This window comes from Paenibacillus aurantiacus, from assembly GCF_042431225.1.
Lineage (GTDB): Bacteria > Bacillota > Bacilli > Paenibacillales > Paenibacillaceae > Paenibacillus_Z > Paenibacillus_Z aurantiacus.
In genome coordinates this window covers 1-115,343 of record NZ_JBHMDO010000029.1, presented here as the reverse complement: position 1 = coordinate 115,343, position 115,343 = coordinate 1, and the positions used below count along the sequence as shown (strand labels likewise).

Below are 115,343 nucleotides of genomic sequence, written 5' to 3'. Positions count from 1 at the left end.
CTGCTCATCGGTGATTTTATTGTTCAAGTTTTTATTTGCATCTTTATGGGCGACATAGGCTCCGTCCGAGGCAACCATCATGGCATAACCCTTTTCCCCTACAGTCAGGTCTGCTATTTTCTTCTGCAGTTCTTTCAAATTCAAGTCGACTGTCGTGACGCCGACGGTCTCACCGTTCTTCAAGATGGCGCTTGTCATGGTAAGCATTGAAGATCCGGAAACTGGATCTAGATAAGGCAGGGACCAAACATCCTGCAGTCCCTTAAAGCCGTTAACATACCAGGTATCTTTCAGATAATCGTATTCGCCTGTGCTATATGTCTCATCCAACCGGATGCCGTCTTCATATTTATAAGCATATCGGGAAAAGATTCTTTTTTGGGGATCAAATTGGTTGGGTTGAAACCAGAATCCAGATCCACTGATCAGCGGATCCGCCGCAGCGTAGGATAAAGCCGATGCTTCCAGCAGACTTAAATCTTTCAGCTCAGCACGGCTTGCGGTAAGCGATAGTGCTTCCGATAACGTCCGTGATTTTTCCAGTGCGTTGTTGATCTCACTGGCGGTTGCATCCGCTTGATAAATCAGCTTTTTCTCGGCGTCCTTGAAAACCTGATTCTGAAATTGATAAAAACTGAAGATGGATTGTGAAATGAATATGATGACTGCCATCAGCGTCATGATGAGGATAAAGATGAATTTAATGCTTCTCATTGTGCAGGCTCCTTGGTGTAAAAGACATGGTTCAATTGAAAAAGTATATTAAGTGTAATACGACGAAAGTCCTAGGTCAACAATCCCGTTTGATTCCCATGACGGTAACTGTTAGCAAATAAGTGAAAGGCTGAACGTGTTTCTCAAACCTCGTATTTCTTCATAATAAAAGTGCCGCCCGATCGCTCAACGACAGAAGGAACAGCTAGCCATTAAAAAGCGTCAAGAACATCGAATTGTTCTTGACGCCTCTATACGGTTACTATACTTGATACGCCATTGTCACTGCACTAAATCTGCACCTCGATGCCCGGTTCGGATGCGTTGATCGGCTTGACGAGCGCTTTCTTCTCCCATGCCCGGCTTCTCCAGCGAAGCAGCATCATGAACCCGCGCAGCCATTCATCCACCGCAAACGCGATCCAGATTCCAAGCAACCCGAATCCGAAATGGATGCCCAGCGCATAAGCGAGCGGCACCGAAACGCCCCACATGGATAGCACGCCTATAAAGACAGGGAATCGCGCATCTCCGGCTGCGCGAAGCGAATTGATGATGACCATATTAAACGTCCGGCCAGGCTCGAGCACGATAGACAGCAAGAATATCGTCGCGCCGGCGGCGATGATATTCGGATCTTCCGTGAACATCCCCATCAGCTCATGGCGGAATATCGAGGCTGCGCCTACGATAACGAACGTGAGAACAAAGCTAATTTTCACGCTCTTCATCAGTCTTTGGTAAGCCGCATTCATATCCCCTGCGCCTACCATTTGGCCGACTATGATCTCCGTACCCGCACCGATCGCAAGCGCAAGCGCCATGTAATAATTCGAGACGTTCATGACATAGACGTGCGTATTCAGCGCCGTGACGCCAATGAGGTTAACAAATGAGATGACCATCAGGTATTGCGACTGATAGGACAGATGCTCGCCAGCGGCAGGCAGACCGACGCTCAAGATTTTCTTCACGTACGAACCGTTCCAGGTAATGTAATCCTTGAACTGAATCGGCGATGGAATGGATCGGTATAGAATCACGAAGAGGACGATGATCCCGACCAAGCGGCTGGCAACCGTCGAAATCGCCGCTCCCGTAACACCCCATTCCGGAAAGCCGAAACTGCCGAATATAAGCAAATAATTGCCGGCCAGGTGGATCGCATTGACGCCTAAAGTGACATACATGACGCTCTTGGTCTTCCCATGTGACCGTATAACCGACGAAATGGCGTAAGAGAGTGCCTCGATCCAAATAAAACCGCCGATGATTTTTAAATAGCCTCCCGCTATTTCGATCTGCTCGGTGCTCAGATGCATGAGCCGCATCAGTGGTTCACCGAACCAGAACATAACGATGCTGACGAGAATGCCGAATACCAGATTAATCGTGATGGCGAGCGCCGAGATGCGGCTTGCTTCCTGCTCGCGCCCCGCCCCAATATATTGGGCGACCACTACGCTGGTACCGATGCCGACAAAGCCGAACATCAGAATACAGAAAAAAATGAGTTCGTTGGCCAGTCCCACCGCCCCGGTCGCCGTGTCCGAAATGCGGCTGATCATAAAGACGTCCACCGTCCCGAGCAGCATCCGAAGAACGGAATCAATAAAAATAGGCCAGGTGACGGCAAAGAGACTGAGCTTTTTCCAGGATGGAATGTGATTTGTTGTTGTCACGGTTTGATGGCTCCCTATATTCCCTATTCGCTGTGCTTACCTTAGTTTAGTGGGTATAGGCGCATACGTCTATGGTATTCATCATCCGATAAGCAGATGAGTAATCTCCATCCTGAGCCGTTCGCTGCTAAGCTTGAATTCGTATGCTCAATCGGCAAGCCGGGTAAAATAAGTATAACGTATAAGCACAAACAGCCGATCACATTGTGACCGGCTGCCGTTATCCTGCTGTATATTCAACCTTGAACTGGCCTAAACGGTTTATTGATATTTAAATTTATCAATGCTTTTCTGCATGTTTTCAGACAGGTTCGCAAGCTGCTTGCTCGCCTGCAAGACTTCTTGCATGGAAGCCGATTGTTCTTCCATTGATGCAGAGACCTCTTCCGTTCCTGCCGCATTTTCTTCAGAGCTTGCGGCCAGGTTCTCGATTACGCCGATAATTTCGTTCTTCTTGATTTCCATGTTCTTCGCAGAGCTATTAATATGAGCGACCACTTGCTTCATATTATCAATTGCGGAGGCGATTCCTACAACCTGTTCATTCGTCTGATGGACACTGTCTGTCTGTGACTGAACGGTTTGTTCGACCTCACGAATTTTCGTTACCGCGTATTCTGTTTTCTCGGTTAATTCACTGATAATGACGGAGATTTCCTCGGTAAAGGTGTTTGACTGCTCCGCGAGCTTTCTGATTTCCTGCGCAACCACCGCAAATCCCCGGCCGTACTCCCCGGCTCTTGCAGACTCGATGGAAGCATTCAATGCAAGCAGATTGGTCTGTTCGGCAATGCTCTTGATCATTTTCGTTGCATTTTCGATCTTCACTGCACTTTCGTTCGTATTCACAATGACATCCGCAATATCTGTCGCAGCATCATAGCTTGTTTTCGTCTTCACGACCAGCTCGTTCAAGATGCTCATGACGGTGTTCTTCAAGTGATCTACTTCGTGAGCGGATGTATTGAGTGCTTGAATATTCGCATGATCCTGGCTCATCAAAGCACCCAGTTCATTGATGTGCACGGCGCCCCGCTCCGTGTCTTGAGCTTGAGCTCCAGTGCTGTTGGCAATCTCCTCGATTGTCCTTGCAACTTCATTCGCGGTCGTTACGGTTTGTTCACTTGAATCCATCAATTCTTTCGAGGATGCAGAGACATGGTTAGAAGCACTGGATATCTCTTGGATCAGATGCAGAAGGTTCTGTTGCATCGTATTCGCATCTCTCATAATATCGCCGACTTCATCGCCGGCACGCAAATACTTCTCCGGAATCTCCTTCGTAAAATCCCCATCCCCCAATTGTTTCAGATGGGAAGAAGCAAACTTAATCGGTCTGGAAATCCGATTCGAAACGAAATAGGCAACAGCGATTGCAACAACAACGACAAGAAGCGTTACCATGTAAATCATGGTTCTGATTTCTTTGGCGCTTTCGGAGAACTCATCCTTCTTGACGAAGACGACATAATTCAGTTTAATGTTCGCATTCGTAGCCGGAATGACACTCACAACGTATTGCTGGCCATCCTGCAGCTCCGTTTCGAAGGGTTCCTTCGGAAGCGCGGCCACATCGGACAATTCTTTAATCCCCAGATCGACAATATTGGTCGAAATTAATTTTTCTTCTTTGGGATGGGCGATAATGTTTCCTAATTGGTCGACAAGAACGATATAACTGGTGCTTCCAATCGGGCTGTTCTTCATCATTTGAGTCAAGCTGGCCAGATCGACGTCTACGCTAAGCACGCCACGAAGGGAGTTCTGATCATCCTTGATCGCTTTCGCGGCATAAATGACTAGTTTGCCGCTTGATGTTGTATACGCATCCGAAAAATTAACCTGCTCAGGATTCGAAACGGCCAATTTGTACCATGACCTCTTCCTGGCATCATAGCCTTCATCCCGATCATTCTCCGGATATTGTACAAATCCGCCATTAGCCTCAGCGCCTAAGCTCGATGCTACCACCGTAGGATGCGCACTAACGAAGGATTTGAACGTTCTATACACTTCTGCTTCTAGCGGATCACCTTCGAGGGGCTTCATCGGCACCTTGCCGTTAACGCCTTTTTTATCGACATAGCTGGTGATTCTTTGATCGGTTTCCTTAAGAAGCGTAAGACTGGTGAGCATATTAACATTAGCCTGTACATCCGAAAAATAGGCAGCAATACTGGCATCCACACTGTTTATTTGCGTGTCCATGGCCTGTTTGAAATCTTGCTCCGTTTGCTGGTTCACTTTGTTCTGTACGACCACGCCCACAGTAAGGAGCGATAGTAAGGTTACACCTACGATGGATATGACCACTTTGTTATTAATACTGTTCCACTTGAATGCGATCCTTCTACGTGGTTTCCCCTGCTGCCTCATGTTGATTCCCCCGATGTGCTTGTAGAATACGACCGACCATATGCGGCATAGCAGTTCCTTTTGGAAAAGCTGGCCGTTAATGTGGACGAATACTATTTTATCGGTTATATGCTACTAAAAGTTTAGCAAGGTATGTAAGGTAACCCATTGAAAATAAAAAAGGATTCGTGTTCCAGTGTAGCCACTGGTCACGAATCCTTGCCAAATGCCCTTCGGGGCCTGCGCTTATTCGTTCTTCATTGCGATGACGTCGCTGTTGTCATCATTCATTTCCACAATCGTCGTTTGATTTCCGCCCTTACGTTTCGATGTATACATCGCGTTATCCGCCGAGCGTACCCATTCAGCAGCCGTCACTTCTTTGCGCTGATCGAGGATGGCAACGCCTATGCTGGTTGTGACGCGAATTTCCTTAGCCTCCAGCTCAAAGGGCGCCGCCAGTTCTTCGCATAGGAAATCCGCGACTTCGCGGATATGCTGCTTAGAGGCCGCCGGATATAGGATAAGACCGAATTCGTCGCCACCTAACCGTGCGCATATCCCTTCCGCCTCGATGAGAGGCGAGAGCCGTGCAGCAATGTGACTTAGGAGAAGATCACCGATCTGATGACCGTAACGGTCATTAACCGGCTTGAATCCATCGAGGTCAAAGTAATACAATGCAGTCATTTGATTCTGCTCTTGGGCACGGCGTATCGTTCCGTGAAGCTCTTCCGAGAAAGCCCATCGGTTCAGCAGTTGGGTCAATCCGTCATGACGGGCCATATATTCCGTCTGCTCGAGTGTGTCATTCACTTGCATGAGCAGCTTCTCCCGCTCCGCTATGAGCATGATTTGACGAATCACGAGCGCTCCGACAACCAGCACCAACCCAAGCTTGTAGACCAGATCGCTGGGATGTAGGAATGGATTGATGGTCAGAATCATTAATCCGATATACGGCAGCACATGTCTGATCCGTTTGTCAGGATCAATATCGACAGGCTTATCCTCACGTGGGGTTACTGAGGTGGAACGTCCGGCGAGCAGCAAGAAGAAAGCGGCCATGCTCCAGAGTGGTCCGATTAACGGCGTAACCGCGCAATCGTTAATTACGCTATTAACTAGAAAATACGTATCGCCTGCGATACAGCTCAAGATACCCAAGATGAGCCAAAACTGAGCCGCTCGGCTTACTTGGATGTCCCCTTGATATTTCCACATTATCATGGCGAATAACATGAGTATGTCCATCAGCGGATACATCAAGTTAATGATCCATATAAGCGCGCCGCTCATCTCGGCTTGCGCGTACATTGGCTTAATCACATACGTCCAACTGAGCAGAAACAGCGTCGTCATGATGGTGATCGCGTCCGCTAGATAGCGGATCCTTTTGCCTAGACGAAACCCCACCGAGAACAACGAAATGACAAGAAAAAGATAGCCCACCAAATAGAATAGATCCGCCGCGCGAATATCGAACACTTTCGGCCCTACCGTCCAATTATCGAACGCCTTTATGTAATGCGCGATGACATTAAAGAGAAGTCCACATACGATGTAAACCCAGAATCTTCGCTGCTTTCCCGTATGTCGGCGAATAACAGGCACGAGCATCGCGGCCACAATCAAGGGTGCGCCTATCACCATGAGATTAGGCAGCATGCTGCTGCGAGGCAGAAGAATAGCCGCACAACATTGGATAAGTAAGTAACATCCTGATAATAGAAAGAGATAAGAGGGTATGCTATGTCGCTGCTGCACGGAACGTGTTCCCCCTTCTGGAATAAGCCAACGCTGAAGAAGCTCATTCGTTCACTATTATAGAGATTTTCCCAAGCATGTCCATAACTAATGCTAGGAAAATGCTCCTAATAGGGAGCTAAATCAAACTGCCATTCCGTCAGGATGAACGAAAGAAAAGTCTATAAACCAGCACGGGGAGGAGTTCTTAACAAAGAAGAGCCTGTCATTCCTCTCGAGCGGATTGATAGGCTCTTATTTGTTACTGCGCGAACTTCTCGGCGAAAGCTTTGATTTTATCGACGAAAATCCCCTGCAGCTGATCCGCGCCTTCCTTGGGCGCTTTGTAGGCTTTATATCCGCCGAACGATTCAATACAGCGCGCTGCTTCTCTTAGGTCGGCTGGAATATTCTTCTCGATAATTTCAACCGTCTCCTTAGGCTTCTCGTTGCAAATAAAATATCCCATATCCCTCTTTAAGAGCTCGTTATGGTTTTTTTTTATGAAATCCCGAATCGGCTTGTAAATTCTCCCGTCTCTGACTCCCGCCCCTAGGATGATGCGGTCAAACTTCCCGATATCGGGCTTGTCTTCCTCCAAGTTGCATGTCGTACAATCCGATAGTTGCTCCGACAAGACGTTTACGCATTGCGTCGTTGCTCCGGTTTTGGTTGCGAATAGAACGAGTACCGCCATTTTTAACCCACCCTGATCTCTTTATGATTTGTTGCGCGCATTCGAATGAAGATGATGGATCTGATCCTCCAAGACCGCGCTCGCTCGGCCAAGAAATTGCGTAATGAGCTCGAGTTCTTCCTCCGTGTAGGATGAAGCTAGTTTCACCATCTCCGCATGAAGTTGGAGGTACGTTCGGCTGACGTCTTCCTTTTCCTCATACAGAGGAACAATAATCACCTTGCGGCGATCATTAGGGTCAGGCTGTCTTTGAACAAAGCCGTTCTTCTCCAGCCGATCGATTAATGCGGTAACGCTGCCTGTCGTCAGCCCGGTTAGTTTCGAGAGCTCGCCTGCCGTAATCGGGCCTTTCTCGTGCAGGATATCGATAGATAAGAAATCATTATTGTATAACCCGAGCGCGGTCGCGACACTCTGTTGATATAACACCGTTCGAGTTCCTAAGCCTCGCATGCGTAATGTGAAAGTTTCCTGCTGCTCCGTGGTTTGTATGTGCCGTTCACTTGACAAATGGCTGTCACCTCTTAGGATTATATTATCTCGATGATCAAGATACTTTATAAACAAGATACTTGATTATGGGAAATAAATCAACTTACCGATCGAAGAATATGCAGCTTTTCATTAACCATCACCGCTTCTGACATGTATCCAAAAAAAAGATCCGCCTTATTAGCGGATCTCTACTTGCGTATGTTTTTGTCATCCGACAATAATTCGAACTTTTCTCCGCTTGATCCGCCCTTGCATCCGTTGTTAGCGCAACGCCTGCTTAGAAGCGCAGCGTAAGCACCGTGATCGACATCGGCGGCAATGTCGCGGACAGCCCTTCCGGAGTAATGTCCGACACCCCGTCGAACGGCTGCGGCGCCACCGTCTCCGGCCGCTCGAACGTATTGTGCGCGTTCATGTCCGCATGCGTCAGCACTCGCCCGCTCACCGCCGGGGTGCCCGTCAAACCACGCAGCCGCAGCCCGACAGGCGCTTCGCCGATCGGGTCGACGTTGCACAGGCTGATATCGATCGTGCCGTCGGCACGCTTGGACGCGGATACGCTGACTTGAGGAATCGCTTCGCTTCCCGAGCGGTACTCGCCGGTGTCGAGATGAAGCGCAAGCGCCTCCGCGTCCTGATGCACCTTGAACATCTCGAAGACGTGATACGTCGGGGTCACCAGCATGTCGGCGCCCTCGGTGAAGATCATCGCCTGCAGCACATTGACCGTCTGGGCGATGTTCGCCATGTGAACGCGGTCGCAATGCCGCTGGAATACGTGAAAATGAAGCCCTGCCACGAGCGCGTCCCGCAAGGAGTTCTGCTGGTAGAGGAAGCCGGGGTTCGTGCCCGGCTCTACCCGGAACCAGGTGCCCCATTCGTCCACGATCAAGCCGATTCGCTTGTTCGGATCATAGCGGTCCATGATCGCGGAATGGCGGGTAATTAACTCGTCCATGCGAAGCGCTTGCTGCATCGTCTCGAACCATTCGGCTTCGTCGAAGCCGATAGCCGGCCGCTTCAGTTCGAAGCCTCCGGGCACGGTGTAATAATGCAGGCTCAGGCCATCCATGAGCGGGCCCGCCTCCCGCATCATCGTCTCGGTCCAGCCGTAATCGTCGGTATTCGCGCCGCCCGCGATTTTATAGATCCGGTTGTCGCCGTAATTCCGCACGTAAGTCTGGTAGCGACGGTACTCGTCGGCGTAATACTCGGACCGCATGTTGCCGCCGCACCCCCAATTCTCATTGCCGACGCCGAAATACTTCAGCTTCCACGCCTTTTCGCGGCCATTCGCCTTCCGCCAGTTCGCCATCGGCGATTCGCCGTCGAAAGTCATGTACTCGATCCATTCTTGCATTTCCTGAATCGATCCGCTGCCCACGTTGCCGCATATGTAAGGCTCTGTCTCGAGCAGCTCGCACAGATCGAAGAACTCGTGCGTGCCGAAATGGTTATTCTCGACGACGCCGCCCCAATTCGTGTTCACCATGCGCTTGCGCCCGTCCCTCGGGCCGACGCCATCCTTCCAGTGATACTCGTCGGCGAAGCAGCCGCCCGGCCAACGGAGCACCGGAATGGAGAGGTTGCGCAGCGCCTCCAAGACATCGTTGCGGATACCCCGCGTATTCGGAATCGGCGAATCCTCTCCGACCCACATGCCTTCGTAAATGCAGCGGCCAAGGTGTTCGGCGAACTGCCCGTATAGATGCCGGCTGATCGTGCCGGCCGTTAGATCGGTATTGACGGTGATCGTTGTACGCATGCCATGTCTCCCCTTCTTGACTTGCTCATCCTTTAATGGCGCCGGCAATCATGCTGTTCTGGACTTGTTTGCTAAGCAGCAAATAAATGACGATCGTCGGTATTGTCGTAATCATCAGACCCGCGCCGATAATGCCCCATTGCGTGATATAAGTGCCGACCATGGACATCATCCCGACCGTCAGCGTCTGCATGGACGCGTCGTTAATGAACGTCACCGCGAACATTAATTCGTTCCAAGAGGACAGGAAGGTAAAGATCGATACCGTCGCCACCGCAGGACGAACGAGCGGGAATACGATGAACAGGAAAGTCCGGTAGATGCCGCATCCATCGATGACCGCGGATTCTTCCATCTCGCGGGGAATGCCTTTGAAAAAGCTGGCAAGGATGAACACCGCCATCGGAATCGCGAAAGCGACATAAGGGATAATCAAGGCCCAATACGTATTCAACATCTTCAAGTTTTTCAGCACCATGAATAGCGGCAGCAAAGCCGCGTGAATCGGCACCATCATCCCGAGAAGAATGAGCATCATCGTCAAATTGTTCCATTTCCAGTTCATCCGCGTGATGGCATAACCGGTCATCGAGGCCAGCACCACGACTAGCAGAATGGTAACCGCGGTGACCAACACGCTATTGAAGAAGTAGGTGAGCACTTGGCCTTCCGTGAATGCCTTGACATAATTGCTCCAGAGGAACTTCTTGGGGAGTCCCAGCACATCGCCGCTAAAAATCTCGCCGTTATCTTTCAAAGAGAAAAAAGCCAGCCAAACGAGAGGATAAATCTGCGTGATCGCCACTACGATCAAAAACGCTTGCATGATGATTTTACCTGCGAGCCTTGGCTTTCTTTGCATAGCAGCTTCTGCTGCGCCCACTTTGCTCACCTCCTATTCGGTTTTGAAGAATGTGTTGATTAGAACCGTAAACACGAGGCATTCCGCGATAATAAAGACGGATAACGCGCTTCCGTAACCGTATCTGTACGTATCGAAAATCGTGGTGTACATGAGCGTGCTCGGCACTTCGGTGGAGAAGAACGGCCCTCCGCCGGTCAACACGTAGACCAGATCGAACACCTTGAATGCCCCGATAATCGAGAAGACCAGACAGACTTTGAGAATCGGCCTCATCAAAGGAATCGTGATGGATAACGCCGTACGCACGCGGGAAGCCCCGTCAATCTTGGCCGCTTCGAATATATCCTGCGAGATCGACTTCGCTCCGGCGTACATGAGCAGCATATGATAACCGATATATTGCCACAGGGTCGGAATAAAGGAGAAGATAAGCGCTGTCTTCTTCTGCCCCAGCCAGTCTTGCGCCCAACCGGATAGTCCTACTTCCTTAAGCAGCGTGTTCAGAAGACCATAGTCCGCGTTGTAGATTTTCGACCATAGCTGCGCAATCACAACGGTAGAGATCAGAACCGGGATGAAATAGACCGTACGGTAAACCCCTTCTCCCTTCACGGCCGATGCAAGAATAAGGGCCAGCAGAAGAGAAATCGGCAATTGAATGAACACCGAGGCAGCCGCAAACAATAGCGAATTTTTCATCGCGTGCAAGGCCCGCGTATCAGAGAACATTTCAACATAATTTCGCAGACCGATGAATGTGCCTTTGCCTACGCCATTCCAATCGAGCAGGCTATAATAGCTGGAGACGAAAATCGGAACCAGAACGATGCCGCAAAAAATGAGGAGCGTCGGTAGAACGAATATGCAAATCGCCGTTTTATTCGAAAATACAGTATTCATCATGGTTCTCCTATCAAAGATGTGGTTAGGATTTCCCTAACCACATCGGATTTCGGATAAGGTCCGGATCAAAGATCCAGCTCCGTCGCTTTCAGCTGCGCCATCTGCTCGGAGAATTGTTCCGGGGTGATCTCCCCTGACAATAGCTGCGCGATCAAGTTTTTGTGCGTATCCGCCGATTCAGCCGGGAGAATATTGTCCCACCACGTAATGAACGAGTTCCCCGTCTTCATGATTTCCGCGGCGGCTTGGTCGAGTTCGGATAGACTGGACGTGTCGAGTCTGTCCGTATTCCAACACGGTAGTCCAGCGCCAGCCTGGAATCCTTTCGTGCCAAGCTCCATGCTCAGATACGTGAGGAATTCAACGGCTTCCTTCTGGTATTTGGAGGAATTGCTGACATAGAAGCCGTCCTGGCCTCCGCCGAAAATCTCGGTGTTCTTCCCCTTGCCGTCTTCAAAGATCGGGAAAGGAACGACTTGAACCTTGCCCTTGACGGCGGACGAAGCGTCCTCGATGCCGCCATTCACCCAGTTCGCCTGGACCATCATGGCCCCGTTGCCCGCATTGAAGGCGCCGAGCATCTCGTCGTAGCTCATGCTGAACATGCTGCCGTTGAAGGCGCCGGCTTTCGCGAGCTCCTGCATTTTGGCGGCTGCGGCGACGAAGTCCGGCGAATTCCACTTGGAAGGATCCTTGAATGCCGCCAGAACCGCGTCATTGCCTGCCTGGCGCATCGCGATGAGGTCGTACCAATACATGCCCGGCCAGCGATCCTTCTCGCCGATGAGCGCCGGCGTAATGCCCGCGTCCTTCAATTTCGAGACCGCGTCGAGCAGCTCCGCATAGGTGGTCGGGATTTTGGCGCCGGCTTTCTCGAATAGCTCGGTATTGACGTAAAGGCTCGCGATATGCGTATAGACCGGCAGCGTGTAGATTTTCCCGTTAGTCGTAATGCCCTCCAGCATCCCCGGCGCCATCTTCGCCTTGATGTCGTCCGTGACATAGCTCGTAATGTCGAGCACGTTGCCGGACTTGATGTAAGGCTGCATAAAGCTGCCGCCGCCCATGCCGTAGAATACGTCGGGCGCCTCGTTCGCCGCGAGCGCGGTCTTGATTTTGGTCTTATACTGCTCGCCGGTCGTACCGGTCCGTTCGACTTGAATGTCGGGATGATCGTTGTTCCATTTCTCGATAATTTCAGGCAATAATTTGGCCGTCGGGTCCGTATTGCCTACAGATTGATCCCAGAGGGTCAGTTTCACCGTGCCGTTCCCGCCCGATTCCTTCTCCCCCGAAGACTGAGACGAGCATGCGGCTAAGCTGCCTGCGACGCCCACAGCCAGTACAACCCCCATCGACCTTTTTAGTAACGCTTTCATCTTTTGATAACCTCCCCGGCAGAATCGTTGTTACTTCTCACATTTTAAGAGTCTCGGCAGGATTACTCCATTCACAATACCTGCATCCGCTTTCAAAATTCGAACATCTAGCCGCACAATCGGCGGTATCCTTCGGTCTCTCTAAGAACGTATAAAAATAGCCTAGCCCCTGCGGGAGGCTAGGCTTCACTAGGCTGACCTATTGGAATAGATCCGGCAGAATGTCATAAATATACTGGTTCACCCAATTCCAAGCATGCGTGCCGCCATCGCCGACGATGAAATAGAAATTCCCTTTTGTCGTATCCGAAGAATAGACGAAGGTATCCGTCAATTGCTTCATGGCATCGATCTGCGGCTTCAAGTTCGGATAGGCGATATCCAGATTGCCCGTGGCCGCGAACACGTAATAATCCCGCGGCGTATAGCCGGCGTCTTTGGCAACCTTGGCAAGGTATTCCGCCGTTTCTTTGGCCTTGCTGCCGCCTGCCGCCTGACCTAATACCCAACTGTCGCCGCTGAGCGGCATATAATACTTGAAATAGTCAAGGCAATGGATAAAGGTATACCACGTCGTGACGGAACCCATGGAGAAGCCGCCGAATGCCCGATGCGCCCTGGATGCTTTCAAGTCGTCCAAACTCGCGGATTTCGCATAGGTATGGTACTTGGTCTCCACCAAAGGAACAATGGTCGAAATCAATTCCTCATGGAACAGGGCGGTATCGTTCTTGCCGCCATAGAACGTAGGCGTCACCACGATCATCGGTTCCATATCGCCGTTTGCGATCATATTGTCCAAGATTCGCTTCAACTCTTTGCTCTGACCAGGTCCGCCGAAGAGAAGGTCCTCGTTCTCCCCTCCGCCATGCATGAGATAGAGGACGTTATATTTCTTATTCGTATCGGAAGGATCGTAACCGTGCGGAAGATACACATTCAGCTTCTTATCGTCCGTACCGTTCGTTAAATTTGGCGCTTTGTACGCCACGCGTTCAATCGCACCCGGCTTATTGCTCTCCAGCCGATATTCGTCCGGAACCGCCTTGAAATATTTCTCGTTCGCCGCTTCTTCCGTCATCTCCAACTTGCTTATTGCCTCCTTGATCGCCGCATAGTGTTCGTCCAATCGCGCTTGGGTGGTTTTATCGTCATAGATCACGCTTTCGGCCATGACGTCCATAATGGCATCCTGTACGCTGGCAGAATTTTTATAAAGCGAGAAATCAAGCTTCAGCGCCTGTTGAATGAGATTTAAGAGATCGTATGGATTGGGTCCGCTTACCGCTCCCTTCGTCTTGCCGGCAAGAAGGACCGCGCCGAATTTCCGCGTATCATTCCAAGCGCTGCCCGTCGAATCGAAGACATTGATCGTGCCGACTCGTTCCGCTTCTTTCGCGTCATTCAACTGAAGCTCGATGCCTAGCGCCTTTCCGTTGTCCGGCTTCGTCTTGAGCGCGATTCTGGCTTCGATTACATAGCCGCTCTCCGACTTTCTCGCCGATGTATAGACCCGTTCGGCATTGCCGTTATCCACGGACAGCTTATTTTCGTAATTCACGCGAATATGCATGTCATCGACGCCATATTCTTGCGTCTTGTCGTTGTTCTCGTCCACGAAGATCTCCACGGAATCTTGCATGTAGGGAGTACCGGATTTGACGGATAAATGCGGGTCCTTGACTTCTGCTAGAATATACAGCGCATGTTCATCCCACAACGTTTTAAATACAACGGAAGCCTCCGCTTTGCTTGAAGCATATTTGGGGGTGACCGTCTGCGCGCTGCTCCATGCTTTATCTATGCTTCCGTCAATCACGGGCGATCCGAAATAAGCCACCATCCTTCCCTGGGCATCCAATCCATTCTTATCTACGGGTACTTTCGCCGGGCCGGGCGCCGGTTTCTTGGCGATCTCGTTGGCGGCGCCCGTCTCCTTGGCTACAGGCATCCCTTGAGCTGGGGCTGCAGAAACATCAGACCCCGAACCTATAGCGCTCGTCAACACCATAGCTGCGACGGCCGCCATCATGACCGGCTTCATCATCAGCTTTGTTCGCTTCTTCAAAAACATCTCCTCCTCTGCTTTTTTGTAGCGCTTTCAATTTCATCCTCCTCAGGTGAATCGTTGCTGTTCCTCTTATTTTAGGGAGGAAGCCATCCGCACTCCATTCAAAATACGAGCATCCGCTTTCATTATTCGAGCATCTACCGTTAGGATTTCAGGCTTCGGTATTCGTTGACCGATCTGCCGATATTTTTTTTGAATACGATGCTGAAATAATGGGGATCCGCAATCCCCACCTGCTCCCCTACCTCATAACCTCTTAGATCCGTCCTCTTGAGCAGCGTCTCCGCCCTTTTCATGCGAATATTCGTAAGATACTCCACGAAGGTTTGGCCCGTTTCCTTCTTCATCAGCCTCCCCAAATGCCCCGGACTGATGAAAAATGCCGCTGCGGTGCTCGTAAGTCCCAAATCCGGATCGCTCATGTTCTGCTCGAGATACGATTTCACGCGACTAACGAGGCTGCCTTCATGGGCTTCTTTTTTGGAAAGGATGGTCGTTGCAAGTTGAACGACGTAATGGGTTAATGCGGTTTTCAACTCGGGCAAATGATCCGCGTTAAGCATGGACATCAGCGTAGCCTGATGAAACACGCGCTCATGCTCGATCTGCTGTTCGATCGCCGCATGCTGACATTCCGCGATGACATCCATCGCTGCCAAGCGAAATTGCGATACGCTGGAGAACGACGCGCCGAAAATAGCATGAAGAATCTCAACCGCTCGTTCGGACGATCCGATGCTGACATGGAACTGCAGCTGCTTGAGCAGGTCCGGGTCGGAACGATAAGGCAGTCCACTATGATCGACGACGTCTTCGTAGCAGACAACCTGGTTTTTGCCGACGAAGTGTTTATATTGGAGCGCGCGGGAAGCTTCCTGATAACTAAGGCTCAACTCCTGCAGCTCCGAATGTTTCCGTCCGATCCCGATATTGGCGACGCATGGATAAGCCGTGATGAGGTCGGATTGAAGCTTGTGGCACTTGCTTACGAACGCGGCGTCCCGATCGATGGCGATGGCGACGATGTGGTTGCGGGCATCCAGTAAGATGATTACGTCCGATTCGTACCGGAAGAAGGCCTCCGTCTTTTTCTTGCCTTCCATCCGCATCAGTAGCAGCTGCTCTTCGGATAGATGCTCGGATACCGGGATCATCTCGATCACCGCAACCTGGAGCGAGACGGCCGGATGGAGAGGAATACGGAAGTAATCCGCCTTTTGCCGAATATCTTCCGAGGACAGCATGCCGGTTAACCATTGATTCAGGAACTTCTCCTTCAAATACGGCCAATTCCGCTCCAAGTCTTCCTTCAGCCTTTCCAGCTCTCTAACGCGCGCACGCTCTTCTTCAATTTTGAGTTTTAGCTTGTCCGTCACATGGAGCAGTTCCGCAGCGCGGATCGGCTTTAGAATGAAGTCCGATATCCCGAGCTGGATGCTTTTGCGCGCGTATTCAAACTCGTCATGTCCGGTCACGATCACGATTTTGGTCGTCGGATATTTCTCCAAGACCATGCCGCTGAGCTCGATCCCGTTCATGACCGGCATGTAAATATCGGTAAGGATCATATCCGGTCTCCATACATCCACCAATTCGAGCGCTTCGTGCCCGTTGGAAGCTTCGCCTATAATCGTCATCCCTTGCTGCTCCCAGTCGATGCGCATCCGGATCAAATTCCGAATGAGATATTCGTCGTCCACGATCAGAACCTTTAGCTTGTCCATCATGCCTCTTCTCCTACGGGTATGAATAACGTGATCGCCGTTCCCTTGCCCGGCTCGCTGTCAATTTTGAAATGGCTGCGATCATCGTAAAAAATGCGCAATCGTTCCAGGGTGCCCCACAACCCAAAACTCTGGACTTGCCCGTTTCTCTCCGAGGCGATAATGCGCGCGATTTCTTCTTCCGCCATGCCAAGACCATCATCGGCGACGGATATCGTCAACATCCCGCCCGAGCGGTGCGCGCGGATGCGAATCGTCCCCTTCGTTCCTTTGGACCGAATGCCGTGATAAAGCGAATTCTCGACGAGCGGCTGCAAGACCAGCTTCGGAATGCTATAGGGGCAGCAGCTTTCGTCCACGTCGTATTCCACCTCGAAAATATCCCGATATCGCGCTTTTTGGATTTTTAAATAGTTGCGCACCATCTCGACTTCTTCGCCGACCGTGATGATATCCCGTCCTTTGCTGACGCTCGCGCGATAGTAGCCGCCCAGCGCCTCCAGCAAGTCGCATACCTGATCGTTCAATCCGGACAACGCAAGCGACGTAATCGAGTCGAGCGTGTTATATAGAAAATGCGGCTTGATTTGGGCTTGCAGCGTATTCAACTCCGCTTTGCGAATCGTGTTCTGTTCTTCGATAATCCGCTTCAGCAGCTGATCGATTTGTTCGATCATGTTATTGTAGCCGATGAAAAGCTGCTGAAATTCGTAGCTGTTGCGCGTTGCGGGAACTTTCTGGAAACTGCCGCTTTTGGCTTTGGTCATCGATCGCAGCAGCCGGTGGATCGGTTGAATAATACTGCGCGAAATCATGAAGGAAGTCACGAAGAAGACGGCTCCGTTGATAATGAGCAGCGCAAGCGCCAGCAGTACAAGCGATTTATTGACCGTACGGATGGCATTATGCGGCGTGATGCTCACGAATTTCCACGAATAACTCCCGCCCGACAGAACGGATGCCGTATAGGACTGGGACCCGGATTTCAGAGGAAAGAAGCCCGCGGTTGTCTGCAGCAAAGTTGGCTTCCTATTCTGATCCTCCGACGCAAGCGCTTGCTCGAACAGCGCGAAAGGAACCTCCTCCGTCGCATTGGCGGCGATCATCTGATTATGCTCGTCCATAATCGCGAATGCCAAGGCGTTCTGATTCGGTAGTTCGGAATACGCCTTTACGAAAGCCTCGCCCTTGATATTGATGACCAGCACGCCGAGAGGCGAAGTGTCGTCAAGATCTCGAATCAGCCGGATGAAGGATACGAAATTTTGATCGGCGTGTTCCGAGAATGCCCCGCTTCCATTTAACTTCAAGATATATTTCCCTTGCTCGGCTACCGCTTCCGAGTACCACTGCGCATCCTGAACGTTCGCCCTCGTGAAAGTCGGAGATTGCTCGGTACCGACGGAGAACAGATTGCCCGAATTGTCGAATATATAGACGGAATCGATAATCGGAACCGCTTGCATAAGATTGTACAAATACAGGCTGACTTTGGACTGCGTTTGCAGATTGGCGTATACATTCCCCTGTCGTAACAAGTTTTGCAAATTTTCATCCGAAAAGATCATCTTGGAGTAGTTATTCACGTTACCCACCATGAATTCGACGTTGGTTTGGATGGAGGTAAGCGTTTGCAAGGAGGCTTCGTTTATTTTGTTCTGCGCCGAATTAGTCGAGATTTGATTGAAGACGACATAGCTGAAAGCGACCGAAAGCAAGATCACGAGAAAATAGTAAAATGGGATTTTGAGCGCCAACTTGATTGGCTTCCCGCGAATGGAAGCGTTCATGATTCTAACCGTTCGTAGCAACGCCGCACCTCCGTTCTTGCCTGTTCTCATTTTGTTGTAACTTCCGATTCGAGTACAAGGTTCATCTCTTTACCTAACCCCGCCAATCTTTACCTCTTCATGCAAGCATCATGGCGCGCTTCGACTTCTTTCAAGCCCAAAGAAGCCGCCGCGAATGTGAATTCGGGCAGCTTCTTGGTCTAGCTACTTATCGCGATTGTCTCATCGGCATCATTGCAGAATCAGACTCGCGATTGCGGAGAGGTCTACGATATCGATCATGCCGTCACGGTTGAGATCCATCATGCTGTATTGGCTCCAGTTCGGATCGGCGGAAGTCTTGCCGTATGCGGAAGCAGCCATGGCCAGGTCGCCGATGGAGTATCTTCCATCGTTGTTCAGATCGCCGGAAGGCTGATCCACGATTCGGAGCGTATGCCCAGCCGCGGCCAGCCTTACTTCTTTGCCTTCTCCGTTAGCCAGCTCGACTTGCGTAAGCTGAATGCCGGTGCTCGCGGTTGTATGGAGCGGTTTCCATTCCAGCTTCAAGATCGCGCCGTCGGCCGTTATGGCATTGTCGGATCCTTTGCCGGCGAGCAGGATACGGAGCTTGCCGGCGGTATCCGTATTCACCCCAATAACGTCTACCGCATCATCGAGCGAAGCCGCGTCTACGAATTGCAGTTTCTCCGGATCGTAGGTAAAGGTTAAGTCTTGCGCAAGAATACCGTTGTCAGCTTTCACATTCGTTAAACCGTATGTCAACTCGAATGGATGTCCGGTATATACTTGAGCGGGACCAGTCAAAGCAGCGGCCGGAGCGTTGGAATTGTTCGTTTTGCCCGTCAAAGTCAATACGCCGAACACGGACGGATCCATATAACCGGTTCCGGTCGCGTCGTTCCATGCCGCGATGCTTTGGCGGATGCCGTCTTTGGCGTCATTGATTTGCACGTCGAAGCCAAGCTTCTTGCCATCGGCGGGCGATACGGAATTGAGCGGGATTCGGACCTCGACCGTGTAATTCGTTCCCGATTTCTGAACTGCCGAGACGAAGCCCTCCGCAATGCTCGCCGGATTGAACGAAGTCTCGTTGTCGAAATTGACCCGGTACTGCCCGTCATCGTCCTGATAAGACGAAGTCTTGGCATTGTTCTGATCCACGAAAATCTCCACGGAGTCTTGTTCCCACGTATTGACGTTCGTCTTGTCCAACTGCGCGTCTTTCACTTGCACGAGTACATACAGGTTATGATCGTCCCATAGGGCTTTAGCCGTCCCGGATGCGCCTTGCCATGCCGTCTGATACCGGTTAACCGGCATCGCCTGCGCTTGACTCCAAGCCTCGTCGACGGCACCGTCCACCACGGGCGTGGCGTAGACCGCCGACCCTTGATTGGCGCTTCCCGATGCAGGCGGATGCTCCTCGATGAATTTGGCCGGATCGATCACGCCGTAATACGCCGGTTTGGCTTGCAGATTCTTATCGAACAGCAGCGGATTGTTCGCCGACCGCCAGCTTGTCGCATCCGTCAATCCCCAGAAGGTCACGCGTGCGATATGATCCGCATGCTCGTGGTAGAGCTGGAACAGCTGCGCATACAAGTAAGCCTGATCGATCGCCTGCTCTTCTGTCAGAACCCCGTCGCTGCCAGCCTGAATATCCAGCTCGGTGATGCTCACCTCCACGCCCAAGGAAATGAATTTCTCCAGCGACAGCTTCACGTTGTTCGGATTCGTATTCACGCTATAGTGCGCCTGCATGCCGATCCCATCGACCAGCCGCTTGCCTGGATGCGTCTGCGCATACTTCTCGTTGAGCTCTTTCACCATGCTGTAGATCGCTTGCGCCTTGTTCTGGTTATCATCGTTGTAATCGTTGTAATACAGCTTGATGTCCCATTCCGGATGCGCATCCAACACTTCTCTCGCGGCCAGGAATGCCTGCTCGACGTAGTCCTCGCCGATCGCGTTATACCAGTCGGATTTGCGCAGCGCCGCTTTCCAATCGCTCGGATTCGACGGATTATCGTTCATCGCTTCGTTCACGACATCCCATGAGATGAGTCTGTCGCCATAATGCTCCATGACGGTCTTGATATGCGTCCGCATGTTCGCAAGCGCTTCTTCGCGGCCGAGCGGAGAACCGCTGGCCGTATTCATCCATGCCGGCGTCTGCTGATGCCACACCAGCACATGTCCGTGTACGCTCAACCCTTGCGCCAGCGCGGAATCGACGAGTTGATCCGACCACGTGAAGTTGCCCTTCGTCGGTTGGGTCGCATCGGGTTTCATCGCATTCTCCGCCGTGATAACATTGTGGTGGTGCTTGAGCAGGTCGAGCTTCACGCCGCTTAGGTCTTCCGCGGATGCGATATTTCCGATCAGGAAATCATTTTGATAAGCCTCTTTGATCGGTTTCAAGTCCTTCTGAATGGCGATGGGAGCAGAGCCGCGTTCCAATCGAATATCGTCGATATAGAAGGAAGCCGTGGCGTTATTCGAGCTCTCCACGTAGATCGTCACGAACCCGTCGCCAAGACTGGTATAGCGATAGGTCCCTTCGAGCAAGACCCATCCGTCGCCTTGGCTGATCGTTTTGCCCTGCACGCTATTGTAACTAGCGCTGTTGCCTTGCCCGATCTGCGTCGAGAGCTGGAGCTGCGCGCTCGCAGGGGAGATCAGTTTCACCCAGGCCGAGATTTTGTATTCATAACCTTGATCCACGAATTGCTCCACGCGCAGCGCTGGACCGTTCCACGTCTGCGTCCGGCCCTCTACCTTCAGCGCATATGAACCGCCATTCGTGTGGTTGGCTTCATTCGTTACCGTCAACGTCTCCGTTCCCGCCCGACCGGCAAAGCCGCCTGACGTTTGATTCTCGAAGGTGATCGCGTCGAAAGATACGGCTGAAGCCTCGGCAATAGCTACATCATGCGTAACCGAAGCATTCTTGGCGATGATCGTGTTGGCGGCAGCCGATGCCGTTGAATCCGCGGTTGGCGCAATCCAGACAGCCGGGATGAGCAAGGCTGCGGCGAGCAATCGAGAGATCGTTTGTTTGACTCTTCTTCTCATTTCGTTCTCCTCCTTTTACCTATTCAAGAATTTTGGCTGCTACATAGGACAGATCGACAATATCGATTTTGCCGTCATTGTTCATATCGACCAGCTTCGCCGTCGCCCAATCCGCGCTGCCGGCATCCTTGCCATAATGGTTCGCGACGATCGCAAGATCGCCTATGGAATAACGCCCGTCTTGGTTCGCGTCCGGCGACGCTTCCACGCTGCCTACCGCAATGCGCTGACTGCTGAGAGCGGCCTCGATCTCCGTTCCCGCAGCCGTTACGCCCAGCTCGGCCCGGGTAGCCGCGATCGTTCCCGTCTTGTCATGAACCCCGGCCTTCACCTTGAAGGTAACCTGCAGCACCGGCGTGCTTGCCCCGGATAAGCCGCCGATATTCGCGGCGATGAGTCTGACTTGACCGGCCGTGTCCGTGTCCTCGCCCGCGATCTGAATGTTGTCGTTCGCGCCTGCCGCGCTAACATATTCGAATACTTCGGGGTCATAAGTCAGGGTGATGTCTTCGGCATATACAGTTTGTATCATCGCATCCAGACGGATAGAAACCGCAAAGCTTGCGCCGGGTTTCACCGTGCTCGGTGCCGATAGCGAAGCGGCAGGCTCCCGCGGTTGAACAGGCGGCCAGATCGGTTCGGCGGTCGAATTGCCGGTCGTCAGGAAGATCCGATCGATCGATAACCCGTCCTCCCTGCCCCAAAAGTTCAGCTCATGCTCGCCGGCGGAGAGCGTCAGCGCAGCACCTCCGAGCAGTCCTCCGTCGGCTCCGCTAATATTAGCCCATTTGAATTGACCGCCGCTCACGCCATGAATGCCATTGGAGGTGAACCGATAGGCGTTATCCACGCCGACATGGACGGAATCTCCTGAATAATTCGCGCTCTTCGCCAGCAGCCAGACATTGTAGGTTCCTGCCGCCGGCACATTGACCTTGTAGCTTAGCTTGGAGCCCGAAGCGAGCGTGGCAGCATCCGTTCCGGTCATCGCGAAGCCCGTATCCGGTCCGAACTGCATCGCTTTCGTCGACTGTCCGTCCGCGAGCGACCAGGCGTGGCCTTCGATGGTTCCCTCGACCGCTGCCGTCTCGGCCTCGATCGCCACGACGGAATTAGTGTCGAGGTTCGATCCTTTCAGCTTGTCATCGATGTTGAAATAATCAAAATCAACATAACCGCCCGTCGTCTTGGTCGCGTAATTGAATAAGGCGAAACGGTAGCCCATAAAATGAGGAAGCGTATACGACATTTGAAGCGTGCTCCCAATGGAGGCCCATCGCTCGCCGTCGAGACTGTAATAGAAATTGGCTTTATCCGTCCGATTCTTAAAATCATTCTCGACCCTTAAATACACGACGTTCTGCGAGAGCGGGATATTCGACGCTTCGGATGAGGAGCTCGAATTGCCTTTGACCATGACGACGGACTTTGACGTACCGGTCATCTTGACGCCGACAAAACCGTAATTCTGCTGGAGAGCCGCAATCCCCGCATAATCTCCGTCCTTCATATGGCTCACATCGATGGCGATCGTCCCTGAACTTTCGGGTCCGAATGTTCGTTGCGTAAGCGTATTTCGTGCCTGAAGCAGACTAGCGCTCGTTCTTCCCGTCGTCAGTCTCAGATATCCCGGACGATCGTTCAGCGACCAGAACCGATTGTCGGGATTATGGTTCCATTGCCATACGCCCGCAAGATTGGAGCCATTGTCCTCATTCTCGCCGCTAGCGGTCACCGTGTGATAGGGATGTATCGTCTTCTCGCGCTGATCGAAGCTATCGGATGAAACCCATGCTTTGGACAACTCGGCAGGTATGCCGGTATCATTGACATCTCCGAACACCGGCCAACCATCCCCGCTCCATGTCAGCGGCACAAGGTAAGGGATCCGACCGACGGATCCATAGTCCTGGAATAACATGCCGTACCATTTGCCTTCCGGCGTCTGAACGATTCCCCCTTGCGCTACGCCGGCGCCGTTCGATTGACTGCCCGATTTTAAGGCGATTTTCCCTTCATAACTGCCGTCGATTCGATCCGCCCGATGGACAAGCTCCGTGCGGATTCCCCCTGCTGGCCATGAAATATTAAAGATGTAGTACTTCCCGTTGATCTTGTGGATGTGCGAGCCTTCCGCCCCAAGACCGCCAGTTCCTCCGGGAGCGCTCGCATTTTGAATAATCGTTTTATTCATCCCGCCTGGTTTGATCGCGGTAGCATCTGCGGTCAGTTCGATGACCTTGATCGTTCCGCCGCCATAAACCATATAGACCCGTCCGTCGTCGTCAAACAGCAGCGACATGTCATGATAAACCCCGCCGGCAAGTTCGTGCTTCTCCCAGGCTCCATGTTCGATATCGGTCGTCTGGAAGATAAATGTTTTTCCGATATCGTTGGAAGCGAACGCGATATAAAACTTGCCATTATGATACCGAAGGCTGCTTGCCCATGAGCCTTGACCGTATATGTTTTGGCCATTGGAAAGCGTCTGTTTGTCGCTATCCGCGAGAATATCGTAGACATAATTGACGATTTCCCAGTTCACGAGATCCTTGGATTTCATAATCGGGACGCCGGGATTCATGTGCATCGTCGTGCTGCTCATGTAATACGCGTCATTGACCCGGATAACGGAAACATCCGGTACATCCGCCCATATAAACGGATTCTTGGCGGTGGCTCCGTCCGCATGGGTTGTTCCGACCGGCAGTAAACCTAGCGTGCAGACCATGACTACTAGGAACGCAACCCATTTTCTTATCCGCATATTGTTGCTTTCCTCCCCGATTAGGCAATGCGTGATGGGGGACAGACCGTCCCCCATCTTTGAAGACAGTGCCGCAGGCTGTTATCCTAATGAGCTGTATCTTGGATCAGTCAACAACCAGCCGAACGATTTACCTATTGGAGAATCTTCGTTGCCACGAACGCCAGATCGACAATATCGACCTTGCCGTCGTTGTTCAAATCCGCCTTCTTGGCCGTCGCCCAATCCGCGCTGCCGGCATTCTTGCCGTAATGGTTCGCCACCATCGCAAGGTCGCCTACGGAATAGCGTCCGTCTTGGTTCAAGTCCGCGGATGCTTCCTTCACAACCGCTCCCTTGAAGGTGCTTACCGCGCTGCTGAGGGCAGTTACGGCGTTATCGACTTCAGCCTGCGTTGCGTTTCCGTTCTCTTTGATTGTCTTCGCCGCGTTAATCGCCGCGCCCAGCGCATCTTTGGCCGCTTGCGGGTATTGACCCGGCTGCGTGCCGACGACTGCCGCGTCATAGAGACTTTGCGCGTTCGCGATCGCTGTCGTCAATGCCGTCTTATCGACGCCCACGTCCACGCTGCCTACCGCGATGCGCTTACTGCTAAGCGCAGCCTCGATCTCCGTTCCAGCTGCCGTTACGCCCAGCTCGGCCCGGGTAGCCGCGATCGTTCCCGTCTTGTCATGGACCCCGGCCTTCACCTTAAAGGTCACATTCAGCACCGGTGTACTTGCGCCAGATGCGCCGCCGATATTCGCGGCGATGAGACTGACTTGACCGGCTGTGTCCGTATCCTCGCCCGCGATCTGAATGTTGTTATTCGCGCCTGCCGCGCTAACATATTCGAATACTTCTGGGTCATAAGTCAGGGTGATGTCTTCGGCGTATACAGTTTGTATCATTGCATCCAGACTGATAGAAACCGCAAAGCTTGCGCCGGGTTTCACCGTGCTCGGTGCCGACAGCGAAGCGGTAGGCTCTTGCGGTTGAACGGGCAGCCAGATCGGATCCGCGGTTGAACCGCTCGTCGTGAGATAAATTCGGTCAATCGATAGTCCGTCTTCCCTGCCCCAGAAGTTCAGCTCATGCTCGCCGGCCGTTAGCGTTAGGGAGGCGCCTCCGAATATGCCACCGCTGGCTCCGCTGATATTGGCCCATTTGAATTGACCGCCGCTTACGCCATGGATGCCGTTGGCGGTGAACCGATAAGCGTTATCTATGCCGACATGGACGGAGTCGCCGGAAAAATCGGCGCTCTTCGTCAGCAGCCAGACATTGTACGTTCCTGCCGCAGGCACGTTGATTTTATAGCTAAGCTTGGCGCCGGAAGCGAGCGTGGCAGCATCCGTTCCGGTCATCGCGAAGCCCGTATCCGGCCCGAATAGCATCGCTTTCGTCGATTGTCCATCCACCTGCGACCAGGTATGGCTTTCGATCGTGCCCGCCACAGCTCCGGTCTCGGCCTCGATCGCCACAAATGAAGGCGCGTTAACCGTAACCGTTATAGGAACCGATGCCGGCTCGCCTAACTCGCCCTTGAAGCTCGCGGTGATTTGCGCCGTACCGCTAGATTTTGCCGTGATGGTCCCGTTCGACACGTCGGCAACATCCGGATTCGAGCTGCTGTAGACGGCCTTCGTCGTGACGTCCGCCGTATGTCCATCCACGTATTCCGCGGTGACTTTGAAAGACGCCGTTCGGCCCGCTTCCAACGCGAATGACGCGTTATCGACGGTTAACCGTTTCACAGTTAGTTCGCTGTTCAGATCCTTGACGAGCATATGAACGGTATCGCTCTTCCCGCCATAACTGACGTTGATGCTGGTTGCACCATAGCCGACGCCGGTTACAGTCCCCCCATTGACGCTTACGATTCCGCCTTGCGCCGGCGTTGCGACCGCCTTAGCCGTCACGTCCTCGCTTGTTCCGTCCGCATATACGGCAGTCACCTTCAAGGTCGCTTGGTTGGCGCCGGGAGCAACATCGATTTTCGGCTTATCGATCGTGGCGTTAATCGCCGCAAGCTCGTGTGCCGTACGCTTCTGCCCGAACTGCCAGTAATCGACCTTGAAAAGATTGTCCGCCGCCGTTCCCCTGTAGACCATATACAGATCGTGAACGCCGGTCGCGCCGGATACGCTGGTTGTTTTCGTCTGCCAGCTATCGCCGCCGCCCGTGCTGGCAATCGGCAGCGTCCCGATCAAGGTGCCGTCGGGGCGATCCAGACGCAGCTCGATCTTGCCGCCGTTGGAACCGCTTGCAACATGAGCCGTGAAGGTTCCCGCGCCCGTCGCGCCAAAGTCTACGTTGGATGCCGCCGTCCAATCGCCATCGTCAATGCCGGTCACGGCGAGGTTCAGGCTCTCGACCATTGCGCCTGGCTCCGTATTGCTTGCCGTGGAGATGCCGCCGTTCCAGCCGATCGTTTCGGCCTCGACTCTCGCGTACGGGTCCAGATTGCTCACCTGCGGAACGCCAGCGTAATCACCGGTAATGTTCTGAATGACGCCATTCGCATCGAAGCTTACTTTATTGACGTGCGCGTTGCGATAGCCATGCGGCTGACCGCCCATTTGCGGGTATGTTCCGCTCTCGGCCATCGCCTTGGCCAAGGTTTGCGCGTGGTAGGTGATATACCATTGGTCTTTGAATTCAAACAGGGCATGATGGTTGTTGCCTCCGACGCCGAAGAATACGCCAGGGTTGGGCAGAATGGTTTTAACATACTTGAACGGCCCCATCGGATTATCGCTTACCATATAAGCAATCGTTCCTCCGGGAATATCCGCCGGATGCGCGCCCGAGAAATTCGTGCAATAGGAATAATAGTATTTGCCGTTATACTTGTTGATGCCCGAGTCCTCGAACAGCCATGGCGGGTTGATCGGTTTGGCGGATCCACCGCTTGCAGCCAGATCGAGGCTCGTCATATCCGCCCCAAGTTTGGCAACTCGCGCGGTTCCCGGATCGGCCTCCTTCCCGTTTGGCACGCCGCCGCCAAAGTAAAGATATCCGCTCCCATCGTCGTCCACCAGCACCGCCGGGTCGAATAACCAGGTCACGTCGCTAGCTCCCGGCGTGCTTCTGCTCACCAGCGGCTTGCCGATCGGATCGGTGAAAGGCCCGATCGGGCTGTCCGCCGTAAGTACGCCGATGCCGTTGGCGCTGTCGGCGAAATAGAGAAAGAACTTCTCCTTGCCGTTAATCGTCTTGTGCGCAGCTGCCGGCGCCCAGGAGTTGTTCGCCCATCGGGCCGCGCCTTGCGGGCCGGCGACGGGAATCTCGCCATGATCCGTCCAGTTCACCATGTCGGCCGACGAGATGACGGTGATCTTGTTGATTCTGCCGTATGTATTGTCCTTCACGGTCCCATCGGCATTGTATTCGAAGATGTCGTTGGTCATATAGAGGTATACTCTTCCGTCGTACACCATCGCGGATGGATCGGCGCCGAACTTATGCGACAGCAGCGGATTGCCTCTTTCGGGCGTTTTGGCTATCGCCGCCGTAATTTTTGCATCCGCAGCCTGCACGTTCGCCGCGACAGGGCCCCATAAGGTTGTCAGCGTCAGCGCCACGGCCGCCCCCAATACCATGTTCCATTTTTTCATCGTACACCCTCCGCTTTTTACGAATTAATCAGGTGTTGCATGCATTCACGCTTGCTAGGAACTATCCTTATTACCTCTCGAAAAGTTGATCACCTCCTTCATGACCGATGCACGCCAAACGGACTGTAAGCGCTAACAATATTTGCCGCCCTCTGCTTCAACCATTTGTCTCATGCTGGTGCTGGAGATATCCGCAAGTCAGCGCAGAAGCAGCTGAAAGATCGTCTTTGATGTAACCCTTAACATTCGGTTGACTGGCTTGCAGAGATGATCTTAATGGAATCCTCTCGCGTTTTCGATGCAATTTCTTATGGGAAAGGTTAAAGTTTTTGCGAGTTTATAAGGCTCGAAAATCGCTTGTAACCCGCTATTTCACTGGGTTCCCTCTGCCAGCTGCACACATTGCGCTTGCCCTTTCATTTTGTTGTAAACGCGGGTCGCGATACAACGTTCATGTTTTTACATAAGCCAACCAACCTTTACCTCTTCCTGATTTCAGCGATGATCCGCCCCGAAAAAAGGCGCGATCCGGCCGTGTTTTGGCGCTCTGGAAGCTCATTCGTCGCCGTCACTTGCCGAATAAAAAAGTACACCTTTTCACCCAAAAAACACACTTTTTGCAAAGCGGTATTGAGGCTGTTTATTCTATTGGCAAAATAGGAAAGCCGCCCTGAATAATTGATTTCAGGGCGGCTTTCCGCAGCACGGATTTTGAAAGTTTCTGCCGACAACGGTTACTCCTTCACGCTGCCCAGCTGCATGCCATGCACGAAATACTTTTGCAGGAACGGATAGACAAGCAGAATTGGCAACGAAGCGACGATCGTAATCGCGGCCCGGATCGACATCGGCGTAACCATGTTTCTGGCGACTCCGGGGTCCGCGCCGTTAGAGACGGCAGCGCTGCTGTTAGAGAGCATCGACGAGGACAGCAATTTCATGAGCTCATACTGCAAGGTGCTCAGATCTTGCTTGGAGGATGCATACAGGAACGTATCGAACCAGGAGTTCCATTGGCCGACCGCGACGAACAAGGCGACCGTGGCGAGCACCGGTTGGCAGAGCGGCAGAATAATGGAGATGAACGTTCGGAAATCGCCGGCGCCGTCGATTTTGGCCGACTCGATCAGTCCCTCCGGAAGCGTCTGGATATAAGTCCGAATGACGATCATGTTGAATGCGCTGATCAGCCCTGGGATGATGTACACCAGGAAGTTGTTCAGAAGATGCAGATCCCGGATCAGAAAATAAGACGGAATCAATCCCGCATTAAAGTACATGGTCATGACGACCACGATCGTGATCGGCTTGCGGAAGACATATTCCTTGCGGCTGATCGCATAGGCCAGCATCGACGTGAGGAACAGACTGAGCACCGTCGCGAGGACGGTCCGCGCAACCGAAATCCAGAACGCATGATAGATCGTGCCGCCCGCGAAGACGGCTTTGTAATTCTGATCCGTCCATACGCGAGGCAGCAGGTAAATCCCGCCTCGTATCGTGTCATTCCCCGCATTCAAGGAAATCGCGAGCGTATTTAAGAACGGATATAACGTTACGATCGCAATGCCGATCATGAATATCGCATTAAGCGTGTGGAAGACAACCGGCTCCAGCTTGAGCGTTCTCGTTCTCATGGATTTGCCCTCCTCATATCAGTCTGTCCTCGCCGAAGCGCTTGGCGATCGTGTTGGCCGCGAAGATGAGCGTGATGCTGACGACGGTCTTGAAGATGCCGGCAGCGGTAGCCAGCGAGTAGTTGCCGATCTGCAGCCCGTATTTCAACACGAAAATATCGATCGTCTGCGACCAGTCCACCACGACGCCGTTGCCGAGCAGATACTGCACTTCGAATCCCGCGTCCAAAATCCAGCCCAAGTTCATGATCAGCAGGATGATGACGATGGACTTGATACCCGGCAGCGTCACGTAGAGCATCTTCTGATAGCGGTTCGCGCCGTCGATCTCGGCCGCCTCATAGAGCGACGGATCGATCGACGTGATGGCGGCGAGATAAATGATCGCGTTCCAGCCGACTTCCTTCCATACATGGGAGGCGCCGACGATTCCCCAGAAGTATTTGGGCTCGCTCAGCCACATAATCGGCTCGTTGATGAAACCAAGCTTCATCAAGAGCACGTTCACGATGCCGCTATCAACCGACAGCGAATTCGCGACAATGCCGGTGACGATGATCCACGACAAGAAGTGAGGCAAGTAGGAGATCGTCTGAATGCTCCGCTTGAACAACTTTTGCTTGATCTCGTTCAGCAGAATCGCGAAGACGATCGCCGTCACGAAGCCAAGCACCATATTGATTACGCTCATGCCGATCGTATTGCGCAGCACCATCAAGAACGTATCGTCGCTGAACAGAAATTTAAAGTGCTTGAGCCCCACCCATTCCTGCTGGCCGAACGATCTGGCCGGCTTGTAGTTCTGGAAGGCCATCGTCCAGCCCCAGATCGGATAATACGAGAATACGAATACATATAACAGTATGGGCAGCGACATCAGCATGAGCTGCTTTTGGCCGCTCATCCGCTTCAACAAGGACGATTTCGGCACGACCTGCGGCGCTGCTTGCTTCGATGGAATCAATTCCGGGGAACCCGCCATCGCACTCTCCTCCTATCTTACATCTATCTCTTTCGCGCTGGCCGAAACCGCGCAAAGCACGCGGCGTCATCGCCGGTGCCTTGCGCGCGTTCTATCGGGCCGCGCTCGTTATTCGCCGCTCGTCCAGTTCTTGATCCGCCATTGAATCTGCTCATTGATGCGATCTTCATAGGCTTTCACGTTGATTTTCTTGTAAGCCTCGACGTATTCGTTCCAAGCCGCATCGAACTCTCCCGCCTTGGACGTAATCGCTTTCGGCAAGTATTTTAGCGAAGCGTCCGACATTTGCTTATTGGCAATCGAAGCATCCGACCCTTCGATGAGGTCGATCTGCCATGCCGGGTAGAACACGTTGTTCTCCGGCGGCGTCGAGAAGAAGTCGGTCCATGTTTTATGTCCGTAGGCATCGAGCAGTTCCTTGTCCTCCGGTTTGAGCGATTCGTAGAATTCCTCCGGCTGAAGCCCCGCGCTGGTCGCGTTGCCATCCGAGAACGTGCCTTCCATCTTCGGCAGCGCGCCCAAGAGCGCATCGGCCCGATTAGCCAATTTCCAGGTCGGGTCTTCCTGCTGCTTGCGCTGCTCCGGCGTACGGTAGAATTTGCCTCCGTCGCCGACCATGTAGTCGACGCCTTCCTCGCCCCAGTTCAGGAGCTTCTGGTACTTCTCGTCCATGAGGGCGTCGAGGAATTTGATGATCCGAACCGGATCTTTGGCATCCACGCTGATCCCGAATCCGTTGTTCAAGTTCGGAACGGGCTGTTCGAGATACCAGTCTTTAATGCTGGTGTCGTAGACTAATGGGAAGCCGACATAGGTTTTGCCGATCTTGCCTTGGCTCACGAGCGTATCTTCCGCCGGTTGGAAGTTCCAGTGCTGATCGAACATGCCGAGCACGCGGCCGGAGGACAGCTTCGCGAGATACTGGTCGTAGTTCTGGATGAACGCTTCTTTATCCATGAGCCCTTCGTTATAGAGGGCATTCAGTTCTTTGTAGTAGCGCTTCGCGATATCCTTGTCGGCGAAAACGGAGGCCACTCCGTTATCTACGACGACGCCGCCATCGTTCGGATGGCCGGTCAGATGCTCGGGCGCGTTCAGCAGCGGGAAGGTCCGCCAGTCGAACGCCAGCGTCGTATAGCCGATAGTTGGCTGGCCGTCGATCTGAGGGTGCTTAGCCGCATACTCGCGGATGAGCTTCATGTAATCATCCAACGTTTTCGGCGTCGGATAACCCGCTTCTTTCAGAATATCTTTTTGGATCCAGAAGGCGGGACCCGAGTAGCTGTTGAACTTCGGCTCCCCGGTCACGACGCCGTAATTCGGCAGCCAGTAAATATGGCCGTCGCTGGAATCCTTCATTTTGTTCCACGCTTTGGCATAATGCTTCTTCAGGTTCGGCGCATGCTTCTCGATCAGGTCCTCCAGCGGAATGACGGCGCCGGCCGCAACCAGCTTCGTATCCGCCGTGATGAGATCCGGATAGTCGCCGCCCGCAATCATGACGCCCAGCTTCTGCTGCAGATCACCGACGAGGAATTCCATATTAAGCGTTACGCCGAGCTCATCCTTGATCTTCTTGTAAATCCGGTTGTCCGGCGTCGGCGCCTGGTTCGGCGTACTAATGAATGCCGAGAGCGTGACCGGTTTCGTCTCCTCGGTTGCCTCGCCGCTGCCGTTGTTGCTCGGCGTAGTCGAAGGTGCGTTACTGCCGCCATTATTGCCGCCATTATTGTCGCTGCAGCCGACAAGCGCGATGCTCAGCGCTAGCGCGAGCGACATGGAACCCCACAATTTCTTGTTTCTCTGCATAACCATCCCCTGCTCCTCCTTTAGCCATCCAACCCTATCTTCGGCTTGCATCCACCGAGGATATCGTCTTCTTGTAAAAAGTGTAGCGCTTACAATAAACGACAACAACCGGACGGACTCAAGGTGTATCACCTGTTAAACTATAGGTTTGAGTTATTCCCTCCCCCTTCCCCCTCCGCTGAGGGGAACCAAAGGACTTCGCCCTCTGGACTCCCTTCTTCGTGCTGGCACGTTGTTCGCGGTTGGCGGGTTGGCTTGAGCTGGCACGCTTTTGTCCTGTCGGACAAGGCTTACGTAGTTTTGAAGGCATTCCTAAGATATACGCTTGTTAACTATGGGCCACAGGTGGCGTTGGCTCCCGGTCAAGGTCTGAATGCTTCGCCTCTCGGGAGTGCCATTATTTTCGGGTTGAGTAAGACAAAACTTAACAATTTAGCTTTCATTTACATACTCAGACTTCGAAAATGAATTCTTATCAGAGTATTAATGTTTTACTATTATTTTTGATTTTGAGTACGAGAAGGAGTAAAATCGATAGGGAACATATGTTCCATATCAAATAGAGAGGAGGTCAGTGTTATTAGTTCTGGTGGCGATGTCAGTAAATCTCCGATGGGAAAAATAAAAGGTAAGAACACTAAGCTAGAACAATCGGTTTCTAAAGCGGTTTGGAGAAATGGATTTCGTTACCGAAAAAATGTCCTTTCTTTATTCGGGAAACCTGATATTGCGATTAAAAAATATAGAATCGCGATATTCATTGACTCATGTTTTTGGCATGGTTGCAGCAAACACTTCAAGTTACCTGCCAAAAACCATGATTACTGGGCTAAGAAGATTAATCGCAATATTGATAGAGACATAGAAGTATCAAGACACTATCAGGCCAAAAACTGGTTTTTAATTCGTATATGGGAACACGATTTGAAATTTGATTTCGATTCGAAGATCGAACAGATTTGCGAAACGATCGTCAAGGCGCAACTACAAAAAGACGGGGTTACCCCGAACGAAGAGGACGTATGATTCTGGAGAAGCTAAAAGCTTTCCATAAGGAAAGCTGCTTCGGAAGCATAAACTAGCGTTCGCCTTTGGATGAATGCTGCGCTCCATAACGGAGCGCAAACCAATCATCCTTTGTGAGTGGATTCCTACCTTCGCCGATTACATTCAGGGAATCCGGGAACAACAGCGTGTCGGTGAATGCTGCATTCCCTGTCTTGCGACAGTGAACGCAAACCAATCACCTTATATCGGAAGAACATGCGACCGCGCAGTGGATGCGGTAACCAAAAGATTTCATTTGAGAACGGGGGTATCCTAACGTCATCTTTTCGATGACTGTTGGGACCCCCCCTTCGCATTATCGCTTCTAAGCATAGATGCCTCGATTACGTTCATCCGGAATGCCCGATTTGCGGTAGAAGTACGTGTTGATCTGATCGCGCCATTCCCGCGCATGTTTCACTTGTTCCCGCAATCGAAGGCGGACCTGTTCGAACCGGTCCGCATCCAGTTTGCTCTCGAGCGAACTCCACGCATTCAACAGCTCAACCGCCTGAAGCACGCCTTCGAAGCGGGTGTCGTAGATGTGCTGGATGACCGTCTCTCCCGACTTCAGTCTGTACGTATACGGCACATGGTGGAAGAACAAGAGGAGTTCGTCCGGACAGCTCTCCAAATTCTCGTACAGCTCGGCATTCGGCGCGAAATATTGCGCCGTGTAGCGCGTTCCGGTACGAACCGTCCGGTCTACCCCGATGCCATGACGATCCGCGAAGTGATAGGTCCCCCAGCGCGAATACTCATAGCCGTCTACATTCGGGCCGTAATGATGGTCCGGGTTGACCATCCAGCCCACGCCGAGAGGCGCCGTATACTTCTCGTAGATGCCCCATGAATCCAGCAGCATCTTGCACACGGCTCGCGTCACCTCGGGGTCTACCCCGAACGTCTGGCCAATCCACTCCTTCGCGATCTCCTCGGACGTTAACCGCGGGTTCCAGGCCAGCCTGCCGAACCCATACAGATTCGCTTGCGCAAGTACGTGTCCCGTCCAATAAGGTGCATCGCCAATGTTCGATACCGCCGCGATACCGCCTCGACGGCTGCCGAACAATCGGCCGCCGACCACATCGGCGACGGTGCTGCCGGCTCCGCGCGCGTGCGTGTCGAAGTCCAGCACTTCTTTCCACTGCGGGACCAAGTAGCACAGATGGCGCTGCTGACCCGTATATTCTTGGGTAATCTGCAGCTCCAGCATCTGATTCGTCGCGGGCATTGCGCCGAATAGCGGGGAGACGGGCTCGCGAACCTGGAAATCCATCGGCCCGTTCTTGATCTGCAGCAGGACGTTGTCCCGAAACTTCCCGTCCAGCGGCGTAAAATGGTCGTACGCCGCTTTGGCCCGGTCCGTCGTCCGGTCGCGCCAATCCTGCTAACAGTTGTAGACGAAGCAGCGCCAGATGACCAAGCCGCCGTATGGCGCCAGCGCGTCCGCCAGCATGTTGGCGCCGTCGGCATGATCGCGGCCGTAAGTGAACGGCCCGGGTCGGCCTTCGGAATCGGCCTTCACGAGAAATCCCCCGAAGTCCGGGATTTCCCGGTAGATGTCCCGGGCTATCTCCTTCCACCACCGGATAACGTGCTCATCCAGCGGGTCCGCGCTCGTTAGGCCGCCAAGCTGCAGCGGACTTGCGAAGTTGACGCTCAGGAAGACGGCTATGCCGAAGCGCCGGAAGATCGCGGCGACGCGAGCGACGTCGTGCAGCCGCTCTTTCGTGATGAGCAGGCTCTCGGCCGCATGCACGTTGACGTTGTTGATCGCGATCGCGTTAATGCCGACCGAGGTGAGCAAGCGGGCATAGTCGCGAAGGCGGGACGTATCTTGTGCGAATTCGTGATTCCGGTAGAAAATGGATCGTCCCGCATACCCCCGCTCAATCGAACCGTCCATATTGTCCCACTGATTCAACATGCGCAGGTCGTTCGCCGGCGTTTCGGTTACCGCCAAGTTGGTCAACTCTTCGCCGCCTTGCATCAACCGGAGGAGGTGAAACACCGCATACAAGACGCCTTTGGCCGACTGTCCCGCCAACACAAGCTTGGGCCGTCCTTCGATGATCATGCTTCTCATGATATAGCCGTCTACGGCATCCGTTGGCCATTCGACATCGATTGGAAGAGCAGTCAGCTGTCCGTGCGTGCCGAGCAGTATTCCAGCCCTCCCCGTGTATGCCGCCGTTCTCCGGGGCCTTGCGCCGAGCATGGCTTCGAGTCCGTCCATTAGCTCTGCCGCCGCGGTCTGGAGCACCTCATCCGCCGGATCGGCGACGCCAATCTCCTGCCCCCATTGCCGGTATTCCTCCAGTCGATCTCGGTCCGCTACGGGGTTGAATCGCAGCCAGCAGCGATCCCAATTCGCATCGTCGTTCATATTCCATACCTCCGCTCGTTCATGGTCTCGACGGATGCGTTACATCGTATAGCCGAACCCCAGAATCGTAAATTTTTGATGCTCATGCCCGGGGGCCATCCGGATCTCTACATGATGCTCGCGCGGCGTCTCCTCTTGGTAGAGAAGAACGGCATTGCAATGCGTCCAGTTCACCTCATGCGGATCGGCGAGTTTCGCCATTCGTCCGTCCACCCAAATTTCCGCGCTGCCGAAATCGGCGCGGCCCGAGTCTTTAAAGACGAGAATGAGATTTCGGCTCGTAATCGTCATCGCGAAGCTTCCATGGCCGGATTCGCCCGCGTGCATCCAGTTGTTCGGGAATTGAGGCGTGCCAAAAGGATGATCGTCCATCTCCGCTAGCTGCAGATCGGTATCGGTACCCGTGAAGCTGCCCGCTTGAATGCTGGCCATGCCGGCGTAATTGGCTCTATCGAGCAGACGCATCCGCGCGAAGTCGCTGCCGATTAGCGGTGGTTGATCCAGCGTGATATCCTCGCGATCCTCCTCGGCCTGGTCGGTTACGGCGAACAGATGACGCAAGCAATCCGCCATGACCGTATGGCCCGCATTGGTCGGATGATAAATATCATAGAAAAATTGCCGCTTGCTGATGACATGTCCCTCTTCCTTATTCAATCGGAACTGATCGACGACCGCATCCTTCACGCTGACCATCGGCAGTCCATAATGCCAACCGATCGGGGCAAGCCTGTCTTGAAGGTTCCAATCGTTGACGAAGACGCTGAATAACAGCACGACGGCTGGCTTGTTCGCGGCGCTTAGTATTTTCAGGCAGAGGCTTTCGTAGCAGTTCCCCTTCGTTTCGTCTCCGGCATCATTGACGGCGAACTCCACGATAACGATATCCGGCTCCGCGGAACCGTCGCGCAGGACGTCCCGGTTATACCGAACGACGCCCAGCTCGGACGGCGTCCCTCCCACGCCGGCCTTGATGAACCGGATATGGTCTTGATCCGGTTTGCCGAACATTTGCTTGAACGCCAGATAAGACTTGTAAGCATAACAGTCTGTATGGAGCGGCTTCGCTCCGGCGCCATGCGTAATCGAACCGCCGATGTAGGCGATGGTGACCGCTTCGCCTCGTTTGGTTTTCTCGATCGCCGCTTTCAGCCGTTTATTGTTGCCCGGACTCATCAAGGATTTCGCGATCATCGCTTGATACGCTTCCGAATCGACCTCGACCGGCGACTCCGGCAGCATCTCCTGAACCTCGTAAGGTTCGTGAAGATATAGGATCACGCTAGCAGTGGCCAAGGCGCCGGCATGCTGGAATTCGAAGGCGATTTTGCCCGGAACGTCGTCGTCCGAGGACCAAGCAACTTCATCCAGTATCACGACCGTCTCCGAGCCATCGACCGGACATGGAACGCGAAGGCGCGTCCCCGTCTCGTATTTGCTCGTCTTGCCCCAATTCTCAAGCACGAACGTGACGGAGGAAGCCGACGTATCTTTCCCTGCCTTCACGCTCACGCCGATGCTGTGCACCAGCTTGCGAATACCGGCGCAGTCCCTCAAGAGCGTCAAGATCGCGTCATCGGTCACGCCGCCCGCGATTCTCGCCATGTTGATGAGCTGTTCGCCTTCCAAATAGAACTCCTGGCTGTTCGTGCCATTCCCTCTTGCCGCAGCCTCGATATCCATGTCGTAGATAATATAGAACTCGCTGCGCTTGGCTTCCGCATCTTGCGGCGCCGTCGGGCCAACACTGCCGCTTCCCGCAAGCGCTGCCGAACGAATGTCCTCCATCGCCCTACTCCCCTTTCCTCTGCTCGAACTTGTATCTTTCCCTAAGCGTCCTTCAAGTCTATCCTTATCTCCGCGAAGAAGCATCCAGCGGACCTCCTATCCCGGAAGCTCTGCTGGATGCTGCGGTGGACGTTAGGCCTGCGACTATCCGACAAGACCGGTCCGTTCGATGCTTTCCACGAAATAACGCTGCACGAACAGATATAGAATAATCAGCGGCAAGATCGCCAGCAATATTCCGGTATCCTGCACCATGCTCATATAGAACGGGTCCGCCTTCGAATTCTCGCCGCCCGAGAGGAAGATCGACAAGTTATACGGCAAGGAGCTGAGCTGCGTCGACATCACCTTGCTGGACGTTAGATAAGTGGTCGTGAAGAAGCTGTCATTCCACTGCCAGACGAACGAGAAGAGCGTCACGGTCACGATCGCCGGAACCGCGTTCGGCAGCATAATCCGCAGGAACGTCTGGCCGACGCCGGCGCCGTCCATATAGGCCGCCTCCTCGACCTCCTTCGGAATGCCCCGGAAGAACTGCCGGAATATAAAGATGTACAGGCCGGCCTTCAACGAGTTCGCCGTAATCGACGTTAGGATGAACGGCCAATAGGTGTTGAGCAGATTAAGCGATTTGCCGGTCAGCAATGGGATGATGCCCATGAGCGTGAAGTCTTTCAGATTCAAGTAGATCGGGATCAGAATCGTCGTAGGCGGAACCATGATCGTCAAGACCACGCCGCCGAACAGCAGCCCGCTTCCTCTGAATTTGAGCCGCGCGAATCCATAACCGGCAAGCGCGCAGGAAGCCGCGGTCAGAATCGTCGTCGACGACGAAAGGACGAACGTATTCAGCAGGGTATGCCAATAATCCATGATCGAGATCGCCTGTTTGAAATTGTCCAGCGTATAATGGGCCGGTATCCAGACGACGATCGGCGAGTACAGATCGGTTTTGTCCTTGATGGCCGTCGAGATTTTCTGCAGGATCGGATAGAGTATCACGAACGACAAGCCGACGATCAGCGCCAGCCTGACGAACGACCACAGCCCTCTCTTCCAGCTCTCCGCCGATAACAATCGGGCGAATATCAATGCACTCACGCTCCCTCTATTCTTGGTAGAAGACCCGCTTGGACACCAGATACGAGCTGACCAAGAGAATAATCATGATCGCGACGAAATAGAGCCAGGCCATCGCCGAGCTAAGGCCGAAGTTGAACGTCGTAAAGCCCGTCTCCCGGATCAATTCCGTCATGTCGTTCCGCGCGAAGGAGTCGATAATCGTATAGATCATATTGACCAAGATGAGCGGGCTGACCATCGGGAACGTGATCTTCCAGAACGCTTCATAGCCCGTCGCCCCTTCCATCTTGGATGCCTCGTACAGCTGGGGCGAGATCGACTGGATGCCCGCCAGGAAAATGAGAATTTGCACGCCCGATTGGCTCACGACCTGATAAATGCGGTCCACCGCGCCCGTCAAGTAGTCGGTGATCGTCTCGCTGACGCCGGCATTCATCATCATGGAGGCCAGCTCATAGGAGCCTAACCCGCTCAGAATGCCGGAGCCTGCGTTCTGGTCGTTGACCGCCTGAATCAGGCTGCTCGATTCCAAGGTCATAATGACCCCCGAAGCCAGGATGACCGGCAGGAAGAAGATCGACCTTGCGATCGCCCGGCCGAAGAACTTCTGATTCAGGAGGACGGCCAGGAACAAGCTGAAGATGACGATGAGCGGCACGTTGACGACCATGTTCAGGATCGATTCCGTCAAGATCCGGTTAAAGCTCGTGTTGACCGTGAGCGCCTCCGTATAGTTGGAGAACCCGATGAAGTCGATCTTCATCCCTTCCGAGCTTGCTTCAATCGCGCTCAAACTGTAACGAAAGGAAGAGATGAACGGAATAATGAAGAAGAAGATAAACCCCAGCAGCCAGGGCAGGACGAAGAGAAAGCCCCATAGCGACTTTTGCTCCGCGTAGGTGCGCTGCTTCATGCCGAGCTTCAGAATGCTTTTCATGTGTGTTCACCACCCGCGACGTAACTCTCGGCTTCAATCGTCTTGCCGTCCGCCGTGACGGAGACGCGGTTATAATTCACGATCACGTAGTAGCCGTTCTCGTACACCGTCTTGAATACGCCCTCGTCCAGCTTCTCATGCCCGATGATCCGCTTGCCCTGAACGGGCTTCAGAACCTGATTGATTTCCCGATAGATATCAGCCGCCTTATCGATCCAAAGTCCATAGTTAACGGCGTAAAGTTGGTTGAATTCGGTATCCTTCACCTTGTAGTTCGGCTCGTAGATCCACTCGAAATAGACATTCGCGCCGTACTCCAGGCTTTTCAACACCACCTGCTTTTCGTTGGTAAAGGAGGATAAATTGTACGGCGCTCCCGCATAATCGACATGCCCGCGGACGACCATCGGATAGAACGGAATTTCCTCATCCTCCAGCTTGAAGCGGCTGCTGGCTAACGGCGCGTTCGTAATGTCCGTCAAGTAGGGAAGCGCATAGGCATTGCCCCCGCTTGCCATCACGCGTTCGTTCTCTTCGCGTATCCGGGTCAAAGCCGCCTTCGATATGCCCTCCGATTCCGTCCGGTCGATCTGCTTCCCCTCCCGATATTCGCTGCTCAGGGAATCGGCCATATCGCGCAGCGCAATCCCGCCCGCCTGATAGTCGCGAAGGCCCTCAAGCGTCGACTCCACGTAGTCCGGGACCACCCTTGGCGAGATTACATAGGACGGAGACTTCTGTCTGTCGCGCCGGTTCAAGGCCAGGTCCAGGGGATAAAGCTCGGCCGGCACATCCCGCAGCGTTCGCGAAGCTTCCTTGTTCTGATCGAAATCCGAGCCCGAGTTCGCAACTAAGAGCGCCACGTCCGGATAGAACGATACCCCCTTGTCTTTGGCGAAAGCGATGAAATTCCGCATGCCTTTGCTTCCGCCGATCTCGCCGTCGACTTTAATCGCGTCCGGCACTTTATGGTCGAGACCGTCGTTGAACCAGCCTGCATATCGGAGCTTAATATTGGCGATATCTCGCTTTTGCATCTCGCTTACGATGATCTGGGCCTGCTCCCACGTCGTCAATGGCTCCAGCGACTTATACGGAATGCCGACGAAATGCTTCTTCTTGGTGATGCCGCCGACCAGCTGCAGGTAGAAGGGAACATCGCCCGGCTCCTCGCCCGCCGCCGGCTTGGGCAAGCCCCCGCTCTTCTCGAGATACCGCTGATAATAGCGGGCCATGCCGGTATAGGAAGCCTCCTCGCCGCTTAGAAACGCGTAACGCACCTTATAATCGCTCTTCATCGGCTGTTCTTGAAACTTCGGAAGCGATCGCTGCTGGCCGTTCGCATCCAGCGTGACCTCGCCTTTGTTCACCACATAGAAGCTGGGATAAACATAATTGTAGCCGTTCAGCCGACCCGCGATATCCGCGTTAATCGTGGCCACCGAGGCGCCTTCTTCAATAATGCCAAGGAAGGCGCGGTTCTCCCGGATGACGCCGAATACGGGAAGTCTGACTGCCTGCTCTCTGGCCGCGTTCTCGGTTCTGTCCATCGTTTGATCCGCGCCGTAGACGAATTGCTGGTAGGCTGGATACTGCGTCTTCCCGTTGTTGAAATGGATGAGCGCGCCGGCGCCATCCGGGACGAACAACGAGCCTTTGTCGCCCGCGCCGCCCGCGCCGAAGAAGCTGAGGACGGAGATCATGTTCACCGGGTATTCCGCCGGATACCGAATGCCGTCGACCGGCACATGCACGACAAGACTATCGTCATCCAGCGTATAGTTCATCTTCGCTTGAAAAATTCGGGGCGCCGGTTTCTCCTGCGTGAAGTGCAGCTCCGCCATATCCTTCTTCAAATCCTCTTCCGTATAGCCGGCTTTCTCGATCGCGGCGAGCGCCCGCTCCAGCTGCAATCCGTTAAGCGCGCTGTCGTTCCGCTCGTACGCCGACTGGTCCTCGTTCTCCGTGTACGCGATCTTGAGCGCGCGCTGTCCGGCTTTATCCAGCTTCCCGCTAAGCTCCTTGAAGCGCGCGACGCTTAGCAGCTTGGGCAGATCCTCCGCCGTCTTCTGGGCCGTGCCGAATTGGTAGCTGACGCTTACGCCGCCTTTGATCGCTTCGAACTTGATCTGCTTATAATTGACGCTGTCGGTGAAAGTATTAATGGAATTGATCTGCCCGAAGCTGTTATAGAAGTCAAGCTTCAGCTGCGAGGACAATAAATCCTTGTTCACGCCCGCTGCGAGCTTATCCGAGCTTCGCTCAAGCGGATTGCTGTACCACACCTCGCCCGTCCGTTTATGAAGAACGGCGATCGCGCCGGTCGCTTCCTCGACGAACAGACGCAGCTGCTCGTTCTCGGCAACCCCCTTCATGCCGCTTACCCGGGAATCCGTGAAGGAAGCGTTCAAGGCCTTGCCTTGCGTAAATGCGGCCACGGCCTCGCTACCCTCCTGCGCCTTGCCGCCCGACTGGGCATCGGAGCAGCCTGTCATCATGATTCCTGCCAGGAAGCATGCGCCGAGCAGGGTATATTTAGCGAACCCCATGTCCATGCCCCCTCCCTTAACTGCGAAGTACGATTTCTTGATAAATAATCGAAACGAACGCGACAATCTGCTGCATGAGGCTAAAGAACAGCATGCACAAAAATGCCATAAATCCCATCGCCACGATCGTTAATGCCCCTGTCGCGATCGTCTTCATCGGCGAATACTGGTGCACCGTCATGTTACCGACGAACATCAGGAACAGGAACCACGCTATGGCCACGCTGCCGGAGAAGTGATAGAAGCTGGTCTCCTGCAGCGAAATGACGTTGCTAAGCCAAATCCACGGGAAATGAATCAGCACGAGCGGAATCAAGGAAAAGCAGGTCGAGGTGAAGATCTCTTCGAATTTCCCTTCCCCGTCCATAAGCGTCGTGAGCGACCAATTCGCCACGCACCAGAATAAGACGGGCACGACCACATAGACGATCTCCATCAGGCTGTTCATGTGATCGGGGTTCACCACGTTAACGAGAAAACCGCTGTACTGCGTCTGCATAATATTCGTCAGCGCCAGGAGGACGAGAATCGCGAAGGATAGGATCAGATTCGTCTTTTTGCTGCGCTCGTATTTCAAATCCCAATAGCCATTGAACGGATGCATAATGAGATAGAACGGATAGTGGACCAACTCACGCTTCCATGGGAACAATCTTCTTCCCTCCCTTATGCTTCAGGTACCTTCTGATCAGGAAGAGTCCGAGTACAAGCACGGCAACGCCCGTCATAATCGCCGTGAAGTGTTCACGCAGCACTTGCTTGCGATAGAGAAGGAACGCCTTCGAATATCCCCGCTGATCCATGCTCTGCTTGAAGTATTGCATGGCCTCGCCGTACTTCCCTTGGCGAAGCAGCGCCTTGCCGATGCCCGCATAAGCGAACTCCAGATTCGCGTTCATGTTGATCGTCTTCTGGAACAATTCATAAGCCTTTTCTTCCTCGCCCTTATAATAGCTGCGAACCGCTTCATTCAGCGTCCGTCCGTATTCCGTCGTCTGGAATACCGTCAGTTCGCCAAGCGCCTTATCCAGCACGACATAATCGTCCCCGATCCGCTCGATCGCCACCGGCGTATGGAATTCGCCGAGCTGATTGCCGATGCCGCCGAATACGTACATGAAATGGCCGTCGCCGCTATACGTGAAGACCCGGCCTCGCGTCGCGTCAAGGATCGCGAAGATCTCGCTGTCCGCAACGTCGATATCCGCCAAGCGGGTAGGACCGTCGAGCGTCGTGAAGCGGATATCGCCCTCCGGCGGAAAATAACCCTCTCGCCGCAAAATGTCGCTGCCCTGCGCGTTCAGCTTCTTCACGTTATCGCTCGCCTGCCCATTAGTGGCATAGATGAACCCTTCGTCGTTGATGTCCAGATTCGTGAATTCCGTCGGCGTGAACATGACCATCTGGCTGCGCTGCGCTCTGGTCGAGAGCATCTTCCATAAATAATCGGTCGGATCGAAGTTGACGCGGTTGGCGCCGATAAAGGACGTAAAGTCGCCCGAAGCGCTAAATTCCATGAAGCCGTCGTAGACGCCGGCCGCCATGACGTAGATCCGCTGCGCCTTGTCCGCGACCACCCGAACCGGTTCGAAATTGAACCCTTCCGCCAGCAGCTCGGATTTCGGCGATTCGATGACTTTGATGACGTTGCCGTCTTGATCCAGATGAACGACGCGCTTGTTGCCCGTATCCGCCACGATCAGCTCCTTCCGATCGGTCACGAACAGCCCCTGCGGATTCAAGAAGGCTTCCTTCTTCCCGTCCCGCAAGAAGGCATCGATGATGCGAACGAGCTTGAATTGCCGATCCAGGACGATGACGCGATTGTTGCCGGCATCCAGCACATAGAGCTGCCCGTCTGCGCTTACGAACAAATCGGCCGGATCCTTCAGCGGCCCGGTTCCAAGCTTCGCGCCATTCAACAAGATGGTCGCCTCGTAAGCTTTGGGCGCGGCAACCGTATTGCCCCAGAACGAATAATTGTAGGAGCTTGCGCCGTCATCCGCGTGGACTTGCGTGACGTCCGCTCCGAACGCCCCGAATCCGAGCAAGCAGCACAGCGCAAGGAGGAGGCATCCTCTTAGGCGCGCAATTCGTTTAAGCATCATGCTTTGGCTCCCTTCTACTCCTTCATCCCGGAAGTCGCCATCGTCTGGATGACGCTGCTCTGGGAGATGATGAAGAGCGTGATCGGAACCACCATCAGGATGAGCGCGACGGCGGCGCCGACGCCAGCCCTGGCGATTCCGCCTTGCGTAATTTGGCCTAGCGCGTAGTGCAGCGTCTTCAAGTTCTCGCTGTAGATGAAGCTGCCCCCGTCGGTCCCCCACAGCATGGGGAACTGCAGAATCATCAGCGTTAACCAGGCCGGCTTCACGTTCGGCATGACAATGGTCCAATAGATGCGATACTCGCTGGCACCGTCGATCTTGGCCGCCTCCAGCAACGCGTCCGGTATTTGCTCCATGAACTGCTTCATGAGGAACAGGCCGAGCGGGAAGGCCAGCGATGGCACGATGATCGAGGCATGCGTGTTGATCCATCCGAGCCAGGACATGACCATATAGTTCGGAATGGCCGTGACATGCCCGGAGAACATGAGCGACAAGACGACGATCGAGAACAGCGCCTTGGAACCTAGGAACCGGTATTTGGCCAGCGGATAAGCGGCAGCCGACGCAAGCAGGATATGTCCGGCCGTGCCGACCAGCGTAATGAGAAGCGTGTTGCCGATATAACGGGACAACGGCACCCAGGAATTGCCCATCAAGGCGATCAGATCGTAGAAGTTATCCATCGTCGGATTATGCACGAACACTCTAGGCGGGAAAATAAACAATTCGTCGAGCGGCTTGAATGCATTATTAATGGCGAATACCAAGGGCAAGCCCATGAATGCGCCGAATATGGCCAAGAAGACGAACAGCATGAAGCTGACGGTAAAGGAGCGGTTGAGCTTTTTGGGCGCTCGGAAGACCCCGATCATTTTCGTCACCACGGTCAATCGCCCACCTTTCGCAGCAGCTTCTGCGTCAGCATGTTCGTGCCGATCATGAGACCGAACAGAACGGTCGCGATAGCCGACGCGTAGCCCATCTCGAAGCGGATCGTGCCGAAGTCCATCAGATGGGTCACGACCGTGTGCGCCGCATAGTTGACGCTCGGGAATCCAGCCAGCGCGATCGAGATTTCGGCAACCGCGAAGGCGCCGGTAATTTGCAGCACCGCCCCGAACATCAGCTGCGGCCGCATCGAAGGAAGCGTAATGAACCAGAGCTCCTGCCAGCGGTTCTTGATGCCGTCGACCGTCCCCGCTTCGATGAGCGATCGGTCGATCGTCTGCAAGCCCGCGATGAAGGCAAGGAAACTCGTACCCAGACTCAGCCACAGTTGCACGATAATGACGATCGCCAGAATATACCGCTCGTTCGTCAGCCATTGAATCGGCTCCAGCATGAAGCCGTATTTGATCAGAAATCCGTTCAGGTAACCGTAGCTGTCGCCGGAGAAGACGATCAGCCAAATAAAAAACACGTTGCCCGAAATCGACGGCGCGTAGAAGATCAGCGTCATGACGGCGCGGACCTTCGGCGACAGCTCGTTGATGATCCACGCGAACAGAAAGCAGGCGAAATAGCTGACCGGACCGGTAACGACCGCGAACATGAGCGTATTCTTAAGCGCGATCATGAACACGTCGTCGTTTAGGAACAGCCTCGCGTAGTTCTGCCAGCCGACGAAGCGCGGAAATTCCAGCATGTTGAAGTAGAAGAAACTAAGCGCCAGCGAGAATACGACCGGTATAACCGTGAACAGAAAGAAAATAATCATGTACGGACTCATCAGAATATAGTAGTGCTTGTTCTTGCCCAGCTCTCTAGCCAACTGCGCCAATCTGCTTTTCTTGCGAGGAGGATAAGCGAGATCGGGAACGGCCCCGCGCGTTGATGTTTCAGCTTGCACCGGCTTTCACCCCCTGACTAATTCGGTAAATTGAATTCCTTCCTCTTGATCGCGATCTCATCGTTCATGTACAAGATATAGTCGGACAGCGCCTCGCGCGGGTTCTCGCCGGCGTTGACGACCTTGCGGAACGCGTTATCCAGATGACGGCCGGTGAAGTAACCGCCCGGAACCTGCGGGATGCCTTCCACCCACTTCCACTGGCTCTCCAGGTTCCGATAATCCTTGACCGGCCATGGCAGCTCCATCAGCGCTTCCGTATTCGCGGTCGGATAACGGGCCGCTTCCCCCATTAAGCCCTCCATCTCCCGTCCGTACGCAACCTGGGTATCCTTATCCGTCCACCATTTCATGAACGTCCACGCCGCTTCCTTGTCGGCCGCATGCTGGAGCATCATGACCGCGGTCGTATGGCTGGCGACCGTGTGATCCACGCTGCCGTCCGCCTGCTCCGTACCGGGAACCATCGTGAAATCCCACAAGCCTTTGATTTCCGGCGCCATGACGGCAAGCGAGTTATAGGTCGTATAATCGGCAATCCCGATCGGCATCTCCCCCGTCCGGAACCGGTTCGGGAAGTCCGCGAGCAGCGGGAACTTGTAGTTCGTGTAGAATTTAGTCCATGTCTTGAACGCTTCCATCGCGATATCGGAATCAAGCGCGCTCTTCTTCGCGTCGTCTTGGTAGAACTTTCCGCCGTTCTGGTACAGCAAGGTAGCGAAGGTCGCATTCGGGACGAGCGTCGCATTATTGACCGCCGTGTCGATCGGCAGCCAGAACTCCATGTTGTGCTTCTGCAGCACGGAGATCATGTTATACACATCCTGCCAAGTCTTCGGCGGCGCAAGCCCCAGATCGGCCAAAATATCTTTGCGGTAGAACAGCATCGGGAACGTCTGCTGCTCCGGAAGCGCATATACGCCGCCGTTGTAGGAATAAGGCGCGAGCCCGCTGTCGCGGAAGCGGGAGGCGACCTCCTCGTAATCCGCAAATTCGGTCAAGTCCGCGGCCGCGCTTCGCATAGCATAGTTGACCGGCACGTCTTCGCCGATCTGCATGGCCACGTCCGGCCCTTCGCTGGCCAGCGTCGCCGGCAGCAATATGTTCGGCGGGACAAGCCTCAATTTGACCGAAATGTTCGATTCGGGGGTAAAGGTATCGTCGATGAGATTCTTCAATACCTGCGCCTGATCGCGGCCGGTCGTAATCCAGACCGTGATGGAACGGCTGCCGTCCCCGGTATTGCCGATACTGTCATAGTCCTCGGTGTAGGAAGCGATATAGCCGCCCAGCTCATGCTTCAGCCGCGCCCATGTCGACGCTTCCGCCTTCGGCAGCTTCGCTTGCGGCGAGGAGACGACCAGGTAGTCCAAGGTAAGCGGCTGCTCGCGGACGGTCAGAATCCACGTGCCAAGTCCGCCGACATTGATCTTGAAGGCGTTCAGACGCCGGGCGACCGTCTCCGGCTTATCCGCCATCTCCTTCAGCTGCCGCACCATCGTGTGCAGCACGGCCACCTTGTCGCTTCGTTCGCCCGTCGTCTGTTCGAGGTAATCCGCGACGTTTTGAATGGTATCGGCCTGCTCCCGAAACACGCTTACCATATTCGGAATCCGCTTCTCCAGCTCATAGTCCCGGTAGGGATCCGGCGTATTCGACGTAATAATCAGGATCTTCCGGTACATCTCGTTCAGCTTGAGGACGCTCGATTCGACCGTGCGCAGCAGCGGCGCGATCTCGCCCAGGGACACCGCCATCCGGATCTTGTGCGCGCCCTTGGTCAGATGGAACAAGTACGGCTCCTCGCCGCCAAGCACGTCCATCCGCCAATCCGTGTCGAATCCGAACCGGATCCGCTTCATTTCCTTGAACGGGTATTCGCCGTCGATCATCAGGCTCCGCGTGCTGTACACGCCTCGGAGCTGGTCCTGCTTGCGCTTGAGCGCGATTTGGTACAAGCCGTCCTCCGGCACCTCCACGTTCCATTCGATCCACTGCCCGGGCAGCTTCCAGTTGAGGCCGCCAATCGTATTGATTCGGATCTTGGACACATCATACGGAATTACGGACGGGCTGGACCGGTCGGACAACGGAGATAACGTTGGCGAAGACTTGCTTACGGCCTTCTCGGCCTGAATCGTCAGGGATATCTCCTTAACCGGCGCAAGCCCCTTCGCCTCATAGTCTTGTTTGAGCTCCGCGTAAGGCTTGACGTCTCTCTCCTGATACAGCTCGATGTAATCGATCGCCATCGGCTCTCTGGATGCGGTGAGCGACAATCGCTGCACGCCTTTGTCGAAATAGAATGCATACGGTTCGTCATAATAGCCTTCGCTATCTTCAAATGGCGCGATCTGCCATTGCGCTTTCTCCACTTGTCTCGGGCGCAGGTCGTTGCCTCTGTCGTCGCGCCTGATTTCCGCCTCTTTATTGCCCCACAACCGGTCGAACGCGAGCATCTCCGCGCCTTTGAACGGCACCAGCCCGTTAATGGCGAATTGTCTTTCGATGGCCGAGCTTTTTCCCTCTAGCGGGTAATAATGAATGCGGACGTTGTACAATCCGGGTTGATCCACCTGTACATCCCAGCTGATGGAGCCGGTATCCGGCGTGATCACGGCCTTGCCGTCCAAGCCTTCCGGCCGGTCCGCGATCCGGACGCCCTCTCCCGACGCTTCGGCATAGCGCTCGCCTTCGATGCGGATCACCCGATCGGGGCGCTCCGCGCGCTCGTGCGACTTCAAATAACCGTCGTACCCGCCCGTCTCGCCGGCATCGACAATCGCCTCGAAATCGCTCATGCCCATGGCGCGCTCCGCCCGATCCGAAGGATAGAAAGCCCAGATGGACAAAAAAAATACGACTACAACCAGTATGGCAATCCCGAGCTTTTTCCCTCTAACGTTCAACTCTTCTCCCCTCCCGGCAGCAAGCGGTCCTTATTGGACAACAGTCCCCGTTCTAGAGAGTTCTAAAAAGGGGACTGTCTCCATTTACGTTAACGTTAAGCGTTACTTTTTGTACACTTCGTCAATGGCCGCTTGAACCGGCGCTTTGAACTTGTTGATGACGGTCGATACCGAGTTGCCGGCTGTCAGCTCGCCGATGATATCGTAGTAAGGCAGTTTCGGGTACGTATTGTGGTCGAGCACGAGCATGCCGTCTGCCGCCGTACGCGAATTCTGAATGTCGTCCTCGTTGGTAAAGTTGCTCTCGAGCGAAGCCTGATCCGGATAGTCGTAGATGGAATCGATATCGTTGATTTTCTCCCAGATGTACAAGAGCTGCTCCGGATGTTCAACCTTCTTCGGAATCGTCAACGCTTGGAAGAGCGCTTCGCCGGAATGATAAGCAGTCGCGCTAGGACCTTTCGGGAACGGCACGAAACCGATATCGTAGTCCTTCATATCCGTCTTCAGGCCGCTTACTTCATAGCCTGCGCCCGCATACATCAAGGTGTTGCCTTGACGGAAGAATTGGCCCGGCTCCGTCCAGTCGCCGCCTTCCGTCGGTCTGGCCACCTTCTCCGTCGCGATGCGCGAGAGGAAGTCGAAAGCTTCGACGGTCTTCGGATCCTCCAGGTTCTGCTTGTCGCCGAGCGTCAGGCTGGCTTCGTTGGAATAAAGGGATTGGTCCATTAGACCGCCTTGCGCAAGCCCCCACGTATCCAGCTTGCCGTCGTTATTCGTATCCTTGTTCGCTTCCTTGGCGACTTGGATGAACGTATCCCAGTTCCAGTTATCCTCCTTGACATAGTCTTGAAGCGGCTTCATGCCCAGCTGATTCATGAGGGTGCGGTTGTAATAAATGCCCGTGATCAGGTTGGATTGGCTTTCCGTGAACCCGTAACCTCTGCCTTCATACTGCATGAACTCGTTCGTGACTTTCTGATTGAATACCTTCGTATTCTTCGTATATTCATCGACCGGCCACAGCAGGTCTTGCCTGACCAGCGTTGGAATCGAATAGGTTTTGCCCAAGCGGACGATATCGCCGATCGGCTCGCCCGCAAGCAGCGACGCCACGACCTTCTGCTGATACTCGCCGTAGTCGATCGCGACGTATTCGATTTTGAAGTTATGCTTCTTCATCAGCGCATCCAGGTTCTTCTTCTTCTGGATATTGTCCGGATTGTCTTCCGGAATCGCCATATCCCACCACGACACCACCTTGATCGTTCGGCCGCCCATATCGAAATCCATCTCCGGCGTTCCCAGATCCTCTTTGGCGTTGCCGGCCGTGTTGCCGGCCGCGTTGCCTCCTGCGTTATTCGCGGTTGCCGGATCGTTCGTCCCCGCTCCGCCGCTGGCATTCCCGTTCTCGGCTGCCGCATTGCCGTTCCCGCTGCCGCCCGCGTTCTCCGTGCTGCCGCCACCGCCGCTGCAAGCGGCCAATGCAAAGGTCAGCATCAAGCTTGTGCACAGTAAAGCTGCTTTTTTCAATCGCACGTTGATCCCCCCTGAATTTGGATTACAGGGAAAAGTGTAGCGCTTACATTTTGGCTGAACAACCTGCCGCTGTTTAGTTCGACTACCCGACTAACTATAGGAACCCGATTGATTCGCGGCTTCATGGGGCACTCGTGTTTGCAATAGGTAAACAAATGGTAGACGGATAAAGAAATGCACATTGTCTTCCCTAAGGCGGGTTGAACATAATAAAAGCATGGTACAGCTGACCGCGAGATGCTCATTAATCGATTGAAAGCGAGGTTCTAGCCGTGTATAAGGTACTGCTTGTTGATCCGAATCGACGTTCAAGAGAAGAAACCGACCAACTACTGGACTGGAGACGACTGGGCTTCGACATCCGAGCGTATGCGGACGATGCCTCGGAGGCGCTGGAGCTGCTGGAAAGCGAGCGGGTCTCTCTCGTTCTGATCAGTCTCAAGGCTGCGCATGACGTTGGGATGCGAACATGCGAACATATTCGCCAGAAGAGCACGGTCCCGATCATCCTCATTGGCGGCCCTGACGATTTCCATATGGCCAGGCGAGCTTTGGCCTTTCAAGTAAGCGATTACATTGCAACTCCGGTTCAAACCGCGGATGTCACGGCAAGTCTGCAATGGGTGAAGAAACAGCTGGATGCCGCGTCTCCTCCGCAGCCATCTTTGAAAGCGCTACCGAACAGAACTCCGGACATGTCGATCATCGATATCGTCAAGCAATACGTGCAGGAGCAGCTGAACCAGAACATTACGCTCAAAAAGATATCGGCCCTGCTTCACTTTAACTGCGCATACCTGGGTCAGAAATTCAAAGACCACGAGAACATGTCGTTCAACGAGTATCTCTTGCAGCAGCGCATGGAGAAGGCCAAATTGCTGCTCGAGCAAACGGACATGCGCATCTACGAAATCGCAAGCGAGGTCGGTTATACCGAGATCGACTGGTTCTATAAGAAGTTCAAAGCGTACACCGGGGCCAGCGCGAACGAGTATCGGAAGCAGAGCTCGATGATTACAGCGTGATCTTAGGTGCAGATCCATGGAAAATAAACAAGGCCATCCGGCGTTCTAGACAGGATGGCCTTGTTCCTTTATTACATGCAATCGCTCGAACAACCTTCCCGATGAATTCGCTGCACGCCTCGATGTCCCCGTTCGTTATCCTTCTATCGCCCTCCCATTCCTATCTCGTTCTCCTCTTTGAGTGCCCAATCGCCCTCCTACATGCAGAACTGATACACGTCATTGTCCGGTTAGGGGGAACCAAGTATAATACCTTTACTGAACCCCGCTAGCAAATGGCGGTACGCATGTTTGGAATTGGCACGGATTGCATTCTACGACGACCTGCGTAGAGGTCTTACGAGGAGGAAGGCTAGGATCATGCATAAGGTATTGATTGTCGATGATGAGATTTTCGTACGCAAAGGCTTAATCAATCTAATCGATTGGCCGTCGCTGCAATTCGAAATCTGCGGCGAGGCGGAGAACGGCGCGCAGGCGTTAACGCTTATTCATCATCTATCCCCGGATCTGGTCATTGTGGATATCCGAATGCCCGTGCTTGACGGTCTGGAGCTCATCCGGCGGGTGAATGAAGCGGGCGGCCATCAGCCGATATTTATCATTTTAAGCGGGTACCCTGATTTCTCGTATGCCCAGCAAGCCTTCCGTTACAAGGTGTCCGACTATATTTTGAAGCCGGTTAACGAACAAGAGATGGCAGCGACCCTCCGAAGAATCGCGACTACATTGAATCAGAAGCAGCTGCTGTCGATGACCAGAGAGAAGCCGCTTGTCGAGATCATTATCGATAGCTTGGTCCAGGCCGAACCCGACGAGCAGGTGATGAGGCAGATCGCACACACGCTCGAGCTTCCTCTGACCTCTTCCTACACCTATGTGATTGCAGAAATACAGAACAAGCTCTCTCATGGGGAGATGGACTACATGCAGCCCTTGCAGCAGGCGCTCCAGCGATTTTCCCATCTCGAAGGGCAACCTCTGCTCATTCATGTACGCGCGTACAATCAATACGGTTTTATTATGCCGTCATTGCGGCAAGACGTGCCATTCGGCTCTGAGCGAACGAGCTATATGAAGCTGCTTCAGAGCATGGAGAGCTATTTATCCACGGATGTCGCTTTGTTTGTCGGCCATAAAGTCGATCAATTGAAAAAGATCGTTCACTCCCGAGTCAGCGCCGACGAATGCTTGAAATATCGGTTTGCCGCAGGTTTTAACGGCATCTTTATGGCGGAGGAGCTGCTGGAACTGCCCTTATATTATTACGATGTCGATGAAGAACTGCATAGTAAGCTGATCTATGAGGTTGAAGCCAATCATAAGGAAGGGTATCGCAACGCGATCGATGCGATTTTCATGGCCTTTAAGGAGCGGTATTTCACCCCCGGCGCGGTCGCGAATACCGTCAGGCGTTGCATGATTGCCACGATCAACATTATTCGGCAACTCGAAGGCAATGAAGCGGAGCTGTCCTGGCTTACCGAACTACTGAATTGGCAGACAAAATACCGTAATTTGGACCAGCTAAGAGTTGTGTTCTTGAACTTTATCGAGGAAGCCGCCGAATATATCGCCAAGCAACGAGGAGAAAAAAGCAATGGCAATATTGAAAAGGTGAAAAAATATATCGACGGACACTTCAGGGAGAACATCTATCTGAAGGGTATTGCCGCCGAATTTCATATGAACCCGGTCTATCTGGGGCAGCTGTTCCGCAAACATTACGGGATGTACTTCAATGAATACTTGTTGACGCTTCGCATCGAGGAGGCGAAACGGCTGCTGCGGCAAACGAAAAAACGCATGTACGAAATCGCGGAGCTGGTCGGCTTCCAGAACGCGGACTACTTCGCCACTCAATTCGAAAAGCTGGAGAAAATGACGCCGTCGGATTATCGCCATAAAATGATCGATCCATCCTAAGGAGGCCCGTCTTGCTCAACTTTCGATTAGACCATTTGAAGCTCCGAAACAAGCTGATCGTCATCTACGTGATCTGCGTGTTCCTGCCGATCGTGCTGACCAACGTGATGTTCTACCACGTGACGACGCTTAATGTCAAAAAACAGAAGACGGCGGATGCGGAACAAGCGATTACCTTATTGCAGTCCGAATTAGGGGCCCTGATCGACGATGCGGCGGGCATCTCTTATTTGTATTCGATCGACCATCAGCTGGGCGATCATCTGAATATCGACCATGCCTCCTACGATCGCTACGTAGAATCGCTAAACGGCGTATCCAATCTGTTCAATCGCGCGGACAAGGAGTACAAAACCATTAGCTCCGTGACGATCATCAGCGACAATCCGACGATTCTAACGTCGAGTCATATTATCAAGCTGGAGGATGACATACGGGAGGCGGACTGGTACCGCCAAATCGCGAATTACAATAACGCGTATCCGCATCTGTATGTGACGCACGACAGTATCAGCGTCATTCAGAAGCTGTCGGACCGCCGATACGCGGCATATGACAATGTGGTCAAAATCGACTTGAATCAAAATTACGTCGAGCAAATTTTCGATTTATCCGGCTTTGAAGGCGATATTTATTTGCTGGATCCATCCAACGAGGCGCGTTACGGCCGGCTGGCAAGCGGTCGGACCAGCGAGTTGATCACGGCGGATCGGAAGCTCCATCTCGATGAGATACCGAAGCCGAATAAGGCCATCATCCTCGCCAAGCAATATCAGTCCAGCCGTTATCTGGGTGGCTGGAAGGTATACGGCGTCCTCGACGAAGCCAACATCCTGTATGATGTCAGGCAATCCGGCCGGTTTATCCTTTGGTTCGCGGGGATTAATTTCTTCGTCCCGACGATCGTCATCTTAATTTTCGCCCGCTCGATCCATACGCGCATTCAAGCTATTCTGAAGCATATGAAATCCGTACGCGGCAATAATTTCGAACGCGTCCCCTATTATCAAGAACGGGATGAGGTCGGCCAACTAGCGGTGGAATTCAATCGGATGAGCTCGCGGATCGAAAATTTGATCAATGACGTGTATGTGTCCGAGATCCAGAAGAAAGAACTCGAACTACGGCAGCGGCAAGCTCAATTACACGCGCTCCATAGTCAGATCAACCCCCATTTTTTGTTTAATGCGCTTGAAACCATCCGGATGCGAAGTCTAATGAACGGCGAATCCCAGACGGCCAAGACGATTCAGAATATGGCGACCATCTTTCGAAAATCGATTATATGGAAGCGAAGCTTCGTTACGATTCGCGAGGAATTGGAATTGATCGAGTGCTTCTTGGAAATTCAAAAATATCGGTTCGACAGCAAGCTGGAGTTTCATATCGAGGTCGATCAATCCGTGATGGATATTGAAATTCCGAAGATGGCGTTTTTGCCGTTCGTGGAAAATGCAAGCATTCACGGGATCGAGAACATACCCGGCATCGGATACATTACGATTCAGATCGCGCAAGAGCAAGATCAGATTATTTTCCTCATATCGGATAATGGAGGCGGCATCGCGCAAGCGAAAATCGACGAGCTTCACCGGTACATTCACGAGGAGGATGCCATGGGCGATTCCATCGGCATGAAAAATGTCATGACTCGTCTAAAAATCTACTACGGCGAATCGTTCAGCTTCGCCATTGCGAGCGCGCCGAATAAAGGTACGCGAATCACGCTGCGTCTTCCCATTACCCGAAAAGAATAAAGTTCCTCCAATAAGTTCTTAACTATTCAAAGACCAACCTAAGGTTTGCTATGTAACAAACGGTTTCTTTTTCTTCTACAATGAAAGTGCTTACACAAGTTGAGAAAGAGAGGGGATTTGAAGTGCGCAACAAAAAGTGGCTTCCTACCAGCTTGGCCGTGGTAACGGCCGTATCACTCCTCCTTGCCGGCTGCTCGTCGAATAATGGCGAGAGCGGAAAGACCAGCAACACGAACAACAGCCCCGCGACCAGCGAGAAGACCGAAGAGGTCAGCACAGACCCGGTCACCTTCAGTTATTTCGCATTCGGAACGAATAAAGACGTGCTTGCCAGCGAAACCACGATCGGCAAAATCCTGCAGAAACAAACCGGCGTCGATTGGAAAATGGAGTTTGTTGCCGGAGATCCGACCACGAAGGCTGGCGTCATGATTGCCGGCGGCGCCTATCCGGATGTCATTTCGCCGGTAGGCGAACTTGCGATGCTCTTGGATGCCGAAGCCTTGATTCCGCTCAATGATCTGATCGAGAAATATGGTCCTAACATTAAGCGCGTCTATGGCCCTTATATGGACAAGATCACGAATGAAGACGGCAACATCTATATCCTGCCCTTCACGGCCAACATCGGCGGCTACTTGACGGATCCGGATGCGGGCAGCAGCATCTGGATTCAACGCCGCGTGCTGAAGGAATTCGGCTACCCGAAAGTCAAGACGCTGGATCAATATTTTGAACTGATCGAGAAGTATAAGGCTAAATATCCAACCGTAGATGGCAAAGATACGATCGGCTACGCTACATTCGCCGGCGAACCGGGTCAATTCTATACGATTACCAATGCCCCGATGCATTTGGCCGGTTATCCGAACGACGGTAATGTAATGGTCGATATGAAGACGCATGAAGCCAAGCTGTACCAGGGAACCGATTACGAGAAGCGATGGCTGCATTCGTTATACGAGATGAACTTGAAAGGCTTACTTGATCCGGAGAGCTTCACCGCGAACGGGGATCAATTCAAGGCCAAGCTGACTTCCGGCCGCGTGCTCGGATTCAGCGGCTACACCTGGCAGATCGGCGATGCCATCAACAACCTCAAGAAGGCCGGCAACGACGATCTGCGGTATGTATCCCTTCCGATCGTATTCGACGAGAGCACTACGGATGCCTACATGGACCCTCCTTCCTTCGTCAACAACCGCGGTCTTGGCATTAGCGTAAGCGCCAAGGATCCGGTTCGCATCATTAAGTATTGGGATAATCTGTTGACGGATGAGAACCAGAAGCTTGTCCAATGGGGAGAGAAAGACGTCACCTATTCCGTGAACGACAAGGGCCGTTTCGTCATGAGCGACGAGCAATTGGCCAATCGCAACGATAACGAATACAAACGGAAGTACGGCTGGGCTTACTTCGATTACGAATGGCCGCGTTACGGCGACAACTCCGTGTACGAGGACGGCAATGCGCATCGCCCTTTCTCCCAGCCTGAAGTCGCGAACATCAATTATACGGATGGCGACCGGGCGCTGCTTGATGCTTACGGGTTCAAAACCTTCTCCGAATTCTTCGCGAAACCGGTGGAAAGACCATGGTATCCGGCTTGGAGTATCGAGAAGGAGCAAAATTCTCCTGAAGATATCTTCAATCAGAAAGCCGGGGATCTTCAGCAGAAGTATTATCCGAAGCTCGCGCTTGCCCCCGAAGGGCAATTCGATTCCGTCTGGAATGACTATCTCAAAGAGTTCGGCAAACTGGATGCGGCCGGCTTCGAGGCGTTCATGACCGCCAAGGTGAAGGATCGAGTCGCAGGTAAGTGGTAAGAGACGGCTTCTAAATACGCGTAGAAAACCGGGAAAAGCGAGGCCATTCGCTTTTCCCGTCTAATTATGCTCACGACAGATCAGATTTTGCCGGAAGGGAGACGGATCGAGTGGAGAAACAACCCGTGCAGCTGACAGGATCGACTTCTGACGATTCGCGCCTAGTCGCATTTTTCAAAGCCTTGTCGAAGCAGAAAATGTTAATGCTCATGTCGCTGCCTTTTCTTGCGTGGGTCATCGTGTTTAAATACGTTCCGCTCTGGGGCTGGACGATCGCCTTTCAGAAATACCGGCTGGGCCGAGATATTTTCGATCAGGCTTGGGTGGGATGGACTAACTTTACCGCTTTGTTTCAGGAACAGCAGTTCTACCTGGTCTTGCGCAATACGCTCGTGATGAGCTCGATTAATCTCGTGCTGGGATTCGTGACGGCTATCGGATTGGCGCTGCTCCTGAATGAGCTCCGCAGAATCGCCTTCAAGCGGACCGTGCAGACGATCAGTTATTTGCCGCACTTTATTTCGTGGGTCGTTGCCGCGAATATCGTCCAAACGGCGCTTGCGCCGGAGGGCATTATCAATGTATTGCTCCTCCAATTCCATATGATCGATAAGCCCATACTGTGGCTGGGCGTCGGCGAATATTTCTGGGGCATTCTCGGCGTGACCGAAGTATGGAAGAACGTCGGTTTTAACACGATTATTTACTTGGCTGCCATTACGACTATTGATCCGACGCAGTACGAAGCCGCCCGCATCGACGGCGCGTCACGGCTGCAACAAATGTGGCATATCACGCTTCCGGGCATGAAGCCGGTCATCGTCATCTTGCTCATCATGAACTTGGGCCACATCCTGGAGTCCGGTTTCGAGCCGCAGTATTTGCTTGGCAACGGCATGAATGTCGAATATTCGGAAAATCTTGACATATTCGTGTTGAAGTACGGGATTCAAATGAACAACTATGGATTGGCGACGGCGGCCGGCATGTTCAAAACCGTGGTCAGCTTCATCTTCCTGATCGTGGCCAACAACCTCGCCAAACGGCTTGGCGAAAGCAGATTGTACTAGATGAAAGGCGGTGAAACGATGCTGAAAACGAATTCGACTCGATTCTCTTCCATTGGCGATCGCATATTCGACGTGGGCAATTATATCTTCATGATTATTTTGGTCTTCGTCACCTTGTATCCTTTCATTAATATGTTCGCCTTATCGTTCAATGACGCCAACGACTCCATTCGCGGCGACATCTATTTTTGGCCGCGCGAATGGACGCTCCGAAACTACGAGTACGTGTTTAACGAATCGAACGTGTTCTATGCGACCTTCATTTCCGCGGCACGGACGATCGTCGGGACGGCCGTTTCCGTATTTTGCACGGCGATGCTGGCCTACGCGATCAGTCGTCCCGAATATAAATTGAAGAAATTCATTGCCATTACCTTCATCTTTACGATGTATTTCAGCGGCGGCTTGATTCCGAACTATCTGCTCATTAAAGAGCTTGGCATGCTGAACAGCTTCTGGGTCTACATTATTCCGGGCATCATCGGCGTGTTCAACATGATCGTCATTCGATCCTTCATCGAAGGCTTGCCGGAAGGAATTATGGAATCGGCCAAAATGGACGGCGCTGGCGACCTGACTACCTTCCTTCGGATCGTGCTCCCGCTGACCATGCCTGCTCTGGCGACCGTATCGCTGTTCGTGGCCGTCTATCAATGGAACTCCTGGTTCGACGTGTTCCTATACAACTCTTCCAGGCATGACCTAAGTACGCTGCAATACGAGCTTGTGAAGATCTTGTCCACGTCCGATACGGGCTCCTCGGCTGCCGACCAGTATGCCGATGCTCAGGGAAGCGCGGAGATTGTAACGCCGACATCGGTTCGCGCGACGATGACGATCGTGGCAAGTCTACCGATTATAATGGTCTATCCGTTTCTGCAGAAGTATTTCGTCAAAGGCATGGTCGTCGGCGGCGTAAAAGGATAATCGAACATGCGGATTCATACCGGAGGAGTGAAGATCAATCTCATGAAGAAACAAGGCGTAAATCCTTACTTGCCGTCCTGGGAGTATATCCCCGACGGCGAGCCTCACGTGTTCCAGGACAGAGTCTACGTATACGGCTCGCATGACCGGTATAACGGGCATGTCTTCTGCCTCAACGATTACGTCTGCTGGTCGGCGCCCGCGAACGATCTGGCGGACTGGCGCTATGAAGGCGTGATCTACGAGAAGACGGACGATCCGCTGAACCCGGACGGACGCATGTGTCTCTATGCCCCCGACGTCACCCAAGGACCGGACGGACGATATTATCTGTACTATGTCCTGGATAAGGTATCCGTCGTCTCGGTCGCCGTCTGCGATACGCCTGCCGGCAAGTATGAATTCTATGGATACGTGCAGTACGCCGACGGGACCCGCCTGGGCGAACGGGCAGGCGATCAGCCGCAATTCGATCCGGGCGTCTTGACGGAAGGCGACCTCACTTACCTGTACACCGGATTCTGCGCGATCGGCGATAAGTCGCGCAAGGGCGCGATGGCCACCGTAATCGGGGCGGATATGCTGACGATCGTCGAAGAACCGGCGTTCATCGCGCCTAGCGAGCCGTACAGCGAAGGATCCGGCTATGAAGGGCATGCGTTCTTCGAAGCGCCTTCCATCCGCAAGCTTGGCGATACGTATTATTTCGTCTATTCCTCCGTCGTCATGCACGAGCTATGCTACGCGACCAGCAAGCATCCGACGAAGGGCTTCGAATACCGCGGCGTCATCGTAAGCAACAATGACATGCATATCGATTCATACAAGCCGGCGAGCAAGCCCATGTATTATGGCGGCAACAATCACGGCGGTTTGGTGGAAGCAGACGGTCAATGGTACATCTTCTATCACCGTCATACGAACGGTACGAGCTTCAGCCGCCAGGGCTGCATTGAACCGATCGCGATTCTTGCGGACGGCACCATTCCGCAAGTCGAGATCACGACGAGCGGTCCGAACGGCCGCCCGCTCGTCGGCCGCGGCCGGTACCCGGCCTATCTCGCCTGCCACCTGTTCACGGAGACCGAGGAGAGCTATACGGGCACGCACGGCGCGTGGATGGACGGCCGATTCCCGAAGATCACCCAAGACGGCAAAGACGGGGACGAAGAGATCGGGTATATCGCGAATATGCGGGATTCCGCAACGGCGGGGTTTAAGTACTTCCGATGCGAGGACGTCAAGCGCGTGAAGGTTCAAGTTCGCGGATATGCCCAAGGCAGCTTCGAGGTCAAGACGGCATGGGACGGACCGACGCTTGGATCGATCCCGGTCGAGTTCACCAACGTATGGACGACGTATGAGGCCGACATCGCGGTTCCGGACGGCGTTCACGCTTTATATTTCACCTACAGGGGCATCGGCAACGCGAGTCTGGCGTCGTTCACGCTGGAATAATCGATCTACCGTTGGTATAAGCGTTGTATACAAAGAAACGAATGGCAGCCTGACCTCGCGTCAGGCTGCCATTTTCGCGTACATGATAATACCCACTTGAATAACGTCGACAGAATAGGCGAAATAGGCGGATGAGCAGCCATTCGCCTATTTCACTTCTACTAGGAAACTAACGGCACAACGACATAGACGGTTTCAACGGAAGCTTCGAAAGCGATCGTATCCCCTTCCGCTACGGTCGAGATAAACGCTCCGCCTTCCGTCTTGATCGACAACCGCTGCCCTTCCGATCTGATCCGGCATCCCCCCGCTGTATTCGCGCGAATGATAGCGCTTAGCAATGCACCCTCTTCCCATTCGATGTCGACCTCGAAGCCGCCTCTCGCGCGCAACCCTTTAACGGAGCCGCTTGGCCATGCCGATGGAAGCGCGGGCAGCAGATCGATGACGCCTTCATGGCTCTGCAGAAGCATCTCGGCGACGCCGGCCGTGCCGCCGAAATTGCCGTCGATCTGGAACGGCGGATGATTATCGAATAGGTTCGGCAGCGTCGAATCGCGGAGCAGCGCGGCGAAATTACCGTACGCTTCCTCGCCGTCGCGCAGCCGCGCCCACATGTTAATCATCCAAGCCCGGCTCCATCCGGTGTGCCCGCCGCCGTGCGCGAGCCGGCGCGTCAACGTCGTTCGAGCGGCCGCAGCAAGCTCTGGCGTCTTCCGCGGCGTAATTCGCGATCCGGGATGCAGCGCGAACAAGTGCGAGATGTGCCGATGACCCGGCTCCGTCTCTTCGTAATCCTCCATCCATTCCTGCAGCTGCCCGTATCGGCCGATATTCGGCTGAGGCAGACGCGATCGGACCTCGGTCAGCAATTTCCGGAACGAATCATCGATATCGAGCAATTCGGCCGCTTCGATGCACGCGCCGAACAGTTCATCGATAATTTGGCTGTCCATCGAAGGACCGATGCACAGCGCGCCCTCCTCCCCGTTCCCCAGCCGGTACGTGTTCTCCGGCGAGACGGACGGGGTCGTGACGAGCTTCCCGTCCGTCGTCTCCGTCAGGTAATCCAGGAAGAAGACCGCGGACTCCTTCATCGTTTCGTATGCCTTGCCAAGGAACGAGCGATCGAGCGCGTACTGGTAATGCTCCCATAAGTGAAGGCACAGCCAAGCCGCGCCCATCGGCCAGATCGTGGCGGGTATATAGATGTCCTGAGGCGCCGTGTCCCCCCACAAGTCCGTATTATGGTGGGCAACGAATCCGCCGCAGCCGTACATCCGCCTGGCCGTCTCCCGGCCGTTAGGGCGCATCCGCTCGATCAGATCGAACAGCGGCTCGTGGCATTCGGCCAAGTTGCAGGCCTCCGCAGGCCAATAGTTCATCTGCGCGTTAATGTTGATCGTATACTTCGAATCCCATGGCGGGGTGAAATGCTCGTTCCAGATCCCTTGCAGATTGGCGGGCAGCGAACCGGGACGGCTGCTCGCGATGAGCAGATAGCGTCCATACTGGAAGTACAGCTCCGACAAGCCGCGGTCTTCGCCGCCGGCCTGCAGCGCGGCGAGCCGTTCGTCCGTCGGCCGCGCATCGGCAGTCGCACCGCCCAGCTTCAACGTGACGCGGCCGAACAGGCGGCTATAATCCTCGATATGCCTCTCCCGCAGCTTGCCATAGCCGAGACTGCGAGCGGCCATGATCGTCTCGCGTGCGTATGCCTCCGGATCCGCGTGCCGGAACGTCGTGCCTGCTGCGACGAGAATGACGGCTTCGTCTGCCTGGTCGACGACCAGAAACTCTCCGTAATTCTCGACCTTCCCGCCAACGGTTTGTACGCTGACCACCGAACAGACGCCGATACCGTCCGCGCCGCCAATGCCGACCTTCATGACGAGCTGGCCGCCCGACTCGGTCCGCAGGCTGTCGAGGAACCGCTGCTTTCCGCGCGTGAACCGCAGCCGGAACGATACGGCGCCGCTGCGGCTCGCGGCGATCCGAACGGCGATGACGCCGCCCGGATAGCTCGCGAGATGCTCCCGCTCGAACCGAACGTCGCGCCACTGATAGGTGACCGCAGCAGTCGCGTGGGCCAGATCGAGATTCCGGCAGTATTCCGTCACTTCTGCTTCATCGTGGCCGAATTCGAGCATCAGATCGCCAAGCGGTTCGTAATGGCGCTGACTCTCCGGCGTACCGACCAAAGCCATGGCCGCCAGCCTCTGCCCTTCGGCCAAGCGCCCCTCCGCAAGCAGCCGCCGAACCTCGGGCAGATGCCTCGGCGCGTCCGGGTTGTTCCGGTCCATAGGGCCGCCGGACCACACGGAGTCTTCGTTCAGCTGGATCCGCTCTTCGTTCGTTCGGCCGAATATCATGGCGCCCAACCGGCCGTTCCCGACGGGCAGCGCTTCGTTCCAGGTCCCCGCCGGACGGGTATACCATAGCTTCATTGCTTCATCCATTGACTGCTTACCTGCTTTCTATAGAATGTCACCGCCGGACAAGCTCACTTTCGATTAGACCGAATGGGATTGAAGGAATATATTCACGCCCCTTGTCCCTTTCTTTCAACCGGAATGGTGGCCGCTGCCTTGCCGGCTTCTGCCGCTAGCGCGCGCATGCCGGCTTCGAGCGTCTGGATAATCCGGTCCGCATCGTAGACGCAGCCCTTCCATGTTCCGCCGCTGACGGCCTGAAGCGCAGCCCACAGGCGGGTATCATCGGGCAGATCGGGGTCTTCCGCCAAGCCGGGATGCGGCATTCGCGCGGCCAGAATGGCCGAGCCGGCATCCGGCGTATCCGGCGATTCCCCGCAGCCGACCATGTGGATGCTTCCCGTAAGCTTCCGGGTATCGATCCGAATGTCGATCCAATCGCCGTCGCGCAGACGGCCGACAGGTCCCCCGGCGAGCGCTTCCGGTCCGATATGGCCGATGCAGGCGCCGGTCGACACGCCCGAGAATCGCGCATCGGTCAGGAGGGATACTTGTTTGCCATACGACAGATGCTTGAGCGCCGATGTCAGCTGGTACGTCTCCTCCATGCCGGTGCCCGAAGGCCCGCGGCCGACCAGCGCCAGGATGTCGCCGGCTGCGATACCGCCGGTCTTGATCGCGCGAATCGCTGCGCGCTCGGCCGTGAACACCTTCACCCGGCCCACATGCCGGAACACGCCCGCTTCGTCCAGTACCGACGGATCGATCGCAGTCGACTTGATAACGGCGCCCTCCGGAGCGATATTGCCGATCGGGAACGTGACGGTCGGAGCAAGACCAGCCGCCCGCGCCCGTTCAGGGCTATATATGACCGTATCCGGATCGATGCCCTCCCGGTCCGATAGATACGCGCGCATACGCTGCCGCCGCTCCGACGTCTCCCACCAGTCCAGCGTCTCGCCCAGCGTGACGCCGGAAGCCGTCAAGACGGCTTCATCCAGAACGCCGAGCTTGCGCAGATGCAGCATGACCTCCGGCACTCCTCCGGCGAGGAACACGCGAACGGTCGGATGCGGGAAGGGTCCGTTCGGCAGCACGCTGACGAGTCGCGGCACGGCGCGGTTAACCGCCGCCCAGTCGGCGACGTCCGGCACGGCGAGTCCGGCAGCGGCCGCGAGCGCGGGGATATGCAGAAGCAGGTTCGTGGAGCCGCCGAAAGCCGCATGCACGACCATCGCGTTGCGGATGGAGGCATCGGTCAGCAGCTCATTCATCGTAATTCCGCTCGCCGCGAGCGCCATCGCCGCGCGCGCGGACTGTCGCGCCATCTCGGTCCAGACCGGCTGCCCGGACGGCGCGAGCGCGGCATGCGGCACAGTTAGCCCCATTGCCTCCGCGACGACCTGCGCGGTCCCGGCCGTACCGAGGAACTGGCAGCCGCCGCCTGGCGTCGCGCACGCTCGGCAGCCGAGATCGGCTGCCTCTTCCAGTGATAGCTCGCCATTGGCATAACGCGCGCCGATCGTCTGGATCTTGCCCGCATCCTCGCCTTGCGTGGGCGGCAGCGTCACGCCTCCCGGCACGATGACGCCGGGCAGGCGCTTCATGCCGGCCAGCGCCAGCATCATCGCCGGCAGTCCCTTATCGCAAGTCGCCACGCCGACGACGGCCGCGCGCGTCGGCAGCGAGCGGATCAGCCGCCGCATGACGATAGCCGCGTCGTTGCGGTAGGGAAGCGAATCGAACATCCCGGACGTTCCCTGGGAGCGCCCGTCGCACGGATCGCTGACGTAGCCCGCGAACGGAATATTGCCCGCTTTCGTAATCTCCTCGGCGGCCGCCTTCATCAGCAGACCGATCTCCCAATGGCCGGTATGATACCCCAGTGCCGCCGGCGTGCCGTCCTCGTTGCGGATGCCCCCTTGCGTGCCGAGGAGGAGCACTTCACGGCCTTTCAGCCGTTCCGGCCGCCACCCCATTCCGACGTTCTGGCTCCACCCGAACAGATCCCCGCTCGGCGCGTGAAGAAGCATCTCCGGCGTCAGCGGCAGCGAGCCGACTGGACCCGGCGCATGCGTCGCCACTTCGAAGTACGCCTCGTCGTCCTTCCCCATTACGTTCCTGATCCGTTCATTCATCCCGCTTCTTCCCTCCCGGTTACGGCTTCATGAACACGGTCTTCACCGATGTGTAAAATTCGATCGCGGCCTGTCCCTGCTCGCGCGAATGGGAGCTGGATCCCTTCATGCCGCCGAACGGCGCCTGCAGTTCTACCCCGGCCGTCTCCGCGTTGACCCGTACGAGTCCCGCGTCCGTCTCTTGAATGAAGGAGAGCGCGCTGCCAAGGTCGCGCGTATAGAGCGAGGCGCTGAGTCCGTATTCCGTGTCGTTCGCGAGCGCGATCGCCTCCGCCATATCGCGGGCTTCGATCAAGGCCAGCACCGGGCCGAAGATCTCCTCGCGCGCGATCGTCATCGACGGCGTCACCTTATCGAACACGGCCGGCGTGACGAAGTAGCCTTCCGACAGCGCCGGGTCATCCGGCTGCTTGCCGCCGGTCAGCAGTTCGGCGCCTTCTTCGATTCCCTTGTTTATGTACCGCATGACGGTCTCGTACTGCTTTGCGCTGGCGCAAGGCCCAAGCCATGTCTCCGCGTCCAATCCGTCGCCGACCCGCAGCGCCCTCACCTTCGCGAGCAGCTTCTCTCTGAACGTCTCATAGACGCCGCTGAGCACGATGACGCGGCTCGTCGCCGTGCATTTCTGACCGGTCGAGCGCAGCCCTCCGCTGATTGTCGCATCGACCGCGAGATCGAGATCCGCATCCGCGGCCACGATAATCGGATTCTTGCCGCCCATCTCCAGCTGATACTTCGCTCCGCGCGCCAGCGCGGCCTGCCCGACCTGCTTGCCTACGCGGTTCGAGCCGGTGAACGTGATGGCGTGAATGCCCGGATGCGCGGCGATGCCCTGACCGATCACGGCGCCGTCGCCCAGCACCATGTTCACCACGCCGGCCGGGAATCCGGCATCATGGAAGCACTGCATGACCAAGGCCGCGGTCGCCGCGGTCTCGACTGCCGGCTTCCATACGACCGTATTGCCGTAGATAAGCGCCGGCGCCATCTTCCAGACCGGGATCGCCACAGGGAAATTCCAAGGCGAGACGACCCCGACGACGCCAAGCGGCGCACGCGTCGTGAACATCAGCGCCTCCGCGTCGGTCGATGGGATGACGTCGCCGATCGGCCGCATGCCTTCGCCTGCGTAATAACGCAGGATCGCCGCGCCGCGGGCCGTCTCGCCCTTCGCTTCGCCTAATGTCTTGCCCATCTCGCGGGTCATCGCCCGGCCCACCGTCTCCATTCGGCTCTCGAGAAGGTCCGCCGCTTTGAACAGCAATGCGCCGCGTTGCGCGCCGGTCAGCTTGCGCCAAGCACCGCGCGCCGATTCGGCAGCTTTGACCGCTTCATCCAGATCGGTCAAGTCCGATGCCGCAGCCATCCCGACGATCTCTCCCCGCTTCGCGGGATTTAGGCTTGGCATTCGTTCCCCCGCCGACGGTGCCCTCCAATCGCCGCTGATATAGTTATCGATCGTCACTGCATCTTGATTCTCCTGGACTGCTGTCATCCCATTCTCCTCCTTATGTTCGCGTCTTACGCCGTCTCCAGCTCATGCGCATAAACGGCCGTGTTCACCAACGTGCCGATGCCCGCAATCTCGATCTCGATCCGGTCGCCGGACGCAAGCGTAAAATGGTTGGGCGGCACCAGACAAGTACCCGTCAACAGCACCGTTCCGTCGTAGAGCGCATTATCGCGCTTTAAGTGGCCGACGAGTTCCTCCAGACGGCGCTTCAATTGCCCGGTATTGGCTGATTCGTCGACCACCTTGACGCCATCGCGGTATATACGGCATGCGATCGCGAGATTGTACGGATCCGCTACCGTCTCCGTCAGCCTGACGAAGGGGCCGATCGCGCAGGAATTGCGATAAATTTTGGCCTGCGGCAGATAGAGCGGGTTCTCGCCCTCGATATCGCGGCAGCTCATATCGTTGCCTGCCGTGTACCCGATGATGGCGCCGGAACGATCCAGCACGAGGCCGAGTTCCGCTTCCGGCACCTGCCACGACGAGTCGCTCCGCAAGCAGACCTGTTCGCCTGGCCCGACCGTACGCGCCGAAGTCGATTTCATGAACAATTCCGGCCGTTCGGCGTCATACACTTTGTCATAGAACGTGCTTGCGTCCAGCTTGCCTGCAGTCGCCTCGTAATTGCGCGCCTCGCGGCTGCGCTGATAGGTCACGCCGGCTGCCCATACCTCGGGCGCATCCAGCGGCGTCAGCAGGGCCAGCGACTCCGGCGCCGCCTGGATCGGAGAGAGGTCCTGCACGAGCGACTTAATATGAACCTCGGACGTGACTCCAGCCTTGCGCGCCTCGCTCACCAGCGTCATCAGATCCGGCGCGTTCAGCCGGTAAGCCGCCCCGTCCTCCATCAGAACGCCCAGAACGATGCGTGAATCCTCCCGATAACGAAAAATACGCATAATAGTTCCCCTCTCGCATTTTGTTTTACATTATAAAACTCAGTTCTTAAAATTGCTTATAAGAAGAAGCGGCGGCAGCCGCCTCGTTCTCGCGCGATTAGGAGCGATAACCCATTCCCTGCGAAATTCGCGATGCCGTCTCGCGTAGGCGCAGCGCTAACGCTTCCAGCGCTTCGTCGTCGACCGTTGCTGCCATCGTCGAGATACTGATCGCCGCCGCGACGCGCCCACCGTGGTCGAACACCGGGGCTGCGGCGCAGCGCACGCCCGGCTCGTTCTCTTCCCGGTCGTAAGCGATGCCGGCGCTTCGAACGGCCCGCAGCGCTTCTCGGAAGTCCGCTTCGCTCGCGATCGTTCGCGGCGTATGCGTCGTATACGCGTAACCTTGCAGCAAACGATCGAGCTCAAGCTCCGGCATGAACGCCGCGAGCACCTTGCCGACGGCGCTGCTGTGCAGCGGGACCCGGCGCCCGATCCGGGAGTAACGAATCGCCGCCTTGCTCCCCTCGACCTTGTCGATGTAAACGCCCTCCGCGCCGTCCCGAATAACGAGGTGGACGGTCTGCCCCGTTTCGCCGGACAGACTCTGAAGAGGCCCGTTCGCGATCTCCCGGATATCGAAGCTCGCGAGCAGCAATTGCCCCTTCTCCAAGAATCGCATGCCGAGCCGATACAGCCCATGCTGATCTTGTTCGATATATCCGTGCATCTGAAGCGTTTTCAAGAGCGAATGCACGGTACTTTTATGCAGATCGACCCGCGCGCTAATCTCGGTGATTTTCAGCTCTCGGGTCTGTTCATCGAATAAGTCGATGATGCGGAGCGCTCTGTCGAGGGATTGAATGATCGGCATGATGTTATGGACACCTACTTGAGTTTGATAATATAGAACGATGTTCTAGTATTATCATTGTAACATGAGGGCTTGCCGGTTGAACAGACAGATTTGGGCTGGATCAGGTCAGGCGGTCGACCAGTCATCGTAATGAGGGGGTTCCTTAGAATTAAGAATGGCTTTTAATTCATGAACCACTTGAAGAGCTTCTATTTCAGTACATGATGATTCTTGTCGTAAGTATTCTATCCCTCTTGATATGCTATCGTACCCTCTGGGAACAAGATGCGAATGAAAATAAGGAACTCCATCTATAATTAGAAGGGAGTAGACCCGTTCTGCTCCTGTAACCTGCTTGAGCGCGAAGTATAATTGTTTTAATACTACTCCGTACGAAATAGTCTCTTCCTCTGTCATTTCTGAAAAATCCAGAAAATGGCGCTTCGATTCCATTACAATACGCCCAGCACAGGATTGATCCACGGGAAAATGACAGACTTTCCAATGCTCGTCTTCATAAAAATATCCACCAGGCGGTTGGTTAGAAACGCCAAGCTGCTTATCGCAAATAAAACATGACATTGGAGTGTCTCCTTTGTAACAGAATTGATCACCTACCACTGAAAAGTTCATCTCAAGAGCGCGCCGTTGAACGAACTAGGCTAAGGACCCCGCGAGTGCGATAAGCCAATCACGGTTATTCTGCTCGGCAATTAGTTCATACTGTAGAGCTTTCCCCCTAGAGGGCCCAACTTCTGCCCAAATCAATTGCTGTTTATCGGTATTTCCGACATAAACGGCCTCGTTGGCACGAATCATTAAATTCTCGATCATACCTTGTTGCAATTCAGGTACATGAATCCGGCTTTTTGTAGTCCCAAAAATACGCAATTCAAATGTATGCTCATCCTGGCGGCATCTCAAACTCATACCTACTAACGTATCGTTAGGTTTAAGGTCCCGCACGACATTGCCTCCGGTTTTTTCGCTTTCAACGGCCATTTCATTGATTTCTTCTTGCGTTAAGTTATCGAAGCCATAGTAAACTTGAATATCCAATACGTCTGCATGAACGGGAAACACAGGCTCCCATAAAGCGACCTTTGCCTTTAATGCATCGATGCCTTCCTGCCACGGTATAGCTTCATAATTGGTTTGCTGACTGATTTTTTGCTCATCGGCTATATATATTCCTTTCCCCATTCCGGGTCTTAACTCTCGAATCAGGCTATCGATCGCATTCAACTCTTGATTAGAGTTGATATGTAATATGGCTAATACCTCTCCCTTTTCGCTTTTTATTTCCAAAGCCCGCACGCTCCTTATCGGATTGGGGAATATCACTTCATTCTGGCTACAGCACTTCTTCCAGCTGCCGCCGGCTGTGCGCATCAAGCGTCCGCCAATCGGATATTTCGCAGCGTTTGCCGTTGATGTCGATCAAGATCGCGCGGTTTCCTCCGGGGTACTGAATATGCTCATGGAGATTGCGCATCGCCAATCGGGTCGGTCCAAGATCCGTCTGCAGCTTCCACAGCCACAAATCCGATTTTCGTTGGATGCTGTCGATGCGTTCGACCTTCGGTATAAAATACCGGAATTGAAGCTCTGCCCTTAGTTCAGCTGCGCTCTCCGAGTGAAGCTCCCCGATATCGCGCACGATTCCCAGCTCTTCATCCTTCGTGGTACGAATCGAGATATAGGCTGACGGATGCCGAAAGGGGAATGTCCGATGTACGATCAACTCGTCATACGGCTTGCCATCGACAACGCCCTGAAGCACGCCGCCCTCGCCCCTGCTCAAATACACATCGTCCGGCTTCAATAGCCTGATATCATAGCTTTCCGCCATTATCCCTCCACCCCCTTCATTTGGGCTAATTCTTTCTGCGCGTCCACAAGCTTGCGATAGATGCCGTTTTCTTGTACGAGCAGCTCCTCATGCGTGCCGACTTCAACGATTTTGCCCCGGTCCAGCACGACGAGCCGATCGGCGTTGCGCAAGGTAGATAATCGATGCGCGATCGCGAACGTCGTCCGGCCCTGCACAAGCCGGGCTATCGCCTCCTGGATCTGCCGCTCCGTCTCGGTGTCCACGGAAGCTGTCGCTTCATCGAGTATGAGAATGCGCGGATCGTGAATAATGGCTCGGGCAATCGCCACGCGCTGCTTCTCGCCGCCGGATAGCTTATGCCCGCGTTCACCGACCCGCGTATCGTAACCATCCGCTAGCCGTACGATGAAATCGTGCGCATTGGCGATCTTCGCCGCGCGCATGATCTCTTCCGGCGTCGCATCCGGTTTGGAATAGGCAATATTATCCGCGATCGTGCCGTCAAACAAGAAGGTCTCCTGGAGGACGACCCCGATTTGTTTTCTTAGGTCCGATTGGCTAATGCTGCGAATCGGGACGCCATCGATTCGAATGATCCCTTCATCCGTGTCATAGAACCGGCACAACAGATTAATGAAGGTCGACTTGCCCGCCCCCGAATGACCGACCAGGCCGATCATCTCGCCGGCTTTCACCTGAAGATGGATCCCCTTCAGCACGGGATGATGCTTCTCGTAGCCGTACGTGACCCCTTCGAATGCCACCCCGCCTTTGACGACGCCAAGAGGCAGCGGCTCCTCCATATCCGGCACCTCGGAAGGCGTATCCATAATTTCAAAAACCCGATGAGCTGCCGTCATCGCAGTGCCGACCCAATTAATCATCTGGCTCACCCATTGGAGGGGACCGAACAGCATGCCCAGATAAGCGACAAGCGCCAGAAGCACGCCTAGCTGCATCTCGCCTTGCAACACTTTACTTCCTCCGTTATACCAGATCAGCAGCGTCCCGAATCCCGCGATTAAACTGAACAACGGGTGTATGATTTGCCAAAGTCCCTCCGTCTTGATGTTCTTCTTCATCACGTCGGCGTTCGCTTCTTCGTAACGGGTCATCTCCTCCTGCTCCCGGCCGAAAGCCTTGACGACGCGAATTCCCTGCAGCGATTCACCCACCAGAATGTTCACGCGGAAGATGGCGCGCCACTGCTGATACATGAGGCGTCCGATTCTCGGCCAGATCGTCATGGAGAATGCTACGATGATCGGTACGGGGAGCAGCGCGAACAAAGACAGCTTCCAGTCCAACCCGCACATGATGATAAAGATGGCGGCGATACGCAGCGTGTGGCCGCAAACGAATACGACGCCGTCGGTCATAAACTGCCGCATCTCCTCGGCGTCCTGGTTCACGCGGCTAATGAATTGCGAGGTTTGCCTCCGATCAAAGTAAGCCAGCGACAGTCTCATCAGCGACCCGAATATCTCTTTGCGAATATCTCGCATAAGCTTGGAGCCGACCCACATTCCAATATATCCGCGTACCGTCTGCATCGCGGTCATCACCAGCATCGTTACGCCTAACCCTACGATTAGCAGCATCAAGGTTGGGCCCATGTCTTTGGTTTGAAGCACGTCATCAATGATGACTTTGGTCAAATAGGGCGGGATGAGCTCGACCAGCGTCGTGAGAATAAGCAATAGCGCCGCACTGACCAGCTGAAGCCTGTAAGGCTTCGCATAACGAAGCATACGGAGAGCTGCCGTGCTCTCTTCGCGCATAGATGGCAGATCTGCGTCCCTTCGCCAAGCGGATTCCCGCAGGTTGGACAGTTGCGCGGCAAATCGCGCTCCGAGAGGACCGGCAGCTCTTCGCGCTTCGCCAATGCGCCAAGCAGCTTCGCGGCGAAATTAAAGACCGGCGTCAGCGCAGCGGTATATCGGCCAATTACGACCGGACCGTCATGCGTGTCGGCGATAAGCGTGCCTCCCCCGATCGCGCCGACGGCTCTCGCATCCTTCAGCCGCGTAATCTTCACGTGTAGCGTTGGCGGACCTTCCTGATGCCATACTGTAATCTCATTCTCGGTGATGGCAATCCATTGCGCGCCGAAATGGCCATTAGGCAGCAGATCGGTTTTGGCGGTAAACAGCAGCTTACCCTGCAACTGCTTTTGATATTGTTCCGGTAACGGATCGAGCGTCGCCATAGTCTCCTCCCAGTTGGTTCACTTCGTGTAGTTTCTTCCATAATATTGAAAGTTTAGCGGTTCCATTTGCAGGCAACAACCTGTCAACGATCTGTTCTTTTACCTGTCAATTTAAATTCACCCTAAATAAAAACAGAGGCAAGCAAGCTGAAAAAGCCGCTTACTCCCTATCCATGGGAACAAGCGGCTAATGGTTGCCAAGTCTAAGCTGCCGAGAGAACCAGAAAAATAGGATCCATCACTTGATGGCATCCGCCGGCTCGCCGTCATGCGCCCGGTGATTCGTCATGGCTTCGATGACCCGATCGAATCCATCATGCCCGTAGCCCATGGCCACCATTTGATCGGCGACGGCTTGGATGGGAAGCAGCCAATCAGCCGGCACGCCCAACTCTTGACTGCTCTTGACGATGTTGTCCAGGCCGAGCTTGTTGACCGTCATATTGGATATATCCGTGGCGTAATCGCCATCATCAAGTTTGCGGGCCGCATCCCTATTGGTCAGCATAGGAACAATCAAGTGATGCAGCCAATTGCTTGAATACGGCAAGAACGCCTCCGCAGAAATATTGGCCGTTCGCAGCATCGCATGGGCATGAAAATAGCTGTACCAGGCACCGTACATCATCGTAAGCATCGCCAGGTCATGCAGCAACGCCACACCGGGGTCTTCGCGCAGATAGGTCGTATGTCCGCCCAACAGCCGCAGCACGGGCTGATAAGCCTCGAAAAGCTCCTGACGGCCGCCATAGAGAAGAAGCGCTTCCGGACTGCCGATCATCGGGGGGATCGCCATAATCGCCCCATCCAAATAATCGATTCCCGCCTCTTCGGCCCATGCGCTCATGCGTCGCGCGTCATCCGGCGTACCGGTGGTCAAATTGACGATGACGCGGCCGGCAAGCTCTGTCTTCAAAGGCATGAACGTGCTTCGTACCACCTCATAAGTCGACAAGCAGACCACGATCATACGGCTTGCCGCAACGGCGTCGGCTGCCGTCTTAGCCCGGACCGCCCCGTTGCCGACGAGCCGCTCATCCTTACCTGCCGAACGATTCCAGACTGTCACAGGATGGCCGGCCGCAAGAAAGGTCGCCGCCAGCGCCTGCCCCATATTCCCGAGCCCGATTACGGATACGGGAATGAGACCTTCTTCATATTCATTAACCGAAGCATTTGCAAATGAGTTTCCGTTCATTTATTTCCACTCCTTCACGAAATTCAAGTGATCTTCAAATCAACAACTTTCTATTGCGCGCGTGCGTTCTATGAAAGGCCCGGAATATCACGAAAATAAGGTACGCTTTCTTTCTACGGCACACCCGGCATATAATCGAACTAATATCGAGCGAGGGAGGTCCGGAAAGAATGAGAATCAGCGAATTAGCTCGTCTTACCAATGTCAGCGCACGCGCTATACGCCATTACGAGGAAAAAGGGCTGCTGCAAGCCGAGAGACTCGACAACGATTACCGTGATTTCAAACCATCGGCCGTTGACCGGATCCATTCGATCCAGCTGTACTTGAAGCTGGGATTAACGGCGGATGAAATACGGAGCCTGTTCACGTGCGAAGTCGCATCGCCGGATGATTACGAATACTGCGAAGAAATGCTGGAAATCTACGAAGGAAAGCTTCACAAGGTAAACCGCCAGATCGAATCCATGCTGCAATTGAAGAAGCTGCTGGAGCGGCAAGTGGCGCTGACGGTAGCCGGCAAAAATGAAGGAGACTTGCGGATATCCGTCTAAAGCGCGGAACAGCCTCTTTAGGATTGACCGGGCGGAGACCTCGGTCATTCCGTTCGTTTATTCCACTGAAAGGCCTTGTCCCAGACCCCCGTCTACCGATAGTTTGGCGCCTGTCGTGAAGGTGGCCTCAAAAGCAAGGAACAGCACGGCTTTGGCCACCTCCTCCGAAGAACCATGACGTTTCATCGGCGTAATCCGGTCGCCAAGCTCCTCGAAGGCGGTCCGTTCGGTTTCGGAGAAACCCGTCACGCCCATCGTCGGCGTTTTGATAAATCCTGGACTAACCACATTGACGCGAACGCCTCGCGGTAACAGTTCGGCGGCGAAACCAGACGCAAGCGATCGCAAAGCTGCTTTTGAAGCGCCGTACACGCTCATTCCCGGGTTACCGCCCTCATCCGCCACGGATGACGTGAATACGATCGAGCCGCCTTTTCGAATCAAGGGCGACAGACGCTGTACGGTAAAGAATGCCCCCTTCGTATTAATCGCGAACGTCTTGTCATACGAGCTTTCGGTCACGGCTTCGAATGGTTCCAGCAGCGCAATTCCTGCATTGATGTGGAGGAAGTCAATCTCCCCGAATCGTTCCGTCACGTAATCGCCTAATGCTTGAATATCCTCCATGCGCGATACATCGGACGGAATGACATGCGCCCGTTCGCCTAACTCCCGTCCAGCTTCTTCCACGTTCTTCGGATTGCGTCCCGTCAGTATGACTTCGGCTCCCCCCGCCAGCAATGCTTTGGCCACTGCCATCCCCATGCCATGGGTACCGCCCGTTATAACGGCCTTCTTGCCTTCATACTCCCTCATCCTATTGCTCCTCCCTGCTTCAAGTTTCGTGTATTTTGTCTTTCTGAAGTCAGTATAGAGGTTCACGCTAGCGTGAAGGTCAACAGGTGATTTTTCACCTCTTCTCAGCAGCCGATACGAAATACGCCTTAATATGAACGCAAAAAACAGCCCCCTGTGATTTCCGGATCATTGGGGGCTGTTCTAATGCTTATGGATATGGATTAGCCGAACCATGCACCTTTCCTCACCGTTCGAGCCGCTCGATTAGCAGACTGCCAATACCTTGGTTTCGAAACTTATCTTTACCGACAAACCTTAGGACAGAAGGCATTCCCTACAAACTTACAACTTCCCGATACGCCCCTTTAGGCTGCTGGTTCGTATCGAACAGCAACGGCCAATTTTTGCGTCCGCGCACCGGGAAATAATCCAGCCACGTATAATCGTCCGCCGCGCCCCAGAACGTCACGCCGGTCAGCACGTCCTTGTATTCGCGGAACAGCCGGAAGAACTGTCCGTAGCGCTGCTCCTGCAGGCGCAGCATCTCGTCCGTCGGCGCGATCAGGTCGGTACGGCGATCGTCGAAAGCAAACATCGACACATCCATTTCCGTAATTTGCAGATTCACGCCGAGGGACGCATAGCGCTCGATGGCCGCCCGGATATCGTCGAGGGAGGGATCGAACAAACTCCAGTGCCCCTGCAAGCCGATACCGTGGATCGGCGCGCCCTGTTCCTGCAGCGACTTGACGAGCCGGTAGATTTTCTCCCGTTTGCCGGGATTGCACTCATTGTAATCGTTGTAGAACAGCTGCGCGTCCGGGTCGGCCTCATGCGCGAACCGAAACGCTTGCGCGATAAAGTCCTCGCCGACGGTATGCAGCCATTTGGACGGCCGAAGCCATTCTTCCCCGTCGTCGGTGACCGCTTCGTTGACGACGTCCCAGCAGTAGATGGTCCCCTTGTAGCGGTTGACGACGGTATCGATGTGGCTCTTCATGCGGGCAAGCACGGTCTCCCTGTCAGCCATGCCTCCATGGCCGTCGTCGAATACCCAATCCGGCGTCTGGTTGTGCCACACCAGCGTATGGCCGCGCAGCTTCTTCCCGTTCTCCCGCGCAAAATCCGCGATTTCGTCGGCTGCCTCGAACGTATACGTCCCCTCGGCCGGATGCAGAGACTCGAACTTCATTTCGTTCTCGGCCGTCAAGCTGTTGTAGTGTTGAAGCAGCAGATCGCGCTGGCTTGCAATCGTGCGGCTATTCACCGCCGCGCCGATCAGAAAATCATCCTTGAATGCTTCCGCGAGCGATTCGTTCAACCTTGCGTTAACCGTGTCTCCCATTGGGTTTGCCACCTCTCCGTGATGAAGGTATATATCGATTTCGAGACCAGTCGCGTTAATCCTTCAGTACCAGCGCGCCAAAGCCAAACGTATTCTGATAGGAAAGTCCCGTCCGGTCATTCCAGATCGTGATGCTGTCGCGGTCCCCGTCGCCGTCTTCATCGTTGTTCACCTGAACGTCGAAGCCGATCATCGCGTCTTTCTTCGGCGGCGTTCCGTTCCATTCGATCGAAGCTTCCACGACGTAACCCGTCTTCGTGCGCTTCACGGCCGAGACCAGTTTCCCGGCAAGCGCGGACGGGTTCACGCTCTGCTCGTTGTCGAAGTTAATCCGGTACTGCCCGTCATCCGCTTGGTAGGATGTGCTCGCCGCATTGTTCTGGTCTACGAAAATTTCCACCGAATCCTGCTCCCACACATTGGCGCTCGCTTTCGACAGCAGCGCGTCGGTGACTTCGGCCAGCACGTAGAGCTTCCCTGCATCCCACAACGTCCTTACCGTCGCCGTCGATCCGCTTGCGCCGCTCACCCAGCGCTCCGTCTTGATTGCCTTGGCTCTCTTCCAGACCGCGTCGATCGTGCCGTCGACGGTAGGCGTCCCCTTCGGCGCTTCCGTCAACTGCGGTCCTTCAGCCAGCTCGGCTACGCCGAATTTGGACGTGTCCGTATCCTGCGAGCCGGTCCGATCGTTCCAGGATGTCATCGCGACGTCGCTGCCCGTACGGTCGACAATCCGCACGTCAAGACCGAGCTTCTTGTCGATGGACAGTCCCTCGACCGGAATGGCCGCTTCGATCCGGTAGCCGCCGTCGATTTTGACTGCTTGGTAGTCAACCGGCTTGCCCGGGTTCGCCCCGCTGCGCCGGAACGTATATTTCTTATCGTCCGCTTCATAGGCAGTCGTCTTGCCATTATTGCCGTCGATGAATACCTCTACCGCGTCATTGCCGTTGTTCGTTGCATCCGATACGTCGACCGTGACGTAGAGCTTCTTCTTATCCCAGAGCAGCTTGAAAGCGCCCTTCGCCTCTTCCTGCCGCTTGATCGTCAGCTGAGGCGTCCGATTCCAAATAGCCTCCAATTTGCCGTCGACCGCCACGGTCGCGCCGATCGCCGTCGCGCGCTGGGTTTCGACCGGCAGCTTGCTCGGATCGACGATCGCCCAGTAGGCGTACTTGGCCTGCAGACGCTCATCGAACAAGAGCGGCCAGTTGTTGCGATTGACCGGGAACGTTCTCAGCCAGGTGTTAAGGTCATCCTTGCCCCAGAAGATAACGGCCGTTAGCTGATCCGCATGCTTCTTGAACACGTCGAAGATTTCCTTGTACCGTTTCGCCTGCTTCAGTTGAAGCTCGAGCGGGAACGTCTCATAGGCGTCCGCGTCATTCGTATACACGCTCATGTCCAGCTCGGTCACCTGCTGCTCGATGCCCAGATCGCGGAAGGCTTGGAACTGATCGTCGATCTCCTGCACCGTCGGATACTCGATGCCGATGTGCGTCTGGTGTCCGACGCCGTCGACCGGAATGCCTTTCGCCTTCAGCCGCTTGATCAGGTCATGCAGATTTTGCCGTTTCTCCGGCATATTCGTATTGTAATCGTTAATGAATAGCTTCGCACTCGGGTCCGCTTCATGCGCATAGATGAACGCCTTCTCGATGAATTCTTCTCCGGCAATCCGATACCACAGACTGTTGCGAAGACCGCCAGGCTGCTTATCGCCAGGCTCGAGCACTTCGTTCACGACATCCCAAGCGTAGATTTTGCCTTTGTATCGGCCGACCACGGTCTCGATATGTTTCTTCATCCGCGCGAACAAGAGCTCCTTGCTGGCCAGCTTGCCCTCCGCGTCATAGAACACCCAATTCGGAGTCTGGCTATGCCAGATGAGCGTATGGCCGCGCATTGCAATGCCGTTGGTCGAGGCAAAATCAACAATCTTGTCCGCTCGCGTGAAGTCGAATTGCCCTTCCTGCGGCTCCGTCGCATCCCACTTGAGCTCGTTGCCCGCGGTCAAGGAGTTAAAATGCTTCTGAATGAGCTGCGCATCCGGCCCATTCGGATCCTGAATTTCATTCACGAGCAGCGCCGAGCCGAGCAGGAAATCATCGGCGAATACGTCCTTAAGACTCGGAATATCCTTCTCGATCTCGATCGGCACCGGATCCGGCGCCCGCTCGATCGACACGTCGTCGACGTAGAACTCCAGCGTCGGAGCGCCGAACGATTCAATATAGACGGCCAACTGCTCGGCCGGATGCTGCAGCGTATACGAGCCGGATATCTTTACCCAAGCGCCGTCTGTTACGGTCTTCGTGGCCACGGGTTCGTAGAAAGCGCTCCCGTCCGTCTGCCGCTGCATGAGCATCGAGACATCCGAAGCCGGCTGTCCCGCCGGCAGACGCACCCAACCGGATAAGTCGTACGTCGCCCCTTCCTGCATATACGTCTTGAGATCCAGCGTAGGACCGTGCCAGCCCTGCGTGCGCCCGGTGACCGAGAGCCCGTATGCCCCCGAATGAGCAGCCGCCACCTCAGCGGTTAGTATCTCCGAGCCGCCTCGGCCGCTCCAGCCTTGTACGGTGCCATCTTCGAAATCGGTTGCGATCCGCAAGGCCGGCGTCGCTTCGACGGCCTCCGCTCTCGTCTGCTTCGCCAATATGCCCACCGATACGCTTGTCAGCATGAGAGCGGTTGCAAGCATGAGCGAAAGGCCGCCCTTCCATCCTTTCTTCATCACGAACTACACCTCGCCTTTCCACTTTTATTCCATAGAAACGCCCTCTGCGAGGACGCTTCTATGGCATCATTCGGACAGGCAGCCAGCCTGCACCCTCATAAAATTTTATCGCTTTCAAAAATCGTCCACTACCCGCCGATCGGCGTGAATATACCTGTTGAACCATTGGTCTGCTTACCCCTCCGGCGGAAGCAGCACGATGCGTCCTTCCTCCTTCTCCACGCGGACCTTGTTCGCGTTCTTGAAGCCATGCGCATCGAGGTAGCCTGCCGGAATTTGCAGCCGTCCGGCTTGATCGAGCACGGCGTACTCGACATGACTCTCCTGCCCCTCTGCGGCATATTCGGCGTCCAGCTGCGCCAACTCGTCGGCATACGAGATACGGCGAACCATCTCCGCCGACGTCTTGCCATCGCGGATCTGGACGACCCGGTCCACCTTGCGGGCCAGCTCCGGATCATGGGTCACGATGACAACCGTTATGCCGGTCGTCTGGTTCAGCGTCCGGAACAAATCAAGCACCTGATTGGACGTCTGGGTATCCAGCGAGCCGGTGGGCTCGTCGGCCAGCAGCAGCTTCGGCTCGTTCGCAAGCGCGATGGCGATCGCCACCCGCTGCTGCTCGCCCCCGGATAGCTCGCTGAGCCGATTGTTCAGCCGATGGCTTAGACCGACGGCTTCCAACAGCTCGATCGCCCGCGCACGGCGGCGTTTGCCCCGAAGCAGGATGGGCAGCTCCACATTTTCCAGCGTGGTCAGATACGGAATCAGGTTGCGCGCATTGTTCTGCCAGACGAAGCCAACCGTCTCGCGCTTGTATTTCACCAGCTCCCGCTCGCTCAAGCTCACCAGGTCCTTGCCGTCTACGAACAGCTTGCCGGCCGATGGTTTATCCAGGCCGCCCAGCATATTGAGCAGCGTGGACTTCCCGCTGCCGGAATTGCCGATGATTGCCATCAGCTCGCCGTCCTCGACCAGGAGATCGAGCCCCTGCAGGGCGACCACCTCCAAATCGGCCGTCTTATAGATCTTCACTAACCCTTCGCTGCGAATCATCGCTTACTCCTCTCCGAGCTTCAGTGCTTGGGCTATTCGCGTCCGCGACAACCGATATCCGAGTATGAGCAGGCCGACCGTCAGCGTAAAACCGACGATGCCGTACAGCTGCACGTAATCGCGAAGCCGATAGACGACGGCGAACGGCGGCACCTGCTCCGTCGTCGCGAAGGACATCTCGAACAGCGGCACGAACAGCTCGCTGGTCGCATTGCCGATAATCACGCCGATCAAGACCGCCGCACCGGAAGTGAGGAACTGCTCGCTAATGAGCATGCCGATAATTTGCGGGAATGGTATGCCCATCGCGCGCAGCACCCCATATTGCAGCGTTCTGCCCGATAGGTTCAGCAGCCAGAAGAGCAGGAACCCGAAGAAGCTGATCAGCATGGAGATGACGAAACCAAGCGTCATGACGCCGTTGATCGCCAGGCGAAACGGATCGTTCTTGGATGTAACCAGCTCTGCATGGGCATCGCGGAGACTTGTGACGCTCAGCTTGTTCGCCGCTAACTGGTCGTAGATCTCTTGACTGGATACGCCCTCCCGGAGCTTGAGCCACACCTCGTAGGGCTCGACGGCCAGACGATTCTGAATCGCGGTCAAATGACCGACCACCAGATGGGGCGTTGCCGCTTCGCCCCCTTCTCCTTCGCCGCCGGCAGGGAGCGGGTTCCAGCTGGGCCAGTAGTCGACGATGCCATAGACGGTGAATTGCGCCTGGTCGAGACCATCCCAGGTAAGACGGATCGGATCGCCCGGCGCCACCTTCGCTTCCTTGGCGAGCGACCGGGAGATCAACACGGCCTTCGGGTTCGGCGCGATTAAATTCAAATAGCTGTTGATCGGGTATTCCAACAGCCCGTTCTTCATCCAGGCCGTCCGGCCGAATTCCGCCGTATCGATGCCAAGCAGCGTCGTCGCGCCGCTGCCCTTCTCGCTGCCAGCCGTGTATCGAGCCTCCTTCTTGAACACTCTTGCGGCGGCTTCCACGCCCTTAAGCTCCCGAAACGGCTGGAACGGCGGCTCCGTATATTGCGTCCTTCTCGTCTCCGCGATCCCAAGATCGGTCTGCGCCTGCTGCGCGCCGCCCGCATAGACCGGAGCCGGCGCATCGCTCGCCCATCGCGTCGTCAGCGCCATATCGGCGCCGACGTTGTATTGAATCTTGCTCTCCATGTTGTCATTGATCGTCCGGGCGGCATTCGCGCTGAAGAGGCCGGTCGCGACGGTCATGATAAGAAAAACCTTGATGGTCAAATATTGCCCGGAAGAGCGGCTGATCTGGATCAGCGTGCTGTACAGAGCGGGCGGCCACATGCCGCGTCCAGCCCAGAAGAGCAAACGGATGAGCCAAGGATAAACTCGCAAGACGAGCAGCCCGCCTCCCAGCGCGAACAGCGCCGGCATGAGAAACAGGAGCGGATCGACCTGCAGCGCATCCTGATCGAGCGCGAGCCGCTTCAGATCCTCCTGCCTGTTGTTGAAGTTGTACAGCAGATAGACCGCGATGGCGACAAGAACAAGGTCAAGTCCCGTCTTATGCCAGAAGGATAGCTTCGTTAACCGCGCCATCTGCTGTTTATGGCCTACGATCGTGACGCGCGTCGCCATGAAGGCCGGGATGAGAATGAGCGCAATGGCTCCGGCGACCGCGAGCGCCGCGACTTTATAGGCCGTGCTGGTCAGCGTCACCTCCAGGGCGGAGCGCTGCACGAACGTCAGGAAGCCGTTCGAGGCACCGAGCAGCTTCGTGAATGTTACGCCGAGGAACGGCCCAACCGCCAGCGCGCTCCCTCCAAGCAGCAGGCTTTCCGCGGTGAACGACGCCATAATCTGCAGCCGGCTCGCTCCGCGGCTGCGGAGCACGGAGATCTCCGTCTTCTGCCGATCGATGACAAGGTTAGCCGCCATGTACAGATAGAAAGCCAACATCAGCATAACCGGGGAGTAGAGCGACAGCATCATGACGTCCAGCTTCTCCTGCTTGCCTGCATAGGAGGCCACGGTCTCGCTCGCCGGGATGTTAATCTCGTCCACGCCGAGACGCCCGCGGAAGTAGCGCTTGATGTCCTTGCTCGCTTGCGTGAACGCCTCGACGTTCTCGACCGTCAGCTGATTGTAATTCAGCGCCAAGCGCCACTCCAGATCGGATACCCGAGCTTTGCCGCCAATCGTAAATTCCTTCTCGAACTGCGCGAACGGAATCAGGAAGCCGTCCGGCACTTCCGTCGTCAGGAACGGCAGATACGGATCGGCGGCCGGATCCGTATCCATAATGCCGACGGGGATGACGCGGAACCTCTCTCCTTCCGGCGACTCCACGATCAGTTCTTCCGTCAGCTTCCGCTTGGCGGAAATCAGAAACTTCTGCGTGACCAGCGCTTCGAAGATGCCGTCCTCCCGAACTTCGGGCATTCGTCCATCGATCAGGCGGACGCGCTTCTCCGCGTCGGATAACGCCTTGAAGCCGCCGGCCGTCTTCTGCGACTGCTTCTCCTGCTCGGTGGCATCCGCGCCGTACACCTTCATCCGCTGCGTGAACCGCTGCCGATAGACGGACAGCGCTTCGAGCCCCATCCGCTGGGGAATCCGCTGCACGTACTGATCGGCTCGCGCGATCGCCGCCCTCGTCTTCTCGTCCATCTTCGACGCGGACACGGACGTACTGATCCTGACGAAGCCCGGATATGCGCCGCTTTGATGCTGGATGCGTTCCAGCTCCTTGATCAGCGTCCGCTGCAGAATGGCCTCCGAATAGAGCGGCATGGAACTGAACAAGGCTACGCATACCGTAAGGCCGAACCATAAATTTAGCTGCAGCCATTTATTCTTTGCCATCTTGCGGAGGATCATCGTCCATAAAGCCATGCGTACACCTCATTCTGGCGCCCGGTCGAAAGCCGGGCATCTGTATAGCTTGCTTCGCGCAACTCTGTTAATGGCTCACAATCACCTTGTCGCCTTCTTTCACCCCTTTGACGATCTCCACCTCGGTCGGCGTCGTCAACCCGACTTCGACATCCACTTCTTTGCGAAGCTCGCCTTCCGCAACCTGTACATAGAAGCGCCCCATATAGGAACGGAGCGCCGAACGCGGCAGCACGATGGCATTCTCCCGCTTCTGCAGCTCGATGGTCATTTCGGCGCTATGTCCGATTTGAATCCCGGCCGGCGGATGGTCCATCCCGATTATAATCGTCACCGCGTTCTTCTCGGCCTTGGACGCGTCGGCCCCTGCCGGCACATCCGAGGGAGACTGCAGCACTTTGCCGGTGTAATCCTTGCCTTTGTACTTCAGGCTGACTGGCATCCCTGCTTCTACCGGAAGCACGTCCTTCGCGTTGGCCGCCGTGTAGGTAAGCCGCATGCTGTTCGAATCCGCGACCGTAATGATCGGCTGATACGCATTCACGCGCTCGCCCGTCTTCACCTGCTCGATGAAAATGACGGTCCCGGTAATCGGCGCATAGAGCCTTGCCTTCTCGAGCCGGCTTTCCATGGCGGCGAGCGACATGTTCTCCCGCTCCAAATCGATTTCCTTCAGCCGAATTTCCGTCGCGCTCGCGTCGTTCGTCCTTGCTTGGCCGTAGAGCAACTGCGTTCGTTCCACGTTTAATCGCTGCAGCCCCAGCTGCAAATCCAAATCTCCCGTCTCCAGCTCGCCGAGCAGTTCGCCCGCTTTCACCTCTTGGCCAAGCGTGACGTTGATCGACTTCAGCTGTCCGCCATCCTTGAACGAAAGCGCCTTCACATTCGACGATTCGAAGGTGGCATTGCCCTTCAAGAACGTCTGGATACTGCCGCGTCCGACCTCTACAAGGTCCAGTTGCTCCTGAGCCGGCTCCACGAGCGGCGGTTGAAGCACGACATCCTCGCGGGGGAGCAGCGAACACCCCGAGAGCGCAAGCATGGCGATCAGCAGGATGGAGGCAGGCTTCAAGCGGGCCGTCCGATTAGATAAGCGGTGCATTATTCGTCGTCTGCGATACAATTCTCCCATCCTCCAATGCAATCACGTGATCGACAAGCTCCATAATGCCGGGATCATGCGTCGTCAGAATAATCGTCATCCCGGCCTGATTCACCAAATCCCGAAAAACGCGCATCACCTGCAGCCCCATCTTGCTATCCAACTCCGCGGTCGGTTCATCGGCAATTAACAAGCCCGGCTCGTGCGCGATCGCGCGGGCAATCGCCACGCGCTGCTGCTCGCCGCCGGACAGCTCCATCGGCCGATGCTTCATCCGCTCCTTCATGCCAACCTGCGCGAGCGCCCGCTCGGCTGCTTCCCGGTTGCCCCTCTTCGGCGCGCCCGCGATGCGCAGGCCGAATTCGACGTTCTCATAGGCGGACATGAGCGGAATCAGCCCGAACGACTGGAATACCAGCCCGAACTGCTTGCGGCGCAAGGCGCTCCGTTCGGCGCTGGATAGCCCCGTAATTTCCCTTCCCCGGAGCAAGACTTGCCCTTCCGTCGGTTCGTCAAGCGCGCTTAATATATTGAGCAGCGTCGTCTTGCCGGATCCGGACCTTCCCTTCAGCGCGACCATCGCCCCGGCCGGAACCGACAAATGAACGTCCGCAAGCGCCGTGACGGCGGCATTTCCTCGGCCGAATACCCGCTTAATGCCGATTGCTTGAAGTAGCGGTTCGCTATCGGTTTCTCTTGGATTCTCTGCTAATGCGATCACGGCATTCCCCCCTTATTCACCGATCTAGCTTTTGGTTGCGCTTTCATTATAAGTAAGCCTTTCGGCGCGCAACAACGTTCAATTCTTTACTTCGTAACCCGGCCATGACCTGTAGATTATATAAGTTGAACTCAAGAGCTGAACAAAGTATGCGCTTCGCAAGAGGGATGGCCTTACGATCGCTGTTGTTCACGGATTCCTTGATTGAGATTCAATTAGGTAGGAATCCGTGAACAAAGGCGAGCGCTGGCGCTTCTACAGGCTCATCTCTCTTGCTCCGCACTTTTGTTCATAATCCGAGTTCAACTTATATAATTGTTTTTGATGCAGCAAAAAGAGAAGCCTCTTTGCATCGGCTTCTCGCTATTTCTTGCTTGCTCGTCGCAAGATACGACGAGCGACTATACTTCCCTGTCATATCGGAAGTAATCGTAATCGGCATACCCGCCGCTATGTTTCGACGCATAGTTAAACAGACCGATCCGGTAGCCCATAAAGTGCTCGAGCGTATATTTCATCTCCAGCTGATCACCGATCTGAATCCAGGCCGCGCCATCCATGGAATAGTAGAAAAGGGCGATGTCGGTGCTATTCCGGAAATTAAAATCGATCTTCAAATAAATCCGCTTGCCCGCAAAACGAACCTGCTCCACCGTTTCTTCGCCGCCGTCGCCACGGTTGACGCACATCTCCACGTAAGGTTCGCCGCCTGCCGCGATCCGGATCCCTACGGTTCCGAACCGATTCTGCATCGCCACCAAACCGGCGTAATCGCCTGGCTTCATACGGGAGAAATCCATCAGCGCGCTGCCGCTGCAAGCGGGCCCTTCCGTGCGCTGGGTCAGCGTATTGCGGGCGAAAAGCACGCTGCTGGCGTGGCTGCCGGTCATCAGGCGCAGCCACCCCGGTCTTGCCGTCACGGACCAGAGCCGATTGTCCGGATTGTGGTTCCACTGCCAATTCAACGCCAGTTTGTTGTCGTCATACTCGAATTCATCGCTAATGACGATCGGCTTCAAGCCAGAGCTTGGCAGCGAAGCTTCGAACGCCTCCGGCACCGCGCCGTCCCGTCCGAAAACCGGCCAATCCTCGACCCACGACACGGGGACGACGCATGGAATCCTCCCGACCGCGCCGTGATCCTGGAACAGCACCGCATACCAGGTATTGTCCGGCGCATCCACGATTCCGCCTTGCGCGACGCCATTATTGAAATACCCCATGTCGTCATCGAGCACCACTTTGCGTTCGTAAGGCCCCAGAAGCGCCCGGGAACGATAGCAGATTTGTCTGCGCCGGCCGTTCCCTGTTCTTGGCCATTCAATAAAGAACAAATAATAATAGCCATTCCGCTTATAAGCATGGCAGCCTTCGCAGCGCAGACCGATCCCGTCCCGTTCCGTCTCCAGCAGCTGTTGGTTAATGCCATCTTTCTTCAGCTCGGTGGCGTCCGCCGTCAGCTCGACAATGCGGATATTGCCGTTGCCATGGAACACGAACACGCGGCCATCATCGAATAACAGGCCCGGATCGTGGTGGAGCCCTTCAATGACGGAGCGCTCCCATGTTCCGTGCTCGATATCGGTCGTCCGGTACACATAGAACCGGTTCATATCGAGACTGGAGAAGCACACATAGAACGTACCCTCATGCTCGCGCAGACTTGCGGCCCACGAGCCTTTGCCATAGACGTATTTGCCGTTCTGCAGCGTATAAGCCTCGTTATCTTCAAGCGTCTCGTAGACGTAATTCACGATCTCCCAATCCATCAGGTTCTCTGACTTCATGATCGGGCATCCGGGCATGGAATGCATGCTCGTGCTTACCATATAGTAAGCCGTTCCAACCCGGATGACGCTGGGGTCCGGAACATCCGCCCATAGAACCGGGTTTTTGATGATGGTTCCGCTGACCTCGTTCGCTGTACTGCTCATCGTTCGTTCACTCCTTGACTATTCGCCTTACTCGCCAAACTGCCAATACCCCAGTTTAAACAGCTTCGTGCCCGGCTCCCCTTTGAACACCAGGTACAAATCGCGTACGCCTTGAGCGCCCGTCACTTGCGTTTCCGACTCCGTCCACGCCGCGTCGCTTGCGGCCGGTACGTGCAGCGTGCCGATCAGCTCGCCATCCGCATGATCCAGACGAAGCTCGAGCACGCCTCCCGCTTCGCTTAAGATGGAGGCTTGGAACGAGGAGGCGCCTACCGCGCCGAAATTCACGCGCGACAACGCGATCCAGTCGCCATGGTCAATATCGGTCACGGCCTGCGTTGCATGCGATGGGTCATCCGCATTTACAATCGTTTCCGTGGCCACGCCCGCGCTCCAGGCCATCGTCGCCGCCGCTACGCGGACGTACGGATTAAAGTCTTTCACCTGCTTGACGCCCTCATAATCCGCTTGGATCTCGTGGATCGCGCCGTCCTCGAAGACGACCTGATTCAGATGCGTGGAACGGTAGCCGTTCGATACGCCGAGCGCCTTCGCTAACGTCTGGGCATGGTAGGCGATATACCAAGCGCCGCCGAACGAGAAGATGGCATGGTGATTATTGCCGCCGACCCCGAAGAAGCGCTCCGGATTCTTCAGGATCGAGCCATGGTACGTCCAAGGGCCCATCGGTTTATCGCTCGTCATGTACGCGATTTCGCCTGCCGGCGGACTACCTGCCGTTCGCTCGCCCTGGAAGAAATTCGAGCAGTACGTATAGTAATAAGTGCCTCCGACTTTATTGATGCCCGCATCTTCGAACATATATGGAGCCGGGATCGTAACGGCCTCGCCGACCACGCTGATCATATCGTCGCCCAGCTGCATCACGCGCGCCGTATCGGGCCATGCGTCCTTTCCTTTAGGGACCCCGCCGCCAAAGTAAATATAAGCGCTGCCATCGTCATCTACCAGAACGGCCGGATCGAACAGCCACGTCACGTCTTCGACGCCCGGCGTCGTTCTCAAGATTAACGCTTCGCCGATCGGGTCTACCCACGGACCGGTCGGGCTGTCGCTCGTTAGCACGCCAATGCCGCTCGCATTGTTGGCGAAGTACAGGAAGAAGCGGTCCTTGCCGTCTACGACCTTGTGCGCAGCCGCCGGCGCCCACGATTGCGTTGCCCATTTCGCTGCTCCTTCGGGTCCTGCAGCAACAATATTGCCATGATCGGTCCAGTTCACCAGATCGTCGGAGGAAATAACGCCGATTTTGTTGATATTGCCGTAGGTATTGTCCTTCACGCTGCCATCGGCGTCATATTCCAGCACGTCATTCGTCATATACAGATAGACGCGTCCGTTGTAGACCAATGCATACGGATCGGCACCGAATTTGTGGGCAACGAGCGGGTTGCCGGCGGGCGGGATTTTGCCTACCGCTGCAGTGAATAGGGTCGGATTGGCATGATTCATGGATAATCTCCTCCTTATATAGATGCGCTAGCATCCAAGCGTCTTGCTTAAAAATGCCGCAAACGCATGTTCAGCATTCCTCTAGCGAGCTCTACCATTTATAACTATTAGAATCTGAAAAGTTGGTTTAAAGGATAGGAAGACCTGCTTCCGTTTACCTTTCCATTAGACCGGCCTCGCTTCGTCTGGATAACCAGGGTGGCTGCGAGGACGACAGTCGGTTTTTACGATTAATCTGCCCTGTCCTCCCCGGCAGCTTTCTAGCCCGCTTGGAACGAATCCCGATATTCCTGCGGCGTCATCCCGGTCGTTTTCTTGAAGAATCGCGTGAAGGAATGCGCCGCTTCATAGCCGACGAAAGCGGACACCTCGCGCACCTTCAGCTCGCTTGCCGTGAGCAGCTCCTTCGCTTTGCGCAGCCGGCATTGATCGATATACTCCGATAAATTGACGCCCTTCTCCTGTTTGAAGAATCGGGATAGGTAGGACGGATTGAAGTAATTGATCTCGGCCAGCCGGACCAAGGACAAATCCTCGCTCAAATGCGCTTCGATGTACTGGCAGATCCGGTCGATCACCGAGGACGCTTTTTCGGCTTCGTCCTGCTGCTTGAAGCTGAACAGGCGATCCGCGATTTGATGCAAATACTGGATGCCTTCCTTCAATGACGGGTGTTCATCGAGACGCATCAGCTTGCCGTAATCCCCGAATTGCTCTTGAAGCCCGGAGCGGTTGATCGCGGAGAGCAGCACGAGCGCAATCGAATAATAGGCTTCTACCGTCCGCTGCACGTTCGCGCATGGATGGAGCATGCAGCCCGTCATGTCCGCCAGAGTTTCGTAAAATCGCTCTCGCTTGCCGGCTTCGAGATGCGCTGCCAGCACTTCGGCCTTCTGGGCAATCCGGCCGGCTTCCTTCTGCTCGGAAGGTACCTCCTGCTCGATCCGATCCGTCGTAATCAGAGGCAGTCCGTCGCCCAGCTTCATCTGCTGCAGCTGGCGAAGGCGTTCGGCCTGCTTGGTGATTCCCTCCCATTCGCAGGCAGAGCTGGCGATGATGAAGGTGATTGTCAGCTTCAACGATTCTAAGCACGTCTCGGAGATAAGCTCCAGCGTTCCTTGCAGGTAACGGATCAGATGTCCATAGAACTTCTCTTCCGCTTCCTCGGAAGGCTGCAGCAGCCACAACAACTCCCCATGCTTATCGATGATGCCGACATGACGGGTCTGCCCCGTGAAATACGAATTCCAGATCATTCTTGCCTGGTTGACCAGCTCGCTGCGCTCGGAATAAGTCGTCCCTTCCGGATAGGAAAGCTGACCGCTGACAAGCACGACCGGAAGCGCCGGATCCAATGGCATGTTTAGCTTGCGAAATTCGCTCACGAGGACATCCCGATCTTTGCACAGCACATGGCTCTCCTGCAGCAGATGGCGGATATAGTCGCCTTGCGCCGCGAATTCAAGCGCGTACCGCTGCTCCAACGACTGCTCGACTAACGCGCTCATCTGCGTGCTGTGGTGAATCTCCCGGATAACTTCCTGCACGACCTCCGTCACTTTGCCGTAGCCTTCCGTCTTGAGCAAGTACCGGGCGTTCTGCATTTGAATCGCTTGATACGCGTAATCGAATTCGCTGTAGCCGGTCAGGAAGACGACCTTGCACCTGGGCCAATACATCCGGATTTCTTCGGACAGCGCAAGGCCGCTCATGCCCGGCATGCTAATATCCGTCAGCACGATATCGATCCGCGTCCGCTGGAGCCACTGGAGCGCTTCTTTGCCCGAATAAGCTTTGCAGACGTCCAGTTTGTCCGGCATCAACTTATGGAATACCTCGAATAGTCCATCCGTAATGATATCTTCGTCATCGACGATGAGCAGCCTAAGCAATCCAATCCCCCTCCTTCGCCTTGATTCGTATGACGACCTTTAACCCCTCCAGCTCGCTTCGGGACAGAAACAAGCCGCTCTCCTCGCCATAGGTTAACGCGATTCGCCTATGAATGTTGATCATGCCCGTCATCTCGAACGATTCCGGCGTGCTGGACAGCCGCTTGCTTAATGCGGCGAGCCGGTCGTCGTCGATGGCGGCTCCGTTATTCTCCACGATGATGCGCGCCTCCGCTTCATCCCGCTCGAAGGTGACGCGGAGCTGGCCTTCGCCGTCCATTTTCTCCAGGCTGTGCTCGTAGGCATTCTCGATAATCGGCTGAATGATGAGACGCGGCACCCGGATGTTCGCCATCTCGGCCGGCAGCTCGTCGAATCGGACCTTGATCCGCCTGGAGAACCGCAGCGTCTGAATATCGGTATACATCCGGGAATGCTTGACTTCCTCGGATAATAGGACATCGTCCTCGCTATTGCGCGTGATGAACCGGAAGTATTCGCCAAGCATATTCGTGAACAGCTCGATCCGGTCCGTATCTCCGGTTCTGGCCAACGAATTGAGGATGAAGAAGCTGTTGTACAGGAAGTGCGGATTGATTTGGGACTGCAGCTGCTTGAGCTCCGCCTTCTGCATCATCAACTTCTGCTTGAAGTCCTGATCGATCAGCGCCTGCAGCTTCTTCAGCATATGGTTGAAGCGATGATACAAGTAGCCGAATTCATCTTTCTGTTCATGCTCGATCGGAATATCCAATGCACCTCCTTCCATTCGTCTGAAACTTTGAACGAGAAGCAGCAGCGGTTTATGTACGAATCGATAGGTCGAATAGGCGTAGATGACGATCGCCACGAAGGACATTAGCGCGAACAACCAAGCCCAAATTTCGAATTTGCTGAGCGGTCTGCCGACGGTTTCCTCCGGCAGGAAGGTCACGATGGATACGCCTAATTTCTCGGAGTAGGCTCGGTTAAAGTGATAGACGCCTTCCTCCAGATCCAGCAATAACGTACTAGCCTTGCTATCCTGGGCCGCCTTCGAATACTGCCCCATCAGCGCGTCTGCCTGCCGATCGCTTGCGAGCGTATAGCCGGCATTGTCGACGATGAGGAACGACCCGCTTTCTGGATACATGTTGAGCTGCGCGAGCGATCCCTTCAACTTCTCGGGATCCAGCTCAATCTGCACGATGAAGAGCGGATCCTTCCCGCGCTTGCCGCTATCCTTCACCGCGCTCAGATGCAGCGCGTTCTTCCAGACCAGCAGCCGACTTTCTCGTTTGTCCCGCGCGCCTTTCAGATGCTGGAAGCTCTCCTCGTCGAAATCGTTCACGTCGCGGGCAGCCGAGACGGTCTTCCGAATGGTTTGCAGATGAATAGACACATCTTTGATATAAGGGCTGCTATTCTTGATGGAGGTCAGCCGGTGCTTCAAGTAATTCATGCTCGACGTTCTTTCGATGCTGTCCATCATCTCCCACGTAATGGCGAGCTTGTTCAGGTCATCGTCCTGCAGCAGATCATACTGCTGAATCTCCAGCCATTCCATCTCGCGATTGACGTCCTCCAAATAATAATTCAGCTGCATCAGGGTCGCCCGCGATATCTCTTGGCTGGCATTCTTGTAGCTCCAATTATACAAGTACACGCCTAATAGGATGATGGGAAGGATAACGATCAAGTACGTCAGAACAAGCCGAATGAAAATCGTGTTGCGGAATGAATTAACGGGGAATCTGAGCAAGTAAACGCCTCCGTTGCTGCTTGATGCCTGGACGGGATTCTAGTGATTCAAGGTTTGCGGCTTGCCATCGCCTGATTGATTTCCGCCGTCATTTGATCGCCCCCTAGCTTGCGCCATTCCGCCGCAAACCGGTCGAACTCGTCGATGGGACGGCCAAGGATGATATTCCTGTACGCTTCGATTTGAAGATTGCGAAGCACCGTTTCTTTCTCGATGACCGTTGCCGTCGGCGGGCCGGTGAAGCTTTCGTACAACAGCTGGTCGTGCTTGATATATTGTTCCAGCACCGCGAAGGCGCCGTCCGGACCATACGTCCGTTCCCAGCCCCAGCCGGACTCGCGGTCCGCGCCCCCGGCCTTATAGGCCTCGATGTTTTTATAGATCGCTTTGGCTTCATCCTTCAGGATGGAGGTATCTCCCGTCCGGCGCGCGGTTTCCACTTGGCGGAACGCCTCCACATTCTTCATGAGCGGATATGGCGTGACGGGCGACAGCTTCCAGACCGGCTGCGGCGTGCTGTAATACGTTTCGTATTCGGCCGTTTCGCCCCAATTCTTCTCCAGATGCAGATTGATGAGCTTCACGACCGCTTCCGGGTGCTCATAGCCTTTTTTGACCGCCAAATACTGATAGGTACTGAACGGCAAGGGGACCTTCGGCTTCTCGCCGGAAACCGAGACGATGGGGAACGCCTGCCACTCGGCCGCGACTGTGCCGTTATTGCGGCTGGATTGCGCGAGGAACGAGCCCCACTGCACGCCATAGAACATGCCGAGCTTCCCGGATGCGATTAATTTCTCTTCCTGTACCCCGTCTTTGAAGCCGAAGTCCGCGTCGATTTGACCGCTTCTATACATCGCTTGCAGCGCTTGCAGCGCCGTCTTCACCTCGGGCTGGATCCCTCCGTAGACAAGTTTGCCGGATGCATCCTTGATCCACATCGTCGGCGATGCGCCGTATCCGGCCATGAACCCGCCGATGCCCATAACGGGATCCCACAAATATTGCGTCAACGCCAGGCCATAGGTATCGTCCACGCCGTTTTGATCCGGGTCGTTCTCTGTAAACGCTTTCGAAATCGCCAACACGTCATCCATCGTTTTGGGCGGACTTAAGCCGAGCCTATTCAACCAATCGGTGCGAATCCAAAGAAACATCGCCCCTTCGATCGAAGAGCTCGTGTCCGGAATGGCCATTAGTTTGCCGTCGATCGTCGCCGAATCGAAAGGCCCGGTTCCCTCTTCGCTGAGCACCTTCTTCGTCAGCGGCGAGGCATACGTATCGAATATGTCGGTCAGATCTTGAATCATGCCCTGATTGGTGAGCGTTCGCAGCTGCTCGGCATTCACCTTGACGACATCCGGGATATTCCCCGAGGCTAAGGCGATGCCCAGTTTCTGCCGGTATAGATCGCCTTGCTCGATCCAATCGTATTTGATCTTGATGCCGAGCACTTCTTCATAAAGGCGGGTCCATCTGTTATCCGCGATCGTCTCGCCCGGCAGCGCTTTGATTAACCCGTCGTCGCCCTCTCTGACGAATGTCAGCTCAATCGGCGGATCGTACTTGCTAAGCCCCGCTTCCGGATATGCAATCTCTCGCTCTTCTTCCTCCGTACTGTTATCATCGCATGCAACCAGCAGCTGCATGGACAAACAGGCAGCAAGCACGAGCTTGACCTTCTTCGTGACAGGATACCGCAACAGGTTAACCCCATTTCAGATGAATGATATCCGCAGGCTGTATGCTTTCATTATGGAAGCTGCGGCCTTGCTGCACAATACGCATCTCTTTGTTTCGTTACCCGTTCTTTACTTAAAAATACGATTCGTCCTTCGATTCTCCTGCTTGGGTTGCGTATGCTTCCTCCCCCTTCCCCCTCCGCTGAGGGGAACCAGGCATATGCTTCCGAAGTGCGCTTTCCGTTGGAAAACGCTCAGACTTCGCCCTCTGGACTCCCTTTTTCGTGCAGCCTCCATTGTTCGCGGTCGGCGGGTGGGCTTGAGCGGGGCACGCTTTTGTCCTGTCGGACAAAGCTTCAGTGGGTTTCAAAAGTCTGTCTATTATTGGCCACGTCACCATCTGGACGCTGCTAATGAACGTGCCTCATTGCGCAGTCGTCTCCGATGTGACCTTCGCTTTCGTCCGCTATGCGGACACGCTTTACTTTATGTGCAAGTTTAATACATCTTCATTTCCTGAACAACAAAAGAAAGGCAGCCATGTTCGGCAGCCCTCGCTTTTGCGCAATTCAATCATATTCACTTGAGCGGTTCGACCGTCGATGCATACGGATCGATGGTACGGATCGTGCCGTCCTCGTTATAGTGGAGCTCCGTAAATTTCACGCACCGTTTATGGTTGACGCCATCCGAGAGCGAGCAGTCGTGGTAGAAGAGATACCACTTGCCGCCAAACTCCACGATGGAGTGATGCGTTGTCCAGCCAATGACGGGCGTCAGAATCGTTCCTTTATACGTGTAGGGACCTAGCGGATCGCGGCTTACCGCGTAGACAAGCTTATGCGTCGTCCCCGTCGAGTAGGATAAATAGTACAGCCCGTTATATTTGTGCACCCATGGACCCTCGAAATAACGGCGTTCTTCGTCGCCGGCCAAGATGGGTTGACCATCCTCGTCCACGATCGCAATCTCCGACGCCTCTCCCTGGAAGGAGCGCATATCCTCGCTCAATCGCGCGACACGCGGACCTAGCGCGGGTGCGTCGGGGTCCGGCCCGGCCGCATCCGGCACGAAGCTTCCGGTCTGCCACTTCTCCAACTGTCCGCCCCATAGGCCGCCGAAATACATATACGCCTGATCGTCTTCATCGACGAATACGGCCGGATCAATGCTGAAGCTTCCTTCCATGTAATGAGGCTCCGGCGAGAACGGCCCGCTCGGTGACGCACTGGTCGCTACGCCGATCCGGAAGATTCCGTCGTGGTCGCGCGCTGGGAAGAACAAATAGTATGTATTGTTTTTGAAGGCGGCATCCGGCGCCCACAGCTGCTTGGAAGCCCACGGAATATCCCGTAGATGCAGCGCCTCTCCATGATCGACGACAGGGGAATCGAAGTTATCTAAGGACAGGATATGATAATCCTCCATCGCATACTGGTCTCCGTTGTCATTATCCGGCCCATCGTGATCCAGATCGTGCGACGGGTAGATATAGATTTTGCCCTCGAAGACGTGCGCGGAAGGGTCTGCCGTGAAAATATGCGTCACGAGCGGCTCATTTGGCTTTGGTGTGTGATTCATCTTCTATTGCCTCCTATAGGCTTGAGGTTGTATTGCGGTCCTCCGCCGAGTGATAGCGATAATCTTCTCGATAAAGTGTAGCGCTTACGAACCGATGAGACAATCCCACAACCTTTAGATGATTACCCTATAAATTTTAGATCTTTTCGCTTCTTCCCCGCATACGAAGAACCCGCCCCGGCAAGCGGGAGCGGGTTCTTCAAGCAGCCTACGCGAGTATGAGGCTATTCAATCTTAACCAATTGCCACTGCTGATTCATATCGCCGCGGTACAGATTCTGCTGGAGCTTGGCTCCGTCGGCCGCGGAAGATCCGGCGACCTCAACCGCCTTATTGCTGTTCACGTTCAGGATGCTCCAATACCCGTTGCTCAGCTTGATCAGTCTGAATTTCTGCGCCGCATTGCTCAGATCCGACCAGAGTTGGATCGCTTCCCCGTTGTTTTTCGTTCCGTTGCGCACGTCCATCACTTTGTTGTCGGAGGAGCTGACGCTGCGCAGCCGATAAATATTGTTGTATGTCCCCAGATCATCCGCGACCCACCGCTGCGCGGTCGCGTTGTTGTCCGTCCACTGCTGCAGCTGCAAGCCGTTGGTGTTCTGGCCGCTAGGTACGTCGATCGCTTTGCCCGACGCGCGGTTGATCAGCTTATACGTCGCTCCGGACGTAATGCCATTCCAAACTCCGTTCCAAGGGTTGAATTGCGCGCGCTCGTAGTACCAATCGAAGATAAAGCGTGCCATGCCGTCCCTCGTCGCATCGCCGTCATACATAAGACCGGCCGTCGGATCGGCGAACGAGCTTCTCGTGCCGGGATTGAGCAGGAAGCCGTTCATATGGACGGCAATGCTGACATTCCCCGCAGCCGTGAATATGGCTTTGGTGTTTTTGCCAAAGCCCGCATTTGTACCGTCGAACAATTTCCAATACTCGGAATCCCCCGTCTTCCATTTAAACCAGGTGGTCTCCGTAATATTGATCGGATAGCTGTCGGCGCATGGTTTAATATTGGCGTCCCACTGTTGCTGAAGCACCGAGTAATTGTCATTCGCGCCATAGCCCGGATACCAGTGGACCGAGTAGCCAATGTTATTCAGCGGGTCCGTCAGCGGGTTGGTTGCGCACAGCTGATAATATTGGTCCCAGCCAAGTCCCGCGGCCCAGATCACGTTGTCCGCGCCTTTGCCGCGAATGGTGGCGATCATGGAATTCTGGAAATCCCGCAGCGCATTCCAATGGGCGACGAAATCGGATTCGATCGGATTGCCGCCCCATCCTCCGTTCGCATACGACAATACGGGCTCATTGACAAGCTCGAACATGACGTTATCCGCGCTCTTGATGGCCGGCTGAGAGGCGAGATAGCCCCAGATCTGATTGAATTTATCCAGATTGGCCGGCGTGGTCGCCTGATTATTCTGCAGGGTGAAATCCAGGCCCAGCGTCACGTAAAGCCCTTTCGTCTTCGCATAGGCGATATACGGGATGATCACGTTCTGCGTCACGGCCTGCAGACCCGCGAAATTATACGTTCCCGCCGCGACGTCCCCCATGTCTTCCCGGTCGATGAACAGGCGGACCTGGTTCATATACCAGCCGTGGTTGTTGCCGTACTTGGCCGACGTGCTCGTGAACGTATCCGTAATATCCTTCAAGTACGCCAAGATCGCGGCATGCCGATTTCCGCCATTCTGGTTCAAATAATAATTGCTGTTCTGATACGTCCAATACGCCCCCGTCGGCTGGTGCCAACCGCTCAGCAGCACGGGCTGCCCGCTGCCGTTCACCAGCTGATTGCCGCTCACGTGCAGCTTGGACATCGGCATGCCCGTCCACGCTTCGGCAGGACCCGCGCTAAGCAGCGGGGCCGCCATCATCACCATGAGCAGCAGCAGCTTGATCGCAATGCCAAACCTCTTCATCAATTCACCATCTCCTTCGCGATTATCTAGAATGGCAAGCGCCGACACGGCCGTTTTGAAGGCGCTTACAGTTGACATTTTATAGCAGGGTCGATCGGTCAACAACCTGTCGAACAATGTATCCATGACCTGCTTAAGTTTAGTTATGGACGGTTGCGACGAGCCAACAATTCGCGAATGACATAACTCGCCGCCTACCTGCCGGGGTAACATGTCCGTTCCTCGCGGCAAGTGGTATACTAGCTACTAGTGATTTGGCGCACAAAAGTGCTCGAACGAGTTTAGATAGAATGGTTGTGGTTCTCATGGCAGGTCTGAAGGAAATCGCGGAATTGGCCGGCGTGTCCGTCGGAACCGTATCGCTCGTGTTGAATGGCCGGGCCAAGGAGCTTCGCATCTCGCCTGCAACGGAAGAGAAAATCATGCAAGCCGCGCGGGAGCTGGATTATCGACCGAATGTTTCGGCAAGGCGACTGCGGAGATCCGCCCATGATAACGTGCCGACGATAGCGGTTTTTTGGGCCTCCGATTTTCCAAGCGAATTGTTGGGCCGTTTCTTTATCGGCATTCAGAACAGCCTGCTCGGCAAGCATGAATTCGAGGTTATGGTGCAGCCCTACCGCCGATCCGAATTGCATGCCTCTAATTTGCTGACCGCCGGCGAGTTGTTTAATGGCGTCATTTTGACAGGGGTTTCCGATTCCGATATTCAATTTCTGGAGGAGAACCCCATTCGATCGCCGATCGTCGTCTTTAACCGGCGTTTATCGAATTACAGCTCGGTCTACGTCGATGATGTTGAAGCTGGCCGCAAGACGGCTGCGTTGTTCGCGGCCAAAGGTCATCGGCGCGTCGGCATGATCGCCCCCGACGTTAAGACTGTCTCGATTTCCGGCCGTAGAACGGGATTTATGGACGGTGCAAGGGAACATGGTCTGGAACTGCCGGATGCGTTCAACTTCCAGGTGCCGATGTCCATGCTTGGCGGGCAAGTGGCTGCCGGTATGCTCACCGCATTAAGCGAGCTGCCAACCGCTCTGTTCTTCCCGAATGGGATTATGGCCGTTGGCGCGCTGCCGGTCTTGCATCGGGCCGGCATCCGTATTCCGGAAGAGCTGGAGATCGTCACTTACGGCGATAGCGAACATGAACGATTCACCCTTCCTGCGCTATCCTCGCTGATCCTTCCGGTAGAGAAGATGGCGAGCGCTTGCGTCGACGTACTGATGGGAATCCTGAAAGGTCAGCTTCAGGCGCCTCATATCGAGCGATTCGAGACGCCTTTCGTATTCCGCGAGAGCTGTCTCCCCTTGCCGGCGAAAGATCCTATACGGTGAGGCGGCCATCGCTCTCCCTTGCTTCATCGCCATGCGCGTGTTTTTCCATTTGAGCTGTTGTACGCGAATTCGTACAGCAGCTTTTTCTATTGACAAATTCAGGAACCATTCGTTATCTTAATCTTGCTAAAACGTTTTAGTCAAAAGGAGGATCGTTCATGTCCACGCTGGAGCGAAACGATTCGCGTCTGAACCAAGCCCTTCAAGCCCATGCTTTATTTTTTGATCCCATCCTCCGCAAGGTGGATTGGTCACAGGTTGATTCGGAGCTGAGCAAGGTTCCGTATGTGGAAGAAAAGCCCGGGGTGTCGGTGACGGCGAACGGCGACGTCGTGTTTCATTACTTCGCGCCGGATGCGCAATCGGTACAGGTCGCGCATCTCGGCGGGCCGCGGCACGATCTAGCCCCTTGCGGTGACGGCTATTGGACGGTTACGTTAACCGATGTTCCGGCCGGGTTCCATTACCATCACTACTTCGTCAACGGCGCGATCGTGACAAGCGCCCTCGCCCCTTATGGCTATGGCTGCTTTCAACCGATCAACTTCTACGAAGTCCCTGATCTTGAAAGCGATTTCTACTTGCTTCAGTCCGTGCCGCACGGCTCGATTCGAATGGAACTGTATGAATCAAGCGTCACGCGGCGGACGCGTAATTGCTGGGTGTATACGCCGCCGGGCTATGACCGGCAGACGGAACGCGCGTATCCCGTCCTTTATTTGCAGCATGGCGGCGGCGAGAACGAGACCGGCTGGATCTGGCAGGGCAAAATCAATTACATATTGGACAATCTGATCGCTTCCGGGCAATGCGAGGAGATGATCGTCGTCATGAACAGCGGCTATGCCTTCCAAGACGGCGAGCTGAGCAGCTTCCTTCCCGGCGATTTCGGTGCCGTCTTGATGAAAGACTGCATCCCGTTTATCGAGAGCCGCTTCCGCGTCAAGACCGATCGCGAACACCGGGCAATGGCGGGCTTATCGATGGGCGCTTTTCAGACCCTCCAGACCACCTTCCGTCATCTCGACGATTTCGCCTGGATCGGCCTATTCAGCGGCATGCTGGATAACAAAGCCGACAGCTCGTTCGATCATCGCGCGTTGTTCGAACATCCGGAAGCTTTCAACGACAAGGTGAAGCTGTTCTTCCTGGCCATGGGCGAGCAGGAAGACTGGCATGAAGCGATTGTTCGCGAACATAGGCGCCTGGTTGAGATCGGCATCAACAGCCATTTGTACACATGTCCGGGCGGTCACGACTGGCACGTCTGGCGCAAGAGCGCGCGCGCGTTCCTGCAGCTTGTCTTTCGACCGTAGTACGGGACGATAGGCATGAAGAAGCGAATCTATATTATTGCCGCGGCATTAATAAGTATAGTTGCGGCTGGAGGGATCCTTGTGAATCAATTATGGCCTGAAGAACAACAATCGGCTGCCGCGGTTGAAGCCGCAACCGCGGGGAGTATTGCGCCTCCGCCTGCCTTGTTTGATCAAGCGCAACCGAATCATCCACGGGGGAAGATCGACGCCATTACCTATGATTCCGAGACCGTCGGGACCAAGCGTCAGGCTCTCGTCTATACGCCGCCCGGCTTCTCGAAAGACAACTCTTACAATGTCTTGTACCTGCTTCACGGCATTGGCGGCGATGAACGGGAATGGTTTAATAACGGAAGTCCTCAATTTATCCTGGATAACCTCTATGCGGAGAAGAAACTCGCCGAGGTCATCGTCGTCTTCCCGAACGGGCGTGCCATGGTAAACGACCGTGCCGAAGGGGATCTCTTCGCCGAGGACAAAATTGCCGCTTTCACGACATTCGAGGACGACCTGCTGCACGATCTTATCCCTTACATCGAAGCGAATTATCCCGTCATGACGAAGCGCGACAACCGTGCCATTGCCGGACTATCCATGGGGGGCGGCCAATCGCTGAATATCGGTCTTCGCCATCTTGACCGGTTCGCCTGGATCGGCGCCTTTTCTCCTGCTCCCAACACGCTTGAGCCTGACCAACTGCTCCCTAACGCGGAAGAAGCTTCGAAGACACTCGACCTGCTGTGGATTTCATGCGGCGATGCGGATAATCTCCTCTACGTGAGCGAGCGGACAACGGCTTACCTGAAGGAGAAGCAGGTCCCTCATTTATGGCTCGAGGAAGCGGGCGGCCACGACTGGCCGGTTTGGAAGAACGGGCTGTATCAGTTTGCGCAGCGGATTTTTAGATAGCCTAACTCGCTTGAACCTACCATAGAAGCGTCGCCAAAAGGTTCGAAAATATAGGGACTCACGCTTAATCACGACCGAGCGGAGTCCCTAGTTCTATGATCGTCGCCCTTCCTATGAGCACCGCAAATGAATTTGGTTACGTTGCCGGTATTCCCGCATCCCCCTATACTGAATCTTTTATCAAGGGCCGTTTTCACATGTAGCGAGAATGACATTCCTCAGAAATACGGAAAATGAAAACGCTATTTTAAGGAGGATTTTCTTATGGACAAGTTTATGAATATGAATTTAATATCAACCTCCGTACCGGCTAGAGTTACATCCAGGACGGCGCCGGACGAGATCTCGGATCCTGACTATAGGTTTCCGGCTTTCTCGAACGGTCAGGTGCTTCTGAATAAAAAGCAGGGACGCCTTCCTGCCATGGGTTGGAACAGTTGGAATGCATTTGGCAGCAAGAACAACGAGACACTCACAAAGGCAATGGCAGACGCGATGGTTGATTTGGGACTTGCGGATCTGGGATACAAGTATGTCGTGCTCGATGACGGCTGCTACAAGTCCGAACGCGTCGACGGATTGCTTTCCAACGAAACGATTAAATTTCCAAGCGGCTTCAAGGCCTTATCCGATTACATCCACGGCAAGGGACTCAAATTCGGCATGTACAATGATATAGGCACCCATCTTTGCGCAGGCTCTGCGGTAGGTACTTGCGGCTTCGAAGACGTCGACACGATGTCTTATATAGACTGGGAGGTTGACTTTATAAAGGTGGATAATTGCTACTATCTTTGGGACAATGCCACGTTCTCGGACGCGACCAATGCCAAATATTCCTATGCCCCGAATATCAGAAGCATAACGGTTATGGGCGAAGAACTGAACGTAACGTTAAATGCCGTTAAGGACGGCGTGCTTCGAGGTCAGGGCGCATCCAAGAACAGCGGCGACTATGTGACCAATATCGGTACCTTCGACGGGACGAATGTGGGCATAACACCTGTTGGCGACCGCTGGGGCGAGCTTGAATTTACCGTGAACGCACCCGCAAGCGGAAATTACGCCATAACCGTAAATTACGCAAGCGGCGAGGAGAATGGCACGGGATGCTGGCTTCAGCTCGCGGTAGGTAACGCGGAGAATGAAACTCGATATTTCGATAACATGCTCCCTCTTACCCCAAGTACAGCCGACTTTGCGGATTCGGAAGAAATAACGGTCACCTTCATGAAGGGGGAAAATATCCTGCGTCTTATGAACCACAGAAGGCAGGAAAACACCCTTAATTCCTATGCGGCTTTGCTCGAAGGCTTGAACAAGGCTGACCCTAACCATGATGTCGTATTCTCCATCTGCGAATGGGGCAAAACACAGCCTCATAACTGGGGATATAAGGTTGGAGACTCCTGGCGTATTTTGAACGATATTACCTTCCGTGTCGGCTCCGATGGCGATCCGGGCTCAGCCGAATGGAGTTCCAACCATACCGCAAGTATAACCTCGCAATATAGCAAGGCGGTTATTATGGACGAGTTTGCCGGACTTGACAAGGGGTGGAACGATCCCGATATGCTTGTCATCGGCATGAACGGGATCACCACGACCATGAGCAAAACGCATATGACGATGTGGTGCATGATGAATGCTCCGATTATGCTCGGATTGGATCTAAGACGGGTTGCAAAGGGTGACGAGCTATGGATGATCCTAGCGAACCAAGATGTCATCGCATTGAATCAGGATCCCCTCGGTATCCAGGCCAAAAGAATTTACTGCTCGATCGATAATGCCAATCCCGATACGGCCTATATCACGAATACCAACCGTGTCGATATTCTGGTAAAGCCTCTTGCGAACGGAGATATTGCCCTATCCTTCATAAATCTCGGCGACGCCAGAGATACGAAGGCGCATTCCGTTGATGTACGCCGCATTATCGATTATCTGGGGCGCAAAATGATGGATGCTGACAAATTCAAACATGCTGCGAGCTATTGCCTAAAGGATTTATGGACAGGCGAGGTTACAACGACCACTTCAAGAACCTTTTCCATTACGGATATTGACGCCTATGACAATGTTACCCTACGAGTTACTCCTGTTTAACCTGAGAATGATACTCGATAATAGGAGACAAGGAATGGAACGAGCCATGGACTTTGATGCGGGAGCCAATCTTCATCCTGAGGACCCTGTTACGACGGAACAGTTTGTGACCATGGTCATTAGAAGCAGTAAAGGCCATATTGAGCCAACTCATGCCAGTTGGTCATCAGGGGATATGGATTACGCGCTGCATGAGGGAATCATCGAGGATTATGATCTAACGAACAGAAGTAAACCTATTGAGCGCCGTTCCGCTGCAAGAATCGTGCATGAGGCGCTGTTGACGGCGTTCGGAGAAAAAGACGAGGAGGAATGGTCGGCGGCAGAACATCTCAGGGACTTATATTCTTGCCGCACATGCGTCATGCATATCGCGCAGATGGTTGTGAAAGGCATCATGCCCGGTCGTGCCCCTGACCTGTTCGACGCCGCGGGCGCCTTAACGCATGCGGAAGCCGCGGCAATTGTCGTAAGAATGCTTGATCGGGAGCAGCGTATTCCACCGACTAAGGGCAGAGGATTTCAACGTACGCCTCTGTCCCCCGATGAAGCGCGAGAGCTGATGGTCAAGGAACCTGCTGCAATGCTTATTGATGTGCGGACGAATGAAGACTATCAGACAGGGCATATCCAGCAAAGCATTTGTATCCCGTTACAAGCGATATCCAATAACCCGTTCTCTGTATGTGTTAGAAAAGATACGCCTTTAATCCTTTACTGTCGCAAGGGGTATAAGAGTGCTGCAGCGGCGCAGGCGCTGATCGATGCAGGCTATAGCAGGGTCTATACGATACCAGGCATAGAGCAATATCCGTATCTTTTACTATAGGAGATTGGCTGCTTCGGCAGTCGTCGTCGGTACCGCTATGATCCTTCGGTTTGACGCTAACTTCTTCAGTAACCGTTCCACTCTCTTGGCAATTGGCTCCTAGATCTCTCCGCAACCTTCTATTGTAAAAAAGAACGGGGTCGCCCGCCGCTGGCTAACAAGCCAACCGTCGAGCGACCCGACTTAACCTAGTCAGCAAACTAATCCACAAAGTCAAAATCTAGTGCGGCCGATTGACCACAACCCTCCTAATAAACACAGAGAGAACGAGCCCAACAAGAGCGATGATCATGGCGAACAGGAACGCGTCCTGAACGCCGGCGGTCAAAGCAGCCGGGATCAGCGAAGGATCGCTTGGATTATCGGCTTGGCTCATAAATTTCTCGGATCCATTGCTCATCACGCTAACTGCAACCGCAGTACCGATTGCGCCGAACACTTGCTGCATCGTGTTCATAATAGCCGTGCCGTGCGGATAGAGATGAGGCGGAAGCTGATTGAGCCCATTCGTTTGTGCAGGCATCATAATCATGGATACGCCAATAAACATGATAATATGGACAGCAATAATAAAGGTAACCGATGAAGCTAGCGTAACGCCTGTGAACATCCAAAGGGCAGCGGCCACTAGGACGAGTCCAGGAAGCACGATCCACTTCGGTCCATATTTGTCGAATAATTTACCCATGATCGGGGCCAGGAGTCCGTTCAATGCGCTCGCCGGGAGCAGAATCAGACCTGCGCTAAGCGTGGAGAAAGCAAGGCCTGCTTGTAAATACATGGGCAGGACAAGCATCGAAGACAGAATGACCATCATACAAAGGGCAACCATAAGGGCGCCGATCGTAAACATCGGGTATTTGAAAGCTCGCAGATCGAGCATCGGCGTAGACATTTTCAATTGACGAACCGAGAAAAGAATCAGAGCAATCAGACCAATTGCGAGCGAAATCAACACGGTAGAACTGGTCCACCCGCCATCCCCTTCGCCGGCGCTGCTGAAACCGAAGACGATACCGCCGAAGCCGAGCGTGGAGAGCAGCATGGATAGTCCATCAATGCGCGGTTTTGTCGTTTCGGAGACGTTCTGCATCGTGAAAATCCCGATCATAAGGGCAATCACAAGGAAGATCAAAGAGATCCAGAAGATATAGTGCCAGTTCAGCGCCTCAACGAGCAAACCGGCAATCGTAGGCCCGACCGCGGGAGCGAACATGATGACCAGACCGATGAGTCCCATTGCCGCGCCGCGCTTCTCGACCGGAAAAATAACCAGTACCGTATTGAACATCAGCGGCAGCAGCAGCGCCGTGCCAACCGCTTGAATAACCCGCGATACCATCAGGATGCCAAAGCTTGACGCAACGGCTCCAATTATTGCGCCTATGCATGAGAAAACAAGAGCTGTAATAAACAGCTGCCTCGTCGTAAAACGCTGCATTAACAAGCCTGACAACGGAACGAGAATCCCCATTGTCAGCAAATAGCCCGTCGTCAGCCATTGGATGGTTGCCGACTCGATGTTAAATTCCTTCATTAAATCCGTCAAAGCGACATTTAGAGCCGTTTCACTGAATAGACCGATGAATCCCGCGATCAAAAACGCTAACACAACGGGAAATACTTTAATCTCTTTCTTGGCTGCTTGAGTCGCGGTGCCGGATGTTGCTGCTGAAGCTTGCATGGTTCCCACTCCCTTATTTCTGTCTAAATAGACCGGTCTATATAATCGGTGTGTTAAAAGAAACAATGGCACGGGTCCATTGTTCGGGACGCCTTCCCATTTATGCGCGCAGAATAACCGGAAGATGGCCGGCTGCGCGGCGCATCGCTCTCGAATTCCGCTCGACGATCGCCATAATAATAGCTCCTTCAATCAAGCATACCGATAAGTCGGCCTTCTCTTCCGCGCGACCGCTCTCCACCCCCGTTTCCACGAGCTTATTCGCCAACGTATCCTTCCATTCCTTAAAGGCCGCCTGACAGGCCTCCCGCAGCGAATCGCTGACCGCGGAAGTTTCCGCCGCAGCCCAAAAACCGAAGGGAACAAAACGGTCCGTACCGGAGGCATCGATTCGATCTGCCATGTCAAGGACAAAAGCCTGCATAAAGTCAGCGGGCTGCGGCAGCTGGAGCATCTGATGCTCAAGTTGGCGTTGTAACCCCCGGCGGATAAGGTTGATGCAGGCAGTGGCCAGCTCCTCCTTGCCATTCGGGAAGTAATAATAAAGCGAGCCCTTCGGCGCCCCGCTTTCCCGAATAATTTGACTCAGTCCGGTGCCATGATAGCCTTGTTTAGCAAACAGCCGCGCGGCCGTTTCCAAAATAATATCCTTTGAACTCATTTTACCGTTTTCCAATATCTTCACCCCCATTATAACAACCGGTCTATATAAAAGACTTTACACGAAATCCGTTTGAGAAATCAATACGTCCATGCAATTTATCTCTTTCGTAAAAAACGAGCTTCGTACTTGGCTAACATCGTACTTTGGTCCTGCTGGAAGTAGTTAATCGTCTCACTAATTCTGACGCCACACGATACACAGCAGCAGCAGCAGCAAGCAGCACATACACCGTGAGTTGTATTATATTTTGACACAAAAAAAGCCCCTGAAGAGGGCTTTTTGCATGACCAAAATGACACTTGCTGTATTATCATTTGGCATTTGCAATGAAACTTGTAATATTGATTGTCATACAACTTCAACAATCAAAAAAGTTGAAGGGTTTCAATTTGTTGCTTATTTTCACACAAAATACTGGACAGACTTGGCCCGCTTGCTAATAAAACAGAACTTATTAACTTATTATATTCTCCAACGCATTAATTGATGGCTGAAAGTAATATTCGCCCCCTGTGGGAATAACAAATTCTTTCATAATATCAAAGGATTTGTTAGGTTCATAAGTGAACTGGCGTACTCGATTTTCTTCATCATTTTGCCCAATAATAGGATCTTGTCCTCCGCTTCCATGCGGTTGTTCCTTATTATTAGCCCATGATTGAGATATGAACTCAAATTGGCGCTTAATGTCTGTTTGATAACATAAAAACATTAATCCCCGGTTTCCCTTAGCAGCATCCTCCGTTAAAGAGGCGGTCGGATTCTTTGGGTCTATTTTCAACGGAGGCCCGAATGGAATGCCACGCCTTAGAATTCGCCGGATCGAACTCGGGCCAGCATCGGTTTGAAAATCTCTCGGGTTGACCTTTCGGATGTGCGCAGAGAATGGACATACATTTCCAGCGATGTCACTTTTAGCTTTTAAAAATGGATCTGAATATTTTAAATGAGTTTGCAGCTTCACTTCAGGAGTGTCGCTTTCGTACAAAAAGTTGTTATTGGCATGATCATCCTTTGCCAGTTGCGCATTATCTTCTTTTGGAGAACGCATGATCGGTGCGCCTAATGGCCATCGCCCAACCATCTTCGCACCTAATAGCTCTGCGGACAAATTCACCTCTGCCGCTTTTTCTGAAAGGAATTTCCAGAAACCCTCGACATCCTGACGGAGTCTACGGACGACAAGAAAAGAGCCGTTTTTAGCCCAAACTGGAACTCCGTAATTAGGTAGCTCAGATTCCTCAACAACTGTTGGTTCTGAAGACAGATCGTTTTGCTTGGCGTATCCGAATACAAACTCACCAGGCCATATTAATTTCTCTCCAGGCTCGGCATCCGTTTGAAATGCTTTGTCCGTGGGTTCGATCCATCTCTTCGTTAACGTATCGCCAGGCGCCGTTGAAAAGAGTCCCCGTACCCCCGGCTGAGATATTCCGTCCCGAAAACCGAAATGTTCATGTCCGGGTAAATCGGGACGGACTCTCCCAGCTTCTTCGTACACCAACTTCAGACCGTTATTGACACTTGATCCTGAGTCGACTACGGTATTTTTTATTTCTTCGACAATTCTATTCAACTCCGATTCTGAGTCGCTAGCGATTAGAAGGAGGATCTCAGGAGAATTTCGTTCTCCCCCCAATACCCAGTTTTTCGGGTTCCCTTCAGCCGCTTCATCACGGATGGGGTCTCCGAGTATTCCGGCACTGCTCTGCATCCCTTGGACAAATGGGCTTCGTTTCGAGAAATCCTTCATTGATTCATCCGGGACCAACTTTTTCAGGCCTTGGAACGAAAAAGCAATGTTGACCCAGGAGGCAATAACCCCCTTAGGTTCTGAACCTATTTTTGAATACATCGTTTTGTATAACCGGTTAAATGTCACGACCTCTTTAGCTGTCGATATCTTAACTTGCGGAATAATCAACTGAAGCCATTTTTTCACTTTTACGGGGTCGACGATTTCAAAAAAAAGAAATTGCTGAAAGTCCTTATTAAATCCCCCCAAAATATTTCCTTGAATCTGCTCAACTTCCAACAACGGTTCCTCATTCAAAGGAATAAAAGGAATTTCCGAAGAAGTTCTAATATCTGTTAATATCATCCTTATCCCCTTCTTTAACGAATGTCTCTGCTTGGTAAAGACTCAACGTTTGTAGCGGCCAAACCTGACGGAATCAGCTCCCTATTCGATGCAACCGGGCAAGAAATCGGTTCGTTCTGGACTGAATGATGCTTGCATGCAACTCCCGTCAATTTCATGGTGATATTCTGGGCAATTTGTCCGCCGTACTCAATGGGGAGTCCACCGATTGTGATATCTCCCACTTTGAAGCCCTCCGATTCTGGAACTTCATAAACCGCCCTTAGAATCCGTCCTTTCTCGCCCCGCAAAATTTTCCAGAATTCTTTCGGATCTTTACCTCTGGCATCAAAACCGCCAGTATCCAAGTCCGAAATGTACAGGCCAACCGGATCAAGCAAAGTGATCATGGAGCCCTGCTGAGCAAGCTTATTCACCTGAAAACCTATTGTAGGGTCACTGAATCGCTCTCTTGCACCGAAATTGGAACAATCGATAAGTTCAATCGCATCCTGGATCAATTGGCCATTGGCGTCTTTTCGTAAAACCGTTGCCCTCGCAGCGATGTTAATTTCTGCGCCTAAGGTATTGGAGGGATTGATCAGATGCATCGCCCCGTCGGTCGTGTTCCACCTATTCAACGGGTTGTAAGTTCCATCCGGCAGTAATAGATCCTTCAATTGCACATCCGGGCTGATATATTTTCGATATAAGGTAAGTAGCAGCTCTTTGCTTCCTTTTGCCCCCGCAGATTTCTGCCCGTTGTATGTCTTCGGGTAACCGTCCGCCAGTGCTTCCCAGTACTCAGGACCTTCGCATGTAAAGGTTACTCGAGTCACTTTCCCATCCCGATCCCGTTCTGTATGCCATTCGCAATACTCATCTTGAACACGAATTATTCCGCCTGCGAGCTCCTCGGCAGCAGGGAAATAACGATCCGGATTGTTGTGATTTTCCACTTCAACTATTCTAGGGAATGCATTCCATGTAATGTCAATGGTTTGCATATCTGAGGCCGTTTCTGTAACCGCAGGATTATAAAATTGAGGGGTACCTTTCGATGTTCTTAGTTCTTCTTGAATTCGACGGATGTTACCATCGAAAAAGTAGGATATCGTTTCATGCCAAGCTTCGGTCTGATTGGGGATCGAATCAAAGTCGTTTAAGTTGGCTGGGGGCGTGAACCGGACAATTGTTGCAGGCATGTTCATAACATCCTTTCTCATTTGGAATTAACGCTTTGAAAGTGAACAGACTTAAACTAATCTTTCCCGAGCTATTTGGTGTCACTATCCCCTTGGTATACATGAGGCTTTGGAATCGGTCCTTCAGGTCCATGAACGGCATTTGAATATTGAAACTGAATGGGAACCGTACCACTTCCGTTTGCAAGAGGGACTTCTTTAAAAACAAGTGAATGATACCCGGCCTCGTTGATCGGGAAATCCCCACACTCATCCCCCTTTCGGGAAACCCAGCCGAGAAACGAGACATTCCCGGCGAGACTCGCATCCTCAACATCAGGATCGGTTCGGGCTTCCTGCAATTCGTGATAAAAGGTAGCGACGATGTTTTTCCAAGGGCGATCGAAGACAGGAATGCCATTTCTAAATCCATTCTCTCCAATCTCCGAATAAACACCAACGGCATAATAAATGGTAACCTGATCACCGCTCGATCCCGTGACCGGAACAGAACCATGGTACCCGGCAAGTCCGTGCAGCGAACTTGCCGCTTCATTAGTATCTATTATCGAAGGAGATGCTTGGTGTTCAATACCGATTTCTGAAGCCGTAGCATCCGCCTCACTTTTCAATACAGTACCCTTAGGCAACATGAAGTTGCACACGGTAGAACTGAAATCAATATTTTGCAGCACACCCTGAGCAAACAGGTTTTTCACCAGTTCCTTGACTACTGTTTTCGAAACGACAGAAGGGGCTATATGCTCAACAATTGTTGAACCTATAAATGTCGTCGAGATATTTCCGTCTTGAAAATATTGAACCATAACATTGTTTAAATGTTCATCCTTCATGGCGGCTTCAAGCGAGTTATCGATATTTTGTATTTCCTCCTTTTCCCAAGCTTTCTCTCCTCCTACATAGAAATTAAGGTAAGAAAGATGAGGGATCGTTTTGCCTCCATGGAATACAAGATCTTGTTCCGGAGTAGGATGACGACCGTAGGCTATCGCTGTATTGGTGACATCGTTAATACCAGACATCCAAGATTTCAGCTGACACCCTTTTATTGCAACTATTTTGGATGACTGATTCATAAAACAGGAACAGGATCTTCTGACTGCAATCTAACCGTTACTGTGTCATATTTACAGTTATTCACAGGATAACCACGTCCATCAACACTACCCGGCTTAGGTTTTCCCTCCTCGTCCGTACACCATGACTGGCTTTGAAACGCAAGGAAATAAGCAAGCCATCTGTTCTGGTCCCGAAAATGCAGAAGAAAGCAACCATCATGATAAGTACCATTCTCACCAGGACTATAATTTGTGTTCCCTTGATTCATATGGACATTATGGACCCCCTTTGCTCTACTATAATGCGTTCCAAATGCATATATGGTGGCTTGTTCGTTGTTTAAAGCAAGCTTCATCTGTTCATCTATTTTGTCGGTCAAATCATTGTCAGGCCCCTCGGCGTATGGTTTTAAAATCTCCATTTGGTTTGGACTAAAAAGCCCACTACGGATATAATCAACAGCGATGTCTTTATGCATGCCTCTCTCGTAATTAATTTCATGAAATCCATCTTTCATAGTTGGGAGTAGGGTAATGGCCTGGGCATCAAATTGTGGATCAAGATAAAATAGGAGATTTGGTCGTTTGTCATCAATCGATTTGACGTTTACTGGAACCTCATAGGTTCCGTCCTCTCCAGCGTCAACCGAAATAACATAATGGGGTGATTCCACTTCTCTTTGAGCAGTAGTTGCTATAACTTGCCCGATTACAACACCATATTTCGACAGCATATCTTCTCAGCGCCTTTCATTTATAAAGTTTGCAATGTTTTGCTGCTAATGGTGAGCCTATTTTTTTATTGGGCATCTCTCCATATTTGAGAGACCCATTCAGGATGGTCAATAAACGGGTTGCGGTTCCCTTGGTAACTGTAGATGACTTCATTCCGTCTTTTTTCAAAGTCGTCAACAGGGTCTAATTCATGCCACTTCATTAATGTGGATAGATTCCCGAATTTCGGTGAATGACTGTCCGTCAATTGGTTTACAAGCTCCAAATCCATGCTGTCGGAATCTTCGTATCGCGTGTCCATATAAAACATAATTCGAGCCACATCCCCCTTCACTTCATCCCGGGGATCCCAAATCTCTTGTTGCTTGTCCCAATACGTATCCGGTATGGGTACGGAGGTATATTGGTATTTAGCATTTTGAGGCAAGTTATCAAAATCCTTGTCGCCTCTGTCGCCATTTACTCTTTTGTTCTCAGGTCTTAAATGATGCAAATCTGTTCCGATCCCTTTTGCTGTCCCGAAGTCACCGTGCGATTGAGCCCAAACATGCTCACGGTTCCATTTTGAATTATCATTTCCTCCATGATCCGTGTTCAATTTCGAATCCGATTGCCCCGAATAGAAAAGAATCACATTATTCGAGTTATGCGGGTCTTCATCGGTTTTTTTTACCGCTTCCCAGATTTCATCGTAAGTCAATGATTTTTGCTTACTGACAATATCATGGAGAGCCTTTTTTAGTTCCGTTCCCGATTTATTCATTGCATTTTTGTAGTACATCTGATCCAGATTTACATCAAGGACTCGATATGAACCGCCATTTTGCATGGCTTCTTGTTTTATAGGGGTTTGAACCGTTTTTTGATGCATATCATCGGTAACGTTACTGGAGTTACTATTTGTTCCGCATCCCGTAATTGAAATACTAAGCGCAAGTATGCACAGCTTGTGACTGGTTTTCATTCATTCTGTCCCCTCGATATGTTGATGTCGTAAAAATGCCCATTTGATCGGACATCCTCCATCCTCCTATAAGTTCTCATAAGTCGGGAACAGGGATGGAGATAGATTGGAATATCTGCTGCGCAATTGTTCCGCGTCTCGAAGAAACCACTCGTATTGCCATCGCTTGTAAGCTTCAATCGCCAAACTCTCGCCATGACGGCCTTGGGTAATTCCTGTCAGACAGTGCCCCGCCATCATGCCCGACATGATCGCTTTCTGTACGCCATGGGACGAGGCGGGATCCAGAACAGAAGCGGCGTCCCCCAATATCCAGTATCCGGGGCCAGCCGACTCCCTGACGATCCTCCAGGTCATATCCGCACCTGATGCATAGACCGGTTCCAAGTCCCTGAATTCGTACGGCCGCCACTCTGGATCCCACTTTGCCGTATTTCCGAAGATTAACCTTGTCCATTGATACAGGTTCGGCTTGACCTCAGCCTTCCAAGTCCACCCAGTCGAATCTCCAACCATTACAGGCATTTCATCCCGGTTGGGACCTGTTCCGGATACATAGCCATATTGCACAAACAATCGGGGGGAATGGCGTTGAATGCGCAGCTTGAGCTTTCGGGCCAGCCAGTGTCTTCTTCCCGAGCAATCAAAAACCCAACTGGAACGAATTTCCCCTTTAGAGGTTGTTACACCAGCCACGCGTTGGCCTTCAAGCAGGGGCATGTCTGCTGAACACCCTCGCATAATGCGCACGCCATGCGCGACCGCCTCGTCCATAAGCATCGCGTCAAACTCTGATCGCCACGCCTGATATCCTCGCCATGGCCCGTTCTCATCTGAGCCGAATGGTAAAAAGCGCCGATCATCTCCCCACTCCACCCAAACCCCTTCATGCCTAAGGAAATGCGACTGCCGAATGCGTTCACCGATTCCCAACTGATCCAGGAGCGGCTCGATTCCTGGATGCAACGATTCCCCGGGACGATCTCCTGATATGGAGCCTTCCAGGACTGTTACTTCGAGACCGGATTGAGCGCAAGAAATCGCGGCCGCCGCACCTGCCGGCCCCCCGCCGACGATCACTACATCGCATTTATGCATGAGTAAAGATGCTGTGGGTGACCCATTTCCCTTCCCCGCGTTTCACAAGAATATGTTCTCCGCCAACGAACAGTTCGGCCTTTTCCTCGATCATAACTGCTCTTTTTGTAAAATCCCGGTCCGGATCCGGGAAGATCGCGCCATGGCGATACATGACGAAACGATATAAAGGTCCAGAAAGAACGGTCCCGGATTGCCTTTGAGCCGTCCCAAGATCATTATCATTTGCTTCCGCCTTCCGGAAGGATAGCACGCTCCATTCCCCTTTCTCATCGGGGTTGATCCCCAAGGCATGATAGGCGCAGGCCATCGACAATACTCTCTCCTGATATTCGTTGACGTCGATCTTGCCGGTTAGCGCAAGGGTGAATTTGTTACCTAACGCCTGATCCACATAGTCTGCATACTCCATGGCTGCATACCGGACCATATTCTTCCCGGGGATCTCGGAGGGACCTTGAATACCGTCCCACGGCAGCCCTCCCGCTTGTCCGATCTCTTCATCGGTAAGCGGGCTTACGGTCGGCCATTGATGTGAGGGCTCGAATGTTCGGGCGGCGTCCGGCGCAACGGCCGGCCAGAATGTACTAAGCGCAGCGCAAAGCTTTGCGTCCTCCGGAAAGGGACTGCCAAGACCATAGGCAGCTAGAAATTCTGCGCCCTCATGGTCTTTGACGCTGCTTACGTCCCAGCCTGGCGCAAATACACCTGAGGCTGCATCAGGGAGATAGGAATGCCTTGCCTCTACTCGGGTTGGTTGTACATTCGCCTGCCGGGGCGGCGTCTCGTAGAAAGTCGAAACGACCGCGGTCATTGTCCTATCATCAATTGTGAATTGACCTTCTCCTAAATGGATATTCGCCGCTAGACGGTTATCAGAAAGCGTTTCGGGCGGAACCTCCCACAAGTATGGTTTGAGAAAACCAGGAACAGACTCCGTCCAATCCATCAGCTCCCGCTGGTCACAACTTGGGAAGAAATCAGGCGCTGTCACTAACGAGTAAGCCGGATGTCGATCCGGGAATGCATTGGATATCTCTGGACACCTCGCTTCGACCCAACCATCCCCGGTATAATCGATATAGTGAACCGCGTCATAGTTGCCCTCTTTCACGATCTCGCTCACATTGCGTTCCTCGTTCAAATCTTTAATTGTACCATCATGATTAAGTACATGCCGGACATGAACATACTCTGGAGCTCTCCGTGCTCCATCAATGTCGCTAATTGTAAAGCTCGAATACAACGGGTTATTGTTTGCCGGCACCTTAAAGGTTATTGGCTTCCCATTCTCATCTTCCGCCCGTTCAACAAGTGCAGGATGCTGGATTGGCATGACCACACCGGTACCCAGCTCAGGATCAAGGGACAGCTCGGCAATACCATCCGTGAATTTGAACGGTTTATTCTGACTCTCTTCCTCACTCACTCCCGTTTTGAGTACTTGATGGATGCGTTTTAATTTCTCATTCACATGATGGGATGTGAGGCTTACGTGCAGCTCCATTCCATGGATACACTCTGCTCCGCTAAACAATTTATGAAGCGGTACCCAGAAAATTCGGCCGCTGTCTTCCGTCTTAAACCGCATAGGCCCGAATTGTTCTTTGTTGCCCCTGCGCTGTACCGCAATGTACGCGGAGTACTTCGCAGGGAGGACCCGAATAGCATGCGGCTGATTGTCTACGAAGGGAAGAAACCCCCGAATCGAGGCTGCATATTCCGATTGTGCCGTCCCTACTCTAGCCACCCCCGTGCGGGAGAAACATAAGTCCGCATGCTTTTTGTGAACGGTATCTGAAGATGGACGGTATTCGGTGGCAAAAACGACAAGCGATAAAGCTAACCCCTCAGCTCGGGCCCTGATTTCTTCAAGTGCCGGAGGCTCAATGCCATACACATAATTCTCTATTGTTTCTAGCTCGGCTAAAGTTGGAAATTCTGTTACTCCCTCCACAACATTAGGGCTAGCAAGCGCATGATACAGCAAACTTCTTGCAGGCATGCCTGGCTCAATTCCCCTTTTTCCTTCCAGACTGAAATCCTCAAAACCGCTTACCGATCTGTTGATCCCCGTCAGTTCCTTTAATAATTCCCCTTTCAAATTCATTGAGGTGATATCCAGGCCATGTTGAAGGAACAATGCCTTCCAACCTTTCTCAGCCAGTCTGTCACAGATCCTCTTCACGTTATCCAACAAATTCATGGGTCGATCTCCGTTCATAAGAAAGTGAAAGTCAGAAAGTATTGTTTCTGTTTCACAGGATAATTAATAAATGTAAATTCAGGTATTTTTTTATTAATTCCTCTTCATCTCCACCCCAAACGCCTCTTTCTGAATCTGCCGGTATTTGCGGAAAACTTCTTCTTGCACCCACCAATACACACCCCCTCCCTCCACCACACTCTCTCTCTCACTCACCTGTATAAAAATCCCACCCGCACCCCTCTTGCATAACGAACATATGTTTGTAGTATAATAAAAACATCTTGTTAGCGAACAAATGTTCTGTTTCCGAAGGAGCTGGCGTTTTGAAAACTAACCCGCCCAAATCGCCCCTTCTCCCCGCCGAAGAAGAAATCGACATGGTCAAAGAAGTGCTCATTCTCACGGTCATGCTGGATATG

78 protein-coding genes and 1 pseudogene (1 of these 79 running past the window's edge) are annotated in these 115,343 nt (G+C 53.9%); 14 read left to right on the top strand and 65 right to left on the bottom strand.

The window, feature by feature from the left end; translation table 11 throughout:
- The 20 genes from ACFFSY_RS17805 to ACFFSY_RS17710 form a co-directional block, all read right to left on the bottom strand.
- A protein-coding gene (locus tag ACFFSY_RS17805; RefSeq protein ID WP_377496429.1) for a methyl-accepting chemotaxis protein crosses the window boundary here: on the bottom strand, positions 1-714 show its 5' portion. It extends 1,332 nt beyond the left edge of the window; the window shows 714 of its 2,046 coding nt (coding positions 1-714); it begins with the start codon at positions 712-714; the stop codon falls past the left edge of the window.
- A 290-nt stretch (positions 715-1,004) separates the two neighbouring features.
- A complete protein-coding gene (locus ACFFSY_RS17800) occupies positions 1,005-2,396 on the bottom strand; it encodes an MATE family efflux transporter (RefSeq protein ID WP_377496427.1) in 1,392 nt (463 codons plus the stop codon).
- A 261-nt stretch (positions 2,397-2,657) separates the two neighbouring features.
- A complete protein-coding gene (locus tag ACFFSY_RS17795; RefSeq protein WP_377496425.1) occupies positions 2,658-4,772 on the bottom strand; it encodes a methyl-accepting chemotaxis protein in 2,115 nt (704 codons plus the stop codon).
- Between the two features lie 225 nt (positions 4,773-4,997).
- Complete coding sequence (locus ACFFSY_RS17790; protein ID WP_377496510.1) at positions 4,998-6,371, bottom strand: diguanylate cyclase domain-containing protein; 1,374 nt, start codon at positions 6,369-6,371, stop codon at positions 4,998-5,000.
- A 388-nt stretch (positions 6,372-6,759) separates the two neighbouring features.
- Positions 6,760-7,194, bottom strand: a complete 435-nt coding sequence (locus ACFFSY_RS17785) for a flavodoxin domain-containing protein (protein ID WP_377496423.1) — start codon at positions 7,192-7,194, stop codon at positions 6,760-6,762.
- A 21-nt stretch (positions 7,195-7,215) separates the two neighbouring features.
- On the bottom strand, positions 7,216-7,647 hold the full coding sequence (locus tag ACFFSY_RS17780; protein ID WP_377496421.1) for a MarR family transcriptional regulator: 432 nt from the start codon (positions 7,645-7,647) through the stop codon (positions 7,216-7,218).
- A gap of 319 nt (positions 7,648-7,966) precedes the next feature.
- Complete coding sequence (locus ACFFSY_RS17775) at positions 7,967-9,454, bottom strand: alpha-N-arabinofuranosidase (RefSeq protein ID WP_377496419.1); 1,488 nt, start codon at positions 9,452-9,454, stop codon at positions 7,967-7,969.
- A gap of 25 nt (positions 9,455-9,479) precedes the next feature.
- Positions 9,480-10,337, bottom strand: coding sequence for a carbohydrate ABC transporter permease (locus ACFFSY_RS17770; RefSeq protein ID WP_377496417.1), 858 nt, complete (start codon positions 10,335-10,337; stop codon positions 9,480-9,482).
- Between the two features lie 12 nt (positions 10,338-10,349).
- A complete protein-coding gene (locus ACFFSY_RS17765) occupies positions 10,350-11,219 on the bottom strand; it encodes a carbohydrate ABC transporter permease (protein ID WP_377496415.1) in 870 nt (289 codons plus the stop codon).
- Between the two features lie 68 nt (positions 11,220-11,287).
- On the bottom strand, positions 11,288-12,601 hold the full coding sequence (locus ACFFSY_RS17760; protein ID WP_377496413.1) for an extracellular solute-binding protein: 1,314 nt from the start codon (positions 12,599-12,601) through the stop codon (positions 11,288-11,290).
- A gap of 199 nt (positions 12,602-12,800) precedes the next feature.
- Positions 12,801-14,675 (bottom strand): sugar-binding protein, encoded by a 1,875-nt coding sequence (locus ACFFSY_RS17755; protein ID WP_377496411.1) that lies wholly within the window; start codon positions 14,673-14,675, stop codon positions 12,801-12,803.
- 140 nt (positions 14,676-14,815) lie between these two features.
- On the bottom strand, positions 14,816-16,399 hold the full coding sequence (locus tag ACFFSY_RS17750) for a response regulator transcription factor (RefSeq protein WP_377496409.1): 1,584 nt from the start codon (positions 16,397-16,399) through the stop codon (positions 14,816-14,818).
- Complete coding sequence (locus ACFFSY_RS17745) at positions 16,396-18,207, bottom strand: cache domain-containing sensor histidine kinase (protein ID WP_377496407.1); 1,812 nt, start codon at positions 18,205-18,207, stop codon at positions 16,396-16,398. The genes ACFFSY_RS17750 and ACFFSY_RS17745 overlap by 4 nt, the downstream gene beginning before the upstream one ends.
- Positions 18,208-18,417: 210 nt before the next feature.
- A complete protein-coding gene (locus ACFFSY_RS17740; RefSeq protein WP_377496405.1) occupies positions 18,418-21,264 on the bottom strand; it encodes an endo-1,4-beta-xylanase in 2,847 nt (948 codons plus the stop codon).
- Between the two features lie 19 nt (positions 21,265-21,283).
- A complete protein-coding gene (locus tag ACFFSY_RS17735; RefSeq protein WP_377496403.1) occupies positions 21,284-24,031 on the bottom strand; it encodes a family 43 glycosylhydrolase in 2,748 nt (915 codons plus the stop codon).
- Between the two features lie 134 nt (positions 24,032-24,165).
- Positions 24,166-27,630, bottom strand: coding sequence for a carbohydrate-binding protein (locus ACFFSY_RS17730; protein WP_377496400.1), 3,465 nt, complete (start codon positions 27,628-27,630; stop codon positions 24,166-24,168).
- Positions 27,631-28,109: 479 nt separating this feature from the next.
- Positions 28,110-28,361: a hypothetical protein gene (locus tag ACFFSY_RS17725; protein WP_377496398.1), complete on the bottom strand. Its 252-nt coding sequence runs from the start codon at positions 28,359-28,361 to the stop codon at positions 28,110-28,112.
- A gap of 3 nt (positions 28,362-28,364) precedes the next feature.
- Entirely contained in the window at positions 28,365-29,267 is a 903-nt protein-coding gene (locus ACFFSY_RS17720) for a carbohydrate ABC transporter permease (protein WP_377496396.1), read from the bottom strand.
- A gap of 13 nt (positions 29,268-29,280) precedes the next feature.
- Positions 29,281-30,249: an ABC transporter permease gene (locus tag ACFFSY_RS17715; protein WP_377496394.1), complete on the bottom strand. Its 969-nt coding sequence runs from the start codon at positions 30,247-30,249 to the stop codon at positions 29,281-29,283.
- Positions 30,250-30,357: 108 nt separating this feature from the next.
- The gene (locus tag ACFFSY_RS17710) at positions 30,358-32,058 is read right to left on the bottom strand and encodes an ABC transporter substrate-binding protein (RefSeq protein WP_377496508.1); all 1,701 of its coding nucleotides are present in this window, start codon (positions 32,056-32,058) and stop codon (positions 30,358-30,360) included.
- A gap of 612 nt (positions 32,059-32,670) precedes the next feature.
- Between ACFFSY_RS17710 and ACFFSY_RS17705 the strand changes: the two genes are divergently transcribed.
- Positions 32,671-33,084: a very short patch repair endonuclease gene (locus ACFFSY_RS17705; protein ID WP_377496393.1), complete on the top strand. Its 414-nt coding sequence runs from the start codon at positions 32,671-32,673 to the stop codon at positions 33,082-33,084.
- A gap of 346 nt (positions 33,085-33,430) precedes the next feature.
- Here the strand turns inward: ACFFSY_RS17705 and ACFFSY_RS17700 are convergent.
- The 11 genes and pseudogenes from ACFFSY_RS17700 to ACFFSY_RS17650 all read right to left on the bottom strand — a co-directional run bounded on the left by ACFFSY_RS17700 (position 33,431) and on the right by ACFFSY_RS17650 (position 50,262).
- Positions 33,431-35,494 (bottom strand): annotated as a pseudogene (locus ACFFSY_RS17700) (alpha-glucuronidase family glycosyl hydrolase).
- Positions 35,495-35,533: 39 nt separating this feature from the next.
- On the bottom strand, positions 35,534-37,282 hold the full coding sequence (locus tag ACFFSY_RS17695; RefSeq protein WP_377496391.1) for an SGNH/GDSL hydrolase family protein: 1,749 nt from the start codon (positions 37,280-37,282) through the stop codon (positions 35,534-35,536).
- 144 nt (positions 37,283-37,426) lie between these two features.
- A complete protein-coding gene (locus tag ACFFSY_RS17690) occupies positions 37,427-38,374 on the bottom strand; it encodes a carbohydrate ABC transporter permease (RefSeq protein ID WP_377496506.1) in 948 nt (315 codons plus the stop codon).
- A 16-nt stretch (positions 38,375-38,390) separates the two neighbouring features.
- Positions 38,391-39,302, bottom strand: coding sequence for a carbohydrate ABC transporter permease (locus ACFFSY_RS17685; RefSeq protein ID WP_377496389.1), 912 nt, complete (start codon positions 39,300-39,302; stop codon positions 38,391-38,393).
- A complete protein-coding gene (locus ACFFSY_RS17680) occupies positions 39,299-41,851 on the bottom strand; it encodes a DUF5696 domain-containing protein (RefSeq protein ID WP_377496387.1) in 2,553 nt (850 codons plus the stop codon). The genes ACFFSY_RS17685 and ACFFSY_RS17680 overlap by 4 nt, the downstream gene beginning before the upstream one ends.
- A gap of 16 nt (positions 41,852-41,867) precedes the next feature.
- The gene (locus ACFFSY_RS17675; RefSeq protein WP_377496504.1) at positions 41,868-42,455 is read right to left on the bottom strand and encodes a YIP1 family protein; all 588 of its coding nucleotides are present in this window, start codon (positions 42,453-42,455) and stop codon (positions 41,868-41,870) included.
- 28 nt (positions 42,456-42,483) lie between these two features.
- Positions 42,484-43,956, bottom strand: a complete 1,473-nt coding sequence (locus ACFFSY_RS17670; RefSeq protein WP_377496502.1) for a hypothetical protein — start codon at positions 43,954-43,956, stop codon at positions 42,484-42,486.
- Positions 43,957-43,973: 17 nt separating this feature from the next.
- Positions 43,974-44,837 (bottom strand): carbohydrate ABC transporter permease, encoded by an 864-nt coding sequence (locus ACFFSY_RS17665; protein WP_377496500.1) that lies wholly within the window; start codon positions 44,835-44,837, stop codon positions 43,974-43,976.
- Between the two features lie 14 nt (positions 44,838-44,851).
- Positions 44,852-45,814, bottom strand: coding sequence for a carbohydrate ABC transporter permease (locus ACFFSY_RS17660; protein WP_377496385.1), 963 nt, complete (start codon positions 45,812-45,814; stop codon positions 44,852-44,854).
- A 17-nt stretch (positions 45,815-45,831) separates the two neighbouring features.
- A complete protein-coding gene (locus ACFFSY_RS17655; protein ID WP_377496383.1) occupies positions 45,832-48,723 on the bottom strand; it encodes an extracellular solute-binding protein in 2,892 nt (963 codons plus the stop codon).
- Between the two features lie 102 nt (positions 48,724-48,825).
- Positions 48,826-50,262, bottom strand: coding sequence for an ABC transporter substrate-binding protein (locus tag ACFFSY_RS17650; protein WP_377496381.1), 1,437 nt, complete (start codon positions 50,260-50,262; stop codon positions 48,826-48,828).
- Positions 50,263-50,534: 272 nt separating this feature from the next.
- Between ACFFSY_RS17650 and ACFFSY_RS17645 the strand changes: the two genes are divergently transcribed.
- The 7 genes from ACFFSY_RS17645 (at position 50,535) to ACFFSY_RS17615 (ending at position 60,251) form a co-directional block, all read left to right on the top strand.
- Positions 50,535-51,287: a response regulator transcription factor gene (locus tag ACFFSY_RS17645; protein ID WP_377496379.1), complete on the top strand. Its 753-nt coding sequence runs from the start codon at positions 50,535-50,537 to the stop codon at positions 51,285-51,287.
- Positions 51,288-51,647: 360 nt separating this feature from the next.
- Positions 51,648-53,213 (top strand): response regulator, encoded by a 1,566-nt coding sequence (locus ACFFSY_RS17640; RefSeq protein WP_377496377.1) that lies wholly within the window; start codon positions 51,648-51,650, stop codon positions 53,211-53,213.
- 11 nt (positions 53,214-53,224) lie between these two features.
- Positions 53,225-54,970, top strand: a complete 1,746-nt coding sequence (locus ACFFSY_RS17635) for a sensor histidine kinase (RefSeq protein WP_377496375.1) — start codon at positions 53,225-53,227, stop codon at positions 54,968-54,970.
- Positions 54,971-55,092: 122 nt separating this feature from the next.
- A complete protein-coding gene (locus ACFFSY_RS17630; protein ID WP_377496373.1) occupies positions 55,093-56,796 on the top strand; it encodes an ABC transporter substrate-binding protein in 1,704 nt (567 codons plus the stop codon).
- A gap of 110 nt (positions 56,797-56,906) precedes the next feature.
- Positions 56,907-57,866, top strand: a complete 960-nt coding sequence (locus ACFFSY_RS17625) for an ABC transporter permease (protein ID WP_377496371.1) — start codon at positions 56,907-56,909, stop codon at positions 57,864-57,866.
- Positions 57,867-57,884: 18 nt separating this feature from the next.
- Positions 57,885-58,793, top strand: coding sequence for a carbohydrate ABC transporter permease (locus tag ACFFSY_RS17620; RefSeq protein ID WP_377496369.1), 909 nt, complete (start codon positions 57,885-57,887; stop codon positions 58,791-58,793).
- A 42-nt stretch (positions 58,794-58,835) separates the two neighbouring features.
- On the top strand, positions 58,836-60,251 hold the full coding sequence (locus ACFFSY_RS17615) for a family 43 glycosylhydrolase (RefSeq protein ID WP_377496498.1): 1,416 nt from the start codon (positions 58,836-58,838) through the stop codon (positions 60,249-60,251).
- Positions 60,252-60,412: 161 nt separating this feature from the next.
- On the opposite strand, the gene ACFFSY_RS17610 is transcribed toward ACFFSY_RS17615, so the two are convergent.
- The 11 genes from ACFFSY_RS17610 to ACFFSY_RS17560 form a co-directional block, all read right to left on the bottom strand.
- Entirely contained in the window at positions 60,413-62,710 is a 2,298-nt protein-coding gene (locus tag ACFFSY_RS17610) for a glycoside hydrolase family 95 protein (RefSeq protein ID WP_377496367.1), read from the bottom strand.
- 83 nt (positions 62,711-62,793) lie between these two features.
- Positions 62,794-64,821, bottom strand: coding sequence for a YjhG/YagF family D-xylonate dehydratase (locus tag ACFFSY_RS17605; protein WP_377496365.1), 2,028 nt, complete (start codon positions 64,819-64,821; stop codon positions 62,794-62,796).
- A gap of 19 nt (positions 64,822-64,840) precedes the next feature.
- A complete protein-coding gene (gene gucD, locus ACFFSY_RS17600) occupies positions 64,841-66,316 on the bottom strand; it encodes an alpha-ketoglutaric semialdehyde dehydrogenase GucD (RefSeq protein ID WP_377496363.1) in 1,476 nt (491 codons plus the stop codon).
- A 26-nt stretch (positions 66,317-66,342) separates the two neighbouring features.
- A complete protein-coding gene (locus ACFFSY_RS17595; RefSeq protein WP_377496361.1) occupies positions 66,343-67,236 on the bottom strand; it encodes a fumarylacetoacetate hydrolase family protein in 894 nt (297 codons plus the stop codon).
- 97 nt (positions 67,237-67,333) lie between these two features.
- Entirely contained in the window at positions 67,334-68,089 is a 756-nt protein-coding gene (locus tag ACFFSY_RS17590) for an IclR family transcriptional regulator (protein ID WP_377496360.1), read from the bottom strand.
- Between the two features lie 108 nt (positions 68,090-68,197).
- Positions 68,198-68,653: an HIT family protein gene (locus ACFFSY_RS17585; protein ID WP_377496359.1), complete on the bottom strand. Its 456-nt coding sequence runs from the start codon at positions 68,651-68,653 to the stop codon at positions 68,198-68,200.
- Between the two features lie 75 nt (positions 68,654-68,728).
- The gene (locus tag ACFFSY_RS17580) at positions 68,729-69,379 is read right to left on the bottom strand and encodes a hypothetical protein (RefSeq protein WP_377496357.1); all 651 of its coding nucleotides are present in this window, start codon (positions 69,377-69,379) and stop codon (positions 68,729-68,731) included.
- A gap of 46 nt (positions 69,380-69,425) precedes the next feature.
- Positions 69,426-69,923, bottom strand: coding sequence for a DUF1854 domain-containing protein (locus ACFFSY_RS17575; RefSeq protein WP_377496355.1), 498 nt, complete (start codon positions 69,921-69,923; stop codon positions 69,426-69,428).
- Positions 69,923-71,656: an ABC transporter ATP-binding protein gene (locus tag ACFFSY_RS17570; protein ID WP_377496353.1), complete on the bottom strand. Its 1,734-nt coding sequence runs from the start codon at positions 71,654-71,656 to the stop codon at positions 69,923-69,925. The genes ACFFSY_RS17575 and ACFFSY_RS17570 overlap by 1 nt, the downstream gene beginning before the upstream one ends.
- Positions 71,560-72,114, bottom strand: a complete 555-nt coding sequence (locus ACFFSY_RS17565; protein ID WP_377496351.1) for a hypothetical protein — start codon at positions 72,112-72,114, stop codon at positions 71,560-71,562. The genes ACFFSY_RS17570 and ACFFSY_RS17565 overlap by 97 nt, the downstream gene beginning before the upstream one ends.
- A 238-nt stretch (positions 72,115-72,352) precedes the next feature.
- Complete coding sequence (locus tag ACFFSY_RS17560) at positions 72,353-73,312, bottom strand: NAD(P)-dependent oxidoreductase (RefSeq protein WP_377496348.1); 960 nt, start codon at positions 73,310-73,312, stop codon at positions 72,353-72,355.
- Positions 73,313-73,482: 170 nt separating this feature from the next.
- On the opposite strand from ACFFSY_RS17560, the gene ACFFSY_RS17555 reads away from it, so the two are divergent.
- Positions 73,483-73,866, top strand: a complete 384-nt coding sequence (locus ACFFSY_RS17555) for a MerR family transcriptional regulator (RefSeq protein ID WP_377496346.1) — start codon at positions 73,483-73,485, stop codon at positions 73,864-73,866.
- A 57-nt stretch (positions 73,867-73,923) separates the two neighbouring features.
- On the opposite strand, the gene ACFFSY_RS17550 is transcribed toward ACFFSY_RS17555, so the two are convergent.
- The 14 genes from ACFFSY_RS17550 to ACFFSY_RS17485 all read right to left on the bottom strand — a co-directional run bounded on the left by ACFFSY_RS17550 (position 73,924) and on the right by ACFFSY_RS17485 (position 96,724).
- Positions 73,924-74,682 carry an SDR family oxidoreductase gene (locus ACFFSY_RS17550; protein ID WP_377496344.1) on the bottom strand — a complete coding sequence of 253 codons (759 nt, stop codon included), beginning with the start codon at positions 74,680-74,682 and terminating at the stop codon, positions 73,924-73,926.
- Between the two features lie 316 nt (positions 74,683-74,998).
- Positions 74,999-76,009, bottom strand: coding sequence for an endo-1,4-beta-xylanase (locus ACFFSY_RS17545; protein ID WP_377496342.1), 1,011 nt, complete (start codon positions 76,007-76,009; stop codon positions 74,999-75,001).
- Positions 76,010-76,064: 55 nt separating this feature from the next.
- Entirely contained in the window at positions 76,065-78,746 is a 2,682-nt protein-coding gene (locus ACFFSY_RS17540) for an endo-1,4-beta-xylanase (RefSeq protein ID WP_377496340.1), read from the bottom strand.
- Between the two features lie 177 nt (positions 78,747-78,923).
- Positions 78,924-79,805 (bottom strand): ABC transporter ATP-binding protein, encoded by an 882-nt coding sequence (locus ACFFSY_RS17535; protein WP_377496338.1) that lies wholly within the window; start codon positions 79,803-79,805, stop codon positions 78,924-78,926.
- Between the two features lie 3 nt (positions 79,806-79,808).
- Positions 79,809-82,676 carry an ABC transporter permease gene (locus tag ACFFSY_RS17530; RefSeq protein WP_377496336.1) on the bottom strand — a complete coding sequence of 956 codons (2,868 nt, stop codon included), beginning with the start codon at positions 82,674-82,676 and terminating at the stop codon, positions 79,809-79,811.
- A gap of 67 nt (positions 82,677-82,743) precedes the next feature.
- Entirely contained in the window at positions 82,744-83,808 is a 1,065-nt protein-coding gene (locus tag ACFFSY_RS17525; protein ID WP_377496334.1) for an efflux RND transporter periplasmic adaptor subunit, read from the bottom strand.
- On the bottom strand, positions 83,762-84,496 hold the full coding sequence (locus tag ACFFSY_RS17520) for an ABC transporter ATP-binding protein (RefSeq protein WP_377496496.1): 735 nt from the start codon (positions 84,494-84,496) through the stop codon (positions 83,762-83,764). Before ACFFSY_RS17520 ends, ACFFSY_RS17525 begins: the two co-directional genes overlap by 47 nt.
- Positions 84,497-84,900: 404 nt before the next feature.
- Positions 84,901-86,433, bottom strand: a complete 1,533-nt coding sequence (locus ACFFSY_RS17515) for a glycoside hydrolase family 43 protein (protein WP_377496332.1) — start codon at positions 86,431-86,433, stop codon at positions 84,901-84,903.
- Positions 86,434-86,460: 27 nt separating this feature from the next.
- Positions 86,461-87,906 (bottom strand): glycoside hydrolase family 43 protein, encoded by a 1,446-nt coding sequence (locus ACFFSY_RS17510; RefSeq protein WP_377496330.1) that lies wholly within the window; start codon positions 87,904-87,906, stop codon positions 86,461-86,463.
- A 260-nt stretch (positions 87,907-88,166) separates the two neighbouring features.
- Entirely contained in the window at positions 88,167-89,798 is a 1,632-nt protein-coding gene (locus ACFFSY_RS17505; RefSeq protein ID WP_377496328.1) for a helix-turn-helix domain-containing protein, read from the bottom strand.
- The gene (locus ACFFSY_RS17500) at positions 89,791-91,539 is read right to left on the bottom strand and encodes a sensor histidine kinase (protein ID WP_377496326.1); all 1,749 of its coding nucleotides are present in this window, start codon (positions 91,537-91,539) and stop codon (positions 89,791-89,793) included. Before ACFFSY_RS17500 ends, ACFFSY_RS17505 begins: the two co-directional genes overlap by 8 nt.
- 47 nt (positions 91,540-91,586) lie before the next feature.
- On the bottom strand, positions 91,587-93,188 hold the full coding sequence (locus ACFFSY_RS17495) for an extracellular solute-binding protein (RefSeq protein ID WP_377496494.1): 1,602 nt from the start codon (positions 93,186-93,188) through the stop codon (positions 91,587-91,589).
- A gap of 612 nt (positions 93,189-93,800) precedes the next feature.
- A complete protein-coding gene (locus ACFFSY_RS17490) occupies positions 93,801-94,802 on the bottom strand; it encodes a glycoside hydrolase family 43 protein (protein ID WP_377496324.1) in 1,002 nt (333 codons plus the stop codon).
- Positions 94,803-95,026: 224 nt separating this feature from the next.
- Positions 95,027-96,724, bottom strand: coding sequence for an RICIN domain-containing protein (locus ACFFSY_RS17485; RefSeq protein WP_377496492.1), 1,698 nt, complete (start codon positions 96,722-96,724; stop codon positions 95,027-95,029).
- A gap of 290 nt (positions 96,725-97,014) precedes the next feature.
- Between ACFFSY_RS17485 and ACFFSY_RS17480 the strand changes: the two genes are divergently transcribed.
- The 5 genes from ACFFSY_RS17480 (at position 97,015) to ACFFSY_RS17460 (ending at position 103,227) form a co-directional block, all read left to right on the top strand.
- Positions 97,015-98,061: a LacI family DNA-binding transcriptional regulator gene (locus tag ACFFSY_RS17480; protein ID WP_377496322.1), complete on the top strand. Its 1,047-nt coding sequence runs from the start codon at positions 97,015-97,017 to the stop codon at positions 98,059-98,061.
- Between the two features lie 158 nt (positions 98,062-98,219).
- Entirely contained in the window at positions 98,220-99,377 is a 1,158-nt protein-coding gene (locus ACFFSY_RS17475) for an alpha/beta hydrolase-fold protein (protein ID WP_377496320.1), read from the top strand.
- A gap of 81 nt (positions 99,378-99,458) precedes the next feature.
- Entirely contained in the window at positions 99,459-100,289 is an 831-nt protein-coding gene (locus tag ACFFSY_RS17470; RefSeq protein WP_377496318.1) for an alpha/beta hydrolase, read from the top strand.
- A gap of 264 nt (positions 100,290-100,553) precedes the next feature.
- Positions 100,554-102,398, top strand: coding sequence for an alpha-galactosidase (locus tag ACFFSY_RS17465; RefSeq protein ID WP_377496316.1), 1,845 nt, complete (start codon positions 100,554-100,556; stop codon positions 102,396-102,398).
- 34 nt (positions 102,399-102,432) lie between these two features.
- Positions 102,433-103,227 carry a rhodanese-like domain-containing protein gene (locus ACFFSY_RS17460; protein ID WP_377496314.1) on the top strand — a complete coding sequence of 265 codons (795 nt, stop codon included), beginning with the start codon at positions 102,433-102,435 and terminating at the stop codon, positions 103,225-103,227.
- A gap of 220 nt (positions 103,228-103,447) precedes the next feature.
- Here ACFFSY_RS17460 and ACFFSY_RS17455 read toward each other — a convergent pair whose 3' ends face one another.
- From ACFFSY_RS17455 to ACFFSY_RS17415, 9 genes are all read right to left on the bottom strand, one after another.
- The gene (locus ACFFSY_RS17455; RefSeq protein WP_377496312.1) at positions 103,448-104,911 is read right to left on the bottom strand and encodes a DHA2 family efflux MFS transporter permease subunit; all 1,464 of its coding nucleotides are present in this window, start codon (positions 104,909-104,911) and stop codon (positions 103,448-103,450) included.
- A 100-nt stretch (positions 104,912-105,011) separates the two neighbouring features.
- Entirely contained in the window at positions 105,012-105,572 is a 561-nt protein-coding gene (locus tag ACFFSY_RS17450; protein ID WP_377496490.1) for a TetR/AcrR family transcriptional regulator, read from the bottom strand.
- Between the two features lie 457 nt (positions 105,573-106,029).
- Entirely contained in the window at positions 106,030-107,676 is a 1,647-nt protein-coding gene (locus ACFFSY_RS17445; protein WP_377496310.1) for a Dyp-type peroxidase, read from the bottom strand.
- 14 nt (positions 107,677-107,690) lie between these two features.
- Complete coding sequence (locus ACFFSY_RS17440; RefSeq protein ID WP_377496308.1) at positions 107,691-108,860, bottom strand: DUF8225 domain-containing protein; 1,170 nt, start codon at positions 108,858-108,860, stop codon at positions 107,691-107,693.
- 71 nt (positions 108,861-108,931) lie between these two features.
- A complete protein-coding gene (locus tag ACFFSY_RS17435) occupies positions 108,932-109,882 on the bottom strand; it encodes a hypothetical protein (protein ID WP_377496306.1) in 951 nt (316 codons plus the stop codon).
- A 50-nt stretch (positions 109,883-109,932) separates the two neighbouring features.
- Positions 109,933-110,652, bottom strand: a complete 720-nt coding sequence (locus ACFFSY_RS17430; protein WP_377496304.1) for a YukJ family protein — start codon at positions 110,650-110,652, stop codon at positions 109,933-109,935.
- A 65-nt stretch (positions 110,653-110,717) separates the two neighbouring features.
- Positions 110,718-111,524 (bottom strand): endonuclease I family protein, encoded by an 807-nt coding sequence (locus ACFFSY_RS17425; protein ID WP_377496488.1) that lies wholly within the window; start codon positions 111,522-111,524, stop codon positions 110,718-110,720.
- A 159-nt stretch (positions 111,525-111,683) separates the two neighbouring features.
- Positions 111,684-112,715: an NAD(P)/FAD-dependent oxidoreductase gene (locus tag ACFFSY_RS17420; protein WP_377496302.1), complete on the bottom strand. Its 1,032-nt coding sequence runs from the start codon at positions 112,713-112,715 to the stop codon at positions 111,684-111,686.
- Complete coding sequence (locus tag ACFFSY_RS17415; RefSeq protein WP_377496300.1) at positions 112,708-114,921, bottom strand: hypothetical protein; 2,214 nt, start codon at positions 114,919-114,921, stop codon at positions 112,708-112,710. Before ACFFSY_RS17415 ends, ACFFSY_RS17420 begins: the two co-directional genes overlap by 8 nt.
- Between the last annotated feature and the right edge of the window lie 422 nt (positions 114,922-115,343).

Coding starts and splice junctions, on each gene's coding strand:
- ACFFSY_RS17795 (WP_377496425.1), bottom strand. CDS start 4,772: ATGAGGCAGCAGGGGAAACCACGTAGAAGGATCGCATTCAAGTGGAAC.
- ACFFSY_RS17790 (WP_377496510.1), bottom strand. CDS start 6,371: ATGCTCGTGCCTGTTATTCGCCGACATACGGGAAAGCAGCGAAGATTC.
- ACFFSY_RS17785 (WP_377496423.1), bottom strand. CDS start 7,194: ATGGCGGTACTCGTTCTATTCGCAACCAAAACCGGAGCAACGACGCAA.
- ACFFSY_RS17780 (WP_377496421.1), bottom strand. CDS start 7,647: ATGCGAGGCTTAGGAACTCGAACGGTGTTATATCAACAGAGTGTCGCG.
- ACFFSY_RS17775 (WP_377496419.1), bottom strand. CDS start 9,454: ATGCGTACAACGATCACCGTCAATACCGATCTAACGGCCGGCACGATC.
- ACFFSY_RS17765 (WP_377496415.1), bottom strand. CDS start 11,219: ATGAATACTGTATTTTCGAATAAAACGGCGATTTGCATATTCGTTCTA.
- ACFFSY_RS17760 (WP_377496413.1), bottom strand. CDS start 12,601: ATGAAAGCGTTACTAAAAAGGTCGATGGGGGTTGTACTGGCTGTGGGC.
- ACFFSY_RS17755 (WP_377496411.1), bottom strand. CDS start 14,675: ATGTTTTTGAAGAAGCGAACAAAGCTGATGATGAAGCCGGTCATGATG.
- ACFFSY_RS17750 (WP_377496409.1), bottom strand. CDS start 16,399: ATGATGGACAAGCTAAAGGTTCTGATCGTGGACGACGAATATCTCATT.
- ACFFSY_RS17740 (WP_377496405.1), bottom strand. CDS start 21,264: ATGAGAAGAAGAGTCAAACAAACGATCTCTCGATTGCTCGCCGCAGCC.
- ACFFSY_RS17735 (WP_377496403.1), bottom strand. CDS start 24,031: ATGCGGATAAGAAAATGGGTTGCGTTCCTAGTAGTCATGGTCTGCACG.
- ACFFSY_RS17730 (WP_377496400.1), bottom strand. CDS start 27,630: ATGAAAAAATGGAACATGGTATTGGGGGCGGCCGTGGCGCTGACGCTG.
- ACFFSY_RS17720 (WP_377496396.1), bottom strand. CDS start 29,267: ATGAGAACGAGAACGCTCAAGCTGGAGCCGGTTGTCTTCCACACGCTT.
- ACFFSY_RS17715 (WP_377496394.1), bottom strand. CDS start 30,249: ATGGCGGGTTCCCCGGAATTGATTCCATCGAAGCAAGCAGCGCCGCAG.
- ACFFSY_RS17710 (WP_377496508.1), bottom strand. CDS start 32,058: ATGCAGAGAAACAAGAAATTGTGGGGTTCCATGTCGCTCGCGCTAGCG.
- ACFFSY_RS17705 (WP_377496393.1), top strand. CDS start 32,671: ATGGGAAAAATAAAAGGTAAGAACACTAAGCTAGAACAATCGGTTTCT.
- ACFFSY_RS17695 (WP_377496391.1), bottom strand. CDS start 37,282: ATGGAGGACATTCGTTCGGCAGCGCTTGCGGGAAGCGGCAGTGTTGGC.
- ACFFSY_RS17685 (WP_377496389.1), bottom strand. CDS start 39,302: ATGAAAAGCATTCTGAAGCTCGGCATGAAGCAGCGCACCTACGCGGAG.
- ACFFSY_RS17680 (WP_377496387.1), bottom strand. CDS start 41,851: ATGGGGTTCGCTAAATATACCCTGCTCGGCGCATGCTTCCTGGCAGGA.
- ACFFSY_RS17675 (WP_377496504.1), bottom strand. CDS start 42,455: ATGCATCCGTTCAATGGCTATTGGGATTTGAAATACGAGCGCAGCAAA.
- ACFFSY_RS17670 (WP_377496502.1), bottom strand. CDS start 43,956: ATGCTTAAACGAATTGCGCGCCTAAGAGGATGCCTCCTCCTTGCGCTG.
- ACFFSY_RS17665 (WP_377496500.1), bottom strand. CDS start 44,837: ATGATCGGGGTCTTCCGAGCGCCCAAAAAGCTCAACCGCTCCTTTACC.
- ACFFSY_RS17640 (WP_377496377.1), top strand. CDS start 51,648: ATGCATAAGGTATTGATTGTCGATGATGAGATTTTCGTACGCAAAGGC.
- ACFFSY_RS17620 (WP_377496369.1), top strand. CDS start 57,885: ATGCTGAAAACGAATTCGACTCGATTCTCTTCCATTGGCGATCGCATA.
- ACFFSY_RS17615 (WP_377496498.1), top strand. CDS start 58,836: ATGAAGAAACAAGGCGTAAATCCTTACTTGCCGTCCTGGGAGTATATC.
- ACFFSY_RS17610 (WP_377496367.1), bottom strand. CDS start 62,710: ATGGATGAAGCAATGAAGCTATGGTATACCCGTCCGGCGGGGACCTGG.
- ACFFSY_RS17605 (WP_377496365.1), bottom strand. CDS start 64,821: ATGAATGAACGGATCAGGAACGTAATGGGGAAGGACGACGAGGCGTAC.
- gucD (WP_377496363.1), bottom strand. CDS start 66,316: ATGACAGCAGTCCAGGAGAATCAAGATGCAGTGACGATCGATAACTAT.
- ACFFSY_RS17595 (WP_377496361.1), bottom strand. CDS start 67,236: ATGCGTATTTTTCGTTATCGGGAGGATTCACGCATCGTTCTGGGCGTT.
- ACFFSY_RS17590 (WP_377496360.1), bottom strand. CDS start 68,089: ATGCCGATCATTCAATCCCTCGACAGAGCGCTCCGCATCATCGACTTA.
- ACFFSY_RS17585 (WP_377496359.1), bottom strand. CDS start 68,653: ATGTCATGTTTTATTTGCGATAAGCAGCTTGGCGTTTCTAACCAACCG.
- ACFFSY_RS17575 (WP_377496355.1), bottom strand. CDS start 69,923: ATGGCGGAAAGCTATGATATCAGGCTATTGAAGCCGGACGATGTGTAT.
- ACFFSY_RS17570 (WP_377496353.1), bottom strand. CDS start 71,656: ATGCTTCGTTATGCGAAGCCTTACAGGCTTCAGCTGGTCAGTGCGGCG.
- ACFFSY_RS17565 (WP_377496351.1), bottom strand. CDS start 72,114: ATGGCGACGCTCGATCCGTTACCGGAACAATATCAAAAGCAGTTGCAG.
- ACFFSY_RS17560 (WP_377496348.1), bottom strand. CDS start 73,312: ATGAACGGAAACTCATTTGCAAATGCTTCGGTTAATGAATATGAAGAA.
- ACFFSY_RS17555 (WP_377496346.1), top strand. CDS start 73,483: ATGAGAATCAGCGAATTAGCTCGTCTTACCAATGTCAGCGCACGCGCT.
- ACFFSY_RS17550 (WP_377496344.1), bottom strand. CDS start 74,682: ATGAGGGAGTATGAAGGCAAGAAGGCCGTTATAACGGGCGGTACCCAT.
- ACFFSY_RS17545 (WP_377496342.1), bottom strand. CDS start 76,009: ATGGGAGACACGGTTAACGCAAGGTTGAACGAATCGCTCGCGGAAGCA.
- ACFFSY_RS17540 (WP_377496340.1), bottom strand. CDS start 78,746: ATGAAGAAAGGATGGAAGGGCGGCCTTTCGCTCATGCTTGCAACCGCT.
- ACFFSY_RS17535 (WP_377496338.1), bottom strand. CDS start 79,805: ATGATTCGCAGCGAAGGGTTAGTGAAGATCTATAAGACGGCCGATTTG.
- ACFFSY_RS17530 (WP_377496336.1), bottom strand. CDS start 82,676: ATGGCTTTATGGACGATGATCCTCCGCAAGATGGCAAAGAATAAATGG.
- ACFFSY_RS17525 (WP_377496334.1), bottom strand. CDS start 83,808: ATGGGAGAATTGTATCGCAGACGACGAATAATGCACCGCTTATCTAAT.
- ACFFSY_RS17515 (WP_377496332.1), bottom strand. CDS start 86,433: ATGAGCAGTACAGCGAACGAGGTCAGCGGAACCATCATCAAAAACCCG.
- ACFFSY_RS17510 (WP_377496330.1), bottom strand. CDS start 87,906: ATGAATCATGCCAATCCGACCCTATTCACTGCAGCGGTAGGCAAAATC.
- ACFFSY_RS17495 (WP_377496494.1), bottom strand. CDS start 93,188: ATGCAGCTGCTGGTTGCATGCGATGATAACAGTACGGAGGAAGAAGAG.
- ACFFSY_RS17490 (WP_377496324.1), bottom strand. CDS start 94,802: ATGAATCACACACCAAAGCCAAATGAGCCGCTCGTGACGCATATTTTC.
- ACFFSY_RS17485 (WP_377496492.1), bottom strand. CDS start 96,724: ATGAAGAGGTTTGGCATTGCGATCAAGCTGCTGCTGCTCATGGTGATG.
- ACFFSY_RS17480 (WP_377496322.1), top strand. CDS start 97,015: ATGGTTGTGGTTCTCATGGCAGGTCTGAAGGAAATCGCGGAATTGGCC.
- ACFFSY_RS17475 (WP_377496320.1), top strand. CDS start 98,220: ATGTCCACGCTGGAGCGAAACGATTCGCGTCTGAACCAAGCCCTTCAA.
- ACFFSY_RS17465 (WP_377496316.1), top strand. CDS start 100,554: ATGGACAAGTTTATGAATATGAATTTAATATCAACCTCCGTACCGGCT.
- ACFFSY_RS17460 (WP_377496314.1), top strand. CDS start 102,433: ATGGAACGAGCCATGGACTTTGATGCGGGAGCCAATCTTCATCCTGAG.
- ACFFSY_RS17455 (WP_377496312.1), bottom strand. CDS start 104,911: ATGCAAGCTTCAGCAGCAACATCCGGCACCGCGACTCAAGCAGCCAAG.
- ACFFSY_RS17450 (WP_377496490.1), bottom strand. CDS start 105,572: ATGAGTTCAAAGGATATTATTTTGGAAACGGCCGCGCGGCTGTTTGCT.
- ACFFSY_RS17445 (WP_377496310.1), bottom strand. CDS start 107,676: ATGATATTAACAGATATTAGAACTTCTTCGGAAATTCCTTTTATTCCT.
- ACFFSY_RS17440 (WP_377496308.1), bottom strand. CDS start 108,860: ATGCCTGCAACAATTGTCCGGTTCACGCCCCCAGCCAACTTAAACGAC.
- ACFFSY_RS17435 (WP_377496306.1), bottom strand. CDS start 109,882: ATGTCTGGTATTAACGATGTCACCAATACAGCGATAGCCTACGGTCGT.
- ACFFSY_RS17430 (WP_377496304.1), bottom strand. CDS start 110,652: ATGCTGTCGAAATATGGTGTTGTAATCGGGCAAGTTATAGCAACTACT.
- ACFFSY_RS17425 (WP_377496488.1), bottom strand. CDS start 111,524: ATGCATCAAAAAACGGTTCAAACCCCTATAAAACAAGAAGCCATGCAA.
- ACFFSY_RS17420 (WP_377496302.1), bottom strand. CDS start 112,715: ATGCATAAATGCGATGTAGTGATCGTCGGCGGGGGGCCGGCAGGTGCG.
- ACFFSY_RS17415 (WP_377496300.1), bottom strand. CDS start 114,921: ATGAATTTGTTGGATAACGTGAAGAGGATCTGTGACAGACTGGCTGAG.